Origin of the sequence: Streptomyces sp. NPDC020422 (genome assembly GCF_044386705.1) — a bacterium.
GTDB lineage: Bacteria > Actinomycetota > Actinomycetes > Streptomycetales > Streptomycetaceae > Streptomyces.
In genome coordinates this window covers 56307-168636 of the sequence record NZ_JBIRVJ010000009.1, presented here as the reverse complement: position 1 = coordinate 168636, position 112330 = coordinate 56307, and the positions used below count along the sequence as shown (strand labels likewise).

At 73.3% G+C, this 112330-nt stretch carries 101 protein-coding genes, 1 tRNA gene and 1 pseudogene (2 of these 103 only partly in view); 46 read left to right on the top strand and 57 right to left on the bottom strand.

What is annotated here, in order from left to right; translation table 11 throughout:
- The 3 genes from ACH414_RS24880 to ACH414_RS24870 form a co-directional block, all read left to right on the top strand.
- Nucleotides 1–1345 carry the 3' portion of an FAD-dependent oxidoreductase gene (locus ACH414_RS24880; RefSeq protein ID WP_382546216.1) on the top strand. Its footprint begins 263 nt before the window's first position, so only the last 1345 of its 1608 coding nucleotides appear in the window; its start codon lies off the left edge, out of view; the stop codon is at nt 1343–1345.
- A 132-nt stretch (nt 1346–1477) separates the two neighbouring features.
- Nucleotides 1478–2539: an LLM class flavin-dependent oxidoreductase gene (locus ACH414_RS24875; protein ID WP_382546219.1), complete on the top strand. Its 1062-nt coding sequence runs from the start codon at nt 1478–1480 to the stop codon at nt 2537–2539.
- A 143-nt stretch (nt 2540–2682) separates the two neighbouring features.
- Nucleotides 2683–3729 (top strand): PAC2 family protein, encoded by a 1047-nt coding sequence (locus ACH414_RS24870; protein WP_382546222.1) that lies wholly within the window; start codon nt 2683–2685, stop codon nt 3727–3729.
- Nucleotides 3730–4017: 288 nt separating this feature from the next.
- Here the strand turns inward: ACH414_RS24870 and ACH414_RS24865 are convergent, their stop codons facing one another.
- From ACH414_RS24865 to ACH414_RS24845, 5 genes are all read right to left on the bottom strand, one after another.
- On the bottom strand, nt 4018–7113 hold the full coding sequence (locus ACH414_RS24865) for an NPCBM/NEW2 domain-containing protein (RefSeq protein ID WP_398943390.1): 3096 nt from the start codon (nt 7111–7113) through the stop codon (nt 4018–4020).
- Nucleotides 7114–7224: 111 nt separating this feature from the next.
- On the bottom strand, nt 7225–8454 hold the full coding sequence (mshC, locus tag ACH414_RS24860; RefSeq protein ID WP_398943388.1) for a cysteine--1-D-myo-inosityl 2-amino-2-deoxy-alpha-D-glucopyranoside ligase: 1230 nt from the start codon (nt 8452–8454) through the stop codon (nt 7225–7227).
- 157 nt (nt 8455–8611) lie between these two features.
- Nucleotides 8612–9415, bottom strand: a complete 804-nt coding sequence (locus tag ACH414_RS24855) for an SCO1664 family protein (RefSeq protein ID WP_382546230.1) — start codon at nt 9413–9415, stop codon at nt 8612–8614.
- Nucleotides 9412–10002: a DUF3090 domain-containing protein gene (locus ACH414_RS24850; RefSeq protein WP_382546233.1), complete on the bottom strand. Its 591-nt coding sequence runs from the start codon at nt 10000–10002 to the stop codon at nt 9412–9414. Before ACH414_RS24850 ends, ACH414_RS24855 begins: the two co-directional genes overlap by 4 nt.
- Nucleotides 10003–10103: 101 nt before the next feature.
- Complete coding sequence (locus ACH414_RS24845) at nt 10104–10793, bottom strand: histidine phosphatase family protein (protein WP_382546235.1); 690 nt, start codon at nt 10791–10793, stop codon at nt 10104–10106.
- 20 nt (nt 10794–10813) lie between these two features.
- Between ACH414_RS24845 and corA the strand changes: the two genes are divergently transcribed.
- Nucleotides 10814–11812, top strand: a complete 999-nt coding sequence (corA, locus tag ACH414_RS24840) for a magnesium/cobalt transporter CorA (RefSeq protein ID WP_382546619.1) — start codon at nt 10814–10816, stop codon at nt 11810–11812.
- A 25-nt stretch (nt 11813–11837) separates the two neighbouring features.
- Here corA and ACH414_RS24835 read toward each other — a convergent pair whose 3' ends face one another.
- Together ACH414_RS24835 and ACH414_RS24830 are read right to left on the bottom strand one after the other, a co-directional pair.
- Nucleotides 11838–12623 (bottom strand): ferritin-like domain-containing protein, encoded by a 786-nt coding sequence (locus tag ACH414_RS24835; protein ID WP_382546238.1) that lies wholly within the window; start codon nt 12621–12623, stop codon nt 11838–11840.
- Nucleotides 12624–12820: 197 nt separating this feature from the next.
- A complete protein-coding gene (locus ACH414_RS24830) occupies nt 12821–13870 on the bottom strand; it encodes an LLM class F420-dependent oxidoreductase (RefSeq protein WP_386566470.1) in 1050 nt (349 codons plus the stop codon).
- A 173-nt stretch (nt 13871–14043) separates the two neighbouring features.
- On the opposite strand from ACH414_RS24830, the gene ACH414_RS24825 reads away from it, so the two are divergent.
- Entirely contained in the window at nt 14044–15021 is a 978-nt protein-coding gene (locus ACH414_RS24825) for an aldo/keto reductase (protein ID WP_382546242.1), read from the top strand.
- Nucleotides 15018–17153 (top strand): helix-hairpin-helix domain-containing protein, encoded by a 2136-nt coding sequence (locus ACH414_RS24820; RefSeq protein WP_398943385.1) that lies wholly within the window; start codon nt 15018–15020, stop codon nt 17151–17153. Before ACH414_RS24825 ends, ACH414_RS24820 begins: the two co-directional genes overlap by 4 nt.
- An 81-nt stretch (nt 17154–17234) precedes the next feature.
- Here the strand turns inward: ACH414_RS24820 and ACH414_RS24815 are convergent, their stop codons facing one another.
- Nucleotides 17235–17867 carry a hypothetical protein gene (locus tag ACH414_RS24815; protein WP_382546248.1) on the bottom strand — a complete coding sequence of 211 codons (633 nt, stop codon included), beginning with the start codon at nt 17865–17867 and terminating at the stop codon, nt 17235–17237.
- A gap of 47 nt (nt 17868–17914) precedes the next feature.
- On the opposite strand from ACH414_RS24815, the gene ACH414_RS24810 reads away from it, so the two are divergent.
- The gene (locus ACH414_RS24810) at nt 17915–18103 is read left to right on the top strand and encodes a DUF5703 family protein (RefSeq protein ID WP_125749393.1); all 189 of its coding nucleotides are present in this window, start codon (nt 17915–17917) and stop codon (nt 18101–18103) included.
- A 48-nt stretch (nt 18104–18151) separates the two neighbouring features.
- Here the strand turns inward: ACH414_RS24810 and ACH414_RS24805 are convergent, their stop codons facing one another.
- The 3 genes from ACH414_RS24805 to ACH414_RS24795 form a co-directional block, all read right to left on the bottom strand.
- Nucleotides 18152–19033: a chaplin gene (locus tag ACH414_RS24805; RefSeq protein WP_398943382.1), complete on the bottom strand. Its 882-nt coding sequence runs from the start codon at nt 19031–19033 to the stop codon at nt 18152–18154.
- A 116-nt stretch (nt 19034–19149) separates the two neighbouring features.
- Nucleotides 19150–19383 (bottom strand): chaplin ChpH, encoded by a 234-nt coding sequence (chpH, locus tag ACH414_RS24800; RefSeq protein ID WP_382546254.1) that lies wholly within the window; start codon nt 19381–19383, stop codon nt 19150–19152.
- 128 nt (nt 19384–19511) lie between these two features.
- Complete coding sequence (locus ACH414_RS24795; RefSeq protein ID WP_386566479.1) at nt 19512–20837, bottom strand: M20/M25/M40 family metallo-hydrolase; 1326 nt, start codon at nt 20835–20837, stop codon at nt 19512–19514.
- Between the two features lie 304 nt (nt 20838–21141).
- Between ACH414_RS24795 and ACH414_RS24790 the strand changes: the two genes are divergently transcribed.
- A tRNA-Leu gene (locus ACH414_RS24790) sits at nt 21142–21229 on the top strand.
- A 60-nt stretch (nt 21230–21289) separates the two neighbouring features.
- Nucleotides 21290–22219 carry an RluA family pseudouridine synthase gene (locus ACH414_RS24785; protein ID WP_382546259.1) on the top strand — a complete coding sequence of 310 codons (930 nt, stop codon included), beginning with the start codon at nt 21290–21292 and terminating at the stop codon, nt 22217–22219.
- Here the strand turns inward: ACH414_RS24785 and ACH414_RS24780 are convergent.
- Complete coding sequence (locus ACH414_RS24780) at nt 22203–22832, bottom strand: MBL fold metallo-hydrolase (RefSeq protein ID WP_382546261.1); 630 nt, start codon at nt 22830–22832, stop codon at nt 22203–22205. The two genes, ACH414_RS24785 and ACH414_RS24780, sit on opposite strands and share 17 nt — an antisense overlap.
- On the bottom strand, nt 22832–23917 hold the full coding sequence (locus ACH414_RS24775; protein WP_382546264.1) for an S-(hydroxymethyl)mycothiol dehydrogenase: 1086 nt from the start codon (nt 23915–23917) through the stop codon (nt 22832–22834). The genes ACH414_RS24780 and ACH414_RS24775 overlap by 1 nt, the downstream gene beginning before the upstream one ends.
- A gap of 141 nt (nt 23918–24058) precedes the next feature.
- Between ACH414_RS24775 and phsA the strand changes: the two genes are divergently transcribed.
- The gene (gene phsA / locus ACH414_RS24770; RefSeq protein WP_398943378.1) at nt 24059–25921 is read left to right on the top strand and encodes an O-aminophenol oxidase PhsA; all 1863 of its coding nucleotides are present in this window, start codon (nt 24059–24061) and stop codon (nt 25919–25921) included.
- Nucleotides 25922–25994: 73 nt separating this feature from the next.
- Here phsA and ACH414_RS24765 read toward each other — a convergent pair whose 3' ends face one another.
- Together ACH414_RS24765 and ACH414_RS24760 are read right to left on the bottom strand one after the other, a co-directional pair.
- A complete protein-coding gene (locus tag ACH414_RS24765) occupies nt 25995–27461 on the bottom strand; it encodes an amino acid permease (RefSeq protein WP_382546270.1) in 1467 nt (488 codons plus the stop codon).
- Between the two features lie 177 nt (nt 27462–27638).
- Nucleotides 27639–28340 (bottom strand): FadR/GntR family transcriptional regulator, encoded by a 702-nt coding sequence (locus tag ACH414_RS24760; protein WP_382546273.1) that lies wholly within the window; start codon nt 28338–28340, stop codon nt 27639–27641.
- 147 nt (nt 28341–28487) lie between these two features.
- On the opposite strand from ACH414_RS24760, the gene ACH414_RS24755 reads away from it, so the two are divergent.
- A complete protein-coding gene (locus tag ACH414_RS24755) occupies nt 28488–29000 on the top strand; it encodes a gluconokinase (protein ID WP_386566486.1) in 513 nt (170 codons plus the stop codon).
- A 38-nt stretch (nt 29001–29038) separates the two neighbouring features.
- Nucleotides 29039–30451, top strand: a complete 1413-nt coding sequence (locus ACH414_RS24750; RefSeq protein WP_382546278.1) for a GntP family permease — start codon at nt 29039–29041, stop codon at nt 30449–30451.
- A 76-nt stretch (nt 30452–30527) separates the two neighbouring features.
- Here ACH414_RS24750 and ACH414_RS24745 read toward each other — a convergent pair whose 3' ends face one another.
- Complete coding sequence (locus ACH414_RS24745) at nt 30528–32195, bottom strand: FAD-binding dehydrogenase (RefSeq protein WP_398943375.1); 1668 nt, start codon at nt 32193–32195, stop codon at nt 30528–30530.
- Between the two features lie 118 nt (nt 32196–32313).
- On the opposite strand from ACH414_RS24745, the gene ACH414_RS24740 reads away from it, so the two are divergent.
- The 9 genes from ACH414_RS24740 to ACH414_RS24700 all read left to right on the top strand — a co-directional run bounded on the left by ACH414_RS24740 (nt 32314) and on the right by ACH414_RS24700 (nt 39663).
- Complete coding sequence (locus tag ACH414_RS24740) at nt 32314–32955, top strand: TetR/AcrR family transcriptional regulator (RefSeq protein WP_398943373.1); 642 nt, start codon at nt 32314–32316, stop codon at nt 32953–32955.
- Nucleotides 32956–33018: 63 nt separating this feature from the next.
- Nucleotides 33019–33783: a glucose 1-dehydrogenase gene (locus ACH414_RS24735; protein WP_386566491.1), complete on the top strand. Its 765-nt coding sequence runs from the start codon at nt 33019–33021 to the stop codon at nt 33781–33783.
- Between the two features lie 27 nt (nt 33784–33810).
- Nucleotides 33811–34317, top strand: a complete 507-nt coding sequence (locus ACH414_RS24730; protein ID WP_382546290.1) for an NUDIX hydrolase — start codon at nt 33811–33813, stop codon at nt 34315–34317.
- Between the two features lie 156 nt (nt 34318–34473).
- Complete coding sequence (locus tag ACH414_RS24725; protein ID WP_382546292.1) at nt 34474–34869, top strand: YidH family protein; 396 nt, start codon at nt 34474–34476, stop codon at nt 34867–34869.
- The gene (locus tag ACH414_RS24720) at nt 34866–35198 is read left to right on the top strand and encodes a DUF202 domain-containing protein (protein ID WP_382546295.1); all 333 of its coding nucleotides are present in this window, start codon (nt 34866–34868) and stop codon (nt 35196–35198) included. Before ACH414_RS24725 ends, ACH414_RS24720 begins: the two co-directional genes overlap by 4 nt.
- Nucleotides 35199–35342: 144 nt before the next feature.
- On the top strand, nt 35343–35639 hold the full coding sequence (locus ACH414_RS24715) for a hypothetical protein (protein ID WP_382546297.1): 297 nt from the start codon (nt 35343–35345) through the stop codon (nt 35637–35639).
- 82 nt (nt 35640–35721) lie between these two features.
- Nucleotides 35722–36633 (top strand): MBL fold metallo-hydrolase, encoded by a 912-nt coding sequence (locus tag ACH414_RS24710; protein ID WP_382546300.1) that lies wholly within the window; start codon nt 35722–35724, stop codon nt 36631–36633.
- Nucleotides 36634–37419: 786 nt separating this feature from the next.
- Complete coding sequence (locus ACH414_RS24705; RefSeq protein ID WP_382546303.1) at nt 37420–38442, top strand: phosphotransferase family protein; 1023 nt, start codon at nt 37420–37422, stop codon at nt 38440–38442.
- Nucleotides 38443–38448: 6 nt separating this feature from the next.
- Nucleotides 38449–39663 carry an acyl-CoA dehydrogenase family protein gene (locus tag ACH414_RS24700; RefSeq protein WP_386566497.1) on the top strand — a complete coding sequence of 405 codons (1215 nt, stop codon included), beginning with the start codon at nt 38449–38451 and terminating at the stop codon, nt 39661–39663.
- Between the two features lie 10 nt (nt 39664–39673).
- On the opposite strand, the gene ACH414_RS24695 is transcribed toward ACH414_RS24700, so the two are convergent.
- The 4 genes from ACH414_RS24695 to ACH414_RS24680 form a co-directional block, all read right to left on the bottom strand.
- Nucleotides 39674–40231, bottom strand: coding sequence for a hypothetical protein (locus tag ACH414_RS24695; RefSeq protein WP_382546309.1), 558 nt, complete (start codon nt 40229–40231; stop codon nt 39674–39676).
- Between the two features lie 164 nt (nt 40232–40395).
- Entirely contained in the window at nt 40396–40989 is a 594-nt protein-coding gene (locus ACH414_RS24690; RefSeq protein WP_382546312.1) for a TetR/AcrR family transcriptional regulator, read from the bottom strand.
- A gap of 38 nt (nt 40990–41027) precedes the next feature.
- Nucleotides 41028–42707 carry a class I adenylate-forming enzyme family protein gene (locus ACH414_RS24685; protein WP_398943368.1) on the bottom strand — a complete coding sequence of 560 codons (1680 nt, stop codon included), beginning with the start codon at nt 42705–42707 and terminating at the stop codon, nt 41028–41030.
- Nucleotides 42704–43477: an SDR family oxidoreductase gene (locus ACH414_RS24680; protein ID WP_382546318.1), complete on the bottom strand. Its 774-nt coding sequence runs from the start codon at nt 43475–43477 to the stop codon at nt 42704–42706. Before ACH414_RS24680 ends, ACH414_RS24685 begins: the two co-directional genes overlap by 4 nt.
- Nucleotides 43478–43641: 164 nt before the next feature.
- Between ACH414_RS24680 and ACH414_RS24675 the strand changes: the two genes are divergently transcribed.
- From ACH414_RS24675 to ACH414_RS24650, 6 genes are all read left to right on the top strand, one after another.
- Entirely contained in the window at nt 43642–44946 is a 1305-nt protein-coding gene (locus tag ACH414_RS24675; RefSeq protein WP_398943366.1) for an exo-beta-N-acetylmuramidase NamZ domain-containing protein, read from the top strand.
- Between the two features lie 86 nt (nt 44947–45032).
- Nucleotides 45033–46382 (top strand): erythromycin esterase family protein, encoded by a 1350-nt coding sequence (locus ACH414_RS24670; protein ID WP_382546324.1) that lies wholly within the window; start codon nt 45033–45035, stop codon nt 46380–46382.
- Between the two features lie 71 nt (nt 46383–46453).
- On the top strand, nt 46454–47752 hold the full coding sequence (locus ACH414_RS24665; RefSeq protein ID WP_398943363.1) for a serine-threonine protein kinase: 1299 nt from the start codon (nt 46454–46456) through the stop codon (nt 47750–47752).
- A gap of 158 nt (nt 47753–47910) precedes the next feature.
- Nucleotides 47911–48522, top strand: coding sequence for a hypothetical protein (locus ACH414_RS24660; RefSeq protein WP_382546330.1), 612 nt, complete (start codon nt 47911–47913; stop codon nt 48520–48522).
- Nucleotides 48522–49241, top strand: a complete 720-nt coding sequence (locus ACH414_RS24655) for a 3-keto-5-aminohexanoate cleavage protein (RefSeq protein ID WP_386566511.1) — start codon at nt 48522–48524, stop codon at nt 49239–49241. Before ACH414_RS24660 ends, ACH414_RS24655 begins: the two co-directional genes overlap by 1 nt.
- A gap of 157 nt (nt 49242–49398) precedes the next feature.
- The gene (locus ACH414_RS24650; RefSeq protein ID WP_391770317.1) at nt 49399–50472 is read left to right on the top strand and encodes an RNA ligase (ATP); all 1074 of its coding nucleotides are present in this window, start codon (nt 49399–49401) and stop codon (nt 50470–50472) included.
- Between the two features lie 257 nt (nt 50473–50729).
- Here the strand turns inward: ACH414_RS24650 and soxR are convergent, their stop codons facing one another.
- On the bottom strand, nt 50730–51224 hold the full coding sequence (gene soxR, locus ACH414_RS24645; RefSeq protein ID WP_398943360.1) for a redox-sensitive transcriptional activator SoxR: 495 nt from the start codon (nt 51222–51224) through the stop codon (nt 50730–50732).
- Between the two features lie 131 nt (nt 51225–51355).
- Between soxR and ACH414_RS24640 the strand changes: the two genes are divergently transcribed.
- Nucleotides 51356–51817, top strand: a complete 462-nt coding sequence (locus tag ACH414_RS24640; protein WP_398943358.1) for a MaoC family dehydratase — start codon at nt 51356–51358, stop codon at nt 51815–51817.
- On the opposite strand, the gene ACH414_RS24635 is transcribed toward ACH414_RS24640, so the two are convergent.
- The 3 genes and pseudogenes from ACH414_RS24635 to ACH414_RS24625 form a co-directional block, all read right to left on the bottom strand.
- The gene (locus ACH414_RS24635) at nt 51808–52434 is read right to left on the bottom strand and encodes a TetR/AcrR family transcriptional regulator (protein WP_382546343.1); all 627 of its coding nucleotides are present in this window, start codon (nt 52432–52434) and stop codon (nt 51808–51810) included. The genes ACH414_RS24640 and ACH414_RS24635 overlap by 10 nt on opposite strands.
- Before the next feature lie 76 nt (nt 52435–52510).
- Nucleotides 52511–52723, bottom strand: a pseudogene (locus tag ACH414_RS24630) (YiaA/YiaB family inner membrane protein); the annotation flags it as partial.
- Between the two features lie 70 nt (nt 52724–52793).
- Nucleotides 52794–53945, bottom strand: a complete 1152-nt coding sequence (locus ACH414_RS24625) for an acyl-CoA dehydrogenase family protein (protein ID WP_386566622.1) — start codon at nt 53943–53945, stop codon at nt 52794–52796.
- 58 nt (nt 53946–54003) lie between these two features.
- Here ACH414_RS24625 and ACH414_RS24620 point away from each other — a divergent pair, with 58 nt between their 5' ends.
- From ACH414_RS24620 to ACH414_RS24610, 3 genes are all read left to right on the top strand, one after another.
- Nucleotides 54004–54666, top strand: coding sequence for a TetR/AcrR family transcriptional regulator (locus tag ACH414_RS24620; protein WP_398943356.1), 663 nt, complete (start codon nt 54004–54006; stop codon nt 54664–54666).
- A gap of 435 nt (nt 54667–55101) precedes the next feature.
- Nucleotides 55102–55800 (top strand): ArsR/SmtB family transcription factor, encoded by a 699-nt coding sequence (locus ACH414_RS24615; RefSeq protein ID WP_382546349.1) that lies wholly within the window; start codon nt 55102–55104, stop codon nt 55798–55800.
- A 65-nt stretch (nt 55801–55865) separates the two neighbouring features.
- Entirely contained in the window at nt 55866–56768 is a 903-nt protein-coding gene (locus tag ACH414_RS24610; RefSeq protein ID WP_386566519.1) for a DMT family transporter, read from the top strand.
- Here ACH414_RS24610 and ACH414_RS24605 read toward each other — a convergent pair.
- From ACH414_RS24605 to ACH414_RS24560, 10 genes are all read right to left on the bottom strand, one after another.
- Nucleotides 56765–57844: a Zn-dependent alcohol dehydrogenase gene (locus tag ACH414_RS24605; RefSeq protein WP_382546355.1), complete on the bottom strand. Its 1080-nt coding sequence runs from the start codon at nt 57842–57844 to the stop codon at nt 56765–56767. The genes ACH414_RS24610 and ACH414_RS24605 overlap by 4 nt on opposite strands.
- 20 nt (nt 57845–57864) lie before the next feature.
- Nucleotides 57865–59256: an aldehyde dehydrogenase family protein gene (locus ACH414_RS24600; protein ID WP_382546358.1), complete on the bottom strand. Its 1392-nt coding sequence runs from the start codon at nt 59254–59256 to the stop codon at nt 57865–57867.
- Between the two features lie 901 nt (nt 59257–60157).
- The gene (locus tag ACH414_RS24595) at nt 60158–60811 is read right to left on the bottom strand and encodes a class F sortase (RefSeq protein ID WP_386566523.1); all 654 of its coding nucleotides are present in this window, start codon (nt 60809–60811) and stop codon (nt 60158–60160) included.
- A gap of 157 nt (nt 60812–60968) precedes the next feature.
- Nucleotides 60969–61613 (bottom strand): hypothetical protein, encoded by a 645-nt coding sequence (locus tag ACH414_RS24590; RefSeq protein ID WP_382546364.1) that lies wholly within the window; start codon nt 61611–61613, stop codon nt 60969–60971.
- Between the two features lie 123 nt (nt 61614–61736).
- A complete protein-coding gene (locus tag ACH414_RS24585; RefSeq protein ID WP_398943352.1) occupies nt 61737–63245 on the bottom strand; it encodes a CitMHS family transporter in 1509 nt (502 codons plus the stop codon).
- A gap of 121 nt (nt 63246–63366) precedes the next feature.
- Nucleotides 63367–65580, bottom strand: coding sequence for a molybdopterin oxidoreductase family protein (locus ACH414_RS24580; RefSeq protein ID WP_398943351.1), 2214 nt, complete (start codon nt 65578–65580; stop codon nt 63367–63369).
- A gap of 292 nt (nt 65581–65872) precedes the next feature.
- Nucleotides 65873–66502 (bottom strand): TetR family transcriptional regulator, encoded by a 630-nt coding sequence (locus ACH414_RS24575; RefSeq protein WP_382546624.1) that lies wholly within the window; start codon nt 66500–66502, stop codon nt 65873–65875.
- A 151-nt stretch (nt 66503–66653) separates the two neighbouring features.
- Nucleotides 66654–67949, bottom strand: coding sequence for a hypothetical protein (locus ACH414_RS24570; RefSeq protein WP_398943349.1), 1296 nt, complete (start codon nt 67947–67949; stop codon nt 66654–66656).
- Nucleotides 67946–68881, bottom strand: coding sequence for a hypothetical protein (locus tag ACH414_RS24565; protein WP_398943347.1), 936 nt, complete (start codon nt 68879–68881; stop codon nt 67946–67948). The genes ACH414_RS24570 and ACH414_RS24565 overlap by 4 nt, the downstream gene beginning before the upstream one ends.
- The gene (locus ACH414_RS24560) at nt 68878–70971 is read right to left on the bottom strand and encodes a right-handed parallel beta-helix repeat-containing protein (RefSeq protein WP_398943345.1); all 2094 of its coding nucleotides are present in this window, start codon (nt 70969–70971) and stop codon (nt 68878–68880) included. Before ACH414_RS24560 ends, ACH414_RS24565 begins: the two co-directional genes overlap by 4 nt.
- 162 nt (nt 70972–71133) lie before the next feature.
- Here ACH414_RS24560 and hmgA point away from each other — a divergent pair, with 162 nt between their 5' ends.
- From hmgA to ACH414_RS24545, 3 genes are read left to right on the top strand one after another with little or no spacing between them, the layout of a single operon-like run.
- Complete coding sequence (gene hmgA, locus ACH414_RS24555; protein ID WP_382546380.1) at nt 71134–72447, top strand: homogentisate 1,2-dioxygenase; 1314 nt, start codon at nt 71134–71136, stop codon at nt 72445–72447.
- A 42-nt stretch (nt 72448–72489) separates the two neighbouring features.
- Nucleotides 72490–73239, top strand: coding sequence for a GntR family transcriptional regulator (locus ACH414_RS24550; RefSeq protein WP_382546382.1), 750 nt, complete (start codon nt 72490–72492; stop codon nt 73237–73239).
- A 14-nt stretch (nt 73240–73253) separates the two neighbouring features.
- Nucleotides 73254–74489 carry a type ISP restriction/modification enzyme gene (locus tag ACH414_RS24545; protein ID WP_382546385.1) on the top strand — a complete coding sequence of 412 codons (1236 nt, stop codon included), beginning with the start codon at nt 73254–73256 and terminating at the stop codon, nt 74487–74489.
- A 7-nt stretch (nt 74490–74496) separates the two neighbouring features.
- On the opposite strand, the gene ACH414_RS24540 is transcribed toward ACH414_RS24545, so the two are convergent.
- Nucleotides 74497–75216 carry a TetR/AcrR family transcriptional regulator gene (locus tag ACH414_RS24540; RefSeq protein ID WP_382546388.1) on the bottom strand — a complete coding sequence of 240 codons (720 nt, stop codon included), beginning with the start codon at nt 75214–75216 and terminating at the stop codon, nt 74497–74499.
- Between the two features lie 76 nt (nt 75217–75292).
- Between ACH414_RS24540 and ACH414_RS24535 the strand changes: the two genes are divergently transcribed.
- On the top strand, nt 75293–76249 hold the full coding sequence (locus ACH414_RS24535) for an ATP-binding cassette domain-containing protein (RefSeq protein ID WP_382546391.1): 957 nt from the start codon (nt 75293–75295) through the stop codon (nt 76247–76249).
- On the top strand, nt 76246–77022 hold the full coding sequence (locus ACH414_RS24530; RefSeq protein WP_398943342.1) for an ABC transporter permease: 777 nt from the start codon (nt 76246–76248) through the stop codon (nt 77020–77022). The genes ACH414_RS24535 and ACH414_RS24530 overlap by 4 nt, the downstream gene beginning before the upstream one ends.
- 156 nt (nt 77023–77178) lie before the next feature.
- Here ACH414_RS24530 and ACH414_RS24525 read toward each other — a convergent pair whose 3' ends face one another.
- A complete protein-coding gene (locus ACH414_RS24525) occupies nt 77179–77448 on the bottom strand; it encodes a hypothetical protein (RefSeq protein WP_382546397.1) in 270 nt (89 codons plus the stop codon).
- 276 nt (nt 77449–77724) lie between these two features.
- Here ACH414_RS24525 and ACH414_RS24520 point away from each other — a divergent pair, with 276 nt between their 5' ends.
- The gene (locus ACH414_RS24520; RefSeq protein WP_398943339.1) at nt 77725–79362 is read left to right on the top strand and encodes a serine/threonine-protein kinase; all 1638 of its coding nucleotides are present in this window, start codon (nt 77725–77727) and stop codon (nt 79360–79362) included.
- Here the strand turns inward: ACH414_RS24520 and ACH414_RS24515 are convergent.
- The gene (locus ACH414_RS24515) at nt 79346–80152 is read right to left on the bottom strand and encodes an SGNH/GDSL hydrolase family protein (protein ID WP_382546403.1); all 807 of its coding nucleotides are present in this window, start codon (nt 80150–80152) and stop codon (nt 79346–79348) included. The genes ACH414_RS24520 and ACH414_RS24515 overlap by 17 nt on opposite strands.
- Nucleotides 80153–80402: 250 nt before the next feature.
- Here ACH414_RS24515 and ACH414_RS24510 point away from each other — a divergent pair, with 250 nt between their 5' ends.
- Nucleotides 80403–81548 (top strand): DUF5925 domain-containing protein, encoded by a 1146-nt coding sequence (locus ACH414_RS24510; RefSeq protein ID WP_386566548.1) that lies wholly within the window; start codon nt 80403–80405, stop codon nt 81546–81548.
- Between the two features lie 164 nt (nt 81549–81712).
- Here the strand turns inward: ACH414_RS24510 and ACH414_RS24505 are convergent, their stop codons facing one another.
- On the bottom strand, nt 81713–82087 hold the full coding sequence (locus tag ACH414_RS24505; RefSeq protein ID WP_382546409.1) for a GntR family transcriptional regulator: 375 nt from the start codon (nt 82085–82087) through the stop codon (nt 81713–81715).
- A 74-nt stretch (nt 82088–82161) separates the two neighbouring features.
- Between ACH414_RS24505 and ACH414_RS24500 the strand changes: the two genes are divergently transcribed.
- On the top strand, nt 82162–83091 hold the full coding sequence (locus ACH414_RS24500) for a GNAT family N-acetyltransferase (protein ID WP_382546412.1): 930 nt from the start codon (nt 82162–82164) through the stop codon (nt 83089–83091).
- Nucleotides 83072–83587: a DUF402 domain-containing protein gene (locus tag ACH414_RS24495; RefSeq protein WP_398943336.1), complete on the top strand. Its 516-nt coding sequence runs from the start codon at nt 83072–83074 to the stop codon at nt 83585–83587. Before ACH414_RS24500 ends, ACH414_RS24495 begins: the two co-directional genes overlap by 20 nt.
- Here ACH414_RS24495 and ACH414_RS24490 read toward each other — a convergent pair.
- From ACH414_RS24490 to ACH414_RS24470, 5 genes are all read right to left on the bottom strand, one after another.
- Complete coding sequence (locus tag ACH414_RS24490) at nt 83574–83993, bottom strand: DUF6299 family protein (RefSeq protein WP_382546417.1); 420 nt, start codon at nt 83991–83993, stop codon at nt 83574–83576. The genes ACH414_RS24495 and ACH414_RS24490 overlap by 14 nt on opposite strands.
- 78 nt (nt 83994–84071) lie before the next feature.
- Complete coding sequence (locus ACH414_RS24485; protein WP_382546419.1) at nt 84072–84569, bottom strand: GNAT family N-acetyltransferase; 498 nt, start codon at nt 84567–84569, stop codon at nt 84072–84074.
- On the bottom strand, nt 84566–86062 hold the full coding sequence (locus ACH414_RS24480; protein ID WP_382546422.1) for a tripartite tricarboxylate transporter permease: 1497 nt from the start codon (nt 86060–86062) through the stop codon (nt 84566–84568). Before ACH414_RS24480 ends, ACH414_RS24485 begins: the two co-directional genes overlap by 4 nt.
- A gap of 3 nt (nt 86063–86065) precedes the next feature.
- On the bottom strand, nt 86066–86584 hold the full coding sequence (locus tag ACH414_RS24475; RefSeq protein ID WP_398943333.1) for a tripartite tricarboxylate transporter TctB family protein: 519 nt from the start codon (nt 86582–86584) through the stop codon (nt 86066–86068).
- Nucleotides 86581–87564: a Bug family tripartite tricarboxylate transporter substrate binding protein gene (locus ACH414_RS24470; RefSeq protein ID WP_398943331.1), complete on the bottom strand. Its 984-nt coding sequence runs from the start codon at nt 87562–87564 to the stop codon at nt 86581–86583. The genes ACH414_RS24475 and ACH414_RS24470 overlap by 4 nt, the downstream gene beginning before the upstream one ends.
- Nucleotides 87565–87696: 132 nt before the next feature.
- On the opposite strand from ACH414_RS24470, the gene ACH414_RS24465 reads away from it, so the two are divergent.
- Together ACH414_RS24465 and ACH414_RS24460 are read left to right on the top strand one after the other, a co-directional pair.
- On the top strand, nt 87697–88371 hold the full coding sequence (locus ACH414_RS24465) for a response regulator (RefSeq protein WP_386566555.1): 675 nt from the start codon (nt 87697–87699) through the stop codon (nt 88369–88371).
- Between the two features lie 155 nt (nt 88372–88526).
- Nucleotides 88527–89516 (top strand): lytic polysaccharide monooxygenase, encoded by a 990-nt coding sequence (locus ACH414_RS24460; RefSeq protein WP_398943330.1) that lies wholly within the window; start codon nt 88527–88529, stop codon nt 89514–89516.
- Here ACH414_RS24460 and ACH414_RS24455 read toward each other — a convergent pair.
- From ACH414_RS24455 to ACH414_RS24445, 3 genes are all read right to left on the bottom strand, one after another.
- On the bottom strand, nt 89513–90382 hold the full coding sequence (locus ACH414_RS24455; RefSeq protein WP_398943328.1) for an esterase/lipase family protein: 870 nt from the start codon (nt 90380–90382) through the stop codon (nt 89513–89515). The two genes, ACH414_RS24460 and ACH414_RS24455, sit on opposite strands and share 4 nt — an antisense overlap.
- 171 nt (nt 90383–90553) lie before the next feature.
- Nucleotides 90554–91513 carry a DNA polymerase thumb domain-containing protein gene (locus ACH414_RS24450; protein WP_382546439.1) on the bottom strand — a complete coding sequence of 320 codons (960 nt, stop codon included), beginning with the start codon at nt 91511–91513 and terminating at the stop codon, nt 90554–90556.
- Nucleotides 91510–94998 (bottom strand): DNA polymerase III subunit alpha, encoded by a 3489-nt coding sequence (locus ACH414_RS24445; RefSeq protein WP_382546442.1) that lies wholly within the window; start codon nt 94996–94998, stop codon nt 91510–91512. The genes ACH414_RS24450 and ACH414_RS24445 overlap by 4 nt, the downstream gene beginning before the upstream one ends.
- 141 nt (nt 94999–95139) lie before the next feature.
- On the opposite strand from ACH414_RS24445, the gene ACH414_RS24440 reads away from it, so the two are divergent.
- Nucleotides 95140–96177, top strand: a complete 1038-nt coding sequence (locus ACH414_RS24440; protein WP_382546444.1) for a DUF3533 domain-containing protein — start codon at nt 95140–95142, stop codon at nt 96175–96177.
- A gap of 66 nt (nt 96178–96243) precedes the next feature.
- On the opposite strand, the gene adhE is transcribed toward ACH414_RS24440, so the two are convergent.
- The 9 genes from adhE to ACH414_RS24395 all read right to left on the bottom strand — a co-directional run bounded on the left by adhE (nt 96244) and on the right by ACH414_RS24395 (nt 107520).
- The gene (gene adhE / locus ACH414_RS24435) at nt 96244–98838 is read right to left on the bottom strand and encodes a bifunctional acetaldehyde-CoA/alcohol dehydrogenase (protein ID WP_386566562.1); all 2595 of its coding nucleotides are present in this window, start codon (nt 98836–98838) and stop codon (nt 96244–96246) included.
- A 179-nt stretch (nt 98839–99017) separates the two neighbouring features.
- Nucleotides 99018–99917: a S1 family peptidase gene (locus ACH414_RS24430; protein ID WP_382546449.1), complete on the bottom strand. Its 900-nt coding sequence runs from the start codon at nt 99915–99917 to the stop codon at nt 99018–99020.
- Between the two features lie 173 nt (nt 99918–100090).
- On the bottom strand, nt 100091–100957 hold the full coding sequence (locus ACH414_RS24425) for a S1 family peptidase (RefSeq protein WP_382546452.1): 867 nt from the start codon (nt 100955–100957) through the stop codon (nt 100091–100093).
- Between the two features lie 181 nt (nt 100958–101138).
- Nucleotides 101139–101927, bottom strand: a complete 789-nt coding sequence (locus ACH414_RS24420) for a DUF1684 domain-containing protein (RefSeq protein WP_382546454.1) — start codon at nt 101925–101927, stop codon at nt 101139–101141.
- Between the two features lie 24 nt (nt 101928–101951).
- Complete coding sequence (locus ACH414_RS24415; RefSeq protein WP_382546457.1) at nt 101952–102929, bottom strand: ABC transporter substrate-binding protein; 978 nt, start codon at nt 102927–102929, stop codon at nt 101952–101954.
- Nucleotides 102930–103030: 101 nt separating this feature from the next.
- Nucleotides 103031–103822 carry an amino acid ABC transporter ATP-binding protein gene (locus ACH414_RS24410; RefSeq protein WP_398943325.1) on the bottom strand — a complete coding sequence of 264 codons (792 nt, stop codon included), beginning with the start codon at nt 103820–103822 and terminating at the stop codon, nt 103031–103033.
- The gene (locus tag ACH414_RS24405; protein WP_386566566.1) at nt 103819–104724 is read right to left on the bottom strand and encodes an amino acid ABC transporter permease; all 906 of its coding nucleotides are present in this window, start codon (nt 104722–104724) and stop codon (nt 103819–103821) included. The genes ACH414_RS24410 and ACH414_RS24405 overlap by 4 nt, the downstream gene beginning before the upstream one ends.
- Before the next feature lie 67 nt (nt 104725–104791).
- Nucleotides 104792–106675, bottom strand: coding sequence for an FAD/NAD(P)-binding protein (locus ACH414_RS24400; protein ID WP_398943323.1), 1884 nt, complete (start codon nt 106673–106675; stop codon nt 104792–104794).
- Nucleotides 106672–107520 (bottom strand): amino acid ABC transporter permease, encoded by an 849-nt coding sequence (locus tag ACH414_RS24395; protein ID WP_398943321.1) that lies wholly within the window; start codon nt 107518–107520, stop codon nt 106672–106674. The genes ACH414_RS24400 and ACH414_RS24395 overlap by 4 nt, the downstream gene beginning before the upstream one ends.
- A 412-nt stretch (nt 107521–107932) precedes the next feature.
- Between ACH414_RS24395 and ACH414_RS24390 the strand changes: the two genes are divergently transcribed.
- Both ACH414_RS24390 and ACH414_RS24385 read left to right on the top strand, forming a co-directional pair.
- The gene (locus tag ACH414_RS24390) at nt 107933–108412 is read left to right on the top strand and encodes a GNAT family N-acetyltransferase (protein ID WP_382546472.1); all 480 of its coding nucleotides are present in this window, start codon (nt 107933–107935) and stop codon (nt 108410–108412) included.
- Nucleotides 108409–109374 carry a transporter substrate-binding domain-containing protein gene (locus ACH414_RS24385; RefSeq protein WP_382546474.1) on the top strand — a complete coding sequence of 322 codons (966 nt, stop codon included), beginning with the start codon at nt 108409–108411 and terminating at the stop codon, nt 109372–109374. The genes ACH414_RS24390 and ACH414_RS24385 overlap by 4 nt, the downstream gene beginning before the upstream one ends.
- Before the next feature lie 12 nt (nt 109375–109386).
- Here the strand turns inward: ACH414_RS24385 and ACH414_RS24380 are convergent, their stop codons facing one another.
- Nucleotides 109387–110664: a DUF5685 family protein gene (locus ACH414_RS24380; RefSeq protein WP_398943319.1), complete on the bottom strand. Its 1278-nt coding sequence runs from the start codon at nt 110662–110664 to the stop codon at nt 109387–109389.
- Between the two features lie 287 nt (nt 110665–110951).
- Here ACH414_RS24380 and ACH414_RS24375 point away from each other — a divergent pair, with 287 nt between their 5' ends.
- A complete protein-coding gene (locus tag ACH414_RS24375) occupies nt 110952–111392 on the top strand; it encodes a cell division protein SepF (protein ID WP_382546480.1) in 441 nt (146 codons plus the stop codon).
- Between the two features lie 42 nt (nt 111393–111434).
- Here ACH414_RS24375 and ACH414_RS24370 read toward each other — a convergent pair whose 3' ends face one another.
- A protein-coding gene (locus ACH414_RS24370) for an MFS transporter (RefSeq protein ID WP_398943317.1) crosses the window boundary here: on the bottom strand, nt 111435–112330 show its 3' portion. 787 nt of this gene lie beyond the right edge of the window; the window shows 896 of its 1683 coding nt (coding positions 788–1683); its start codon lies beyond the right edge, outside the window; its stop codon occupies nt 111435–111437.

Genomic DNA, 112330 nt, shown 5'->3' with positions numbered 1-112330 from the left:
CGGCGCGGTGAAGCTGGTCGCGGAGAACCACTTCGAGCGGCGGGCGGTCTCCCGGCAGGTGGCCCCCCACCTGTCCAACCCGCTCACCTTCTACCTGCCCGTCTACAAGGGCGGCCCGCACGGCGCGGCCAAGCTCGGCGCCGGTGTCTTCGCCTACAGCGCCCTGTCCGCCTTCGGCGACGGCGTCGGGCACCTGCTCAGCCCGGCCAAGGCCGCCCAGGACGTGCCGGAGCTGCGCACGGACAACCTCAAGGCCGTCGCCGTCTACGGCGACGACCAGATGAACGACTCCCGCATGGCCCTGATGACGGTCCGCGCCGCGGTCGACGCCGGCGCGGTCGTCCTCAACCACGCCGAGGTCACCGGCCTGCGCTTCACCAAGGGCCGGGTCACCGGCGCCGAGCTGAAGGACCGGCTCGACGGCGAGGAGTTCGGCGTCAGCGCCCGCCTGGTCCTGAACGCCACCGGCCCGTGGGTGGACCACCTGCGCAAGATGGAGGACCCCAACGCGGCCCCCTCCATCCGCCTCTCCAAGGGCGCGCACCTGGTCCTCAAGCGCACCGCCCCCTGGAAGGCGGCGCTGGCCACCCCGATCGACAAGTACCGGATCACCTTCGCCCTCCCGTGGGAGGACATGCTGCTGCTCGGCACCACCGACGAGGAGTACGAGGGCGACCCGGGCGAGGTCGCGGTCAACGACAAGGACATCGCCCAGATCCTGGACGAGGCCGCCTTCTCCATCCGCGACCAGCAGCTCGACCGCTCCCTGATCACCTACGCCTTCGCCGGTCTGCGGGTGCTCCCGGGCGGTCCCGGCGACACCTCCAAGGCGAAGCGCGAGACGGTCGTCACCGAGGGCCGCGGCGGCATGCTGTCGGTGGCCGGCGGCAAGTGGACCACCTTCCGCCACATCGGCCGCACCATCATGAAGAAGCTGGAGTCGCTGCCCGGGCACCCGCTGGGCGACGACTACGAGCCGGTGTCGGCGCTGCCGAAGCGGCTGCCGCTGCCCGGCATCGCCAACCCGAACGCCGTCACCCACCGCCTGATGGTGGACGGCCCGGCGCCCGGCCCGCGGATGTCCGCCGACACCGCCCGGCACCTGGCGACGCACTACGGCTCCCTCTCCTTCGACATCGCCCGCATGGCGAACGAGAACCCGGCGCTCGCCGAGCGCATCCACCCGGACGCGCCGGAGATCTGGGCGCAGGTCGCCTACGCCCGCGACCACGAGTGGGCCGAGACCGCGGACGACGTGCTGCGCCGCCGCACCACGCTGACCATCCGCGGCCTCGCCACGGACGAGATCCGCGGCAAGGTCGAGGACATGCTGCGGGGCGAGTGACCCTCGCGGAGCGGCACCGGTAGCGGCAGTCGGTAAGGGGCGGTCTCCCAGGGAGACCGCCTCTTACCCGTACCCGCGTGCCCGCCATACTGCCGCCATACCGCCGCAACACCGGGCGCGCAGAGTTGAACCATGAAGTTTCAGGTGCTCTCCCTCATCGGCCATGCCCCGCACCCCCTCACCGGCGAACTCGACCCCGCCGCCGCCCGGTTGGAGCAGGTCCTGACGGTCGGCGAGGCCGCCGAGCGGCTCGGCTTCGACGCGTACTCCATCGGCGAGCGGCACGCCGGCCCCTTCCTCTCCTCCAGCCCCTCCGTCGTGCTCGGCGCGCTGGCGGCCCGGACCTCCCGGATCCGGCTCCTGACCGGCGTCACCGTCGTCGCGATCCTGGACCCGGTCCGGGTCGCCGAGGACTACGCGACGCTCGACCTGCTCTCCCGCGGCCGGATCGAACTCGTCGTCGGCAAGGGCGCGGAGGCCGGCCACTTCGACCTCTTCGGCCTGGACGAGGAGCGCCAGTGGGACCTGCAGAAGGAGAAGTACGAGCTGCTGCGCAGGCTCTGGACGGAGGAAGGGGTGGACTGGGAGGGCGAGTTCCGTCCCCCGCTGAGGAACGTGACCACCGTCCCCCGCCCGTACGCCGGGGCGCCCCGCGTCTGGCACGGCTCGGCGACCAGCCTGAACTCCCCCGAGCTGGCGGCGAAGCACGGCGACCCGCTGTTCACGGCCAACGCCATCCAGCCGCGCGAGGCGTACGCGAAGCTCATCGCCCACTACCGCGAGCGGTTCGAGGAGTACGGGCACGATCCGAAGGACGCGCGCGTGGCGGCGGGCTCCGGCGGGCTGCTCATCGCCGACAGCCCCGAGCAGGCGGTCACCCGCTACAAGGAGCTGTACGAGGCGCGGGTGCGGCAGAGCTTCCGGCCGCATCTGGAGGGCAAGGCCGGGTACAACACCCCGTTCCGCACGATCGAGGACGCCATCGCGGGCGGCCCGCAGCTGATCGGCTCCCCGCAGCAGATCATCGACAAGATCCTCGGCTATCACGAGGTGTACGGCCACGACCTGCAGTCCATCACGGTGGACGCGTTCGGGCAGTCCACGGCGGAGCAGATCGAGACCCTGGAGCGGTTCGCCGAGGAGATCGCGCCGGTGGTGCGCAAGGAGGCGCCGAGCACGCTCTGGGAGGAGTGAGGGGGTACGCGTGCCGACGTGGGTTCCTGGGTAGTCGATCAAGGCCGGATCGGCTTTCGGGCGGGTCCGAGGGCTGCGGGCGGGCCGCCGGAAAGCCGTAAGGTTGGTCCGTACGACAGGAACTTCGACGAAGGAGGCGCTGGGTGATCGAGCTCGAGGGGGTTCCCGAGCTGATCGACCCGGTCATGGTGGCCGCGTTCGAGGGGTGGAACGACGCCGGTGACGCCGCCTCGGCGGCGGTCGCCCATCTGGACCGGGAGTGGAAGGGCGAGGTGTTCGCGGCGCTGGACGCCGAGGACTACTACGACTTCCAGGTGAACCGGCCCACGGTGTGGCTGGACAACGGCGTCCGGAAGATCACCTGGCCCACGACCCGGCTCTCCGTGGTGCGGATCGGCGGTGACAAGCCGCGGGACCTGGTCCTGGTGCGCGGGATCGAGCCGTCGATGCGCTGGCGTTCGTTCTGCAACGAGCTCCTGGGCTTCGCCCATGAGCTGGGCGTGGAGATGGTGGTGATCCTGGGCGCGCTGCTCGGCGACACCCCGCACACACGTCCGGTTCCGGTCAGCGGGGTCACCTCCGACCCCGATCTGGCGCGGACGATGGATCTGGAGGAGACCCGCTACGAGGGCCCGACGGGGATCGTGGGCATCCTCCAGGAGGCGTGCACCCACGCCGGGGTGCCGGCGGTGAGCCTGTGGGCGGCGGTGCCGCACTACGTGTCGCAGCCGCCGAACCCGAAGGCGACGCTGGCCCTCCTGAACCGCCTGGAGGACCTGATCGACCTGCGCATCCCGCTGGGCGAGCTGCCCGAGGACGCGCGGGCCTGGCAGCTGGGCGTGGACCAACTGGCCGCCGAGGACAGCGAGGTGGCCGAGTACGTCCAGACCCTGGAGGAGGCGCGGGACACGGCCGAGCTGCCGGAGGCCTCCGGCGAGGCCATCGCCCGCGAGTTCGAGCGCTATCTGCGGCGCCGCGAGCCGGGCGCGCCCGGTCCGGGCGTCGCGACGGAGGGCGGCGACGCGCCGTACCTGCGGGACGGACCCAGCGACCGGACCCGCCCGCCGAAGCCGCAGCAGCCGGGCCCGGAGGCGGTGCCGGGCGCCGAGCCCCCCGCCGACCGCGGCGAGGGCGACGACGGGGCCGGTGCCGACGGCGGGACCGAGGACCCGGACGGCTCCGGGGAGTGAGCGGATCCACGGGAGGGGCGGCGCGGCCGCCCCTCCCGTGGATTCGTGCCCGATGGCGATGCCCTCGGGTCGGAAGCCGTCGGGCAGCGCGAGGGCGGTGGGTAAGGTCCCCGGGTCCCGGCCGCTGGGCGGTCCCGCCGAGCGGCCCGAGGAGAGCCGCCGCGCTACCGGCCGCGGCGGCTCCCGGGAGACTTCTTCGTGCGAAGGAACGTTGCACGGGGCGAGGCATGGAGCGCCCTTTCGTACCGTTGTCCGAACGGGCGCTCCCACCCCATCGCGCGGGGACCGTCAGGCGCAGTCGAACCGCGCGTCCGCCCAGTCGCCGTGGTCGCCGCTCTTGGAGCCGTTGGTGTCGGTGACCCTCAGGTGCACATGGCGTGCCCCGGTCAGGTCGACGTCGACGGGCACGGTCGCCGAGGCGCCCGTCAGCTTGGGCGAGGTCCACAGCACCTCGCCGTCCGCTTCGACGGAGAAGGCGACCTCGCCGTAGCCGTCGATCTCGTCGTCGATGCCGACCTGGGCGGTGAAGGCGGAGCAACGGCCGCCGAGGTAGACCTCGATGTCGGAGTCGGCGTGGGCGCCGATGCCCTTCTCGTAGGTCGTGCCCGCCAGGGTGAGGGGGTGTCCGTCGCCGGCGGCGGACTCGCCGTTGGAGCGGTCGCGTTCGGGCGGCCCCCAGCCGTTGCCGGCCTTCAGCCAGACCAGGTCGCTCGCCCATGCCGAGGCGGTCGGCGGCTCGGGCATCACCCCGACGGCGAACCGCTGGGTCGCCGTGCGGTCCACCCCGGCCGCCCGGTGGCGGACGGTCGCGGTGAGCGTGGCCTCGCCCGGTGCGGCGTCCCGGGCGGGGGTGACGGCGACCTCGACGCGGCGGGTGGTGCCGGCCGGGATGCGCGCGATCCGGGCGGCCGGGGTGACCTGCCAGCCGGCCGGGGCGGTGAGGCCGACCTCGACGCCGAGAGCGTCCCGGCTGCCGGCGGTGACGTCGACGGCGACGGTGCCGGGCGTGCCCGCCCCCAGCTCCTGGCCGACGGCGGCGGCGACGGCCGCCGGGGCGCCGGCGACGGCTCCGCCGACGGCGCTGGTGCCGGTCAGCAGCAGGGTGAAGGCGCGGTCGGTGCGCTGGGCGGTGGTCTTGACCCGCACCACGCCGCCGCGGTCGTCCCGGTCGTACCACCAGCCCTGGTCGGCGGCCTCGAAGGCGGCCTTCGAGGTGAGCGCCGGCAGCGCGCGTCCGCCCAGGGTGACTCCGCTGGGGGCGTCGCCGGTGTGGACGGTGAAGGCGTACGGGCGGGCGGTGGCCTTGCCGGTGTAGGAGCCCTCGCTGGCGCCGACGCGCACGGTCACGTCGCCCGCGCCGCGGAGCGGGGCCCTGACGTCGGCGCGCTGGGTGGCGTACCGACCGCCGCGGTGCTCACGGGTGACGCCGTCGTCCTCGTACAGGGTGAAGGACGAGTTGCCCTGCGGGTAGACGTCCCAGGCCAGCTGGGAGCCGGGGGTGCGCTGGGTGTAGGAGCGGATGCCGCCGGGCCACATGGGGACGGTGGCGCCGGCCCGGACGAACAGCGGCAGGGTGTCGAGCGGGGCGCTGTAGTCGTCGAGGGTCATCGGGCCCTCGTAGACGCGCCCGTTCCAGTAGTCGATCCAGGTGCCCTTGGGCAGATAGATACCGTCGCGCTCCACCGCGTCCTTGTAGACGGGCGCGACGAGGAAGTCCTGGCCGCTGAGGAACTCGTACTTGGCGGCGTCCGAGGCGGCCACCGGGTCGTCCGGGTACTCCAGGGCGAGCGGCCGGGCGAGGCCGACTCCGGTGCGGGTGGCCTGGTAGGCGCCGGAGTAGATGTAGGGCAGCAGTGCCTCGTGGAGCTTGAGGGAGGCCCGGTTGATCGAGGTGTACGGCTCGCCGTACCGGTAGGGCTGCTTGTCCATGGCGGCCCAGCCGTCCATGGTCATGGTGACCGGCAGGAACATCTTCCACTGGAGGTCACGGGTGTACGTCTTGGCGCTGCCGCCGAAGATGCCGTCGACGTCGCCGGTGGTGTAGGCGAGCCCGGACATGGAGGCGCCGGCGTAGGTGGGGATCTGCCAGCGGATGTACTCCCAGCTGCCGGACTGGTCGCCGGACCACTGGACCCCGCAGCGCTGGGCGCCGGACCAGCTCTCGGGGGCCCAGGTGAAGCCCCGGGCGTCGCTGTTGGCCTCGATGCCGGCGTAGGCGCCCTTGCAGCCGTCGAGGGCGAACTTGTAGCCGTCGCCGACCCAGGCGACGTCCAGCTTGGCGACCCGCTGGCCGGCCTTCACCTGGTCGGCGAGCTTGTCGATGCCGTCCTCGGTCCACAGGCCGAGCTGCATGCCGCGGTCGTGGAGGCCCTGGGCGGTCTCGGCGAGGTTCTCGTAGCCGCAGCCGTAGCCGTCGTTGACGAGCATCCAGCCGTTGGGCATGTCGTTTCGGACGTAGCCGTCGGCGATCTTCAGGGAGTCGAGGGTGTGCCGTTCGCCGCGGTTGGCGTTGTGGAGGTAGCAGTCGGAGTCGCCGATCTCCAGGCCGTAGACCGGGGGCAGGAACGGCTTTCCGGTGAGCCGGGTGTACTGCCCGATGACGTCCTTGACGGCGCCGGGTCCGTTGCCGCCGGCGAAGTAGTAGGCGTCGAAGCGCTGTTCGCGGGCGGTGGTGGTGACGGGCTCGCCGAAGACGTAGGTGTTGGGGGCGTAGGTGTTGCGGTAGACGCCGTAGCCGGCGGAGGAGAGGTAGAACGGGACGGAGTTGGGGTGGCCGCCGTCGTTCCAGTTGTAGTCGACGCCGACCTCGACGGTCTTGCCGCGGTGGGAGGTGTTGCCGCGGCCGTTCTGCATGCCGGCGCCGTAGAACTGCTCGTCGGCACCGCGGGCCAGGGTCTGGGTGGTGCGGTCCTGGTTCCAGGTGAGGCCCTGGGTCTCGGACCACAGGGGGGTGCCGTCGGCGCGGACGGCGGCGAAACGCAGCGGGGCCTTGAAGGCGCGCAGGGTCACCCGGGCGGTGCTGAGCTCGTAGCGGTCGCCGAGGTCGGCCCAGCGGGTGGCGGGCGGCGGGCCCTGCGGCAGGACGATGTCCTGGCCGGTGGGGTCGGTGAACTTGCCGTCGGGGGCCAGCTCGATCCGGAAGGTGTCCTCGGAGACGAAGCTGACCCGGGCCTCCGCGCGGCCGGCGGTCAGCCGGTAGACGGCTCCGTCGGCGGCGAAGGCGGTCAGGTCGCCGACCGTGGTGTCGGTGGCGACGGCGTTCCGGGTCGGGGCGGTGCTGCCTGTGGGCGCGGCCGCCGCGCTGCCGCCGGGTACGGCGAAGACGGCGAGCAGGCCGATCAGTGCACCGGCGACTGCAGCTCTCATGCTCATTGATGATTGCATGGGGCTTGTTTAGCGCAGATTCGAGCAGTGCGACAGGACAAAAAGGAACCGCCCCCGGACTTCACGAAGAAGCCCAAGGGCGGCCGGTGGTACGGGAGTCGGCGCTCCTGACTACAGGGCGACGCCGAGCAGCGCGTCGACGGCGCGGGAGACGAGCCCGGGGGCGGACTCGTCGGTGCCGCCCTCGGCCTCCTGCAGAGCGGCCCAGCGGTCGACCGCGGCGAGCGCGGTCGGGGCGTCCAGGTCGTCGGAGAGCGCCTCGCGGAGCTCCTCGACGAGGGCGTCGGCGGACGGTCCGTCGGGGCGCGAGACGGCGGCGCGCCAACGGCCGAGGCGCGCGACGGCGTCCTGCAGGACCTGGTCGGTCCACTCCCAGTCGGCGCGGTAGTGGTGCGAGAGCAGGGCGAGCCGGATGGCGGCCGGGTCGACGCCGTCCCTGCGCAGCTTGGAGACGAAGACCAGGTTGCCCTTGGACTTGGACATCTTCTCGCCGTCCAGGGCGACCATGCCGGCGTGCACGTACGCCTTGGCCATGGGGAACTCGCCGGTGAGGCTCTGGGCGTGGGAGGCACCCATCTCGTGGTGCGGGAAGATCAGGTCGGAGCCGCCGCCCTGCACGTCGAAGCCCATGCCCAGGTGGTCGAGGGCGATGGCGACGCACTCGATGTGCCAGCCGGGGCGGCCGGGGCCGAGGCTGGCGCCGTCCCAGCTCGGCTCGCCCTCGCGGGCGGCCATCCACAGCATCGGGTCCAGCGGGTTCTTCTTGCCCGGGCGGTCGGGGTCGCCGCCGCGCTCGGCGGACAGGTGGCGCATCAGCTCGGTGTCGTAGTTCGACACCTGACCGAAGTGCGGGTCGGCCTCGACCGAGAAGTAGATGTCGCCCTCGAGCTCGTAGGCGGCACCGGAGTCCCGCAGCTGCTCGACGAGCGGGACGATGCCCGGTATCGCCTCGACGGCGCCGACGTAGTCCTGCGGGGGCAGCATGCGCAGGGCGGTCATGTCCTCGCGGAACAGGGCGGTCTCGCGCTCGGCGAGCCCGACCCAGTCGACGCCGTCCCGGATCGCCCGCTCGAGCAGCGGGTCGTCCACGTCGGTCACGTTCTGGACGTAGTGAACCTGCCGCTTGGTGTCGAGCCACACGCGCTGAACGAGGTCGAACGCGTTGTAGGTCGCCGCGTGACCCATGTGGGTCGCGTCGTACGGCGTGATGCCGCAGACGTAGATGCGGGCGACGGGGCCGGGGGCGAGGGTGACTCGTCCGCCGGTCGCGGTGTCGTGAATCCGGAGGTCGCGGCCCTTGCCGGGCAGGGCGGGGACCTCAGAAGCGGGCCAGGCATGCATGTCCTGAGCGTAACCGGACAGCTGTTCCGGATACGAACCGCATCCGGGATCTTGACCGATTAGGCGGTCTTGCGGGACGGACACGTCCATGCATACCCCCTGGGGGTCTCACCCCGTCGGCCGACCTGGCCGAAAAGCGTCGGACGGCCGTCGGATGTCACACGGGCGGCCAGGGGATCGCCGGCCACTGCCCGGACGGTACGGGGTGCCGCCCGGTCCTGCGCAGCCCGGCCACCCGCTCCCGCAGGGCGTCCACCTCGGGGCCGGTGAGCAGGGCGGCGAGCCGTTCGGCCAATGGAGTGCCCGGGGCGAGCTGCCCGTCGAGCCGGTCGAGGACGGCCGCGGCCTCCTCGGTGAGCTCCTCCCCCGCCCAGCCCCACAGCAGGGTGCGCAGCTTGTCGTCCACGTGGAAGGAGACGCCGTGGTCGATCCCGTAGAGCCGTCCGTCCGGCGCGGGCAGCAGATGCCCGCCCTTGCGGTCGCCGTTGTTGATGACGGCGTCCAGGACGGCCATCCGGCGCAGCTGGGGGGTGTCGGCGTGGACGAGCAGCGCGGTGCGGTCCTCGGCGACCTGGGCGGGCCCCACGGCCTTCCACCCCTCGCCGGCCTCCTCGTCGTCGACCAGGGCGAGCAGCGCGGCCGAGGGGTCGGCCTCGACCCAGAGCTGGACCATCCCCTCGCCGTACGGCCCGTCGCGCAGCACCGTCGGCGGCACCAGGCCCCAGCCGGTGGCCTCGGAGAGCTCGTAGGCGGCGACCTCGCGCCGGGCGAGGTTGCCGTCGGGGAAGTCCCAGAGCGGGCGCTCCCCCATGACCGGCTTGTAGACGCAGTCCGCCTGCTCGCCCTCGTACGCGACGGAGCAGAAGAGCACGGCGTTGGAGGCCTCGCGGACCTGGCCGCGGACGGTCAGCTCCCCCCGGGTGAGCAGGTCGACGACGGCGGGGGTCCGGTCACCGCTCATGCTCCGCGCCGGTATCCGTTCTGGCGCGGGCAGACGTGGCCCTCGGGGTCCAGCGGCAGGCTGCACAGCGGGCACGGCGGGCGACCGGCGTTGACGACGTCCAGGGCCCGCTTGGCGAAGGCCCTGGCCATGGCGCCGGTGAGCCGCACGCGGAGCATCGGCGGGCCGTTCTCCTCGTCCTGGAGCAGCCGCTCCTCGGCCGCGGCGAGGTCCTCCTCGGAGTCCGCGTCGAGCTCGACGAGCGCCTGCGCCTCGACGATCATGCGCTGCTCCTCGCCGTCCCAGGCGAGCGCCATGGTGCCGACCCGGAACTCCTCCTCGACGGGGGTGTCCAGCGGGGCGGTGTCGGCGATCTCGGCCGGGGCGACCGCGGGGACGGGCGCGTTTCCCCCGGTGCGGCGGACGACCTCGTCGAGGAGTTCGTCGATGCGCTCGGCGAGGGCCGCGACCTGGGTCTTCTCCAGGGCGACGCTGGTGACCCGGCCGGCCGCTGACGCCTGGAGGAAGAACGTACGGCGGCCAGGCAGCCCGACCGTGCCGGCCACGAAACGCTCCGGTGGGTCGTAGAGGAACACCTGACGGGACACGTTCCGGACTCCCTTGGGTCTCGACTGTGGTGCTGGCGTGGGCTGGTGTGCCACCGCGCGGTGTGGCCGCGGCGGCGCGTCCACCCTACTGCGCGGAAGGATCACGGTGCGCCCGCACCGCCCCCCACCTCCGCCGCCCCGCTGTCGCCGGGGGTCTCGCGCGGGGCGAGCGCGGCGAGGTCGCCGGTGTCGCCGAGGCGAACCAGGAAGGGGCGCAGACGGGTGTAGCGGATGACGGTGAGGGAACAGGGGTCGACGTGAATGCGCTGGAAGAGGTCGAGGTGGAGGCCGAGGGCGTCGGCCACGACCGACTTGATGATGTCGCCGTGCGAGCACATCGCGTAGACGGCGTCCTCGCCGTGCTCGGCCTCGATCCGGGCGTTCCAGTCGCGTACGGCGTCCACGGCACGGGACTGCATGGCCCGCATGGACTCGCCGCCGGGGAAGGCGGCGGCCGAGGCGTGCGCCTGGACGACCTCCATGAGCGGCTCGTCGGCGAGTTCGGCGAGCTTGCGGCCCGACCAGTCGCCGTAGTCGCACTCGCTGATCCGCTCCTCGGTGTGCAGCGCGAGGCCGGGGCGGGCGTCGAGCAGCGGGCGCACGGTCTCCCGGCAGCGCTGCAGCGGGCTGGAGACGACGGCGGCGAGCGGCACGCCGGCGAGGCGCCCGGGCAGCGCGGCGGCCTGCTCCGAGCCGCGTTCGTCGAGGGCGACCCCGGGCATCCGCCCGGCGAGCACCCCGGAGGTGTTGGCGGTGGAACGTCCGTGCCGGACGAGGATCAGCGTGGCCATGTCGGCCAGCCTAGGCGACAATACGGTCCGTGATCGTGGACTCAGCCATCTACCGGGACGGGCGCAGGACGGACGGACCCGCCGATCTGTCCGACGCGCTGGACGAGGCGCGGGCGACCGGTGACGCCTTCCTGTGGGTCGGCCTGCACGAACCGACGGAGGCGGAGTTCGCGCACGTCTCCTCGGAGTTCGCGCTGCACCCGCTGGCCGTGGAGGACGCCCTGAAGGCGCACCAGCGCCCCAAGCTGGAGGTCTACGACGACTCGCTCTTCGTGGTGCTCAAGCCGGTCGTGTACGAGCCGGAGAGCGACCGGGTCACCTCGGACGAGCTGATGGTGTTCATCGGCGACTCCTTCGTGGTGACCGTGCGGCACGGCGAGGGCGCCCCGCTGGCGGCCGTCCGCAGGCGTCTGGAGGCGGAGCCGGAGGTGCTCAAGCACGGTCCGACCGCGGTGCTGTACGCGGTCGGCGACGCCGTCGTGGACCACTACCTCGACGTCGCCGGCGAGCTCCAGGTCGACCTGGAGGAGCTGGAGGCCGACGTCTTCGCGCCCTCGGGCGGCGGCAGCCCGGCGCGGACGGCCGAGCGGATCTACACGGCCAAGCGGCAGGTCCTGGAGTTCCGCCGGGCGTCCGTCCCGCTGTCCGGGCCGATGGCCCGCCTCGCGACGGGCGGCCAGGTGCCCTTCGTGCACGACAAGGCGGTGCCGTTCTTCCGGGACGTCAACGACCACCTGCTGCGCGCCAACGAGCAGGTCGAGGGGCTCGACCGGCTGCTTTCGGACGTTCTGTCGGCGCATCTGGCGCAGATGGGCGTGCGGCAGAACGACGACATGCGGAAGATCTCCGCCTGGGCGGCGATGGCCGCGGTGCCCACGATGGTCGCGGGCATCTACGGGATGAACTTCGAGCACATGCCGGAGCTGCACTGGGTGTGGTCGTACCCGGCCGTGATCCTGCTGATGGCGGGGATCGTGGCGGGGCTCTACCGGCTGTTCAAGCGGCGCGGCTGGATGTGAGCCGGCGGGCGGGACCGCGGCCGGTTCAGAAGGCGGGGACCGGTGTCGCGGGGCCGCCCAGGGCGTTGCGGCGCTCCGGCATCCTGAGGTCGACCATCTTGTGCCAGCCGGCGGCCCGCTCGTACGCGTACACGCCGTGGATGCCGGCGGCGAGCGTGGCGGCCTTGGCCTTCGGCCAGCGCAGGATGCGGCCCATGTGCCGCATCACGGCGAGGCTCACGTCCCGGTAGACCTGGATCTCGGCGAGCGCGGACTCGCGCAGGGTGCTCTGGATGAGCCTGCCGTGGCCCTCGTAGTTGAGCCTGAGCAGCTCCTCGTGGCAGTAGGCGAGGTGGTTGTCCTCGTCGTTGCAGATCATCCTGATCGCCTTGCCGAGCTCCGGGTCGTCCCCGAAGTACCTGACGAGCAGCTGCATCTGGGCCGCCGCGCGTTCCTCGGTGACCCGGCTGTGCGCCAGGTAGACGACGATGTCCCGTTCGGTGAGGGGCTCGTCGCGGCGCAGCTTGTCGTGGGCGAGGCCGATGCCACGGCGTTCGAGCAGCATCGTGTAGTCGGTGTCGGGCGGCACGGGCACGGGGTCGAGGCCGCGCTTCTTCATCAACGCGTTGAAGATGCGCCCGTGCTTGTCCTCGTCGGCGCCGTGCCGGGTGATCTTGGGGGCCAGGTCGCGCATCCCGGGGGCGACGAGGGCCGCGATACGCGCGTTCTCCCAGCCTCCCTGGGACTCGCCGCTGGCGGCGATGGAGCAGAAGAGCTGGAAGGACTCGTCGTCGTCGATGATTTCCTGGAACAGGCTCTTGGCCGTGAGCATGGCTGCCACCTCCGTGGAGTCCGAGTCAAGTGGGACACGCACGGTCGGGCAACAGGAGGCCGCGGGCACTGGGCCGAAAGGCGTACGCGCGAGGTGTCGCGCGGCGCGTAACCCCGGGCGCGCCCGCGCGTTGTGCTGCGTGACGGCCGTGGCGGGGAAGACCCCCGAGCCCCCACCACGGCCGCAGACTTCCTCCGCTACGCGAGCCCGGCCCGCTCCAGCGCCTCCACGCCGGCCCTGAGGGCCGCGAGCCGCTCGTCGAGGGTGAAGCCGGCCGGGGCGAGGGTCAGGGTGGTGACCCCGGCGGCGGCGTAGGCCTTCATCCGGTCGGCGATCCGGTCGACGGAGCCGAGCAGGGTCGTCTGGTCGATCAGCTGGCGCGGTACGGCCGCGGCGGCGCCGGCCTTGTCGCCGGCCAGGTACTTGTCCTGGATCTCGGCGGCCGCCTTCTCGTAGCCCATCCGCTGGGCGAGCTGGTTGTAGAAGTTCTGCTTGCGGCTGCCCATGCCGCCGACGTACAGCGCGGTGTACGGGCGGAAGATGTCGGCCAGGGCGTCGATGTCGTCGCCGAGGGCGAGCGGCAGGGTCGGGTGGACGTCGAAGCCCTCCATCGTCAGCCCGGCCTTCTCGCGGCCCGCGCGCAGGTGGCGCAGGGCCGTGTCCTCCAGGTGCTCGGCGGCCGGGAAGATCAGCAGGGCGCCGTCGGCGATCTCGCCGGTCTGCTCCAGGTTCTTCGGGCCGATGGCCGCGATGTAGAGCGGGATGTGCGGGCGGGTCGGGTGCACGGTGAGCTTGATCGGCTTGCCCGGGCCGTCGGGCAGCGGCAGCGTCCAGTGCTCGCCCTCGTAGGTGAGGCGCTCGCGGGACATGGCCCGGCGGACGATCTCCACGTACTCGCGGGTGCGGGCGAGCGGCTTGTCGAACTTGACGCCGTACCAGCCCTCGGAGACCTGGGGTCCGGAGACGCCGAGGCCGAGCCGGAAGCGTCCGCCGGAGAGGGAGTCGAGGGTGGCGGCGGTCATCGCCGTCATCGCGGGCTGGCGGGCCGGGATCTGCATGATCGCCGAACCGACGTCGATCCGCTCCGTCTTGGCCGCGACCCACGAGAGCACGGTGGGCGCGTCGGAGCCGTAGGCCTCCGCCGCCCAGCACACGTCGTAGCCGAGGCGGTCCGCCTCCTGGGCCACGGCGAGGTTGTCGCCGTCCATGCCCGCGCCCCAGTAGCCGAGGTTGATGCCGAGCCGCATGCCACGTACCCCTTACCCATCGGTAACGTCCCTGTGACCGGGACTCTAGCGCGCACCCCCGCCCTTCGTCAGGAGGCGGCGGGGCACCGCTCGGACGGCGGCGGGGCCCCACCTGTGGACAGCTTGTCCACAGGCTCTCTCCCCGTGGTGCCATGGCCAGTACTCTCGCGGCCATGGAGCAGAGGCATCTCGGACGTACCGGCCTGCGCGTGTCCCGGCTCGGGCTCGGCACCCTCACCTGGGGCAGGGACACCGACGAGCACGACGCCGCCGAGCAGTTGAAGACGTTCTGGGACGCGGGCGGCACGCTCGTCGACACCGCGGACGTGTACGGGGGCGGCGAGGCCGAGTACCTGCTCGGGCGGTTGCTCGACGGCCTGGTGCCCCGCCGGGACCTGGTCATCTCGACCAAGGCCGGCAGCGTCCCCGACCCGGACCGGCGCACGGACGGCTCGCGCGGGCACCTGCTCGCCGCGCTCGACGCCTCCCTCGCGCGGCTCGGCACGGACCACGTGGACCTGTGGCAGCTGCACGCCTACGACCCCTGCACCCCGCTGGAGGAGTCGCTGCACGCCCTCGACATCGCGGTGCGCAGCGGCCGGGCGCGCTATGTCGGCGTCGCGGACTTCTGCGGCTGGCAGCTCGCCAAGGCCGGCACCTGGCAGCTGAGCGGGGACCGGACCCGGCTCGCCGGGACGCAGATGGAGTACTCGCTGCTCCAGCGGGGCGTCGAGCGGGAGGTGCTGCCGGCCGCCCTCGACCTCGGCATCGGGCTGCTGCCCTCCTCCCCCCTGGGCCGCGGAGTGCTCACGGGGAAGTACCGGCACGGCACCCCGGCGGACTCGCGCGGCGGATCGGAGGCGCTGGCGCCGTTCGTGGAGCCGTATCTGGACGAGGCGGCGAGCCGGATCGTCGACGCGGTCGCGACGGCGGCCGACGGACTCGCGGCCACCCCGCTCCAGGTGGCCCTCGCCTGGGTGCGCGACCGCCCGGGAGTGACCGCCCCGATCATCGGCGCGCGCAACGCGCAGCAGCTCACGGCCGCGTTGTCAGTGGAGAGCCTTAGTCTTCCTGACGAGATCTTCCGGGCCCTCGACGATGTGTCGGCGCCCGTGCACCACTATCCGGATCACGACTGGAGCACCTTGTGACCGAGCCTTCCGGGGAGACCCCGCCCGAGGCAGCCGCGCCCGCCGCCGACGCCGCCGACTCGCCCGCGCCGGAGCCGGAGACCGCCGGCGAGGCCGCGACGGAGGCCGGGGACGAGGGGCTGCGGGAGCCGGGACAGGACGACGCGGCCACGGGCGGGGCCGGGACCGAGGCCGCCGCCACTCCCGAGTTGTCCGAGGCGCAGGCCGAGCTGGCCGCGCAGCGCGAGCTGCGGGCCCGGATCGAGCAGCGCAAGGCCGAGCGGGAGGCGCCCGTGGAGGCGGGCGGCAAGCTCAGCGGGACGGCAGCCGATCTCCTCGCGGCGGTACGGGCGGTGGAGAGCGGCGCGAAGCCCGTCACGTCCTTCCGCCCCGAGGTGCCCGCGCCCGCCCGGCCCGCGCCGGCCGCCGCACCGGAGCGGACGGTGCGCCCGCCGGCGCCCACCGCCCCCGTGGTGACCGAGGAGACCACCTCCTCGGTGCGCCAGGTGCTCGCCCGCGGCGGGGCGCCCGAGGCGCTCGCCGGCCAGGTCGCGGCCGTGCTCGGCGAGGGCGCCGCCCGTGCCCTGGCGGACGACCCCTGGCAGCTGCTCGCGGTGCCGGGGGTGCGCCCCGAGCAGGCGGACGGCTTCGCGCGGGCGCTGCTCGGCGCCGGGTGCGGGCCCGGGGACGAGCGGCGGGCGGTGGCGCTGACCGCCTGGCTGCTGGAGCAGGCCGCGGTCAAGGGGCACACCGCCCTGGAGATCGGCACCGTGCGCGACGGCCTCGCCAAGCTGTCGGTCCCCGAGCCGGACAAGGCGGTGGAGCTCGCGATCTCCGAGGCGGCGGTCCTGGTCTTCCAGGAGGAGGACGACGAGGCCGCGGGCGAGGAGGACGGGGACGAGACCGGCGAGGGCGCTGGGCCGGCGGCGCGCGAGGAGCGGCCGCCGGCGCCCGTGCTGCTGGGCCTCGAGCGGTACGCGCTGGCGGAGGAGAGCCTCGCCGACGGGCTCGCCCGGCTGATCCGGACGGTCGAGGCGGCCGACTGGGAGGGCCCCGAGCTGGTCCGCGCGGCCGGCGCGCACGGCCTCGTGCTGCACACCGGCGGCGAGGCGGCCCGCGCCGAGCCCGCCGCCCTCGCCGACGCGGCCCGTGAGCGGGGCCTGCGGGCCGCCCTCGCGGCACACACCCCCCGGGCCGGGGCGGTGACGGTGGCCGCGCTGCTCTCCGGTGCGGCCGGACCCGGCCGCGACGAGGAGGGCACCCTCGCCCTGGACCTGCTGGTCGTCCTGGACGCGCCGCAGCTCGACGTCGAGACCGCGGCGCTGCTCGTGGAGGCGCTCCCGGACGGCTGCCGGCTGGTCCTGGCGGGCGACCCCCATGTCCTCGGATCCGCCGGCCCCGGCCGGGTCTTCGCGGACCTGCTCGCGGCCCGGATCGCCCCGCAGATCGCCTCTCGGGTGCCGGACCCCGGCCCGATCGGCGAGCTCGTCTCGGGCATCGGCGTCGGCGAGCTGAACCAGGTGGAGGCCCCCGGCAAGGAGGTCGTGATCGTCCCGGTCCGGGACGCCGGCGAGGCGGTGCACCGCACGGTGCAGCTCGTCGCCGACTCGATCCCGCGCGCCCTGGGCCTGCCCGCCGACCGGACGCAGGTCATCACGGTCGGCCACGGCGGCGCCGCGGGCACCCGCGCCCTGAACGCGGCCCTCAAGCAGCGTCTGAACCCGGGCCCCGGCCGCTTCGGGGGCTACGACCCGGGCGACCGCGTCGCCCACTCCCCCGCGCCGGGCCGGACCGTGCCGGGCACGGTGGTCTCGGCCGACGCCGAGGGCCTCCACCTGGACTGCGGCGGCGAGCCGGTCGTCGTGCCGAAGGAGCGGGTCGAGTCCGCGCTGCGGCACGGCTGGGCGCTCACCGCGCACCAGGCCGCCGGGGCGCGCTGGCCCGCCGCGGTCGTGGTGCTGCCCGGGGACGCGGCGGCGGGCCTCAGCCGGGCCTGGGTGTACACGGCCTTCGGCCGGGCCGAGCGGCATCTGTCGGTCGTCCACGGCGTGGACCAGGCCCTGCCGCGCGCGGTGGCCGAGGGCCGGGACCCGGAGCGCACGACCCGGCTGCGCCCGCTGATCGAAGCCCTGCTCCAGGACGACGAGGCGTAGCCCGGGGCACGGACGCCCGGCGCCCTCCCCCGTGTCGTGCGGGGAGGGCGCCGGGCGTGCCGTAGGGGCTCTGCGGGGCGCTCAGGCCCCGTGGACCTGGTCCTCCAGCTCCTCCTCCGCCTCGTCGTCGAAGACGGCGCTGATGTCGAAACGGCAGACGATCCGCTCGGGGTCGGCGTGGTCGAAGGGGGCGTTCAGCCACTCCCCCGGTTCGGGCAGGTCGTCGGCCGCCTCGACCCACAGGGTGGAGTCGCCCTCCTCCAGACCGAATTCCTTGTGACGGGACGCGATTTCGTCAGGTTCGTACTCGCCGAAGAGGGTTCCGAGGGCGGCATAGGTCGAGCCGGCGCCGTTTCCCTCCCGGTCGACGTCCACGATGCGGCGGGCCTGGGCGACGAGGCGCTTCGGCTCCACCACCGCGTAGTCGCGGCGGATCAGCACGCTGACGGCGTGCGGTTCCTCCGGCCCCGCGTAGGGGGGCAGGGAGTCGTCGGCGCCTGGGATCTCGAAGGGCGTGACCTCGTCGTACCGGTCGTAGAGCACCTCGTCGTACGCCTCCGCCGCCGCGGCGAGCGCGTTGAAGGCCTCGTAGACGGCCGGGTCGTCGTCCCCGGTGCGGCTTTCGACCGCCGCGAGGTGACGGTCCAGTGCGGCTTTGACCGCCTCGGCGGCGGCGCGTACCTCGGCAGCGGTGGGCTGCGCAGCATCAGACATAGGACAGACGCTATCCGTACCGGGCCCTTGGCCGCACAATAGATGCGATGCCGGAATACGAATTTGTCGACGTGTACGTGCCGCGCGGCGTCTCCCGCAAGGAGGCGACGCGGCTTCTGACCGACCATGCCGAGTACGGGCACTGGGAGTTGGACCGACTGAGCCTGCATCGGGACGGCAGCCGCAGAGTGCGGCTGCGCCGGCGCATCATCCGTCAGATCCGCGCCACCTGGTGAGACGCAAAGGGGCCCCGCGGTGCGGGGCCCCTGCCTTTTCCGCGCGGGTCAGGCGGTGCGGCGCGCCCGGCGGTAGATCACCGATCCGGCGAGCAGCAGGGCCGCACCGGCAGGGACGGCCATGCCGAGGGCACCGGCACCGGTGTGCGCCAGCTCCTCGGTGGGCGGGGCCTCGGTGCCCGTGTGCGTACCGGGGGTGTTCGGCCCCAGCGGGGACCCGGGGGTTCCGGGAGTGCCCGGGGTTCCGGGAGTGCCCGGGGTTCCGGGAGTGCCCGGGGTTCCGGGCGTACCCGGGGTGCCGGGGTGCTCACCGCCCTCGTTGCCGGGGGTTCCGGGCGTGCCCGGCGTACCAGGGGTGCCGGGCGTCCCCGGAGTGCCCGGGGTCCCGGGGGTCCCAGGAGTCCCCGGCGTACCAGGGGTGCCGGGCGTCCCCGGAGTCCCCGGGGTCCCCGGGGTCCCGGGGGTCCCCGGCGTCGTCGGCTCGATGCCGTTGCCGCAGCCGTTGCCCGTGGCCGCGTTGCCTCCGCCGACGCCCGTGACGCTGTTGCCGCACACGTTGATCGGCGCGTCCACCGGCACCTGGATGACGTTGCCGGAGCCGACGCCCGGCGAGTGCGAGGCGCTGCCGTCGGCCGAGGAGCCGCTGGAGCCGCCCTCGTCGCCGTAGCCGCCCGGGCTGCCGGCGTTGGCGCACTTGTTGCCCGAGGCCGGGTTCATGAGCCCGACGACGTTGACCGTGTTGCCGCAGACGTTGACCGGGGCGTGGACCGGGGCCTGGACGGTGTTGCCGGACGCGACGCCCGGCGAGTGGGAGGCCGTGCCGCTCGCGTTCGCGTCGGCGTGGGCGTAACCGCCACCGAGGGCGATCATGCCGCCCGCCGCGGCGACGGTGACGAGGCTCTTCCGGGTGATGCGTGTGACCTGTCGCATTGCTGTTCCTGCTTCCCTGCTGCTCGGCGCGTGAGAAATGCCCACCGGCCCCGGAGTGCATGGCGCGCACTCCGGGGCCGGCCTTGGCTCAAACCCTCAGGGGGTGATGCTCAACGTCAGGCGTTGACGCAGGTGTTGCCGAAGGCGGGGTTCAGCAGACCGATCACGGAGACCGTGTTGCCGCACACGTTCACGGGGATGTGGATCGGCACCTGGACGACGTTGCCCGAGAGCACGCCGGGGGAACCGATGGCGGCACCCTGAGCGCCCGCGTCGGCAACGGCCATGCCCGCACCCGCGAGAACGAGACCGCCGGTGGCAGCCGCAGCAGCGACGACCTTCTTGATCATTATTCCTCCTTGTTGGCAATGCGGTCCCAGCCGCGGACCGCACCACCTGTAACGAGGGGGAACCAGGGGGGCTACGAGCCCCTGGGGGCATTCACTCTTTCCGGTAACGCGCGCACGCACGGTCGATTTCAGGAGGCGTCGATGAAGCGGTCCAGGACCCGGACGCCGAACTTCAGGCCGTCCACCGGCACCCGCTCGTCGACGCCGTGGAACATCCCGGCGAAGTCGAGCTCCGGCGGCAGCTGGAGCGGCGCGAAGCCGAAGCAGCGGATGCCCAGGTCGTCGAAGGACTTGGCGTCGGTGCCGCCGGAGAGCATGTAGGGCACCGCGCGCGCGATCGGGTCCTCGGCGCGCAGGGCCAGCTGCATGGCGTCGACCAGGGAGCCGTCGAAGCTGGTCTCCAGGGCCTTGTCGCCGTGCACGTCCTCGCGCTTGACCCGCGGGCCCAGGATCCGGTCGAGGTCGGCCAGGAACTCCTCCTCGTAGCCGGGCAGGAAGCGCCCGTCCACATGGGCGGTGGCCTGGCCGGGGATGACGTTGACCTTGTAGCCGGCGCCCAGCATGGTCGGGGCGGCGGAGTTGCGCAGGGTGGCGCCGATCATCTTGGCGATGCCGCCGAGCTTGGCGAGCGTGGCGTCCATGTCCTCGGGGTCGAGGGGGGTGCCGAGCGCGTCCGAGAGCTCGTCCAGGAAGGACCGCACGGTCTTGGTGACGCGTACCGGCCACTGGTGGCGGCCGAGCCGGCCCACGGCCTCGCACAGCTCCGTGATCGCGTTGTCGTTGTTGGTCATGGAGCCGTGGCCGGCCGTGCCGTCGACGGTCAGCCGCATCCAGTGCATGCCCTTCTGGGCGGTCTCCACCAGGTAGAGCCGCAGGTTCTCGTTGACGGTGAACGAGAAGCCGCCGACCTCGCCGATCGCCTCGGTCACCCCGTCGAAGAGGTCCCGGTGCTTGTCGACCAGGTGGCGGGCGCCGTACGTGCCGCCGGCCTCCTCGTCGGCGAGGAAGGCGAGGACGATGTCGCGCGGGGGCTTGCGCCCGCTGCGCATGCGGTCGCGGACGACCGCGAGGGTCATCGCGTCCATGTCCTTCATGTCGACGGCGCCGCGGCCCCAGACGCAGCCGTCGGCGACCTCGCCGGAGAAGGGGTGGTGCGTCCAGTCCTCGGCGTTGGCCGGGACGACGTCGGTGTGGCCGTGGATGAGCAGGGCGGGCCGCGACGGGTCCTCGCCCTCGATCCGGGCGACCGTGGAGGCCCGGCCCTTGTGCGACTCGATGATCTTCGGCTCGAGTCCGACCTCGGCGAGCTTCTCCGCGACGTACTCCGCCGCCGCCCGCTCGCCCGGGCCGGAGTGGTCGCCGTAATTGCTGGTGTCGATGCGGATGAGGTCGCGACAGAGGTCGACGACCTCGTCCTCGCCCGTGACGGTCCGGCCGGTGTTCGACTCGCTCACGCTGCTTCCTCCCACTACGTGCCCCACATGCTGGCTGTTTGATCTCCCCATCCTCCCGCGTGTCCCCCTCAAGGCCGCAAGGGCGGCCGTCGGCCGACATGAGCCCGTCACACGGAGACCCGTGCGGGTGGTGAAGGGGTGGTGGGGCGGAGTGGTGAGACGGAATGGGAGAAGAGGTGGGGGAAGGGGTGGTGAGACGGGGCGGGAGAAGGGGTGCGAGAAGGGGTGGTGATCGGCCACCTCAGATGTTTGCTATGGTTTTCCTCGTCGGAACGGCCGAGCGGCCGGGAAGACAAGATCACCTGTCCGGGTGGCGGAATGGCAGACGCGCTAGCTTGAGGTGCTAGTGCCCTTTATCGGGCGTGGGGGTTCAAGTCCCCCCTCGGACACCAGCGAAGGACCCCACATCTTGTGGGGTCCTTCTTGTTAGGCGGCAGGAACGCGGTAGACCGGTGCGACGCAGAACCAAGGCCCCCTCCTCGCCCCTTCCCCAGCGGGACGGGATCGATCCCGTGCGGCTGCGGCTGCCGGAGGATCCGGAGCGGGCCTGGGCGAGTGTGCGGGAGTTCCTGCTCGACCGGTACGCCGGGGCCGTCGGCGCGGAGCGGATCGAGGAGATGCTGCGCGGGGGCCGCTTCGTCGGGGCCGACGGGCTTCCGGTCGCCGGGGACGAGGCGTACGCGGCGGGCCGCTACCTCTGGTTCCACCGGGACTTCCCGGCCGAGCGGCGGGTGCCGTTCGAGGTCGGGGTGGTGTACCGGGACGAGCGGATCGTGGTGGCGGACAAGCCGCACTTCCTGGCGACGATGCCCCGGGGCCGCCACGTCACCGAGACGGCGCTGGCACGGCTGCGGCGGGAGCTCGGCCTTCCGGCGCTCCAGCCCGCGCACCGGCTCGACCGGCTGACGGCGGGGCTCGTGCTCTTCGTGGTACGGCCGGAGGACCGGGGGGCGTACCAGACGCTGTTCCGGGACCGCCTGGTGTCCAAGGGGTACGAGGCTGTGGCGCCGTACGATCCGGCGGTGGAGCTGCCGGTGACCGTGCGGAGCCGGATCGAGAAGGAGCGCGGCGTGATGGCCGCCCGGGAGGTGCCGGGCGAGCCGAACGCCGAGAGCCGGATCGAGCTCCTCGCCCGTGCGGGGGGTCTGGCCCGGTACCGGCTGCTGCCGGTGACCGGGCGGACCCATCAGCTGCGGGTGCACATGAACGCGCTGGGTCTGCCGATCCTGCACGACCCGGTCTATCCGGTGGTCCGCGCGGACGGGCCGGAGGACTACGGGCGGCCGCTGCAACTGCTGGCGCGGACGCTGGAGTTCACCGACCCGGTCACGGGCGAGGGGCTGCGTTTCGAGAGCCGGCTGCGGCTCAGTGCCCCCGCTTGATCCATTCCTCCAGGTGCGGGGCCTCGGCGCCGATGGTGGTGCTGTCGCCGTGGCCGGTGCGGACCACCGTCTCGGGCGGGAGGGTGAGGAGCTTCTCCCGGATCGAGTCGACGATGGTGGGGAAGTCCGAGTAGGACCTGCCGGTCGCGCCGGGGCCGCCCTGGAACAGGGTGTCGCCGGTGAAGACGGTGCCCAGGTCGGGGGCGTGGAGGCAGACGGCGCCGGGGGCGTGGCCCGGGGTGTGCAGGACGTGCAGGTCCGTGCCGGCGATGGTGAGGACCTGGCCGTCGGCGAGGTCGCCGTCGGGCGTGTGGTCGGGGTGGGTCAGCTTCCACAGCGGCTGGTCGGCGGGGTGGAGCAGGATCCGGGCGCCGGTGGCGGCGGCGAGGGCCGGGGCCGCGTCGATGTGGTCGTCGTGGGCGTGGGTGCAGACGATGGCGCGCAGGGCGCGCCCGTCGAGGGCGGCGAGGATCGCCTCGGCGTCGTGGGCGGCGTCGATGACGACGGCCTCGGTGTCGTCGCCGACGATCCAGACGTTGTTGTCCACCTCCCAGGTGCCGCCGTCGAGGCTGAAGGTGCCGGAGGTGACGAGGTGGTCGATGCGGGTGCCCATCAGAGGACCACCACCGAGCGCAGCACGTCGCCCTCGTGCATGCGGGCGAAGGCCTTCTCGACGTCGCCGAGTCCGATGGTCTCGGTGACGAAGGCGCCGAGGTCGATGCGGCCCTGCTGGTGCAGGTCGATCAGCATCGGGAAGTCCCGGGAGGGCAGGCAGTCCCCGTACCAGGAGGACTTCAGGGCGCCGCCGCGGCCGAAGACGTCGAGGAGCGGGAGTTCGAGCTGCATCTCGGGGGTGGGGACGCCGACGAGGACGACGGTGCCGGCGAGGTCGCGGGCGTAGAAGGCCTGGCGGTAGGTCTCGGGGCGGCCGACCGCCTCGATGACGACGTCGGCGCCGAAGCCGCCGGTGAGCTCCCGGATCGCCTCGACGGGGTCGGCGGTGCGGGAGTTCACGGTGTGGGTGGCGCCCATGGCGCGTGCCTTGTCGAGCTTGCGGTCGTCGATGTCGACGGCGATGATCTTCGCCGCACCGGCGAGCCGGGAGCCGACGACGGCCGCGTCGCCGACGCCGCCGCAGCCGATGACGGCGACGGTGTCGCCGCGGCCGACGTTGCCGGTGTTGATCGCGGCGCCGATGCCGGCCATCACCCCGCAGCCGAGGAGTCCGGCGACCTCGGGGGCGACGGCCGGGTCGACCTTGGTGCACTGGCCGGCGGCGACCAGGGTCTTCTCGGCGAAGGCGCCGATGCCGAGCGCCGGGGAGAGCTCGGTGCCGTCGAGGAGGGTCATCCGCTGCCGGGCGTTGTGGGTGTCGAAGCAGTACCAGGGGCGGCCGCGCAGACAGGCCCGGCACTGGCCGCACACCGCTCGCCAGTTGAGGATCACGAAGTCGCCGGGGGCGACGTCGGTGACGCCCTCGCCGACCGACTCCACGACGCCCGCCGCCTCGTGGCCGAGCAGGAAGGGGAACTCGTCGTTGATTCCGCCCTGTTTGTAGTGCAGGTCCGTGTGACAGACGCCGCAGGCCTGGATCTTCACGACGGCCTCACCGGGTCCGGGGTCCGGGATCACGATCGTCTCGACCCGGACCGGCTCGTTCCTGCCGGGGGCGATGACCCCCTGGACCTGCTGCGCCATCGTGGACTTCCCTTCCACCGAAACGGTGACCCGCGTTACGGATGTGACGATATCGGCCAGGTTACGCGGAGCCCGCAACCTTCGCCCCGTCGCCCGCTGTCTCTTGTCTCCGCAGGCATGACACAGCCTCAGGGGGAATCGATGACCAGTGAACTCGAACCGTATGCCGACCCGTTGACCGTCCCGCCGGTGCTCCGGCCGGAGCCGGGCGACGACACGGCCGAGATCGAGATCGCGCTGCGCCCGACGTGGGTGCGGATGCACCGTCAGCTGCCGCCGACGCTGATGTGGGGGTACGAGGGGAGCGTGCCGGGTCCGACCATCGAGGTGCGCAAGGGGCAGCCGCTGCGGATCGCGTGGACCAACCGGATCCCGAAGGGCAGCGAGTTCCCGGTGACCGTGGTCGAGGTGCCGCGGACCGAGGGGCGGCCCGATCCGCACAACCGGCCGGGCCGGGAGGGCGTGGAGCCGGTCAGGGAGGCGGCGGCGCTGCCCGCCTGGACGGTGACGCACCTGCACGGGGCGCAGACCGGCGGCGGGAACGACGGCTGGACGGACAACGCGGTGGGCTTCGGCGGCGCGCAGCTGTCGGAGTACCCGAACGAGCACCAGGCGGTGCACTGGTGGTACCACGACCACGCCATGAACATCACGCGCTGGAACGTGTACGCGGGTCTGGCCGGCACCTATCTGGTGCGGGACGAGGAGGAGGACGCCCTCGGTCTGCCGTCCGGGGAGCGGGAGCTGCCGCTGGTCCTGGCGGACCGGAACCTGGACACGGACGAGGACGGGGAGCTCAACGGGCGGCTGCTGCACAAGACGACGCGTCTGGTGGCCAGCCACCCGGAGACGGGCAAGCCGGTCGGCCTGCCGTTCCTCGGCCCGTACACGACGGTCAACGGCACGATCTGGCCGTATCTGGAGGTGGTGGACGGCTGGTACCGCTTCCGGCTGGTGAACGCGTCCAACGCGCGGACCTACGACCTGGTGCTCGTCGACGAGGACGACCGGCCGGTGGCCGGGGCGGTGCACCAGATCGGCAGTGACGGGGGTCTGCTGCCGCGCCCGGTGGCCTTCGACTTCGAGGAGGGCGACGGGGGCGCCGAGACCGTGGCGCCGCTGACGATCGCCCCGGCCGAGCGCTTCGACCTGCTGATCGACTTCCGGGGGCTCGCGGGGCGGTCCGTACGGCTGGTGAACAAGGCCGCCGGGCGGGAGCCCGGGGTGCCGGACGCGGCGCTGAACGTGCCGTATCCGCAGGTGATGGAGTTCCGGGTGGGCGAGGGGGCGGAGGCGGACGCCTTCGAGCTGCCGCAGGTCCTCTCGGGCTCCTTCCGGCGCTACGACCACGCCCACGTCGAGCACGGGCACCGGCTCGTGGTGATCACGCCGCCGGGGACGGTCGGGGGCGGCGGGCACACGGAGATCTGGGAGATGGAGGAGGTCCCGGAACACGAGCAGGCCCGGCTGCGGCTGCCGGCGAACGGGGTGATCCAGCTCCAGTCGGCGGACGGCAAGGTGCGCACGTACCGGCGGACGGCCCGGACGTTCAACGACGGGCTCGGCTTCACCATCGGCGAGGGCTCCTACGAGCAGTGGTCGTTCCTGAACCTGGCGCCGGGGCCGCTGATGCACCCGATGCACATCCACCTGGCGGACTTCCAGGTGATGGGACGGGAGGCGTACGCGACGGACGGGTTCGACGCGGCGCTGGGCGGCTCGCGCTCGCCGGTGCGGTTCGACGGGGGACGGCCGGTGGAGGTGCCGGCGAACGAGCGCGGCTGGAAGGACGTGTTCCGGGTGCCGGGCGGCGAGCTGGTGCGGGTGCTGGGCCGCTTCGACGGGGCGTACGGCCGGTTCATGTACCACTGCCATCTGCTGGAGCACGAGGACATGGGGATGATGCGGCCGTTCGTGGTGGTGCCGCCCGAGGTGCTGCCCTTCGACCACGGCGCGGGGCACGGTAACGGGCACGGGCACGGCGGCGGGCACGGCGGCCACTAGCCGTCCGGCGGGCGCACACGCGCGAGGCCCCCGCGAGCGGCGTGCTCGCGGGGGCCTCCTGCTGTCGGAGGGGTCAGTCCTGGTCGCGGCCTTCGGTGGCGCGCACCCGGCGGCGGACCAGGAACCAGCCGCCGACCAGGGCCGCGGCGACCAGCGGCAGGCCGTTGACGGTGGTGCGGCTCACTCCGCCGTCCATCCACATCAGGACCAGGACGGCGGCGAGGAAGCCGAGCGTCACGATCTGGGTGTAGGGGGCCCAGGGCAGCCGGTACGAGGGGCGGGTCAGCTTGCCCTGCTTGGCCCGGCGGACGAAGAGCAGCGAGCAGACCATGATCATGGCCCAGGTGCCGATGATGCCGATGGAGGCGAAGTTCAGCACCAGCTCGAAGGCGTCGTCGGGCATCCTGGCGTTGAGCACGACGCCGAGGACGCCGAAGCCCGCGGTGAGCAGGATGCCGCCGTAGGGCACGCCGCCCTTGTTCATGACGCCGGTGAACTTGGGCGCGGAGCCGGCCAGCGACATGGAGCGCAGGATGCGGCCGGTGGAGTAGAGGCCCGAGTTGAGGCTGGAGAGGGCGGCGGTGAGGACGACCAGGTTCATCACGCCGGCGGCGCCGGGGATGCCCAGCTTGTCGAAGACGGTGACGAAGGGGCTCTGGTCGCCGGAGTAGGCGGTGTACGGGAGGATCAGCGCGAGCAGGACGACGGAGCCGACGTAGAAGAGGCCCACGCGCCACATGATCGAGTTGATCGCCTTGGGCATGATCTTCTCGGGGTTCTCGGTCTCGCCGGCGGCGACGCCGCACAGCTCGACGGAGGCGTAGGCGAAGACGACGCCCTGGATGAGCAGGAGCATCGGCATCATGCCGTTGGGGAAGATGCCGCCGTTCTCGGTGATGTTGGCGAGTCCCGGGGTGTGGCCGCCGACGTCGTGCGAGGTCACGACGAGGAAGATGCCCACCAGCATGAAGGCGACCAGAGCGGCGACCTTGATGATCGCGAACCAGAACTCCATCTCGCCGAAGTACTTCACCGAGATGAGGTTGGCGGTGAGGACGACCGCGAGGGCGATCAGGGCGAGGACCCACTGGGGGACGTCGCTGAACATCGACCAGAAGTGGGCGTAGGTGGCCGCGGCGGTGATGTCGGCGACGGCGGTCGTCGACCAGTTGAGGAAGTAGAGCCAGCCGGCCGTGTAGGCGCCCTTCTCCCCCATGAACTCGCGCGCGTAGGAGACGAACGCGCCGGAGGACGGGCGGTAGAGCACGAGCTCGCCGAGGGCGCGGACGACGAAGAAGGCGAAGACGCCGCAGACCGCGTACGCGATGAACAGCGAGGGTCCGGCGTTGGCCATGCGGCCGCCGGCGCCGAGGAAGAGGCCCGTTCCGATGGCCCCGCCGATGGCGATCATGTTGATGTGCCGGGACTTGAGGTCCTTGCGGTATCCGGCGTCGCCGGCGTCGATGTGGGGGGACGACGTGGAGCCGGCGGCCGCCTGTGCGGCGGACTGCGGCTCGGCCGCGGTGGCGCGGTCACTCATGGAGTTGATCGCCTTCGTGAGGGGGCGGGTTGTGCGGGACCCGGCCGTGCCCTCGGGGGTCTCCCGGGCAGGGCCAGCGCACATCCTCACGGTTGCACCCGCTCGCTGACTGTGACCGATGTCACCGAAAGCCCGGATTTGAGCTAGTTCAGAGGTTACGCGCGCGTTAACTACGTGTTACGGAGCGAGAACGTCCAGTTCCTTGAGAGCGCCGACCGCGATCTCCCGGGTGAGCGCCTCGGCGCGGGCCGCGTCCCTCTCCCGTACCGCCTCGGCGACCTGGACGTGCAGGGTGACGGCGGCCGGGTCGGGGTCCTCGAACATCACCTGGTGGCGGGTGCGGCCGCTGAGGACCTCGGCCACCACGTCCCCGAGGCGGGCGAACATCTCGTTGCCGGAGGCGTTGAGGACGACCCGGTGGAAGGCGATGTCGTGCACCAGGTACTCCTCCAGGCGGCGGCCCCGCGAGGTGGCGACCATGCCGAGGGCCTGCTCGGTGAGCTCGCGGCACTGCTCGGGGGTGGCGTGCACGGCGGCGAGTCCGGCGGCGACGGGCTCGATCGCGGAGCGCAGCACGGTGAGCGAGCGGAGCTGGCGGGGGCGGTCGGCGCCGGCCAGCCGCCAGCGGATGACCTGGGGGTCGTACACGTTCCAGCGCTCGGCCGGCAGCACGATGACGCCGACCCGGCGCCGGGACTCGACGAGGTGCATGGACTCCAGGACGCGCACGACCTCGCGCACCACGGTCCGGGAGACCTCGAAGCGCTCGGCGAGCTCGTCGGTGCGCAGCACGCTGCCGGGCGGGTACTCCCCGGCGGTGATCGCGAGACCCAGGGTGGTCAGGACGTGCGGATGGAGCCCCTGGGCCGGTGTCGTCATGGTGGCCAGCCTATGCGTGATCACACACATGATCACGCCGGGAAGATTAAGTACGACTTATTTGTCTCAAGCTCTTGAATACGTCGTACCCAACAGGTTTCATGAGCGCGACGGATCGATGTCGAAGAAGACAGCGAGGCACCACCCATGAGCACCACCCCGCACGTCGTCGTCGTGATGGGCGTCGCCGGCACCGGCAAGACCACGATCGGCCCCCTGGTGGCCGAGGCGCTCGGCGTCCCGTACGCGGAGGGCGACGACTTCCACCCGGCGGCCAACGTGGCCAAGATGTCGGCCGGCACCCCGCTGGACGACACGGACCGGGAGCCCTGGCTCGACGCCATCGGGCGGTGGGCGCACGGCCGGGCGGGGCTCGGCGGCGTGGTGAGCAGCTCCGCGCTGAAGCGCGGCTACCGGGACCGGCTGCGGGCCGCCGCCCCCGGTGTGGTCTTCCTCCATCTGACCGGCGACCGGGAGCTCATCGAGCGGCGCATGACGGCCCGCAAGGGCCATTTCATGCCGACCGCGCTCCTCGACTCCCAGTTCGCCACCCTGCAGCCGCTGCAGGAGGACGAGGCCGGCGTCGCCGTCGACGTCTCCGGCACCCCCGAAGAGATCACCGCTCGGGCCGTCGCGGCACTGCGCCGGCTCTCCGTCTGACCCCCTGCCCCCATCCCCTGACCCCCGAGGGACCCACCGTGACCAGTCTCAGCGTCGAGATCCTGGCAGCGGACGCCGCCGAACCGATCACCTCGGCCGGCAACGCCCAGCTCGGCATCGCCGTCCTCGCCGGCATCGCCGTCATCGTCCTGCTCATCACCAAGTTCAAGCTGCACGCGTTCCTGGCGCTGACCATCGGGTCGCTGGCGCTCGGCGCGTTCGCGGGTGCCCCGCTCGCGGCCACCATCAAGTCCTTCACCACCGGCCTCGGCGCCACCGTCGCCGGTGTGGGCGTGCTCATCGCGCTCGGCGCGATCCTGGGCAAGCTGCTCGCCGACTCGGGCGGCGCGGACCAGATCGTCGACACGATCCTGGCGAAGGCCGGCCGGCGTTCCATGCCGTGGGCGATGGTCCTGATCGCTTCGGTGATCGGTCTGCCGCTCTTCTTCGAGGTCGGCATCGTGCTGCTGATCCCGGTGGTGCTGCTGGTCGCCAAGCGCGGCAACTACTCGCTGATGCGGATCGGCATCCCGGCCCTCGCCGGTCTGTCCGTCATGCACGGGCTCATCCCGCCGCACCCCGGCCCGCTCGTCGCGATCGACGCGGTCGGTGCCAATCTGGGCGTCACGCTCGCCCTGGGCCTGGTCGTCGCGATCCCGACCGTGATCATCGCCGGTCCGGTCTTCTCCCGGTACGCGGCCCGCTGGGTGGACATCCCGGCCCCCGAGAGGATGCTGAGTTCCTTTGACGGGGCCACCCGCCCCTCGGAGGACCTGGAGAAGCGCCCCGGCTTCGGGGCCACCGTCGCCACCGTGCTGCTGCCGGTCGTCCTGATGCTGGTGAAGGCGCTCGTCGACATCGTGGTCGACGACCCCGAGAACGGCGTGCAGAAGGTCACCGACGTCATCGGCTCCCCGCTGATCGCGCTGCTCGCCGCCGTCATAGTCGGCATGTTCACCCTGGGCCGCGCGGCCGGGTTCTCCAAGGAGCGGCTGTCCTCCACCGTCGAGAAGTCGCTCGCCCCGATCGCGGGCATCCTGCTCATCGTCGGCGCGGGCGGCGGCTTCAAGCAGACCCTGATCGACATCGGCGTCGGGCAGATGATCCTCGACTTCTCCGAGAACTGGTCGATCCCGGCCCTGCTGCTCGCCTGGCTGATCGCCGTCGCGATCCGGCTCGCGACCGGCTCGGCCACGGTGGCGACGATCTCGGCGGCCGGCCTGGTGGCCCCGCTGGCCGCGGGCATGTCGACGGGTGAGGTCTCGCTGCTCGTCCTCGCGATCGGCGCGGGTTCGCTCTTCTTCAGCCATGTCAACGACGCGGGATTCTGGCTGGTGAAGGAGTACTTCGGGATGAACGTCGGCCAGACGATCAAGACCTGGTCGGTGATGGAGACCATCATCTCGGTGGTCGGCATCGTGTTCGTGCTGCTGCTGTCGCTGGTGCTGTAGCGCGGCGCAGCCGCTGGGCCCGCGGGCCGGTCGTCCCCTCCGACGACCGGCCCGCGTCTTCGTGCCGGCCGCCGGGTCAGCCCACCGCCCGGGCCGCCGCGCGGCCGGCCGCGCGCCCGGAGAAGAGGCAGCCGCCGAGGAAGGTGCCTTCGAGGGAGCGGTAGCCGTGGACCCCTCCGCCGCCGAAGCCGGCCGCCTCGCCCGCCGCGTAGACACCGGGCAGCGGTTCGCCGGTCTCGGTGAGGACCCGGGAGGAGAGGTCGGTCTGCAGGCCGCCGAGGGACTTGCGGGTGAGGATGTTCAGGCGCACGGCGATCAGCGGGCCGGCCTTCGGGTCGAGGATGCGGTGCGGGGCGGCCGTACGGATCAGGCGGTCGCCCAGGTACCGGCGGGCGCCCCGGATGGCCGTGACCTGGAGGTCCTTGGTGAAGGGGTTGGCGATCTCGCGGTCGCGGGCGGTGATCTCGCGGCGCAGCTCCGCCTCGTCGATCAGGTCCTTGCCGGTGATCCGGTTCATGCCGCGGACCAGGGCGGCCAGGTCCCGCTCGACGACGAAGTCGGCGCCTCTGTCCATGAAGGCCTTCACGGGTCCCGGGACGTCGGTGCGGGCGCGGCCGATGACGTCGCGGACCGACCTGCCGGTGAGGTCGGGGTTCTGTTCGGAGCCGGAGAGGGCGAACTCCTTGCCGATGATCTTCTGGTCGAGCACGAACCAGGTGTGGTCGTGGCCGGTCCGCATGATGTGTTCGAGGGTGCCGAGGGTGTCGAAGCCGGGGAAGAGCGGCACGGGCAGCCGCTTGCCGGTCGCGTCGAGCCAGAGGGAGGACGGGCCGGGCAGGATGCGGATGCCGTGCCGGGCCCAGATCGGGTTCCAGTTCTCGATGCCCTCGGTGTAGTGCCACATCCGGTCGCGGTTGACGTGGTGGGCGCCGGCCTCCTCGGCGACACCGAGCATCAGTCCGTCGACATGGGCGGGGACGCCGGAGAGCAGCCTGGCGGGCGGGGTGCCGAGCCGCTCGGGCCACTGGGCGCGCACCAGGTCGTGGTTGCCGCCGATGCCGCCGGAGGTGACGATCACCGCCTGGGCGCGCAGGCTGAACTCGCCGGTGGTCTCGCGGCTGCTGGCGGTGCCGCGCGGGGCGGCGGAGGGGGCCAGGACCTCGCCGGTGACGGTGTCGACCGTGCCCCCGGTGCGGGCGAGGCCGGTCACCCGGTGGCGGAAGCGGAAGCGGACCAGGCCCCGGGCGACGCCCTCGCGGACCCGGGCCTCGAAGGGGGCGACGAGACCGGGCCCGGTCCCCCAGGTGATGTGGAAGCGGGGTACGGAGTTGCCGTGGCCGGTGGCGTCGTAGCCGCCGCGCTCGGCCCAGCCGACGACCGGGAAGAAGCGCACGCCGAGGCCGTGCAGCCAGGCGCGCTTCTCGCCGGAGGCGAAGTCGACGTACGCCTCGGCCCAGCGGCGCGGCCAGTGGTCCTCGGGGCGGTCGAAGCCGGCGGTGCCGAGCCAGTCCTGGAGGGCGAGGTCGTGGCTGTCGCGGATCCTCAGCCGGCGCTGCTCGGGCGAGTCGACGAGGAAGAGGCCGCCGAAGGACCAGTGGGCCTGGCCGCCGATCGACTGCTCGGGTTCCTGGTCGAGCAGGATGACGGACCGGCCCGCGTCGACCAGCTCGGCGGTGGCGACGAGACCGGCGAGACCGGCTCCGATGACGATGACGTCGGCGTCGTACGCCTCATGAGATGCCATGGACCGCATCTTGGATACATCGATGTATCGAGTCAACGGTTGCGGGCGATTTCCCGGAGATCCGAACCCGGGTCCGCCGCCCCTCCCGTTTTCTAATGTCGAGCATTAATATGGTCGTATGGCAAGGACGTCAGGGCCCGAGACCCGGGAGAAGCTGATCCGCGCGGCCGAGCAGGTCTTCGCGGACAAGGGCGTCGACGGGGCCCAGCTCCGGGACGTCGTGAGCCTCGCCGGGCAGGGCAACCCCTCCGCCGTGCAGTACCACTTCGGCTCCCGCGCCGGACTGCTCGACGCGGTCATGGCCGGCCGGCAGCTGCGCACCGAGCAGGTGCTCGCCCCGCTCCTCGACGCCGCCGCCGACGAGCCGCACGCGCTGGTCGCCGCACTGGTCACGGCCGAGGCGAGCGAGCTGCGCACCGACCGGGGCCGGCGCTGTCTGCGGATCTCCGCGCAGCTCAGCCACGAGAGCGGAGTGCGCACCCGCACCCCGCACCCCACGCTCGCGGGCACCGGTTACTGGCGCCTGATCGAGCGCCTGGAGGCCTGCCTGGCCGCCGCCGGGCTGCCCCTGCCGCTCCGGCTCGAGCGGCTCGACCTGGCGCTGACCGTCGTGGGCGCGGCGATGGCGGACCGGGCCCGGCAGTACCTGGACGGCACCGAACCGCTGACCGACGAGCCGCTCTTCCTGGCCGACCTCGTCGAGACCACCACCGCGCTGCTCCGGGCCGCACAGCCCCGGAGCGTCCGACACCCGATCTGACACCGCTCCGGCAACCCGACCCGGCACCGGACCGGCGGCAGAGACGATCCCGAAGGGACCCCCATGAACGACCTCACCGGAAAGACCGTGCTCATCACCGGCGGCGCCCGCGGCCTGGGCGCCGAGGCCGCCCGGCAGGCGGTGGCCGCCGGGGCCTCGGTGGTCATCACCGACGTCCTCGACGAGGAGGGCAAGGCCACCGCCGCCGAGCTCGGCGAGCGGGCCCGGTTCCTCCACCACGACGTGACCTCGGAGGAGGAGTGGGCCGCGGCGGTGGCCTACGCCGTCGAGGAGTTCGGCGGGCTGCACGGTCTGGTGAACAACGCGGGGATCTCGACCGGCGCCTTCCTGGAGAGCGAGTCGGTCGAGCACTTCCGCAAGGTACTCGACATCAACCTGACCGGTGTCTTCATCGGCATGAAGGCCGCCATCCCCGCGATGAAGGCGGCGGGCGGCGGCTCGATCGTCAACATCTCCTCCGCCGCCGGCCTGATGGGCCTCGCGCTGACCGCCGGCTACGGCGCCTCCAAGTGGGGCGTGCGCGGGCTGACGAAGATCGGCGCGGTGGAGCTCGGCACCGCGCGGATCCGCGTCAACTCGGTCCACCCGGGCATGACGTACACCCCGATGACGGCCTCCGTCGGCATCGAGAAGGGCGAGGGCAAGTACCCCAACACCCCGATGGGCCGGGTCGGCGAGGCGGACGAGATCGCGGGCGCGGTCGTCTTCCTGCTCTCGGACGCCGCCTCGTACGTCACCGGGGCGGAGCTGGCGGTGGACGGCGGCTGGACCACCGGTCCGACGGTGAAGTACGTCATGGGGCAGTGACGCGGGCGGCGGTGATTTCATGGGCGCATGAGCGCCGCTGAGGAAGTGATCGACGTCGTCGACGAGGACGACCGGGTCATCGGACAGGCTCCGCGCGGTGAGGTGTACGCGCGGGGCCTGATCCATCGCTGCACCTTCATCCGGGTGCGGGACGCGGAGGACAGGATCTTCGTGCACCGCAGGACCCCGACGAAGCTGGTGTACCCGTCCCTGTACGACATGTTCGTCGGCGGGGTGGTGGGCGCCGGCGAGTCCTACGACGACGCCGCCCTGCGGGAGGCCGAGGAGGAGCTGGGCGTCCGCGGGCTGCCCCGGCCCGAGCCGCTGTTCCGCTTCCTGTACGACTCCGGGGGCGTCGCCGGGAAGTGGTGGTCGGCGGTGTACGAGGTCCGCTGCGAGCTGCCGGTGCGGCCGCAGGCGGAGGAGGTGGCCTGGCACGCGTTCCTGCCGGAGGAGGAGCTTCAGGCGCGGCTCGGCGAGTGGCAGTGGGTGCCGGACGGGCTCGCGGCGTACGAGCGGCTGCGGGGGCGGTGAGGCCGGCGGCGGGGCGGGGCCCGGCGAGGCGGTGAGGCGAGGCGGTGAGACAAAGCGGGGCGACGAGGTGGGGCCGTCGGGCGGTGCGGGGCCGTGGGCATCGGGGCGGGGCCCGGCCGTCGGGCGGTGCGATCATCCGACGGATAGGGTTCCCGCGTGAGCGACTTCATACAGAGCCTGCGGTTGTGGTTCGCACCGCAGCGCCTCCGGGAGGAGGGCGAGACCCCCGACTACCGCTTCTCCCTGGCCAACGAGCGGACCTTCCTCGCCTGGATCCGGACCTCGCTCGCCCTGGTCGGCGGCGGATTCGCCGTGGACCAGTTCCTGCCCGACCTGCGCTGGGGCGTCCGGGTCGGCTTCGCGCTCACGCTGCTCGCGGCCGGTGTGCTGTGCGCGCTGCGCGCCGTGAACCACTGGGTCCGCTGCGAGCGGGCCATGCGGCGCGGCGAGGACCTGCCGGTCTCCCGCTTCCCGGCCGTGCTGAGCCTGGCGGTGGCGGTGGTCGCGGTCGCGATGGTGGTGGTCGTCGTCTTCGGCTGGGCCGGGCGGTGACCGGGGCGGGCGACGGGGGCGGGCCGGACCTCCGGGACCCGGGGCTCCAGCCCGAACGGACCCGTCTCGCCTGGCGGCGCACCACGCTGTCCTGCACGGTGGTGGCGGTGCTCGCCGGAAAGCAGGCGATCCAGGAGGGCGTGACGCCCGCCGGGGTGGTCGCCGCGGGGCTCTCCGCGCTGGTGTGGATCTTCTTCCTGGCCGTGGCGCACCGCCGGATCCAGACGCTCGGGGCGGCGCGCCCGCGGACGCTGTCGCCGCGGGGCGCGTGGCTGGCGGCGCTGTGCACGGTCGCGTTCGCCGCGTTCGCGGTGGCGATCGCGCTCTGACGAACGGACCGGGACGGTCGCTGCCGGGCGGTCGCGCCGGTCGCTGCCGGGCGGTCGCGCCCCCGGGTGCGCCACCTGGCCTGAAGAAACGGACATTCCGGACTAGCCTGAGGTGGTCAGCAGTCCCCTCGCAGAGGCGGAGTCATGACCGTTCTCCACCACGAGCACCCCACCCACGCGCATACGCACGGCCCCACCTGCGGGCACACCGCCGTCACCCACCGGGACCACGTCGACTACGCGCACGACGGGCATCTGCACCGGGAGCACGCCGGGCACTGGGACGAGTGCGAGTCCACCTCGCACGTCGCGCACACCCACCCCGACCACACGCACGGGCCCGACTGCGGACACCCCGCGGTGCCGCACGGCGACCACGTCGACTACGCCCACGACGGGCACCGGCACGCGGCGCACGGCAACCACTGGGACGACCACTGACGGGTGGCCCCGGCTTCCCCCGGACCTGGCGCAACTGGCACTCTTCCCCTGTCCAGTTGGGCTCTCATCCGGGGGATCACCTTTGTCTGCCACCGATCCGTACGTGGTCGCGCTCGCGCCGAACGTCCACGCCTTCGTCCAACCCGACGGGGGCTGGTGCCTCAACAACGCCGGATTCCTCGGCGACGGCGGGGAGACGCTGCTCGTCGACACCGCAGCGACCGAGCGGCGCGCGCTGCTGCTGCGGGACGCGGTGCGCGAGGCGGGGCTCGCGGCGCCGCGCACGATCGTCTCGACGCACCACCACGGCGACCACACGTACGGCAACGGGGTGTTCCAGCCGGAGGCGCGGATCATCGGCCACGAGAACTGCCGGGCCGAGCAGCTCGCCGCGGGGCACCAGCTCCATCTGCTGTGGCCGCAGACGGACTTCGGGCGTGTCGAGATCCTGCCGCCGCACCTCACGTACCGGGACTCGTTGACGCTGTACGTCGGGGAGGTCGAGGTCCGGGTGATCCACCCGGGCCCGGCCCACACGACCGGCGACTCGATCGTCCACCTCCCGGAGCAGGGCGTGGTGTTCACCGGCGACCTGGTCTTCCACGGCGGCACGCCCTTCCTGCCGATGGGCTCCCTCGCCGGTTCGCTGCGCGCGCTGGAACTGCTGCGGTCGCTCGACGCGCCGACGGTGGTGCCGGGGCACGGGCAGGTCACCGACCCCTCCGCGTACGACGCGACCGAGCGCTACCTCCTCTGGGTCCGGGAACTGGCCCGCGAGGGCCACGCGAAGGGGGCGAGCCCGCTGGAGACGGCCCGGTCGGCGGAGCTCGGGGAGTTCGCGGGGTGGCGGGAGAGCGAGCGGCTGGTGGCGAACGTGCATCGGGCGTACGCGGAGCTGGAGGGGGCGGCGGAGGGGGCGCCGCTGGATCCGCTGACGATCTTCACGGACATGGCGACGATGAACGGTGGCGTCCCGGTGGCGTGCCACGCGTAACCCCCGCGACCGACGGACCGCCACTCCGCCGAGGCGGCGCCCCCGCCCGTTGCGATCCGTCCCGCCGGGTGGCACCCCCTCCCGTCCCTGAGGCCGACCCCGTTGCGGGCGCCCGCGCACCGCGGGCAACCGCCCCGCCGGGGCGGCGCACCCGCCGCTCCCCGGCCTGCGGCCCGCCCCTGTGGGCATTCGTTCCGCTGGGGCGGTGCCCACCCTCCAGGTCGCGCCCGCACGCCGTTGTGGGCCTCGCGCCCCCCGTTGTGGGCATTCGTTCCGCTGGGGCGGAACGGGTGGGCACAACGGACGGCGCCCCTTGCCGGGCCTAGGCTTCCGCGCCTGAACCCGCACCACAGGTGCGGCACCGTGGGGGCGGGGGCTCAGGCACGAGGAGCGGAGGCGCCGCTAAGCGCGCCGTCCCGTGTGCCCACCCGTCCCGCCCTGCGGGACGATTGCCCACACTCCGCGGGGCGGGGGCGAGGCGGAGGCCCACGCGACGGGGGCGAGGGCGCGCGCTTCCCGGGCGGAGGCGGCCCGTGCGGGGGCGGGGGCGAGGCGGAGGCCCGCGGGGGGGGCGAGGGAGCGCGCGCTTCCCGGGCGGAGGCGGCCCGTGCGGGGGCGGGGGCGAGGCGGAGGCCCGCGGGGGGGGCGAGGGAGCGCGCGCTCCCCGCGCGGAGGCGGCCCGTGCGGGGTGGGGGCCCTGGTGGCGGCCCGGGTGGGGTGGGGCCTGGACGGCATACCGACTGGTCGGTCATCATGGCGGCGACGCCGATCACGGAGGTACGCCCCATGAGTTCCAGCCCGCCCCCCGGTCTCGACCCCGACCACCTGCGCCGGTTCCTCGACCGCGAGCGCCCCGGCCTCGTCGCCGGCCCGCTCGACGTCCGGCTGATCGAGGGCGGGCGCTCGAACCTCACGTACGTCGTGGGCGACGGCGACCGGCAGTGGGTCGTGCGGCGGCCCCCGCTCGGGCACGTCCTCGCCACCGCGCACGACATGAAGCGCGAGCACCGGGTCATCAGCGCCCTGCGCGGCACGGCCGTGCCCGTGCCGGAGGCGGTCGTGCTCTGCGAGGACGAGACGGTGCTCGGCGCGCCGTTCTACGTCATGGAGTTCGTGCCGGGGACCCCGTACCGCTCGGCGGCCCAGCTCGCCCCCCTCGGCCCGGCCCGCACCCGGGAGGCCGTGCTCGCCCTCGTCGACACCCTCGTGGACCTGCACGCCGTCGACCCCGCCGCCGTCGGTCTGGAGGACTTCGGGCGCCCCGAGGGCTTCCTCGACCGGCAGCTGCGCCGCTGGGGCAAGCAGCTCGCCGCCTCGCGCGGCCGCGACCTCCCCGGCATCGACGAGCTGCACGCGGCCCTCGGCCGCGCCCTGCCCACCTCCCCCGCCCCCACCGTGATCCACGGCGACTACCGGCTCGACAACGTCCTCATCGGCGACGACGACCGCATCAAGGCCGTCCTCGACTGGGAGATGTCCACCCTCGGCGACCCGCTCACCGACCTCGGGCTGCTCGTCATGTACAGCGCGCCCCTGGACCTGCCCGACTCCCCGGTCTCCACCACCGCGTCGGCCGCCGGCCACCCCACCCCCGCCGAGCTGATCGAGCGCTACGCCACCCGCTCCGGCCGGGACACCGGCGCGGTCTCCTGGTACACGGCCTTCGCCTGGTTCAAGCTCGCCGTGATCCTGGAGGGCATCCACTACCGCTACACCCTCGGCCAGACCCTCGGCGCCGGGTTCGACCGCATCGGCGAACTCGTCCCCGTCTTCATCGAGCACGGCCTCACGACCCTCCAGGAAGGCTGATCCGTCATGGACTTCGCGTACGACGCCCGCACCGAGGAACTGCGGGCCCGGCTCCTCGCCTTCATGGACGAGCACGTGTACCCGGCGGAGGCCGTCGCCCACGAGCAGCGGTCCCGGCTCGCCTCCCCCTGGGACACCCCGGCCGTCGTCGAGGAGCTGAAGGCCGAGGCCAGGCGCCAGGGCCTGTGGAACCTGTTCCTGCCGGACGAGGAGTACGGGGCGGGGCTCACCAACCTCCAGTACGCACCGCTCGCCGAGATCACCGGCCGCAGCCCCCACCTCGCCCCCACCGCGCTCAACTGCGCCGCCCCCGACACCGGGAACATGGAGGTGCTCGCGCAGTTCGGTGACGAGGCGCAGCGCAAGCAGTGGCTCGAACCGCTGCTCGCGGGCGAGATCCGCTCGGCCTTCGCCATGACCGAGCCCGAGGTGGCCTCCTCCGACGCGACCAACATCGAGACCCGGATCCGGCGGGACGGCGACTCGTACGTCGTCGACGGACGCAAGTGGTACATCTCCGGGGCGATGAACCCCGACTGCAGGATCTTCATCGTGATGGGGAAGACGGACCCGGACGGCGCCGACATCCGGCGCCAGCAGTCCATGATCCTGGTGCCGCGCGACACCCCGGGCGTCGAGGTGCGCCGCGCGATGCAGGTGTACGGCTACGAGGACCACTCCCACGGCGGCCACGCCGAGGTGGTCTTCGACGGCGCCCGGGTGCCGGCCGCGAACCTGATCGGCGAGGAGGGCGGCGGCTTCGCCATCGCCCAGGCCCGGCTCGGCCCCGGCCGCATCCACCACTGCATGCGGCTGATCGGCATGGCCGAGCGGGCCATCGAGCTGATGTGCCGCCGCGCGGTCTCCCGTACCGCCTTCGGCAAGGCCCTCGCCCAGCAGGGCGTCGTGCAGAACTGGATCGCGGACGCCCGGGTGACGGTCGAACAGCTGCGGCTGCTCGTCCTGAAGACGGCCTGGCTGATGGACACCGTCGGCAACCGGGGCGCCCACACCGAGATCCAGGCGATCAAGATCGCCACCCCGCGCGCGGTGGTCGACATCATCGACAGGGCGGTCCAGGTGCACGGCGCCGGCGGTGTCTCCCAGGACTACCCGCTGGCCGAACTGTGGGCCGCGGCGCGCACGCTGAAGCTGGCCGACGGGCCCGACGAGGTCCACCAGCGCTCGCTGGCCCGTCGTGAGCTGAAGCGGTACCTGTGAGGGCCGGGACCTAGGAGCGCAGGGCGTAGCCGCCTTCGACGACCGGCATGTCGGCGGCGGGCGCCATGCACGGCGTCAGGAGCGGCTGCCCCTTGGGCGGCGGAGCGGCAAGCCCCACCCGGGGCTTGCCGTTCGCGCTGTTCCCGGGCACGTAGAAGCTCAGGCCCATGCGGGTGTGCGGGTCGAAGGCCTCGTTCCAGGGGTGGCCCGGGCTGGTGCGGACGAGGCGGCCGGTGACGGTGGCGGTGGGGCCGCCGGTGGTGAGGCAGTCGACCTCGAAGTCGCCCCAGTAGTCCTTGCCGTCGATGACGTGGCTGAGCCGGAAGGTGCCGCCGGCGCCCGTCGGGAGGGAGCCGGGCCCGTAGGTGGCGTGCGCGTCGACGGTGACCCGGACCTGCTCCGTGCGGACCTCGTAGCCGAGTCGCGCCGCGCCCTTGAGGGAGACGGTCCTGGTGGCCTCCGGCGCGGCCGGCGGCGCCTCGGGCGCGGGTGCCGCGACGGCGACCGGGGCGGCGACCGCCGCGACGAGGACGAGGACGGCGGCGGCACGCAGGGCGTTCTTCGGCACGGCGGGGCTCCTATCGGGACGAGGGAGTGGGTGGTGACCGACACGTCGATCATCACGGACTCCCCCGCCCCGGGGCGTCCTCCGCGAGGCGGGACCGGCCTCCCCCGCACGGGCGAGGCGGGGTCCTACGGGCGGGTCCTACGGGCGGGTCCTACGGGCGGGTCCTACGGGCGCAGGGCCCGCAGCAGGAGGTCGGCGAGGTGGTCGGCGACCTGCTGGGGGGTGAGCGGGCCGTCCGGGCGGTACCAGGTGGAGAGGTGGTGGACCGAGCCGAAGTGGTAGTCGACGACCAGGTCCGCGGGGGTCGCCGAGGAGAACACCCCGGCCTGCTGGCCCTCCTCGATCAGGGCGCGGAACCGCTCGTGGTAGCGGCGCCGCTCGCCCCGCACCTGCTTGTTCTTCTCCGGGCTGAGGTGGTGCATGGAGCGGAAGAAGATCGCGGCGTCGTCGAGGTTCTCGATGGTGGTGACGACGACGTCGGCGGCGGCGTCCCGCAGCCGCCGCTCCACCGGGGCGTCGGCGCCGGCGAAGGCGTCGAGGCGCTCCTGCTGGAGGCGGAGCACCCGGGAGTAGACCTCCTGGAGCAGGTCCTCCTTGGAGCCGAAGTAGTGGTAGAGGGCGCCCTTGGTGACGCCCGCCGCCTCCACGATCTCCTGGACGGAGGTCCGGTCGTACCCCTGCTCGGCGAAGAGCCGGGTGGCGGCGGCGAGGAGCCTCTGGGGTACGGGGACCCCGTTGCCGTCCGTCGTCCTGGCCATGCTCCGCCTTCTTTCGTTTCTTTCGTCCATGCCGGTGCTCAGGAGCGGGAACGCAGGTCCCGCCTGAGGATCTTCCCACTTGTCGTCTTGGGGAGCTCCTCCAGGATCTCGACCTCGCGCGGGTACTTGTACGCGGCGAGCCGCTGCTCACAGTAGGCGGACAGCTCGGCGGGCTCCGCATCGGCACCCGGCCGCAGGCTCACGTACGCCTTGACCGTCTCGCCGCGGTAGGCGTCGGGGACGCCGACGACGGCGGCCTCGCGGACGGCCGGGTGCGTGTAGAGCACGTCCTCGACCTCGCGCGGCCAGACCTTGAACCCGGACGCGTTGATCATGTCCTTCTTGCGGTCGACGACGTAGAGCCAGCCGTCCTCGTCCATGAAGCCGATGTCGCCGGTGCGCAGTTCGCCGTCGGGGAAGGTGGCGGCGGTGGCCTCGGGCAGCCGCCAGTAGCCGGGGACGACCTGGGGCCCGCGGACGGCGATCTCGCCCTGCTCGCCGAAGGGGACCTCGGCGCCGGTCTCGTCGAGGATGCGGACGACGGTGTCGGGGCCGGGGACGCCGACGGACAGGGTGCCGGAGGCCGGGTCGACGGGCGCCTCGGACTGCGGGGGCACGGAGGCGCAGGGGGCGGTGCACTCGGTGAGGCCGTAGCCGTTGCGCAGGTACGGGCCGAAGCCGGCGCGGAACTTCTCGACCAGCGCGGGCGGCACGGGCGCGCCGCCCGAGGACATGACGAGGAAGGAGGAGAAGTGGTCCGGGGTGGCGGCCGGGTGGGCGGCGAGCGCCATGTAGGCGGTGGAGGGGCCGACGGTGTAGGCGGGCCGGTGCTCCAGGAAGGCGTCGAGGACCACGCCGGCGTCGAAGCGGTAGGCGAGGGCGAGGGTGCCGCCGTTGGCGAAGCAGGCGCCGAGTTCGCAGACGAGTCCGGTGATGTGGAAGAGCGGGGCGAGCGCGAAGTAGACGGCGCCCTCGGGGACGGGGTGGCCGGTGCGCTGCCGCTCGGCGTTGTGGACGACGCCCCGGTGCAGGTTGAGGGCGCCCTTGGGGGTGCCGCTGGTGCCGGAGGTGTAGCTGATCAGCGCGATGTCGTCGGTCGTGGGCTCGCGGCCCTCGGGGGCGGGGTGCCCCGCTCGGGCGACGGCCAGCAGGTCGTCCGTGTCGGTGGGGACCTGCTCGAAGTTCAGCACGCGCGGGTCGTCGCGGGTCTGGAGCTCGCGCTCGTAGGCGGTGAGGGCGATCCGGACGCCGGCCTCGGCGGCGGTGTCGCGGAGGTAGCCGTCCCAGGCGCGGTCGGAGCAGATCAGGGCCGTGGCGCCGGAGTCGCGCAGGGCGTGGCCGACCTCGCCCGACTTGTACATGGGGTTGAGCGGGACGACGGTGGCGCCCGCCTTCCAGGCGCCGAGCAGGGCGAGGACGAAGTGCGGGCTGTTCTGGAGCATGACGGCGACCCGGTCGCCGCGCCCGACGCCCCGGGCGGCCAGGTGTCCGGCGACGGAGTCGGAGAGCTCGTCGGCCTCCCGGTAGGGGATCCGGCCGTCGAAGTAGACGAGGGCCGGGTGGTCCGGGGTGCGGGCGGCGGCGGCACGGAAGGCGTGCAGGACGGTGGGGGGCGGGTCGATGGGGGCCCGCTGGGCCGCGTTGAGCTGCCCGAGCCAGGGCCTGGCGGCGTAGATCGAGTCCGTCCCGCCGGGGGCGGTCCGCTGCTGCGGGTTCATGCGCCCGCCCCTTCCCACTTCTGCTGGATGTGGTTCATGGTGCCCAGCCACCGCTCGGGGTCGGTGGCCCGGGTCCGGTAGTAGTCGGCGACCTCGGGGTGGGGCAGGACGAGGAAGCGGTCGCTCGCGATGGCGTCGAGGAGGGCGTCGGCGACGTCCTCGGGCTCGATCGCGGTGGGGGCGAGCACGAGTTCGCCGGCCGTTCCGGAGGCGGTGAGCATGTCGGTGCGCACGCCCTGCGGGCAGATGGCGTGGACCTTGAGGCCGCGGTGGCGGTAGGTGAGGGAGAGCCATTCGGCGAAGGCGTACGCGCCGTGCTTGGAGACGCTGTACGGGGCGGCGCCGATCATCGTGAGCAGTCCGGCGGCGGAGACGGTGGAGACGAAGCGGCCCCTGCCGCGCTCCAGCCAGTCGGGCAGCAGGGCGCGGGCCGCGCGGACGTGGGCCATGACGTTCACGTCCCAGGCGGCGGCCCAGACCTCCTCGTCGGCGAAGGCGTCGCCGGGCGAGGCGAGTCCGGCGTTGGCGCACCACACGTCGACGGTGCCGCCGAGTGCGGCGCGGGCCTCCTCGACGACGGCGGAGGCGTCGCCGGGCACGGCGAGGGCGCCGATCTCGTCGGCGACGGCCTTGGTGCGGCCGGGGTCGAGGTCGTTGACGACGACCCGGGCCCCCTCGGCGGCGAACCTGCGGGCGAGCGCGGCGCCGATGCCGCCGCCCGCTCCCGTGACGACCACTGCGGCGCCCTGAAGTCCTTGCACCGTACTCATCGGCGGCCCACCTCTCCGTTGCGGATACGCGGGCAGACTAACCGGTCGGTATGGAGCCGGGGAAGAGCCCGGAACGACTCCGGCGGTACGCCTCGTTCCGCGCGGGCCGGTCGGGCGCTAGCGTGCGTGCCCATGTCAGGGAAGGCGATCAAGGAGGTATCCGAATGAGCCTGTCCAGACGTGGCCTGCTGGCCGCGGGCGGTGCGCTCGGCGCCGCGGCGGCGACCGGCACGGGAGCGGCGGCGGCCCGCGCCGCGGAGCGGGGCGCCGCCCCGGAGGGAGCCGGCGCGGAGGGCCCCGCCGGAGGGCGCGCCCGGGACCGCCGGGTCCTCACCGGCTTCGAGCGGCTCGCCGCCGACGGCTACGCGCGCCTCGCCGGTCAGCGGGTCGGCGTGGTCACCAACCCGACCGGCATCACCGCCGAGGCCCGGCACATCGTGGACGTGATGCACGCCGACGAGCGCGTCGACCTCGTCGCCGTCTTCGGCCCCGAGCACGGCTTCCGCGGCACGGCCCAGGCCGGCGGCTCGGAGGGGCGCTACGACGACCCGGCGACCGGACTGCCCGTCTACGACACGTATCTGAAGAGCGGGCAGCCGCTCGCCGACGTGTTCACGGCCTCGGGCGTCGACACGGTGGTCTTCGACATCCAGGACGTGGGCGCCCGCTTCTACACGTACATCTGGACGCTCTACGACTGCATGGCGGCGGCCGCGCTCGCCGGGAAGCGCTTCGTGGTGCTCGACCGGCCGAACCCGGTGACCGGACGGGCCGCGCTCGGTCCCGTGCTCGACCGGGCGTACGCGACCTTCGTCGGGCGCGAGCCGATCGCCCAGGCGCACGGGATGACGGTGGCCGAGCTGGCCCGGCTCTTCAACGGGGAGTTCCTGGCTCGGCCGGTGGAGCTGGAGACGGTCGCCGCCACCGGCTGGCGGCGGGCGGAGTTCTTCGACGCCACGGGCCTGCCGTGGGTGCCGCCGAGCCCCAACATGCCCACGCCCGACACCGCGCTCATCTACTCCGGGACCTGCCTCTTCGAGGGCACCAACCTCTCCGAGGGGCGCGGCACCACCCGCCCGTTCGAGCTGCTCGGCGCGGAGGGCGTCGACGGACGGTGGGCGGAGGCGGCGAACGCGCTGGAGCTGCCCGGGGTGCGCTTCCGCGAGGCGTACTTCGCGCCGACCTTCTCCAAGTTCCAGGGCAAGACGGTGGGCGGCCTCCAGCTGATGGTCCACGACCGTGCGGCCTTCGACCCCGTGCGCACCGGGATCGCGCTGCTCGTCACCGCGCGGCGGAGCTGGAGCGGCTTCGCGTGGCGCGCGGACAACTGGATCGACAAGCTGACCGGGTCGAGCCGGGTCCGCACCCTGATCGACGCGGGCGCGACGGCGGACGAGGTGGTGGCGGCCTGGGAGAGGGACCTGGCGGCGTTCCGGAAGCTGCGGCAGGAGTACCTGATCTACCGCTGACGGTGCGGGACAAGGGGGCTGGCCCCCGGGCGGTTACGGAGGCGGGCGGGATGTCCGCCTCCGTATCCGCCGGACAGGCTGGATCCATGAACGCCCTCGCACGACGACGACGTCCCCTGACCGCCCTGCTCGCCGCCGCCCTGTGCGTCGGCCTCCTGGCCCCCACGGCCACCGCCCGCGAGGCGCCCGGCCCCGACCCGGCACGCGAACTGGCCCTCACGGCGCGGCCGTTGACCGACACCCCGAGCCTGGAGCGGATCGTCGGTGCGGCGAAGGTGGTCGGGATCGGCGAGGCCACGCACAGTTCCGGCGAGTTCTTCCGCGCCAAGCACCGGATCTTCGAACAGCTCGTGGAGCGCCAGGGTTTCACCACCTTCGCCCTGGAGGCCAACTGGAGCACCGGCCTGCTCGTCGACGACTACGTGCGCTTCGGGAAGGGCGACATCCAAAAGATCATGCGGGAGGAGTTCCAGAACGCGTACGGCTTCTGGAACACCGAGGAGTACCTGGACCTGTTCACCTGGATGCGGCGGCACAACCAGCGCCATCCGGGGCACCCGGTGCGCTTCATGGGCAACGACCTGGGCTACGCGGGCCCGAACCTCTTCGACGAGGTCACCGGCTATGTGACCCGGACGCGGCCGGAGCTGCTCCCCCGATTCCGCGAGCTCTACCGGGCCTCCCGGCCGACCGGGACCGTGGACGCGTGGATGAACGCCTATCTGACCAGGCCGCTGGCCGAGCGCAGGGCCATGGCCGCCGACACCGCACGCGCCCTCGCGCTCCTGGAGCGGCAGCGGCCGTCGGGGCGGGACCGCGCGGCCCGCGAGGCGCACGCGTGGGCCGTGCAGCACGCCCGGGCCATCGCCCAGGTCGGCACGGAGTACGCGTACGACCTGACCGGCCAGTCGGGCAGGGACGAGACCGCCCAGGCGATGCTCTACCGCGACCGGATCATGGCCGAGAACACCGTCTGGTGGCAGCGCCGCACCGGCGACCGGATGGTGCTGTCCGCGCACGACGGGCACATCGGCTACGAGACCCAGCGGCCCGAGCAGTACCCGCGGCTCCAGGGCGCCTTCCTGCGCGACGCGCTCGGCCGGGACTACGTGAGCATCGGCGCCACCTTCGGGCGGGGCTCGTTCAACGCCCACGACGTCACGCTGCCGGGTGAGCCGGTCCGGGTGTTCACCGTCGGGCCGCTGGGCGCCGACAGCAACGAGCACGTCCTCGACCGGGTCGCGGCCGCCCCCTTCCTGCTCGACCTGCGGACCGCGACCCCGGCCGCCCGGGCCTGGCTGGGGGTCTCCCGGCCGACGCGGTCGATCGGCACGGCCTACCCCTGGGACGGTGACGTGGCGGACCTGCGGCTCAACCGCTCGTACGACGCCCTCGTGCACTTCCCGCGCATCTCGGCTGCCAGGCTGCGGAGTTGACGACTGCCCGTCCCGCCGCGGGGGAAGAATGCCGGTGCCGACGGCACACCTCGACGCGGAGGGACGGGGCCATGACGGAGATGAGTGTCGAGCCGTACCGCGAGATCGTCTTCGACAAGGACGGTGACGGCCCCGCCGGCCAGGCGGACCGGCTCGCCCGGTCGGCCCGCGGGTGCACCGACCTGGTGGTCTTCGCCCACGGCTGGAACAACTCCCCCTCCGTGGCGACCCGTTTCTACTCGGCGTTCTTCGCCCCCTTCCCCGGCCTCGCCGGGGAAGGCGTGCGGCTCGGGTACGCGGGGGTGGTCTGGCCCTCGATGATGTTCTCCGACGAGCCGGTCCCCGACTTCGCCACGCTCGCGGCCACCGTGCCCGGAAAAGCGGCGGTGGTGGCGCGGCTCGCGGAGCTGGTGGGCGAGGAGCCGGCGGACGAGGCGGCGTTCGCCGAGTTCGGGGCGCTGCTGCGGGAGCTGACGGACACCGCGGACACCGCGGACACCGGCGGTCAGGGGCTGCGCGGCGCCGACCCGGAGGTGCCGGACTTCCTCCTCGCCGAGCCGCTCGCGATGTGCGCGCGGTTCGCGGCGGCGGGGGACGCGGAGGCCACTGCGGAGGCCACTGGGGAAGCGGGCGGCGCGGGCGCCCCCGACGCGGACGGCGCCGAGGGCGCGGCGGAGCGCGGCGAGGGGCGGCCGGCCGAGGAGCGGCTTCTCGGTGGCGACCGGGTGAAGCGGCTGTGGAAGGGCGCCAGGGAGGCGCTGCGCCAGGCCACGTACTACACGATGAAGCGCCGCGCGGGTGTGGTCGGCGCCCGGGGCCTCGGCCCGCTGCTCGGGGAGCTCGCCAGGACGGCGCCGGGTCTGCGCGTGCACCTGGCCGGTCACAGCTTCGGCGCCCGGCTCGTCTGCCACGCGGTGCTCGGGCTGCCCGAGGGCACCCGCACGGTGAAGTCGGTGACCCTCCTGCAGGGTGCCTTCTCCCACTACGCCTTCGCCACCCGGCTGCCCCACGCCCCCGGCCGCGGCGGATCGCTGCCGGACCTCCAGCGGCGCGTCGACGGCCCCCTGGTGGCCTGCCACTCCCGCCACGACACGGCGCTGCGGGTCTACTACCCGCTGGCGTCCCGCCTGTCGCGCGACGACGACGCGATCCTCGGGCAGGACGACCGCCGGTGGTGGGCGGTCGGCTACGACGGGATTCAGGCCGTTCCCGGAACCGCCGTCCGGGACCTCCGGGCGGTGCTCCGGGAGGGGCTGCCGGCGTCGGGGTGCGTGAGCGTGGACACGGCCGAGGTGGTGTCGGAACACAGCGACGTCTGCCGTCCGGAGCTGGCGCGGGTGGTGGCCAGGGCGGGGCGCTTCGGGCGCTGAGCGGGGGTCGGCGGGGCCTCCGGCACGGGGTCGGCGGGGGGCGGGTTCCGGCCGTCGGGCCGCCGCTGGCGGACGCCGTCGCACATTCGATGGAACACGAAGCGGCTCTCGTTCGTCCCTCTCATATCGCCGAAGTGCTAGCGACGGAGGTGGCAGACATGGCCGGGTTCCGGAGTCTCGCGAGACAAGTCCGTGATCCGGGGAGCGACACGGCCTTGCGACGGTATTCGCTGCGCAAGTGCCTGGAGAGGTTCGCTCCCTACGGTCACCGGGCGACCTGGGACCATCTGTGCCGGAGCCATGGCTTCGGACCGGAGGACCGGGAGGCCGATCCGGGGCGGCTGGTGGCCGCGCTGGAGGAGCTGGAGCAGGCGCGGGCCGTGTGGCTCGCGTACGAGGAGGAGTTCGCCGAGCGCAGGCGGCGCGAGAAACACGACGGGCTGCGCCGGCCGAGCGCCCTGGACGAGTGGCACCGGCGGATCTGGGGCGGCAACGGCCTGGCCCGCTGTGACGACCCCGCCCGCCATCCGCGGGAGCCGCTGCCCGAGGTGGTGGGCCGGCTGGTGGCCGCGCTGAAGCGGGAGCCGGGCGAGCACTGCCCGGTCTGCGCGGGGCCGCGCATCGAGTGGCGGGCGGAGCTGCGGGACGAGCCGTGGTTCGGGCCGGTCTGCGAGGACTGCGGGGTGCTGATACCGCGCGCCGTCCTCACGCCCTGTGCGCTCGCCCGGACCCGCGGCGAGGCGCTGCCGCGACTCGCTTCGGTGGCCTGATGCTCCAGGTCTGTCTCAACGGGGGCCGCGGCCCCGGGGATGCGGCGGCCGTGCCGACGTCCCCGGACGCCATGGCCGAGGCGGCGGCGGCCGCGGTCGCCGCGGGCGCCGACGAGGTGCACGTCCATCCCAAGACGCCCTGCGGGAGCGACACCCTCTCGCCGCGGGTGCTCGCCGACACGCTGGCCGCGATCCGCGCCGCCGTGTCCGTGCCGGTGGGCGTGACGACCGGGGTCCGCTCGGAGGCCGACCCGGTGCGCCGGCTGGCCCGGGTCCGCGCGTGGACGGTGCTGCCTGACCGCGCCTGCGTCAACTGGCACGAGCCGGGGGCCGAGGCCCTCGCCGCTGCCCTGCTCGACCGGGGCGTGGCCGTCGAGGCCTGTGTGCGTTCCGGCACGGACGGTCCGGCCCGCTTCCTGCGCTCCTCGACGGCCCCGCGCGTGCTGCGCGTCGTGGCCGAGGTGGCGGACCCCTCGCCCGCCACGGCCGGGGCGACGGCCCGGGCGCTGCTGGCGGCCCTGTCGCGCTCCCCGCACGCCCGCCCGGTGCTGCTGCACGGCGTGGACGCCGCTGCCTGGCCGGTGCTCCGCCTGGCCCGTGACCTGGGGCTGGCGACCCGTATCGGCCTGGAGGACACCCTGCTCCTGCCGGACGGCAGCCCGGCGGGCTCCAACGCCCGACTGGTGGCGGCGGCGATGTCGGCGCCGGCCCCGGCCTAGCCGGGCGGGAGTCGAGGCGTCGTCGAACAGGCGGGGCCGACGACGAAAAGAACGACGCTACCAGCCGGTAAACCGGTCGCCCAGGGGAATTCGGTCCGGGCACAGTGTGCGGCGATGACCACACCTCAGGAACGCCCCGAGAGACCGGAGTTCTGACATGTCGACGCTGCGCGTCACCGCCGAGACCCTGACCGTGCACGACCACCCGAACGCCGACGCGCTGGAACTGGCGCAGGTCGGCCTCTACCGGGCGGTCGTGGCCAAGGGCAGTTACCGGACCGGTGACGTGGCGCTCTACATTCCGGAGCAGGCGGTGCTGCCGGGGCCGCTCGTCGACGAGCTGGGGCTCACCGGGCGGCTGGCCGGCAAGGCGAGCGACCGGGTGAAGGCGGTGCGGCTGCGCGGGGAGCTGTCGCAGGGGATCGTGTGCCGGCCCGCGGCGCTCGACGGGGTCGACCTGGTCCGCGCGGCGGCCGAGGGCACGGACTTCGCCGAGCTGCTCGGGATCGTCAAGTGGGCGCCGCCGGTGCCGCCGACGATGAGCGGGGACGTGGAGTCCGCGCCGGACCTGCTGCCGTGGGTCGAGATCGAGAACCTCCACCGCTTCCCGGAGGTCTTCGCGCCGGGCGAGCCGGTCGTCCTGACCGAGAAGCTGCACGGCACGGCCTGCCTGGTGACCTATCTGGCCGGCGAGGACCGGGTCCTCGTCTCCTCCAAGGGCTTCGGCGCGAAGGGCCTCGCCCTGAAGGAGGACCCGCGCAACCTGTACTGGCGCGCCGTCCTCGGCCACGGCCTGCCCGCCGTCGCGGCCCGGCTCGCCGAGCGGCTCGGGGCGCGCCGGGTGGGCCTGTTCGGCGAGGTGTACGGGGCGGGGGTGCAGGACCTGGCGTACGGGGCGAACGCCCGCGTCGAGGACGGCCTCGGGTTCGCGCTGTTCGACCTGTCGGCCGAGATCGACGGGCAGGTCCGCTGGCTGGACCCGGCCGAGGTCCTGGAGCCGGGCGAGCTGCCCCTCGTACCGCGGCTGTACTCCGGCCCGTACGACCTGGACACGGTCCTCGCGCTGGCGAGCGGCCGGGAGACGGTCTCGGGGCGGGAGCTGCACCTGCGCGAGGGGGTCGTGATCCGTCCGGCGGTGGAGCGGCACAGTCCGGTGGTCGGCGGGCGGGCCATCGCGAAGGCGGTCAGCCCGGCCTATCTGACCCGCAAGGGCGGCACCGAGTACGAGTGATCCGCCCGTCCCGAGCCGGGCAGGGGTCCGCCCACGGGGGTGGCGGGTCCCTGCCCGTTCCTTTTGCGGGCCTGGCTGTTGAGGGCTGTGTTTCAGGGATGTGGTTCAGGGATGTGGTTCAGAGATGTGGTGAAGCGCTGTGGGCCACGGCTGTGGGCCACAGCTGTGGGTCACAGCCGTGGTTCACGGCTTCGGTTCACGGCTTTGCTTCAAGCCGGGGGCGCGGGCCTGCCGGTCGGGCCTGCCGTTCGGGCCTGTCACGCGGTTCTTCCATGTGGGTCTGCTGTCCAGGCCTCCTTGCGCTCCGGCATCAGGCGCGAGCCGGTCAGCCGCTCGCCGAACACGTCGTCGGGGTTGGACAGCACGCACTTCTCCAGCGAGAGGCAGCCGCAGCCGATGCAGTCGCTCAGGTGGTCCCGCAGCCGGCCGAGCTGCTTGATCCGCTCGTCCAGTTCGATCCGCCAGGTCGCCGAGAGCCGGGCCCAGTCCTCGTGGGTGGGCGTGCGCTCTTCCGGCAGCTCGGCGAGCGCGTCGCGGACGGTGGCGAGCGGGATGCCGACCCGCTGGGCGGCACGGATGAACGCCACCCGGCGCAGCGTGTCACGGCCGTAGCGGCGCTGGTTGCCGCTGGTGCGGCGGCTGCTGATCAGGCCCTTGGACTCGTAGAAGTGCAGGGCCGAGACGGCCGCGCCGCTGCGCGCGGACAGCTGTCCGACGGTGAGTTCATGGATCTTCTCGGGAATCTGCGGCACCCGGTCGAGCCTACGCGAGGGTCCGACGCGAGGGCCCGCCCGCTCCGTTGACAGGAGCCTGCCCGCCCCCACATGCTGAGCAAGCGCTTAGACAGCATGGGACATCATCAGGGACGAGAGGGAGCGGACACATGGCCGAGCCGAGGATCTTCACCTCCGCCGAGGAGCTGCGCGCCGGGGTCGGCGAGCAGCTGGGCCACAGCGACTGGCTGGAGATCGACCAGAAGCGGATCGACCAGTTCGCCGACGCGACGGGCGACCACCAGTGGATCCACGTCGACCCGGAGCGGGCCGCCGCGGGACCGTTCGGCCGGACGATCGCTCACGGCTATCTGACCCTGTCGCTGCTGCCGACGCTGGTGCCGCAGATCATGCGCGTCGAGGGCATGAAGATGGGCATCAACTACGGCACCAACAAGGTCCGTTTCCCCTCCCCCGTGCCGGTGGGCTCGCGGCTGCGCGCCACCGCCGTGCTCACGGAGGTGACGGAGGCCGGCGGCGGGGTGCAGGTGACGGCGACGGTGACCGTGGAGCGCGAGGGCGGCGACAAGCCGGTGTGCGTCGCCGAGTCGGTCTCCCGCTACTACTTCTGAACGCCCACCATGCGCAGCACGAGGTCGGCGTAGAGCGCGCCGACCTCGTCGGACGTGTGGCGGCCCTGGGTGTTGAACCAGCGCGAGACGTCGATGCACAGGGAGAGCACCGCGACGGTGGTGCCGGCCACGTCGGAGACGTCGAACTCCCCCGCCGCCACGCCCTCGTTGATGATCCCGCGCACCGTGGCCTCCGACTCGCGGCGCAGCGCCACGATCTCGGTGCGGTGCTCGGGGCCGAGGGCGTCGAGCTCGTACTGCACGACCCGGGCGGTGGTGTGCCGCTCGGCGTGCCAGCGGACGAAGGACCGCACGGCGTCGGCGAGCCGCTCCGCGGCCGTGCCCCCGCCGTCGGCGGCCCCCTGGAGGATCTCCAGGGCCTTGTCGTGACCGATCCGGCTGATCCGGTGGAGCAGCTCTTCCTTGGTCTTGTAGTGGATGTAGAGCGCGGCCGGGCTCATGCCGGCCCGGCCCGCGATGTCACGGGTGGTGGTGGCGTGGTAGCCGCGCTCGGCGAACGCCTCGACGGCAGCGACCAGCAGCCGCCGGGCCGCTTCGGGCGTGACCTCGCCCCACGGCATGTCCTCGCCGCCGGGCGTCTCCTCCGCCACGCTCATCGCACTCTCCTCTTCGGGCCTTCGGGACGAACACCATACAACGAGGGTGAGCAAGCGCTTAGAGCGTGACGGCTCAGGATTCCTGGCGGTCGCGGACGACCTTGGCCAGCGTGAAGGCGGACGTCGTGAGGTAGAGGACCGCGACGGCGAGGAAGGCGCGGACCCAGGCGCTGGCGTCGAGCCGGTAGATCCCGACCGTCACGGCCACCAGCGCGATGCCGAAGGAGATGATCGCCTGCACGTAGTAGGCGGAGGTGTTCTGCTGCTGCTTGACCGGGGAGTCGCTCATGCCCGACAGCATCGGGCGGATGTGGCCGGGGCCACATCCGCCCGGATACTCAGAGGCCCGCGGAGGGTACTCAGAACGCCGACACGCCCGTCAGCGCCCGCCCGATGATCAGCTTCTGGATCTGGCTGGTGCCCTCGTACAGGGTCATCACGCGCGCGTCCCGCAGCAGCTTTCCGACCGGGTACTCGTCGATGTAGCCGTATCCGCCGAAGACCTGGAGGGCGTTGTTCGCCGAGCGGACGGCGGCCTCGGAGGCGAAGAGCTTGGCCTGGGAGGCGGCCGTGGCGAACTCCTCCCCGCGGTCGACGAGATCGGCGACCCGCCAGGTGAGCAGCCGGGCCGCCTCCACATCCACGGAGATGTCGCTGATCAGCTCCTGCACCAACTGGTACGAGGCGATCGGCTTCCCGAACTGCTCGCGCTCCCCGGCGTAGCGCACCGCCGCGTCGAGCGCGGCCTGGGCGATGCCGACGCAGCCGGCGGCGACCGACATGCGGCCCTTGGCCAGGGCGGACATCGCGACGGAGAAGCCCTTGCCCTCGGGGCCCAGCATCGCGGACGCCGGGACGCGCACGCCGTCCAGGACCAGCTCGGCGGTGGCCTGGCCGCGCAGGCCGAGCTTCCCGTGGATGGTGCGGCGGGTCAGGCCGGGGGTGTCGGTGGGCACCAGGAAGGCGGAGACGCCCTTGTGCCCGGGGGCGTCCGTGGTGCGGGCGAAGAGCAGCACGACGTCGGCCCAGGTGCCGTTGGTGATGAACATCTTGCTGCCGTCGATCACATACGCGTCGCCGTCACGGACCGCACGGGTCGACAGGTTCCCGGCGTCGGAGCCGGTGCCCGGCTCGGTCAGACCGAAGCAGCCGATCGCGTCGCCGGAGGCGAGCCGCGGCAGCCAGGCGCGCTTCTGCGCCTCGTCGCCCCAGGAGGCGATGGTCTTGGCGACCAGGCCGAGGGAGACGGAGACGATGCCGCGCACGGAGGAGTCGCCCCGGCCCAGCTCCTCGGTGACGAGGCAGTAGGAGAGGTGGTCGCCGCCGGAACCGCCGTACTCCTCGGGGAGGGTCAGCCCGAGGAAGCCGACCGCGCCGAGCTTCTTCACGATCGCGCGGTCGACGTTCTCGGCCCGGTCCCACTCGACCACGTACGGGGTGACCTCGCGGGCGACGAAGTCCTCGGCGAGCCGCCGTACGGCCCGCTGCTCCTCGCTCAGCTCCAGATCCACCGCGCCCATCCCCATCCACGTTTAATTACCACTGCTAGTTTTCCTGGCCCCGCCTACTATGTGCGCCATGGCCCGACCGCGCAAGCCCCTCCTCAGCCGAGACCGCATCGTCGAGACGGCGGGAGCGCTCGTGGACGCGGAGGGGCTCGCCGCCCTCTCGACCAGGCGGCTCGCGGCCGAGCTCGGGGTGAGCGGGCCCTCGCTGTACAACCACTTCCGGACGAAGGACGAGATCCTGGACGCCGTCGCGGACGCGGTGAGCGCCAAGATCGACTTGTCGATGTTCGCTGACGGCGACCCCCGCGACTGGCGCACCGCCCTGCACGACTGGGCGGTCTCCTACCGGGCCGCCCTCGCCGACCACCCGCACATCGTCCCGGTCCTCGCCCAGGGCCCCGGCCGCCGTCCGGCCGGCCTCAAGGTCGCCGACGCGGTCTTCGGCGCGATGGTCCGGGCGGGCTGGCCGCCGGCCCAGGCCACCTACATCGGCGCGCTGATGCGCTACTTCGTCACCGGCTCCGCCCTCGGCTCCTTCGCCCGGGGCTTCGTCGACGACGAGACCGCCTACGACCCGGCCGACTACCCCCACCTCGGCCAGGCCCACCTGCTCGCACAGCGGCGCGAGAAGGTCGACGAGGGCGCCTTCGAAACGGGCCTGCGGGCCCTGCTCGACGGCCTCCAGGCGCAGTTCGCGCAGTACGCGCGGGGGGATCGGACGTAGTGGGGGCGGATCGGGCTTCGTGAGGGCGGACGGGGGCCGTGAGGGCGGACGGGCGCCACGGGTGCGGGCCTCGCGGGGGCCGGGGCCGATGGCGCGCGTCCGGGGCGGGCATTCGCGACGGGGCGGGCGGTGCGGTCGGGGGCGGGGCGGGCTTTCGCACAAAGCGAGGCAATGCGGGCATGCGCGAGGCGGGGCGGGCGCCGCAAGCCCGGGCCTCGCGCCGTAAGCCCGGGTCCTCGCGCCGGCACGCCCCGGCCTCACTCCGTGAGCCTCGCGCCGTGAGGTCCTGCCTCGTCTCCTGAGGCGCCTCGCCTCGACTCGTGAGGTGCCTCGCCTCGCCTCCTGAGACCGTGCCTCGCCTCCTGAGGCAGCGCCTCTTCTCGTACGGCTCATGGTTCGGCCGCTGCCGAAACGTGCCTGCGGCATGCTGGCCGTATGGCCCCCAAAGACCTCGCCTCCCTCGCCGCCCTCTTCGCCGACGAGACCCGCGCCGCCTTCCTGCTGGCCCTGCTCGACGGGCGCGCCTGGACTGCCGGGGAGCTGGCCCGCCACGCGCGCGTGGCGCCCTCGACCGCAAGCGAGCACCTGGGCAAGCTGGTCGCGGGCGGGGTGCTCACCGAGGAGCGACAGGGGCGGCACCGGTACGTGCGGCTCGCCGACCCCGGGATCGCGCACCTCGTCGAGGACCTGGCCGCCCGCTCCGAGCCGGCCGTGCCCGAGCCGCCCCGCGGGCTGCGGGCGGCGAGCGCCGGGCAGGCGATGGCCCGCGGACGCACCTGCTACGACCATCTCGCCGGGCGGCTCGGGATCACGATCACCGACGCCATGACCGCGCGCGGACTGCTGCGGCAGGACACCGGGTTCGCGCTCACCGACCGGGGCATGGCCTGGTTCGAGGGGCTCGGCCTCGCCCTCGTGGCGAAGGGGGGCCGGCGCCCCGTCGCGCGCGGCTGCCTCGACTGGACGGAGCGCAGGCAGCACCTGGCCGGCCTCGCGGGGGCGGCGCTGTGCCGGCACGCGCTGGACTCCGGGTGGTGCGTGCGGATCGGCTCCGAGCGGGCGGTGAAGGTGACCCCGGAGGGCGAGCGGGCGCTCCACGCGCAGCTGGGCATCGACGCGGCGGCGCTGCGTTGAGCCGACCCCGTCCGCGCAGCGATATTGCGGTGCCCGCCGAACGGTCCGCGCCCTACGGTCGGTCCATGCCGAACCGAACCTCTCGTCTCGCGCTCGCCGCGGCCGGTGTCACCGTCGTCCTGTGGGCCTCCGCCTTCGTCTCCATCCGCAGCGCGGGCGCCGCCTACTCCCCCGGCGCCCTCGCCCTCGGCCGGCTGCTTGCCGGCTCGCTGGTCCTCGGCGCGGTCCTGCTGATTCGGCGCGAAGGGCTTCCGCCGCGGGCCGCGTGGCGCGGGATCGGCGTGTCCGGGCTGCTGTGGTTCGGGGTGTACATGGTGGTGCTCAACTGGGGTGAGCAGGAGGTCGACGCGGGCACCGCGGCGATGGTCGTGAACATCGGCCCGATCCTGATCGCCCTGCTCGGCGCGCGCTTCCTCAAGGAGTCGCTGCCGCCGCGGCTGCTCGCGGGCATGGCGGTGTCCTTCGCGGGCGCCGTGGCCGTCGGTCTCTCGATGTCGGGCGACGGCCACGCCTCTGTGCTGGGTGTCGTCCTGTGCCTGCTCGCGGCCGTCGCGTACGCCGGCGGGGTCGTCGCCCAGAAGCCCGCGCTCGCCCATGGCAGCGCGCTCCAGGTGACGACCTTCGGGTGCCTGGTCGGCGCGGTCGCCTGTCTGCCGTTCGCCGGACGTCTGATGGAGGAGGCGGTCCGGGCCCCGCTGTCGGCGACCCTGAACATGGTCTACCTCGGTGTGTTCCCGACCGCCCTCGCCTTCACCACCTGGGCCTACGCCCTGGCCCGTACGACCGCGGGGCGGATGGGCGCGACCACGTACGCCGTGCCCGCCCTGGTGGTGCTGCTCGCCTGGGTGTTCCTGGGCGAGCTGCCGGGGCTGCTCACCCTGGGCGGCGGCGCGCTGTGCCTGGCGGGGGTGGCCGTGTCCCGGTCCCGGCCGCGGGCCGCCGCGAAGCCCGCGGTCGCCCTCGACTAGAACACCACCAGCGCCCGGCCGCCCTTGCCCGCGAGCATGTTGTCGAACGCGCCCGGGATGCCCTCCAGGGTGATGCGCTCGGTGACCAGCGTGCTCAGGTCGAGGCGGCCGGCGCGGATGTGCTCGGCGAGGACCGGGAGGTCCTCGGCCGGGTTGGAGTTGCCGTAGACGCAGCCCGACAGGGTGCGGCCCCAGTGGAAGATCTCCAGGGCGTTGAAGGTGACCTGCTGGTCCTTGCCGCCGATGCCGACGACCGTGGTGCGCCCGCCGCGCCGGGTGGAGTCCCAGGCGGTACGGATGGTGGCGGCACGGCCGACGCACTCGACGGCCACGTCGGCGCCCTGGCCGCCCGTCAGCTTCCGGATCTCCTTGGCGGTGGTGTCGGAGGCCACGACGTACTCGGTGGCCCCCGCGGCCCGGGCCAGCGCCTCCTTCTCGGGCGAGACGTCGACCGCGACGATGGTCGAGGCACCGGCGATCCGGGCGGCCTGCAGGGTCGCGAGACCGACGCCGCCGACGCCGAAGACGGCGACGGACTCGCCCCGCCGGACCTGCGCGGAGTGGTGGACCGCGCCCCAGCCGGTGAGGACCGCGCAGCCGAGCAGGGCCGCGTCGGTGAGCGGCACGCCGTCCGGGACGGGCAGCACGCAGTTCGCGGCGACGACGGTCTCCTCGGCGAAGGCGGCCACGTTGAGCCCCGGGTGGAGCTCGGTGCCGTCCTCGGTGCGGGCGTAGACGTCGCCGGCGCCGGTCAGCGCGTCGGCACAGAGCCAGACCTCGCCGATCGAGCAGTGGTGGCAGGCGCCGCAGGAGGGCGCCCAGTTGAGGACGACGCCGTCGCCGGGGGCGACATGGGTGACGCCCTCGCCGACGGAGACGACCGTGCCGGCGCCCTCGTGCCCGAGGACGGCGGGGACGGGCACCCGCATCGTCCCGTTGGACAGGGAGAGGTCGGAGTGGCATACCCCGGCGGCGGCGAGCCGGACCCGGACCCGGCCGGGACCGGGCTCGGGCAGTTCGATGCCGGTGATCTCCAGGGGAGAGCCGACGGCGGGCAGGACGGCGGCGCGGATCACGCTGGTGTCTCCTCGGATGGCTAGAACTGCAGGGACTTGGTCTGGAGGTACTCGGCGAGGCCGTGCGCGCCGAGCTCGCGGCCGACGCCCGACTGCTTCCAGCCGCCGAACGGGGCCAGCGGGTTGAAACGGCCGCCGTTGATGTCGACCTGGCCGGTCTCCATGCGGCGGGCGAAGGCGACGGCCTCGTCGGGATCGCCCCAGACGGCGCCGCCCAGCCCGTACACGGTCCCGTTGGCGATGGCGAGCGCCTCGGCCTCGTCCTCGTACCGGATGATCGAGACGACCGGGCCGAAGATCTCCTCCTGGGCGATGGTCATCTCGGGGGTGACATCGGCGAAGACGGTCGGCGCGACGTAGTAGCCCGTCTCGCGCGGGGCCTCGGGGCCGCCCGCGACGAGCCGGGCTCCCTCCTCGACGCCCTTCTCGATGTAGCCGCGGACGCGGTCGCGCTGGCGGGCGCTGACGACGGGGCCGAGCCGCTCGCCGGGAACGTACTTGGCGACGGCCTCGGCGGCGAGGGCGACGGCCTCCTCGTACCGCTCGGCGGGCACCAGCATGCGGGTCCAGGCGCTGCACGTCTGGCCGGAGTTGGACATGACGTTGGCGACGCCGACGGCGACGGCCTTGCCGAGGTCGGCGCTGGGCAGGATGACGTTGGCGGACTTGCCGCCGAGCTCGAGGGCGACCCGCTTGACCGCGCCCCCGGCGAGGGCGCCGATCCGGCGGCCGACCGCGGTGGAGCCGGTGAAGGAGACGAGGTCCACGCCGGGGTGTTCGGCGAGGGCCTGCCCGGCGACCGTGCCGAGGCCGGTGACCAGGTTGAAGACTCCGGCCGGGATGCCGGCCGCGTGTACGGCCTCGGCGAAGAGCTGGGCGGTGAGCGGGGTGTCCTCGGCGGGCTTGAGGACGACGGTGCAGCCGGCCGCGAGGGCGGGGGCGACCTTGGCGACGATCTGGTGGAGCGGGTAGTTCCACGGCGTGATCGCGGCGACGACGCCGACCGGCTCGGAGTAGACGGTCGAGTTGCCGACCTTCTCCTCGAAGGGGTGGGTCGCGGCGAGTTCGGCGTACGAGCCGGCCACGGCGACCGGCAGCCCGGCGTGCACGGCGGCGGCGAGCTGCGGTGGCGCGCCGAGCTCGGCGGTGACGGTGGCGGCGATCTCCTCGGCGCGGGCGGCGAGCTCGTCGCGCAGCGCGGCGATCCGGGCGGCGCGCTCGGCGGGCGGGGTGGCGGCCCAGCCGGGGAAGGCGGTGCGGGCGGCGCGGACGGCGGCGTCGACGTCCTCGGCCGTGCCGGCCGGGACATGGGCGATGATCTGCTCGGAGGCCGGGTCGACCACGGCGATCGTCTCCGTGGACGCGGCGGGGCGCCACTCCCCGCCGATGTACATCGCGTCGTGGGCCTTCATCCGCTCTCTCCTCACCTCGGGTCGGCGCGCCGCTCGCGTGACTGGAGACCCAAACTAGCGCTGTTAGTTTTCGGGCGCCAGGCCCCTCCGCGGTGGCCCCGACCACGTCGACACCGCGGCCCCGGCTCGCCTCCGCACGGACATGGGCACGGGGACGGAGAAGGGGACGGGCACGAGGAAGGAGACGGGGACGGGCACGGACCGATCCTTCCGTTCCGCTTCCCCTGGTGTCCACGGCCGCCACGGACAGTCCTGAGGCTTCCGAACTGGGGGATTCCACGTTGCCGGGCGCGCGCACCGGCAGTGGACCGGTAGTGCGCCGGTAGTGCGCCGGTGACCACGACACGGAGGGGCGCGCGCTGTGGACCCGCCCTGGACGGCTGGCCGGCGGACCGGCCGGCCGCGGAGCGGGCCGCGCGGGAGCGGGGCATCCCGAACTGGCGGCTCCGCTGCCGTCCTTGGGCCGGGTCCGCCCGGAGGCGGGGCGCGGTCCCGAGGAGGAGCGGGACCGGCTGTTCCGGGCGACGGCGGGGGCTGCTCGGCGAGGTGGGCGCGGAGCGGCCCGTGATGCGGGTGCCGGACGATCTCCACGCGGCGGATGCGTGCTCTTCCGGCCCCTCGGCCATCTTGCGCGCCGGGCTCGGAAGAGCGGAAGCGCTTGGCGATTTCTCGCCACTGTCTCCGGGGCGGCACCCGGAGAGTGCACGGGCGCGGCGGGACGGAGAGGGCTGCGCGCGGGCGGCGGTGCTCGTGGAGGAGCCGCCGTGCCCGGCGGGCGCGCCGGGTGGCGTGGCCCGCCGGGCGGGGTCGGCGGATCGGGGTGCGCCGGGGCGGTGTGCCGGGGGCGGTGCGCCGGGGCGGTGCGCCGGGGCGGTGCGCCGGGGCGGAAGCCCCGGCGCGGTCAGATCTCCCGGTCGACGCCCGTGAGGTGGGCGAAGACCACGATGTTCGACTCGTAGCCGGCCTTGCGGTCGAAGGTTCCGCCGCAGGTGAGCAGGCGCAGTTCGGGGCGGCCCGTACTGCCGTACACCTCCTTGTCGGGGAAGGCCGACTTCGCGTACGTACGGATCCGGTCGACCGTGAAGACGGCGACGCGGCCGTCGGCGCGGGCGACCCGGACGGTGTTGCCGGGGGCGAGCGAGTTGAGGTTGAGGAAGATCGCCGGGCCGGTGCGGGTGTCGCGGTGGCCGACGACGACGGCTGTGCCGCGTTCGCCGGGTGTGGGCCCGTCGGCGTACCAGCCGACGACCCGGGGGTTGTCGACGGGTGGGGTGGCGAGCACGCCCGAGCCGTCGAGGCCGAGCCGGATGACGGGGGCCTCGATGGTGATGGCGGGCACGGCGAGGGTGACGGGGCGGGAGCGTCCCAGCGGTGCCGGCGGCGGCTGGGGCTTCGCCGTCGCGCGGGCCGCGGCGTGCGGGACGCTCTTCGGCTTGGGGTCTCCCGCGGCCGGCCCCGTCACGCCGTGGGCGGCGGGGCCGGCCGCGAGCGCCGGACCGGCCGGCTCGCCGTCCTGCGCCCACCAGACGCCGCCGACGACCAGCGTGAGGGTCACGGCGACGGTTCTGGCGAGCCGGCGGAGCCGGCGCTGCCGGCGGGTGGTGGGTCTGCGTGGGGCCGGTCCGCGCGGGTGGGTCCGGCGCGGGCTCCGCTCGTACGGGGAGGCGGAGGGAGCCCGGCCGGGGGAAACCGTCCTGCGCGGGGAGGGGGAACTACGCAGCGCCATCGTTGCGGCGGCGCGCACGACGGATGAGGATCAGGCCGGCGGTGCCCGCGAGACCGGCGGCGAGGGCGGATCCGACGCCGAAGGCGGAGCCCTCGTCCGCGGCGGTGGTGTCGGCGGCTCCGCCGCCGCCCGCTCCGACGGGGCCGTGCGGCGGCTTGTGGTGGCCGGGCCCGCCGTTGCCGCCGCCGTTGGTGGTGGTGGGCGGCGGGCTGGCGATGGTGCCGCAGTCGACCTTGAAGACCTTGTGCTTGCCCGCGCCGTTCTCGCCGACGAAGGTCCAGTCGAGCTTGTACATCCCGTCGGGAAGGGCGAGGTCGCTGGTGTGGCCGTTGCCGGTGTTGTCGAGGGTGATCTTGCCGCTGAGGTTCGGGTCGTCGGCCTTCGGAGGCTGTGGGGTGATCTCCCAGCTGACCTCTTGGAGTCCGTCGAAGTCGAAGGCGGCCAGGTAGAACTTGCAGACCTTGGGCTCGTTCTTCGGGTTGTCGGGGGACGTGCCCGACTTGTGGATCTTCACGTCGCCGTTGTCACCCGGGGCGGCGAACGCCGAGGGGGCGCCCGCCAGGGCGACCGAGCTCATGACCAGCGCGGTCACGGTGGCGGAGAGCAGGGGGCGGAGAGCCGGAACGGTCATGCGGATGTCCTCCAGTCGTACAGATCTCGAATTGCGTGAGCCGATAATCCGACTATTAGTGACCACACGACTACGAAGGGTGGCACCGTGCCGTGCCACCCTCCGACTTCCACCCGTCCGGGCCTAGATGATCCCGAAGAGGATCCCGGCCGCGAGCACCACCAGCGAGGTGAGCGCGGCCCACTTCACCGTGAACCGGGTGTGGTCGCCGAACTCCACCTTGGCCATGCCGACCAGCACGTACACCGCGGGGACGAGCGGGCTCGACATGTGCAGGGCCTGGCCGACGAGCGAGGCGCGGGCGATCTCCAGCGGGGACACGCCGTGGGCGGCCCCGGCCTCGGCGAGCACCGGCAGGACGCCGAAGTAGAAGCCGTCGTTCGACATGAAGTACGTGAGCGGGAGGCTCAGCACCCCGGTGACGAGGGCCATGTGCGGCCCCATGCCCTCGGGGATGGCGCCGACCAGCCAGTCGGCCATGTGCTTGACCATGCCGGTGCCGGTGAGCACTCCGGTGAAGACGGCGGCGGCGAAGACCATGCCGGCGACGTTCAGGACGTTCTCGGCGTGGGCGGCGGTACGGGCCTTCTGCTCGGCCATCTTCGGGAAGTTGACGGTGAGCGCGAGCGCGGCGCCGAGCAGGAACAGCACCGGGATGGGCAGCAGTTCCATGATCATGGCGGTGAGCAGGGCGACGGTCAGGCCGGCGTTGAACCAGTACAGCTTGGGGCGCAGGGTGGCGCGCTGCGGGTCGAGGCCCTGGAACCCGCCGTCGGCGTCCGCCGCGGGACGCTCGGGGAGCTCCCCGGGCAACCCGGCCACCCTGGCCTCCCCGGGCACCCCGGCCTCCCCGGGCACCCCGGTCTCCCCGAGGGAAGCGGCGCCCCGAGCACCCTTGCCGGACTTCGCGCCCTTGCCGACCTTCCCGGCCTTCCCGCCCTTGCCGCCCTTGCCGCCCGCACCGGCGCCGACCAGAACCGTCTCGGTCTGCGGCGTCAGGACCTCGTCCAGGCTCAGGTAGCCGATGCGCTTGCGCTCGCGGCGGCCCAGCACATAGGCGAGGGCGAAGACGAAGAGCAGGCCCGCGGCCAGCGCCGGGATCATCGGGACGAAGATGTCGGCCGCGTCCAGCTTCAGCGCGGTGGCCGCGCGGGCCGTCGGGCCGCCCCAGGGAAGGGTGTTCATGACGCCGTTGGCGGTGGCGGCGACACCGGTCATGACGACCGGGCTCATGCCGAGCCGCTTGTAGAGCGGGTACATCGCCGAGACGGTGATCATGAAGGTGGTGGAGCCGTCGCCGTCCAGCGAGACGATCGCGGCGAGCACCGCCGTACCGACCACGACGCGCACCGGGTCGGCCTTGCAGAAGCGCAGGATGCCGCGGACGATCGGGTCGAACAGGCCGACGTCGATCATGACGCCGAAGTAGACGATCGCGAACATCAGCATCGCGGCCGTCGGCGCGAGCTTTCCGACGCCTTCGATGACGTAGTCGCCCAGCTGGGCCCCTTCTCCCACGGCGACGCAGAACAGCGCGGGGATCAGCACGAGCGCCGCGATCGGCGACATCTTCTTCGTCATGATCAGGACCAGGAAGGTCGCGATCATGCCGAAGCCGAGGATGGTCAGCATGGGAGGACACCTCACGTTCACCCTTGAACTCCCGCCAGAGCGGCGGTGCGGATGACGGTAGGTGGCCGCTTCCGGCGTTAACAAGATGTTGACGCGTGAGCAATACGAGCAAAACCCCAGGTCACCGCAGGGGTGATCCGCCCGGGGTGACCTGGACGGGGAAACCGTTGAGGACGGCGGTCCCCGACAGCGGGTCGAGCCGGGAGCCGTCGAGCAGCTGGTTGACGTTGACGCCGGGGCGGCCGGAGGCGACCCCCAGTCGGGTGCCGGGGCGGTCGTGGCCCCAGCCGTGCGGGAGGCTGACGACGCCCGGGCGCACGGTGTCGGTGATCTCCACCTCCGCCTCGAGCTCGCCGCCCTCGCCCTTGACCCGGGCGAGCGCGCCGGCGACGAGGTCCAGGCGGGCCGCGTCCTCGGGGTGGACCTGGAGGGTGCAGCGGTTGGAACCGCCGGTCAGGGCCGGGATGTTGTGCAGCCAGCTGTTGTTGGAACGCAGATGGCGCCGTCCGACGAGCCGCAGGACCCCCGCCTCCGGCACCTCGTCGAGCGCCGCGCGGAGCCGGGGCAGATCGGCGGCGATGGGCGCCGGGAGCAGCTCGATCCGGCCGCTGCGGGTCTTGAGGAGGCCCGGCAGGCGGGGTTCGAGGGGGCCGAGGTCGATGCCGTGCGGAGCGGCACGGAGGGCGTCCAGGGTCAGTCCGTACGGGCCGAGGCGGAGCATCAGGTCGAGCCGCCGCTCGGGTCCCGTGGTGCCGGAGAGGGCGGCGGCGACGGCCTTCGGGTCCTGGCCGTGGACGGGCGAGTGCTCCTGGGTGACGGCCTTGGCGAGGGCGGTGTCGACGGCGAGCTCGTCGACGGCCGAGGGCGGGGTGCCGTGCAGGCCCGAGACGGCGAGGATCAACCGGGCGTGGATCTCGCACTCGTCCATGCGCCCCTCGGCCAGGGGCGCGGCGGCGGGCGTGTAGCGGGCCTGGTTGCGCACCGCGAACTGGTTGAAGGCGAAGTCGAAGTGGGCGCTCTGGGAGGGCGGCGGCGGGGGCAGGACGACATCGGCGTGGCGGGTCGTCTCGTTGAGGTACGGGTCGACGCTGACCATCAGGTCGAGCGAGGCCAGGGCGGCGTCGAGGCGGCGCCCGTCGGGGGCGGACAGGACCGGGTTGGCCGCCACGGTGACGACGGCGCGGATGCGGCCCTCCCCCGGCGTGTCGATCTCCTCGGCGAGGGCGGCCAGCGGGAGTTCGCCCTTGGCCTCGGGATGGCCGGAGACCCTGCTGCTCCAGCGGCCGAGCGCGAAGCCCTTGCCGGGGCCCGCGGGGCGGGGCGCGGGGGCGGTCGCGGAGTGCGGGAAGAGGGCGCCGCCGGGGCGGTCGAGGTTGCCGGTGAGCACGTTGAGGACATCGACGAGCCAGTTGCCGAGGGTGCCGTACGCGACGGTGGAGGAGCCCATCCGTCCGTAGACCGCGGCGGTGGGGGCGGCGGCCAGCTCTCGGGCGGTGGTACGGATGGCGCCGGCGTCCAGGTCGCACGCGGCGGCGACCGCCTCGGGGGTGAACTCCCGCACGGCCGCCCGGACTTCCTCCACCCCTTCCACGTGGGCTTCGAGGGCGCCGAGGCGGACGAGGTCCTCGGCGAAGAGGGTGTTCACGAGGGCCGCCAGGAAGAGGGCGTCGCTGCCGGGGCGGAGGGCGAGGTGCCGGTCGGCGAGGCGGGCGGTGCGGGTGCGCCGGGGGTCGACGACGGTGAGGGTGCCGCCGCGGCGGCGCAGCGCCTTGAGGCGGCCGGGGAAGTCCGGGGCGGTGCACAGGCTTCCGTTGGAGTCCAGCGGGTTGGCGCCGAGCATGAGCAGGTGGTCGGTGCGGTCGAGGTCGGGCACCGGTATCGCGAAGGCGTCGCCGAAGAGCAGCCCGCTGGAGACGTGCTTGGGCATCTGGTCGAGCGTGGACGCGGTGAAGAGGTTGCGGGTCCGCAGGGCGCCGATGAGGAGCGGCGGGTAGAGCGCGCCGGCGATGGTGTGGACGTTGGGGTTGCCGAGCACGATGCCCACGGCGTTCGGCCCGTACTCCTCGATCAGCGGCCGGATGCGGGCGGCGACGAGATCGAAGGCCTCTTCCCAGGTGGCCTCGCGCAGCGCTCCGTTCTCGCGCACGAGGGGCCCGGTGAGCCGGTCGGGGTCGGCGTCGACCTCGGGGAAGGCGGCACCCTTCGGGCAGAGGAAGCCCTGGCTGAAGACGTCGTCCTTGTCGCCACGGGCGGCCGTGACCCGGCTGCCGTCCAGGGTGAGCGTGAGCCCGCAGGTCGCTTCGCACAGGGGGCAGATGCGCAGGGCGGTGGACATGACGGACTCCCTGGGGCGGCGGCGGGGGCACGCGGGCAGTCGCGAGCATACCGACCGGTTGGGAGGTGCGACAGGGGCTGATGCGGGGGGGCGTCGCGAACCAGTCGCGGCGTCGCGGTCGCGGCGCCGTCGCGGACTGGTGGCGGGCCCGTCGCGGACTGGTGGCGGGCCCGGCGCGGCGCGGTCGCGGCCCGGGGGCGGCCCGGTCGAGGGACCGTCATGGTGCGGCCCGGCCGCGAACCCGCCCCGGCCCGGCTCGCGAAACCGCCGCGGACCAGTCGGTGGATCCGCCTCAGCCGAGGGAGGGCGCGAGGTAGGCGTGGAGGAGCGCGCGGGTCTCCGCGATCAGCGCGGGGTCGCCGGCCGGGTCGGCGCGGAAGGCCAGTTGGAGCAGGGCGTCGGTGGCCTCGACGCCGACGAGCACCTTGCGGCGCAGCACGTCGTCGGCGGCGCGGCCGAGGGGGCCGGCGAGGAGGCCGCAGATCCGGTCGGCGACGAGGTGGTTGGGGTCCTCGTCGCCCGCCTCGCCGGGGGCGGGAACGCCGAAGTCGACGAGCGCGAAGCCGGGCATGGTCCGCTTCATCGCGATGTACTCGTCGAGGACCGCGTCGACCAGACCCACGGCCCCGACGGCCCCGGGAGCGTCGACGGCACCCCCGGCGGGCAGCGCGGCCAGCCGTGCGGCGATGCGCTCGGCGTAGCTGTCGAGGTTGCGGTGGGCGAGGGCGGCGGCGAGGGCGCGCTTGTTGCCGAAGAAGCGGTAGACGGAGCCGATGGGGACGCCGGCCCGGGCGGCGACGGCCCGGGTGCTCAGCTGTTCGTAGCCGGTCTCGTCGAGGAGTTCGGCGCAGGCGTCGAGGATGCGGGCGAGGCGTTCGGCGCTGCGCTGCTGCACGGGGGTACGGCGGAGCGCCGGCGCCACGGCCTGCGCGGGCGCCTGCGCGGGCGCCTGCGCGGACACCCGCGTGATCGGCTGCTTTCTCTGCCGCTCGGTCCGCTGCGGGGTCTGCTGCGAAGGCGGGGGCGGCGGGGTGGGCTGGGGCACGGGGACCATCATGCCGCTCCGGCCGGGGTCAGGCGATCAGCAGGCCGATGCCGCCGAGGGTGTACGCGATCATCAGCGCGACCAGCGGGAGCTGGCCCGCGACGGCCCGGGCGGGCGGGAAGAGGCGGACGGAGCGGTCGTGCGCGGCGACGACGCCGAGGACGTGGCCGACGACGACCGAGGCGACCTGGAGGGTCGCGAGCCCGCCGGGGCCCAGGAGTGGAGCGGGCGAGGGGGCGTTGTCAGTGCCCGCTGCCATGATGACGGTACGTGGTCCTTCGGCGACGAAGAGCGAGAAGTAGTGGGCGACGAGATAGCCGAGGGCGATCGGCAGGAGCGTGTGGGCGAAGGAGGTGAGCGGAGTGGTGAGTTCGCGGTTCAGCAGACGCAGGGTGCCCGCGCACAGCGCGTAGAGCGCGGCGACGACGGCGACGGCGCCGAGCAGCCCGAGCGTGGCGGTCGGGGTGCGCCCGAGGTCCGAGGTCTGGAGGGCCCGGATCCAGCGGGGGTTGTCGGAGAAGCCGTCGTATGCGGTGGAGCCGAGGAGGACGCAGACGGAGGCGACGAGACCGGGGACCGCCGGGGTGCCGTCGAGGCCGTTGAAGGGGGAGCGCAGGACGAGCCGGCCGTCGGCGCGGCGGCCGAGGGGGGAGAGACGGGCGAGGAGGGAGGAGTAGACCTCGAAGGGGTCGGCGTGGGCGAACCAGTCGGGGCCGTGGCGGACGGCGCCCAGGAGCTGGACGGCGGTGTGCGCGCCGAGTGCCACGAGGAGGACGGTGGCGGAGGTGTTGGCGGGGGCGACGAGCTCCAGCCAGGTGAAGAGGAGGAGTCCGGCGGCCGCGGGCCGGATGCCGAGCCGGGCGGGCAGCGGGCGGGGCGGATGGCCTGCGGGAAGGAGGTGCTGGAGCAGGGCGTGGAGGGTGCGGAGCGGGTTGACCAGGCGCCAGACGGGGCCGAGGAGGAGGGAGGCGGGGACGAGTCCGACCCAGAGCAGGACGTAGACGGCGCCGGGCGCGGGGTTGCGCTCCGGGTCGTCGGGGCCGAGGAGGAGGTGGAGGACGAGGAGGAGCACGGCGGCGACGCCGAGCGCCCGTAGCGCGGTGCGGGTGGCGGGGGCGTCGGCGAGGCGCTGGACGGAGGCGGGCAGGGGCCGGCCCGCCCGGTCGCCGCGGAAGCGGGAGGAGGACCAGAGCAGGCCGAGGGAGAGGAAGGAGACGAACAGCGCGGCGAAGGCGCCCGCGTAGGCGTAGAAGGGCGACAGGGGCAGGTCGTGCTGGGCGCCCACGCCGTGGGCGAGCGGCAGGGTGGCCGGGCCGCCCGTCACCGGACGACGAGTTGGGTCAGCACGAGTCCGGACTCGTGCGTCTCGACCTCGAAGAGGCCGGTGCGGTCGACGGTCAGGGTCAGGGTGGCCGGAGTGCCGGCGGGGAGGGGGAGTTCGCGGTCGTAGCCGTGGACGTGAAGGGTGTCGGCGCGGTCGCTGGTCACCCGGAGGGTGAGGCGTTCGCCCTTCTTCAGTTCGATCCGGGAAGGGGGTGGCTGGACGGAGTCGCCGCTGACGGTGATGGCGAGGGTACGGCCGGCCGGCGGCGCGGGTGGTGCCGGTGAGGTGGGGGCGGCGGTGTCGAGGCGGACGACGGCCTCGACCGGGCGGCCCGCGACGGCCCAGACGGTGTGGTCGTCGGCGTACAGGCGGACGGTGAGGGTGCGGGCGCCGGGCGGGATGTGGGCCCAGGGGCCGTAGGCGCGGGCGGTCTCGCGGCCGTCGAGGAGGAGCCGGGCGTGCCCCCGGCCGAGGAGGGCGGCGCCGCCGGTGCTCTCGGGGGTGAAGCGGAACCTCTCCACCAGCAGGTGGACGTTCCAGCCGCCCTCGCTGTCGGGCCGGGTCTCGACGCGGACGGCCGGCGCCCCGGCGGCGGGTACCTCGCGGAGGCGGTGCCCGGAGGTGTCCTTGGCGGTGAGGAGGGAGCCGTTGCCGCCGGTGGCCACCTGATGGCTGGTCCCCGGCTTGTGATGGGTGGTGGGGCGCCCGCCACAGCCGGCGAGCAGGGCAGCGCCCACGGCGAGCGCGAGCAGGGCACGGGCCGGGCGGCCGGACCAGGCACGGCGGGCCGCCCCGGCCGGGCGGCGGGCGGATCGGGGCGCCCCGGCCGGGTGCCGCGTCGTGGGATGCGCCGTCGTGCGGTGCTCCGTCGTGCGGGGCTCCGTCGTGCGGTGCCACGTCGTGCGGTGCGCCGTCGTGCGGTGCCCCGTCATGCGGCACCGCCCGCGGGTGTCGCTTCGGGGGTGGTGGCCGGGGGCGGGGTCGGGGGGCGGTCCGGGGCGGGGGTGCGGGTGCCGGTGACGATCACGGCCCACAGGACCCAGACCACGGCGAGCAGGCCGCGGATCCAGGCGGGGCCGACGGGGATCCAGGGGATCATCAGGACCGCCTTGTCGAAGGCGTCGACGAGGGTGAGGGCGCCCAGGGCCACGGTGGTCCAGGCGAAGACCGGGCGGGTGCCGCCGGCCCGGAGGGCGATCCCGATGCCGGTCCACCACAGGCCGGTGAGGAGCAGAGCCACGGCGGGGACGGGGGTCGGGGTGAGGGAGAGGGTCGAGCCGGCGACGTCGAGGGCGAGGCCGGCGAGGCCCGCGGCGGTCGCCACGGCCGCGAGGCGGCTGCCGCGCAGTCGGCGCCACCAGAGCAGGGTGCCGACCAGGGCGAGGACGGCGGCGACGCCCAGGGTCAGCTGGGTCTCGACGCGCTGGATGCCGCGCGCCCCGTACCAGTCGCAGCCGGCGGGCAGGCGGCGGGCCTGGACGTTGTAGTCGGCGCAGACGAGGAGTTGGGCGAGTTTGACGGGCTCGCCGACGAGGCGGCGCGTGTCGCCCGTGACCTCGCCGCGGGCGGTGCCGCAGGCGGGAAGGGCGGCGGGGGTGGAGGGGCCGGAGTCGGACTGCCAGCAGTTGCCACCGCCCTGGCCGTCCCACCAGACGTCGGTGCGGTTGGGGCGGGTGGCGCCGGAGCGGTCGACGCCCAGGTGGTTGCCGGCGTAGCGGTTGTGGTGGGAGGTGTCGGTCTGCTTGCCCCAGGCGGACTCGCCGCGGATGAAGGCGGGGACGGCGCTGAGGAAGAAGGCGGCGCGCTGGTGTCCGTAGATCCAGTTGTCCTCGTAGAGGTTCCAGTTGCCGCCCGCGGTGATGATGCCGGTGCCCGGCGGCATGGAGATCTGGGGGCAGACGACGCCCTGTTCGTAGCCGCGCTCGACGGGCGGCTTGGCACAGGTGCCGTCGGCGACGTTCGGGTAGTAGTTCTGGTTGTTGTCGTGGATGAGGTTCCGCTCGAAGCGGGCGTGGTTCTGCGGGAGTCCGGGGTGGCCGGGGAAGGCGGAGTCCATGGAGGCGCCGCCCATGTTGTGGTCGAACTCGTTGTCGTGGACGTGGACCGAGTCTCCGGCCGTGCCGCTGTAGCCGACCATGTTGTGGTGGCTGCGGCAGCCGGTGATCTCGATGGAGTAGCGGGGGACGTCGTAGCCGCGGCCGTCGTTGATGTTCGAGGCCGATCCGGGGTAGATCCCGGAGTCGCCGTTGCCGTAGGACTCGCAGTTCTTGTAGAGGCCGTGGTCGGAGGCGAAGGTGAGGAATCCGTACTCGTCGTTCCAGCGGGTGAGGACGTCGTCGATGACGAAGCCGTCGCCCGCGAGGATGTAGAGCGAGTTGAAGGTGGTGCGCTGGGCGGTGAAGTTGCGGAAGTAGATCCCGTCGGAGCCGTCGGCGCGGATCGCGTTGAGCTTGGCGTACTTGGCGTCGACGACGACGTCGAGGCGGGAGGCTCCGGTGCCCTCGATCTGCAGGTTCTTCTTGCCGAGGATGGCGACCAGGTTCTGGTTGTGCGGGCACCGCTGCTGCTGCTCGTAGCTGAGGATCTGGTAGCCGAGCCCCGAGCGGGGGGCCTTGAGGGACGCGCAGGCGCCGGTGGGAGCGGGCAGGGAGGGCTCCTCCTCGTAGAGCCCGGGCAGGATAGCGATGGTCATGCCGGGCCGGTCCACGGCGTCGACGGCCTGCTGGAGGTGGCGGAAGCCCTGGCGTGTGCCGGGGGCGGTGCAGCGTTCGTACAGGGCGAGGTTGCGGGCCTTGAGGGCGGCCGGGAAGGCCGCGATCCGGCGCCCGAAGTCCGCCCGGTCGGCCTTGCAGACCAGCAGGTCCGGCTCGCCGGTGCGCAGCGTGGGCACGCTGCCCGAGCCGTCGGGCAGGGTGACGGGCCGCTCCTCGTGGGCCTGGGCGGCGGGAGCGGTGACGAGGGCGGCGGCGAGGGCCGCCAGCACGGCGGAGAGCGCGAGAACGAACCTTCTGGTCCACGACATGCGCGTGAGAGTAGAGCAATGTTCATCTTTTGGAACCCCTCGTGCACGCACCCCGTCCAAGAGCTCCGGGCGAGAGCCGGGAAAAGCACCGTTGACGTGAGCGGGCGCGGAATCCTACGGTCATGCATAGGATTGTTGTGAGCGTCAGGACAGGAGCACGCGATGAACGCGGAAGAGGCCGGCAAGACGGCCGCAGCGCTGAGCTACAGCACGGGTTTCGGCAACGAGCACGGTTCCGAGGCCGTCCCCGGGGCACTGCCGGAGGGCCGGAACTCGCCGCAGCGCGCGCCGCTCGGCCTGTACGCGGAGCAGCTCAGCGGCTCCGCCTTCACGGAGCCGCGGGCGCACAACCGCCGCTCCTGGCTCTACCGGATCCGCCCTTCGGCCGCGCACCCGCCGTTCACCCGGATCGACAACGGCGCCGTGCGCACCGCGCCGTTCAGAGAGACCGTGCCCGACCCGAACCGGCTGCGGTGGAACCCGCTGCCGGAGCCGCCGGCCGGGACGGACTGGCTGGCCGGTCTGTGGACGCTCGGCGGCAACGGCGACGCGGCCCAGCGCAGCGGCATGGCCGTGCACCTCTACCACGCGAACGCGCCCATGGAGCGGGTCTTCAGCGACGCGGACGGTGAGCTGCTCATCGTCCCCGAGCACGGCGGGCTGCTGCTGCGCACCGAGCTCGGTCTCCTCGCGGCGCGCCCCGGTGAGGTCGCGCTGATCCCGCGCGGGGTGCGTTTCCGGGTCGAGCTCCTCGACGCCACCGCGCGCGGCTACGTCTGCGAGAACTACGGGGCCCCCTTCCAGCTGCCCGACCTCGGCCCGATCGGCGCCAACGGCCTGGCCAACGCGCGTGACTTCCGCGCCCCCGTCGCCGCCTACGAGGACGTCGAGGGCCCGGTCGAGGTGGTCAACAAGTACTGCGGCAACCTCTGGTCCGCGACCTACGACCACTCCCCGCTCGACGTCGTCGCCTGGCACGGCAACCACACGCCGTACGTCTACGACCTGCGCCGCTTCAACGTCATCGGGACGATCTCGTACGACCACCCGGACCCGTCGATCTTCACGGTGCTGACCTCGCCCTCGGACACCCCGGGCCTGGCGGGCGTCGACTTCGTGGTCTTCGCGCCGCGCTGGCTGGTCGGCGAGGACACCTTCCGCCCGCCGTACTTCCACCGCAACGTGATGAGCGAGTACATGGGCCTGATCGAGGGCGCCTACGACGCCAAGGCGGAGGGCTTCGTGCCGGGCGGCGGCTCGCTGCACAACATGATGTCGGCGCACGGCCCCGACCGGGAGACCTTCGACCGGGCCAGCGCCGCCGAGCTCAAGCCGCACAAGGTCGACGACGGACTGGCCTTCATGTTCGAGACCCGCTGGCCGATCACCGCCACCCCGCAGGCGGCCGGAGCCGACCACCTGCAGCAGGGCTACGACGACGTATGGCAGGGTCTTCAGCGCCACTTCCGGCCGTAACATCCCGGCCGGACGTCTCGTAGTCGTCGTACGGAGAAAGCCGTGACCGCCTTCGCTCCCGACTCGCTGGTCCTGAACCGGAAGCTGCCGCTCTGGTACCAGGTCTCGCAGTCGCTGCGCGCCTCCATACTGGGCCGCACCCCTGACGCCTCGCTGCGGCTGCCCACCGAGGAGCAGCTCGCCGCGCACTACGGCGTGAGCGTGCTGACCATGCGCCAGGCCCTGAAGGAGCTGGAGGCGGAGGGCCTGATCAGCAGGCACCGGCGGCGCGGCACCTTCATCGAGCCGGGTGCCCGGCGCTCCACCCCGCGCCGGCTGCTCGGCTCGATCGACGCGATCGTGGCCCAGCAGTCCGGCGAGCGGACCACGGTGCTCGGACACGGCACCGAGCCGGTCCCCGGCGAGCTCGCCGAGTACTTCCCCGGCACCGGCGAGGTCGCCGTCTACCGCCGGCTGCGCGCCGACGGCGAGAGCGGCGAGCCCACCAACTGGGCGGAGAACGCGGTGCTCCCGGAGATCGCGGCCGCCATCGACCCGGCCGACCTGGAGCGCTGGCCGATGACGAAGGTGCTGCGGGACCTGGTCGGGGTCCCGATCAGCCGGATCACCGACACCGTCGAGGCCCGCCTCGCCGACCCCGAGACGGCCGAACTGCTCCAGGTGCCGCTGCTCTCGCCGATCCTGCACTACACGGGCGTGACCTACGACGACGAGGGCCGCGTGGTCGACGTGGCCCGCATCCGCTACCGCGGCGACCGCTTCTCCTTCACCGTGACGGTGGAGGCGCACTGAGGGGCGTCGTTAGCATGCGGGGCGTGACGGAGGACCTGCCGCTGCTCGACGCGCCCCCGCGAGAGGCGCCCCTGCTCGACGACCTCATGCCGTGGTCCACGGCTCCGCTGCGGCTCGGGCGCTCCTGGATCGTGGCGCCGGATCCGCGCACCCTGCGGGCCCGGTGGGACCGGATCGTGGCCGCGCAGGGCGCGGAGCGCGAGGAGTTGTTCCGGCCCAGCCGGGCGCGGACGCCCGCGAGTTCGGTGGCCGCGCTGCCCGGGCAGCGGACCGGTACGGTCCGGTTCGCCCGTGAGACGGGTCGCTGCCCCGAGCCGGTGCGGCTCGCACACGGCCCCTTCGACGAGCAGTGGCTGCTGCCCGACCACCGGCTGATCGACACCGCGCGCCCGGAGCTGTGGCGGGTCGCCGACGGGCACCAGCTCTTCGCCGTCGAGCAGGGGTACGTGCCGGGCGCGGCCGGTCCCGCGCTCCTGGTGACGGCCGCGCTCCCCGACGGGCGCTCCCCCGCCGGCCGCCCCGGCCGCATCCGCCCGCTGTTCCGCCGCCCCGGAGGCGTGGAGCCGAATCTGGCGCCGGGGCTGCTGCCGCTGCTGCGCGAGCGGTACGGCTTCGAGGTCGTGGCCGCGGACGTGCTGGCCTGGGCCGTCGCGGCGGGGGCGCCCTCCCCCGCGGGCTGCCGGGTGCCGCTGCCCGCGGAGCCCGAGGTGTGGGCGGCGGGCGTGGCGCTGGGCCGGGAGCTCGTCGAGGTGCAGCTGCGCGGGGCCCGGAGCGGGCTGCGGCCCCGGCTGCCGGGCGGACGCCGGCCGTATGTGCGGGCGGCGGTCCCGGCCCGGCCGACGGAGCTCGGCTACGACCCGGAGGAGGAGGTCCTGAGCCTGGGCGAGGGCCGGATCTCCCCGGTCCCGGCCGAGGCCTGGGAGTTCGAGGTGGGCGGCGTCCGGATGATCGAGCAGTGGTTCGCGCACCGCACCGCGCCGGCCGAGCCGGGCAGCCTGGAGGCGATCGGCCCGGGCGCCTGGCCGCAGGAGTGGACCTCGGAGCTGCTCGAACTGATCACGGTGCTCGCCCTGCTCGCCGGGCGCGCACCGGAGCGCGCGGCGCTCACGGCGCGGGCGGCCGGGGCCGGGGTGACCCGGGACGCCCTGCGGGAGGCCGGGGTGCTGCCCGTACCGGACGGTGCGCGCCGCCCGGCGTCGGTGCTGGACCACCGGGAAGAGGGGCCGGAGGGGCAGTTCCTGCTGGTCTGAGCGCGGGTCAGGCGCCCGGCGGGGCGAAGGAGTCGAGCAGCCGGGCGATGGTCTGCTCGAAGATCTCCTCCGGGTCGGCGGGTCCGGTGGACGCGGCGAGCAGCGCGGCGAGGTGCGGGTAGTCCCCGCTCGTCACCCGTTCCGTCAGATAGGCGCCGCGCACGGCCTGCTCCTCCTCCTCGGACCAGGGAAGTCCGCGGGAGCGCTCGGCCATGGCCTGCTCGTTGCGGACGGTGGCCATCACGGTGCCGTTGACCATCGCGATGAGCTGCATCTTCAGGCCGGGGTCCACGTCGAGCGGCTCCAGACAGCCGAGGCACCACTCCAGGTAGCGCAGGGCGTGGGGGCTGAAGCCGTAGGCGGTGGTCATCACGCGGGACAGCCAGGGGTGCCGGTACATGATCGCCCGGGTCTGCCGGGCGAGCCCGGTCATGTCGGCCCGCCAGTCGCCGCTGGGCGCCTCGGCCAGCTCGTACTCCGCGCTCGCCGCGTCGACCATCAGCTCGTAGAGGTCCTCCTTGCGCGGCACGTAGTTGTACAGCGACATGGTTCCGCAGCCGAGTTCGGCGGCGACCCGGCGCATGGAGACCGCCTCGATGCCGTCGGCGTCGGCGATGCGGACGGCCGCGTCCGCGATGTCCCTGCGGCTGTACGCCGGTTTGGGGCCTCGGCCCGTGCGCTCGGGGCGCGCCCAGATCACTTCCGGTTCGGCCGCTCGGCCCGTCATCGCTCATCACCTCGTCGCCCCATCGTAGTGACGGAACCAGTTACGTACACCGTACGTAGTGCGCTAGGGTCGCCGCATGACAACTACGTACGCTGTACTTAGTGAGGGTCTGCAGAAGCGGTACGGGGAGGTCCACGCGCTGCGCGGGCTCGACCTCGCCGTCCCCGAGGGCACCGTCTGCGGAGTCCTCGGCCCCAACGGCGCCGGCAAGACCACGGCGGTGCGGGTGCTCACCACCCTCACCTCCCCCGACGCCGGGAGCGCCCGGGTGGCCGGCCGCGACGTGGTCCGCGACCCGGCGGGGGTGCGTGAACGGATCGCGGTGACCGGCCAGTACGCCTCGGTCGACGGCGACCTCACCGGCGCCGAGAACCTGCGGCTCTTCGCCCGGCTGCTGCGCGCCCCGCGCTCCCGCGCCGACGAACTCCTGGAGCGCTTCGGTCTCACCGAGGCCGCCGGGCGGCCGGCCCGCACCTACTCGGGCGGCATGCGCCGGCGCCTCGACCTGGCCGCGAGTCTGATCGTCCGGCCGCGCGTGCTCTTCCTGGACGAGCCGACCACGGGGCTCGACCCGCACAGCCGGGGCGAGATCCGGGACGCCGTACGGGGGTTGGCGTCCCAGGGCACGACCGTGCTGTTGACCACGCAGTACCTGGAGGAGGCCGACCAGCTCGCCGACGAGGTCGTCGTGGTCGACCACGGCCGGGCCGCCCACCGCGGCACTCCGGCCGAACTCAAGGCACTGATCGGCAGCTACGCCGAGATCGTGGTCGCCGACGCCGCGCTGCTGCCGGCCGCCGCCGGGGTGCTGGACCGGCTCACCGGCTCCGCGCCCGTCCTGGACACCGAACGCCGCGCGGTCGGCGCGGTCACCACGGACCGCACGCTCACCCTGCCCCGCATCGTCCGGGAGGCCGACGCCGCCGGGATCCACCTGGTCGACGCCTCCCTGCGCCCGCCCACCCTCGACGAGGTGTTCCTGCGCCTCACCGGCCGCGCACCCCGCCCCGAGTCCCAGGAGACCGCCGCATGAGCTCCCTCGTCCACGACGGCACCGCGATCCTCGGCCGGCACCTCCTGCGCGTCCGGCACGCCCCGGCGATCACGGTCATGACGCAGACCATGCCGATCGTCTTCCTGCTGTTCTTCGGATACGTCCTCGGCGGCGCCCTCGCGATGCCGGGCGCCGACTACCGCGCCTATCTGGTGCCGGGACTGCTCGTGGCGACGGCGGCGAACGGCGTGATGACCGGCATGTTCCAGGCCGCCCAGGACACCCACCGGGGCGTTGCGGACCGGCTGCGCACGCTGCCGGTGAGCCGGGCCGCGGTCCCGCTGGGGCAGGCGCTGGCCGATCTGGTCACCAGCGCGGTGGGCATGGTCCCGCTGATCCTGGCCGGCCTCGCGATGGGCTGGCGGATCGAGGGCTCCGCCCCGGAGGCGCTGGGCGCCCTGGGGCTGCTGCTGCTCTTCCGCTTCGCCGCCACCTGGGCGGGCATCCTGCTCGGGCTCGCGTCGCGCAGCGAGGAGGCGGCGGGTCAGCTGGGCAGCGCCACGTTCATGCTGCCGCTGCTGTCCAACGCGTACATCCCGACGGACGGGATGCCGGGCTGGCTGCGTACGGTCGCCGAGTGGAACCCCCTCTCGGCGGTGACGACGGCCGTGCGGGAGTTGTTCGGGAACGCGTCCGTGCCGGCGGACGCGGCCTGGCCGGTGGCGCATCCGGTGGCCGGGGCGCTGCTGTGGTCACTGGCGCTGATCGCGCTCAGCGCACCGGCCGCGGTCCGGCGCTACGCCCGCGCCTGAGAGCGGACGGGCACCGGGTGCGGGCAGGATCGGTCGCCGGACGGGCGGGGACACGTCCGGCGGTCGGTCGGAGGAACGGTCGGAGCGAGCCGTCGGCCGAGCGGAGCGGGCGGGAGCGATGCGTCGGGGTACGCGGAGCCCGGTCCGGACGGTCCGTCAGCCGTGGTTGCCGAAGAGGGAGCGGCGCAGTCGGCGCAGCGGGGCGAAGAGCGAGACCCGCGCGCTGCGGCTGCGGTGACCCTGCACCGGCACCTCGCGACGCGCCGTCAGCTCCCGCATCAGCAGTGTCGCCTCGGCCGCTTCGCGCTGGGGCACGGCGGGGCCGCCGAGCACCGCGAGATGGCGGTCGAGACGCGAACTGGTCGCGCTGCTCCCGCAGGTGATGGCAGGCACACGCGGCCTGCTGCGCATTGCTATCTGTTCCATGTCACTCCCCACCCGTACGAGGGCACCCGGCCCGGGCAGGTTAACCCTATCGCCCCGCTACGACACCCGTGTATTCCGGCCGCAGGATTCACCGCATGTGTACGGGGGTTGACGATCACTGTCCGAATCCGTCTGGTTCCAGGGAGAGTTGGACAGCGGTCGAACGCCTGTCGAACCGTCACGAACCATCCTGCACGCGCGGCCCCCACCAGCGGGCATCCGATCGGGTGTGATCTCCGCCACCACAATCCGGCCGGGCTCGGCTACCGTGGGGGGATGACGGTGATCGCGGGTCGTTACCGGCTTCTGGACGTCCTCGGCGAGGGTGGGATGGGCACCGTCTGGCGCGCCCGGGACGAGGTCCTGGGCCGCGAGGTGGCGGTCAAGGAGGTGCGCGCCCCGGCCGGTCTGCCGACGGAGGACCGGGAGCGCCTCTTCGCCCGTCTGGAGCGCGAGGCCTGGGCCGCCGCGCGGGTCTCGCACCGCAGCGCGGTCACCGTGTACGACGTGGTCACCGAGGACGGCCGTCCCTGGATCGTGATGGAGCTGGTCCGCGGTCTGACCCTGGCCGAGACGCTGGAGGCGGAGGGCCCGCTGCCGCCCCGGCGGGCCGCGGCCGTCGGCGCCGACGTGCTTGCCGCGCTGCGTGCCGCGCACGAGGCGGGGGTGCTGCACCGGGACGTCAAGCCGGCCAACGTGCTGCTCGCCAACGACGGCCGGGTGGTGCTCACGGACTTCGGCATCGCGGCCGTCGCGGGGACCTCGCCGCTCACCATGACCGGGGAGCTCATCGGCTCCCCCGAATACCTCGCCCCGGAACGCGCGATGGGGCGCACGCCGGGGCTCGCGGCGGATCTCTGGTCGCTGGGAGTGCTTCTGTACGCCGCCGTGGAGGGCGCCTCGCCGTTCCGGCGGGACACCGCGCTCGACACCCTGCGGGCGGTGGTGGACGAGGAGCCCGCGCCACCGGAGCGGGCGGGGCCGCTCGCGCCCGTGATCGAGGGGCTGTTGCGCAAGGACCCGGAGCAGCGGATGCCGGCGCCGGAGGCCGAGGAGCTGCTGCGGGTGATCGGGGCGGGCGGCACCCCCAGCGCCGGGCCGACGGAGGCGGAGACGTACGGGGCGTTCCCGGCTCCGGCTCCGTTCCCGGGAGCCGACCGCCCCGGCGGCGGTACGGGCGGCGGGGCCGGTGGTCCCCACGGACCTTCGGGTCCCGTGACCGCTCCCCTGCCCGGGCCCGGCGGGCCGGGTCCGGAGTCCGGCGCGCGGGGGCGACGGCGCACGGCGCTCGTCGCGGGGATCGTGGCCCTGCTGCTCCTGGGCGGCGGGCTGACGTACGCGCTGCTGCGCGACGAGCACCCCTCTTCTCCGCCCACCCCGCCGGCCACGACGGGCGCGCCGACGACGGCGACGTCGAGCGCCGCCCCGTCGAGCACCCCGCCCACGACACCGCCGAGCAGCGCGGCGAGCACGCCGGCGACCTCGGTGGTGGTCTCGGTGCGGGCGGACCGGGCGGACTACCGGGGCAGCTGTCCGCCGCCGCAGGACCGGGCCCCCGCCTTCACGGCGACGTTCACGGTGGGCGGGACGCCGGCGTCGGTGTCGTACCGCTGGATCACCGAGAGCGGCGAGGGCCAGGACACCGCCTGGCGGACGCTGGAGTTCGCGGCGGGCGGTCCCGCCGAGCAGCAGGTGACCCGGATCCAGGCGGTGTACCGGCCGGACGGGACCCTGGAGGACCGGATCGGGGTCGAGGTGCGCTCGCCGGTCGCCAAGCGGTCGGAGCTGGTGGCGTTCTCGGTGACCTGCGAGGAGGTGACCCCGACTCCGACGGACGGGGCCACCACTCCCAGCGGCACGCCGGCCACGAGCCCGGCCGGGTCGCCCGCGCCGGGTTCTACACCGCGCCGTTGAGGCTGGGCAGGTAGCCACCGGACTGGCCGGCGGCGGTGGGGTGGTACGACTCCCCGATGTTGAGCCAGTTGACGCTGTGCAGCCAGGCCGAGCCGGAGCAGATCTCGTGCCCGGTGAACGGGGGGACGACACTGGCGAAGCTGAAGCCGTGGTTCGCGGCTCTCTTGGCGGTGGCCGCGTTGAGGTAGTCGGAGGCGTCGTTGATGGCGCGCCGCTCGTTCTCGCTCAGGCCGGCGACACAGGTGCCGTTGAGCTGGTAGAAGCGCGGGTAGCCGAGCACCACCACATGGGCGTTGGGGGCCTTGGCGCTGATCGCCGAGTACACCGAGTCGAGCTTTCCGGGGAGCGTGGAGTCGACGTAGGCCTTGGCCTGATTCACGCGGTTGATACAGGTCGACTCGGACTGGAGGACACAGGTGGTCATGACGTCCGCGAAACCGGCGTCGTTGCCGCCGATGGTGAGGGAGACCAGGTCGGTGGCGGTGGAGAGCGGTCCGAGCTGATTGGCCGTGACATCACCCGTTCGGGCGCCCGAGCAAGCGGTGAACGCGAAGGACGAGGGGGCGTGCGCGTTCTTCCAGAGGACCGGATAGGCCTTCGTGGAGCGCTTGCAGTCGCCACTGGCGCTGTCGTAGCTGCCGGCTCCGACGCCGGAGGAGTACGAGTCGCCCAGCGCCACGTAGTCCAGGGCCGCGGTCTCGGCCGCCTGCGCGACTCCCGCCCCGGTGAGGGCGAGGACGACACCGAGCAGGAGCGAAGAGGAGAAAGCCGTAAAACGGGACAGTTTCATGGGACCTCCTGTAGCAGGATCTCTGCGTTACCAGGTAGTAGCAGCGGATCCGGTGCGCCGGAAGTGTCCATGTCAAAAGTCGTGGCCGATTACCCCCGACTTTCCTTCAGAAACGGTCGAGATCAAGCCACTTCACCGCCCGGGTGCGGGCGCCGCCCCCCCCCGTACGTCATTCACCGCCCGGCGCGGCCGCCCCCGTACGTCAGGGGCCGAACCCGCGGAACGCCCCGTTCAAAACCCCGTGCACCCCATGCCCGGTTGCCGGATCATGGGCCCCATGTCTGCCACCGAAGGCCCGGACCGGACGTCGTCGAGACCCGAGCGGTCGCTGCCGATCCGGCTCAACGTCGACGACAGCGACTCGCCGTCCGACGTCGTCGACGCGCTGTTCCTGGGGCGGTTCGCGACCGGTGAGCAGCCGCACGCGCTGAGCACCACCCTGGACCGGGTGAAGCCCTCCGCGACGCTGCTGCCCGGGAGCGCGCGGCTGCTGCGGGCCGCGAAGGACGACGACCGCAGCGCGCTGCTCGCCGAGGGCGAGGGCTGGACCCTGCTGGTCTCCCGCTGGAGCCGGGGCGCGGACGTCACCGTGACCGCGACCGACGCCGAGCTCGCCGAGCGGGTGCTGAAGGAGGCGACGGACGGGGCCAAGGACGAGCCCGAACCCCAGCCGGAGAACGTCACCATGGGCTTCTGGTACGTCTCGCCCCGGCGCGGTCCGCACCGGACCACCCGGCAGATCGGCGCGGGCACCTGGGAGGAGATCCGGCCCAACTACACGGAGCCGGTGGCCGGGGCGATGGACCGGCTGATGGCCCTCACCCCCGAGGACATCACCGGCCGGCTGCTGCTGCTCCACGGCCCGCCCGGCACGGGCAAGACCTCCGCGCTGCGGACCCTCGCCCGGTCCTGGCGCGACTGGTGCCAGGTCGACTGCGTCCTCGATCCCGAGCGCCTGTTCAGCGACGTCGGCTATCTGATGGACATCGCGATCGGCGAGGACGAGGGCACGGCGAAGGGCCGCTGGCGGCTGCTGCTCCTGGAGGACTGCGACGAGCTGATCCGCGGCGAGGCCAAGCACACCGCGGGCCAGGCGCTGTCCCGGCTGCTCAACCTGACGGACGGTCTGCTCGGCCAGGGGCGCAACGTCCTGGTGGGCGTCACCACCAACGAGGACCTGGAGCGCCTGCACCCCGCGGTGGTCCGCCCCGGCCGCTGTCTGGCCCGGATCGAGGTCGGCCCGCTGACCCGCGCCGAGTCGGTTGCCTGGCTGGGCCGCGAGGAGGGGGTCGGCCGGGACGGGTCCACCCTGGCCGAGCTGTTCGCGCTGCGCCGCGGGACCTCGGCGGTGGGCATGCCGGAACAACGGGCCTCCGAGGCGGGGCTCTACCTGTAGCGGCCCCCGAGGCGAGGGTCTACCTGGAGCGGCCTCCGGGGCGGGGCTCTACCTGGAGCTGCCCCCGAGGCGGGGCTCTACCTGGAGCACTCTCCGTCCCGGGACGGAGACCCGCGGCGGCCCCGTCCCGGGACGGCCCGCTCCGGGACGGTCCGCCCGTGCGGTCAGGCGTCGTACACCGCCCGGATGGCCTCGGCGACCGCCGCCTGGGCCGCCTCCCTGCCGAGCCCGAGACGGCGGGCCTCCGTGGCGTAGGTCGCGGCGGCCGTCGCGGCGAGGCGGGAGGCCGCGTCGGAGGCGGCGGCGACGAAGGTGCCGTTGCGGCCCCGGGTCTCGATCACGCCGTCGGCCTCCAGGGCCTTGTACGCCTTGGCGACCGTGTTCGCCGCGAGCCCGAGGTCCTCCGCGAGTCCCCGTACCGTCGGAAGCTTGTAGCCCACGGGCAGCTCCCCGGAGCGGGCGCTTTCCGAGATCTGGGAGCGGAGCTGTTCGTACGGAGCGATGGTGGAGTGCTGGTCCACGCTGATTCGAAGCGTCACCCGCCCGATTGTGCACCGGCGCCGCGGGAAAATGGGAGGCGGGCGGACGCGCCCGGCGCATAGCGTGCGGCCCCATGACAGTGATCGTCCGCGATGTACGGCCGGGGGTGGCCGGGGACGCCGAGGGCTTCGCCCGGGTCCGGCGCGCCGCCCTGCCCTTCATGCTCGCCACCGGCCCGCAGTGCGCCCACGACTGGGCGCACGCCCACCCCGACGCCCGAGACCGGCCGCTGGTGGCCGAGGTCGACGGGGAGATCGTCGGCACCGCGGAGGTGTCGCTCGCCCACGAGTCCCCGGAGCCGGGCATCGGCGGCGTCAACGTCTTCGTCCACCCCGAGCACCGCGGGCGCGGCGCCGGTGCGCTGCTGCTGCGGGCCGCCGAGGAGCACCTGGCCGAGGCGGGCGCGCACACGTTCTACAGCTGGGTCCTGGACGAGCCCGCGAACCGGGCCTTCGCCGAGCGGCACGGGTACGCGGCGAGCCGCTCCGCCTACTTCCTGCGGCTCGACCTGGCCACCGCCGAACTGCCGCCGCTCCAGGAGCCGCCCGCCGGTGTCGAACTGCGCCCGGCGACGGCCTTCGCGGCCGATCCGCGCCCGCTGTTCGAGCTGGACGCGCTGACCACGGCCGACGAGCCGGGCGACGTCAGCGCCGAGCTCACCGACTACGCGCACTGGCTGGCGACCACCTGGAACCATCCGCTGCTCGACCACGAGCTGACGACGGTGGTGCTGGTCGACGGGCGGCCGGCGGCGTTCACCGCGGCCCGGACGGACGGCCTGGGCCGGTACGGCTCGGGGATGACGGGCACGGCGCCGGGGTTCCGCGGCCGGGGCCTCGCGAAGCTGGCGAAGAACGACTCGCTGCACCGGGCCCGCGCGGCGGGCTGCACGGAGGCGCTCACCGGCAACGACACCGGGAACGGGCCGATGCTGGCGATCAACGAATGGTTCGGGTACGAGATCGGCGCGAAGGAGACTCGCCATGTCCGCAGGATCGGTTGAGATCGCCCTGGTGAAGGCGGGGCGGACGAAGATCCGCTATCCGGCGGAGCTGCTGGCCGACGACGGGGTCCGGCTGACCGTCCGGGCGCCCTGGGCCGCCGAGGGCGCCCGGGACTTCGGCTTCGTGCGCTTCGAGCCGGGTGACGTCTTCACGGAGCACTACTGGCGCGACCGCTGGTACGCGGTCAAGGAGGTCAGGTCCGGCGACGGCAGGCTCAAGGGCTGGTACTGCGATGTGACCCGGCCGGCGGTGGTGGCCGCCGACGGGGCCGAGGTGGTCGTCGAGGACCTGGACCTGGACCTGTGGGTGTCGGCGGACGGCCGCGAGGTACTACTGCGCCTCGACGAGGACGAGTTCGCTGCGAGCGGCCTCGCCGCCTCCGACCCGGAGGCGGCGGAACGGGCCGTGCGCGCCCTCGACGAGCTGGACGCGCTCGGCCGGGACGGGCTGGTGGAGCTGCTCGGCGGGCAGCTCCGGGGCCTCAGCCGAGGGTGATGTCCTGGTCCTTCGTGAGCAGGAACTCCGGGAGGGGCAGGCCCATCGGGTCGGTGGGGGTGAGCTGCATCAGGCTCGCCCTCACGTGCGCCTCGCCCTGCTCGTAGCCGGGCTCCTTCACGACGGCGCTGTTGGTCCACGGGTGCTCCTGCCCGTCGCAGACGGCCTGGGTGCCGCCGATCCCCGCGGACCGGGTGCCCTGGACCAGGGTGGAGCTGACGAAGACGGGGCCCGCGCCGTCGTCGGTGCAGCGGTAGGTCCCGGAGAGGCTGACCGTGCCGTCCTCGGCGACCGTGCCCCGCGGGTCGACGGTGAGGCCGTCCCCGGGGGCGGCGTGGGCGGTGGCGGCGGTGGCCGCGGTGAGGGCGAGCAGGGCGCCGGTGGCGAGCGCGAGGCGAGCACGCATCAGTGGGGGGTCCCTTCGGGGGTGGGGGATGAAGCTGCCCGCCAGGGATACCGGATCAAGCCGCCGCCTGTCCGAAACTCACCCCATCGGGGGCGAGTTGAGCGGCGTGTCGACCACCGTCTTTCGGTAGTGAATACGGTCGTACGGTCCGTCAAGACGCCGTTCGACGACCTCGTAGCCGTACCGCTCGTAGAGCTTCTGGTTCTCCCACATCATCGCGTTGGTGAGCAGCCGCACCTCGGGCAGGCCGAGGGCGCGGGCCCGGTCCTCGACCCAGCGCATCAGGACCCGGCCGAGACCGGTGCCCTGGGCGTCCGGGTGGACGGCGATGGTGTCGAGGTAGAGGTGGTCCGGCTCGGGGAGCACGACCACCAGGCCGGCCACCGGCTCGCCCGCGACGAACACGCGCCCCGCCGCCACGTTCGCCGCGTGGTCCTCCTCCATCGGGGCCGGTACGAGACCGATCCGCTCGATGTAGTGGTGGAAGGCCGCGTCGATCACGGCCCGCACGGCGGGCACGTCGGCGGCGACCGCGGGGCGGGGCGCGTCGTTGTTCGTCCTACGGGTGTGCGTCATGCCGCCACGGTACGGCGGCGGCCGATCAGCCTCCGCACCAGCGGCCAGGCCAGCAGGAGCAGTACGACCGCGTACACGGTCACCGAGAACGGGGTGTTCACCAGACCGGTGAGCGCGCCGTCGCTGATCTGCAGGGCGCGGCGCAGCTGCTGTTCGGCGGCCGGGCCGAGGATGACACCGATGACGGCGGGCAGCACGGGCAGTCCGTAGCGTCGCATGCCGAAGCCGATGAGGCCGATGACCAGCAGGATCACCAGGTCGAGGGCCTCGCCGCCGACCGCGTACGCGCCGACGGCGGCGAAGAAGAGGATGCCGGCGTAGAGGTACGGGCGGGGGATGCGCAGCAGCTTGGCCCAGACCGGTGCGAGCGGCAGGTTGAGCGCGAGCAGCAGCACCATGCCGACGAAGAGCGAGGCGATCAGGCCCCAGACCAACTCGGGTTCGCGCTCGAAGAGCAGCGGGCCGGGCTGGATGCCGTACTGCTGGAAGGCGGCGAGCATCACGGCGGCGACGGCGGTCGTCGGCAGGCCCAGGGTGAGCATCGAGACGAGGGTGCCGGCGGCGGAGGCGGAGGCGGCGGACTCGGGGCCGGCGACGCCCTCGATGGCGCCCTTGCCGAACTGGTCCCGGTGCTTCGACAGACGCTTCTCCGTCACGTACGACAGGAAGGTCGGGATCTCGGCGCCGCCGGCCGGGATCGCGCCGAACGGGAAGCCGATGAACGGGCCGCGCAGCCAGGCCTTCCAGGTGCGCCTGACGTCGTCCCGGCCGAGCCAGGGGCGTCCGACGGGGATCGCCTCGCCGGAGGTGCGGCGCAGATGGGCGGCGACCCACAGGGCCTCGCCGATGGCGAAGAGGCCCACCGCGACGATGACGACGTCGATGCCGTCGGCGAGTTGGAGCGAGCCGAAGGTGAGGCGCTGCTCGCCGGTCATCTGGTCGAGGCCGACCAGGCCGAGGGTGAGGCCGATGAGCAGCGAGGCGAGGCCGCGGATGCGGGAGGAGCCGAGGACGGAGGTCACCGCGATGAAGGCGAGGACCATGAGGGCGAAGTAGTCGGGGGCGCCGATGTCGACGGCGAGCGCGGCGACGGTCGGGGCGAGGAGGACGAGCAGGACGGTGCCGGTCATGCCGCCGGCGAAGTGGCCGATGGCGGCCGCGGCGAGGGCCTGGGCGCCGCGCCCGGACTTGGCCATCGGGTTGCCTTCGATGGCGGCGACGACGGCGGCGCTCTCGCCGGGGGTGTTGAGCAGGATGGAGGTGGTGGAGCCGCCGAACATCGCGCCGTAGTAGATGCCGGCGAACATGATGAACGCGCCGGTGGGTTCGAGGCCGTAGGTGACGGGGAGCAGCAGGGCGACGGCCATGGCGGGGCCGATGCCGGGCAGGACGCCGATGGCGGTGCCGAGGAGGACGCCGAGGGCGGCCCAGAGCAGGTTGACGGGGGTCAGCGCGGTGCCGAAGCCGTCGATCAGGGAGTTCAGCGAGTCCATGGGTCAGAGCACTCCCATCAGCGGGCCGCCGGGCAGCGGGACGCCGAGCAGGCGGTCGAAGACGGCATAGGTGAGGAGGGAGAGCACGGCGGCGATCAGCGGGTCGCGGTGCGGGTGGCGGCTGCCGAGGGCGTAGGCGGAGCCCCAGAAGAGCAGGGCGCCGGCGACGGGGAAGCCGACCGGGCCGATGAGGACGGCGAAGCCGAGGAAGACGCCGGCGAGGAGGAGGACGGTGCGCCGGTCGCCCGGCTCGGACAGGTCGACGTCCTCGCCGCCCTCGGCCTCGCCGCGGCCGCCGCGCAGCACGTCGACGGCGAGCAGGACGGCGACGAGGAGCAGGCCGGTGCCGACGACGAGGGGGACGGTGCGGGGGCCGACGGGGCCGCGCTGCGCGCCGACGGTCAGGGTGAGGGCGTCGGCGAGGACGAGGACGCCCAGGGCCAGCAGGATCAGGCTGACGCCGAGTTCGGAGTGCTCGCGCAGCCAGGAGGAGCGCTTGGTGCCGTCGAGGGGGGTGCTCACAGTCCGAGCTCCTTCAGTACGGAGCCGACGCGGCGGTCCTGTTCGGCGAGGAAGGCGCCGAACCGCTCGCCGGGCAGGAAGGCGTCGTTCCAGCCGTGGGTCTTCAGGGACTCGCGCCACTGCGGGGACTCGTGCAGCTTGGTGGCGAGGACGACGAGCTTGTCGCGTTCGGCGTCGGAGAGGCCGGGCGGGGCGACGATCCCGCGCCAGTTGATGAACTCGGTGTCGAGGCCGGCCTCGCGCAGGGTGGGCGCGTCGAGGCCGGGGACCCGCTCGGCGCCGGTGACGGCGAGCAGGCGCAGCTCGCCCGCCTTGATCTGGTCGAGGTACTCGCCGACGCCGGAGACGCCGAAGGCGACCTTCTCGCCGAGGATGGAGGCGAGCAGCTCGCCGCCGCCGTCGAAGGGGACGTAGTTGACGCTCTTCGGCGGGATGCCGGCGGCCTGCGCCATCAGCATGGGGGCGAGGTGGTCGGGGCCGCCGGGTGAGGAGCCGCCGCCGACGGGCAGCTTGCCGGGGTCCTTCTTCCAGGCGGTGAGCAGTTCCCGAATGGTCCGGTACGGGGAGTCCTTGCCGACCACGACGATGTCCTGCTCCATGGTGAGCCGGGCGATGGGAGTGGTGTCGGCGAGGGTCTTCGGGGTCTTGTTGGTGTGGACGGCTCCGACGACGCCGAGGCCCATGGACATGGCGAGCCGGCCGTTGCCGTGTTCGCCGACGAGCCGGGTCAGGCCGACGGTGCCGCCGGCGCCGGGCAGGTTGAAGACCTCGATGTCGGTGGTGAGCCCGGCCTCCTCGGCGTTCTTGGCCGCGGTGCGGGCGGTGATGTCGTAACCGCCGCCGGGGGTGTTGGGGACCATGAAGCGCAGGCCGGGTATCCGGGTGCCGGTGTCGGAGCCGCTGCCGGTGCTGAGCAGCGGCGGTCCCACGAGCACCAGCAGCGCCGCCCCGAACAGGGCGAGGGGAGTGCTGAGCCGCACGCGAGCCGCCTCTCGGTAGGTGTGGACGGAGGGTGTGAGGTGGCCCACATGTTGCCCGCGCGTGAAGAAGCTGTCTCTCTTCCGCAACCAACGGACGTTGTGGTCCTTGTGGTCGCGCCCTACCTTGGCCGCGTGACGAAGGTGCTGGTGGTCGACGACGACTTCATGGTGGCCAGGTTGCACTGCCGCTATGTGTCGGCGGTGCCGGGCTTCTCCGTCGTGGGCGTGGCCCACACGGGCGAGGAGGCGCTGCGCGCGGCGCATGAGCTCCGCCCCGATCTGCTGCTGCTCGACATCTTCCTGCCGGACATGGACGGGATCGCGGTGCTGCGGGAGCTGCGGGCGGCGGGGCTCGCCACGGACGCGCTGTTCATCACGGCCGCGCGGGACGTGGACACGATCCGCTCGGCGCTGCGCGCGGGGGCCCTGCACTACCTGATCAAGCCGTTCAACCGGGCCGCGCTGCAGGAGCAGTTGCGCCATGTGGCCGCGCTGCGCAGCCGTCTCGACGAGCTGGCGGCGGCGGAGGCCCGCCAGGAGGACGTCGACCGGATCTTCGGCGCCCGCCCGCGTGGCTCCCGCGAGCTCCCCAAGGGCCTCGCCGCGCCCACCGCGGAGCTGGTCGACACGATCCTGCGGGCCCACCCGGAGGGCCTGTCCGCCACCGAGTGCGCCGAGGCGGGCTCGCTCTCCCGCGTCAGCGCCCGGCGCTACCTGGAGTACTTCGCGGAGACCGGCCGCGCCGAGATCACGCTCCGCTACGGCGGCACGGGCCGCCCCGAACGCCGCTACCGCCGTGTGCGCTGACGGGCGGGCGCTGTCTGTGGCCCCGCTTAGAGGCTCCTTAACACGACCATAAGGATGGCCTCGTGGCCCTTCGCGGTCCCGAATCGGCCTGTCCCGAGGGCTAGTTTGCTGGGCGACCCCCCACACACCCTCCCTCGTGAAGGAGTTGTCCCCCCATGGCCTCTCTCCGTACGCCCCTCGCCTCCGTCGTCACCGCGTCCGCCGTTCTGGTGCTGTCCGGGCTGGGTTCCGGTGCCGCTTTCGCGCACGGGTCGATGACCGATCCGGTGAGCCGGGTCGCGGCCTGTTACGCGGAGGGGCCGGAGAGTCCGGATTCGGCGGCGTGCAAGGCGGCGGTGGCCGCGGGCGGTACGCAGCCGTTGTACGACTGGAACGGGGTGAACATCGGGAACGCGGCCGGGCGGAGCCGGGAGATCATTCCCGACGGGAAGCTGTGCAGCGCCGGCAACGACAAGTACCGCGGGCTCGATCTCGCGCGGGCCGACTGGCCGGCGAGCCGGATGGCCTCGGGTGCGCACACGTTCCGGTACCGGGGGACGGCCCCGCACAAGGGGACCTTCGCGCTGTACGTGACGAAGGACGGCTACGACCCGGCGAAGCCGCTGCGCTGGTCCGACCTGGAGGAGCGGCCGTTCGCCACGGTGACCGACCCGAAGATGGTCGGCGGCGACTACGTGTTCGAGGGCACCGTGCCGAAGAAGTCGGGGCGGCACCTCATCTACTCGATCTGGCAGCGGTCCGACTCCCCCGAGGCGTTCTACACCTGCTCGGACGTGGTGTTCGGGACGGACGGCGGGGAGGGGGGCGGTGCCGGGGACGGGGCGGGGCCCGTTCCGTCGGCGTCGGCGTCGGCGTCGGCTCAGCCGGCCGACCCCGCGCCCACCGCCGTGGCGCCCACCGACGCGCCGGCGGCCGGCGGCCATGAGGGGCACGGTGCGCAGGGTGCGCACACCGGGCACGGCGGGCGGTCCGCCGCGCCGGCCTCCCAGGCTCCGGCCTCCCACGCGCCCGCCTCCGGCGGGGAGGAGCTGGCGGAGACCGGGGGCGACGCCGCCACCCCGTATCTGGCGATGGGCGGCGCCGCCGTGGTCGGGCTCGGGGCCGTCGTGCTGTACACCACGGCCCGTCGCCGGTCGGGCCGTTAGCCGATCACGGAGAGGCAGGTGGTCGGGGTCGCGTGGGCCGGGTCGAGGGCGTTGTTCACCTCGTGGAAGACGACCCGGTCCACCGTCCCGATCGCCACGTGCTCCGACAGGTCCAGGGCGCACAGGTCCTGGAGCACGATGTTGCGCACGTTCGGTCCGCTGAGGAAGCCGGAGCGGTACGGGGTGACGACCTCGTCGTACTGGGTGGCGATGACCGTGTACCGCACGCCGGGCACGGTGTCGCCGCCCTCGTTGAGCTTGGTGAGGAGGGCGGAGCCGGCGATCTGGTCGGCGAGCCCGGGGGTCGCCGTGGTCAGCAGGTCCTCGGCGCCGGGGAAGTACGGCAGCAGCTTGGTGAGGCCGGCGAGGGTGGTGCCGTGGTTGTCGGGGGCGATGCCGACGAGCGCGCCGACCTTCTCGGCGCCGCCGAGGAACTTGAGGTAGTAGCGCGGCATCATGCCGCCCTGCGAGTGCCCGACGAGGTCCGCCTTGGGGGCGCCGGTGGCGGCGAGGACCCGGTCGACGTACGCGTCGAGCTGCTCGGCGGACTTGTCGACGGGGCCGAGGCCGTGGAAGAACGGCACGTTGGGCAGTTGGCCGTAGTCGAGCGAGAAGACGCAGTACCCGCGGTCGACCAGGTACGGAGCGAGGCCCAGCCAGTTGTCGACGGCGTTGCCGAAGGTGCCGTGGACGAGGACGACCGGCCGGGGGTGAGCGGCCGAGGGCTTGCAGGAGAAGTCGTTCCAGCCCCTGCTGGGGGCCGCCTCGGCATGGGCGGCGGCCGTGGGGGCGAGGGTGGCGGCGGCGGTCAGCAGGAGCACGGACAGTGCTCTGAGCGCGTGCTTCCAGGGGGTCCGGGGCAGCATCGGGCGATCTCCTTGCGGCTCAAGGGAAGGGGGATGCAGTACGCCCTGCGGTCCGGACCACAAGTGGGGGTGCGCTTTGCGTCAAGTTACGCACGGGTAGTCGCGGCTGGGAAGTTACGCGTCGGTAAAAACTGGCGTGTCGTCATCGGCGCCGGCCCGGCGCCGGAGCGCTCAGGCCGCCAGCGATCCCGGCAGGACCGCGCGCGGGCCGTACTTGGCCCTGGCCCGGTCCGCCACCGCCTCGATGCGGCGGGCCTTGTCGTCCGCGGGGTCGAAGGTCAGTTGGTGGGCGGCCGCCTCCGCCGGGCCCAGGCCCTCGGCACGCAGGGCGATGCCCCGCACCCGGGCCCGCTGGAGGCCGAAGGAGGCGAGGATCGCGTACGCGAGGGCGGTGAGGTCGGTCGAGTGGGCCGTGGGTTCGCGCAGGGTGCGGGTCCGGGTGGACGTGCTGCGGTCCGCGTAGCGCACGGTGAGCGTCAGGGAGCGGCACACCTGGTGCTCGGTCCGCATCCGGGCGCCCAGCTCCTCCGTCAGCGAGAGCAGCGCCCGGCGGTGCGCCGACGGGGCCAGCTCGTCGTGCGGGAAGGAGCGTTCGGCGGCCAGCGAGCGCGAGACCTCGCCGGGGACGACGGGGGTGCGGTCGATGCCCTGGGCGCGTTCCCACAGCTCACGGCCGGTCTTCGCGCCGACGAGCCGCTGGAGCACGGCGAGCGGCGCGTCCGCGACCCGGCCGACCGAGTCGAGGCCGTAGCCGCAGAGGGTACGGGCGGTGGCGCGGCCGACGCCGTCGAGGGCGACGACCGGGCGGTCCCGCAGGAAGGCCGCCGGGTCCTCGACGACCAGGGTGGCGCCGGGTCGGGCCTCGCGGGCCGCCATCCGGGCCAGCATGGGGTTGGGTCCGGCGCCGATGACGCAGTCCACCCCGTGCAGGGCGAGCGCCCTGACCCGGATCACCGAGGCGAGTTCGGCGGGGCTCCAGCCGAAGTAGCGCAGCGCGCCGCGCACGTCGGCGAGCGCCTCGCAGGGCGGGGCCGCCTCGATGACGGGGGTGAACTCCGCGAGGAGGTCGAGGAGTCGGGGGAGCATGACCTCCCACATCGGCTCCAGGCGGAACCGTACGCAAAGGATCATCCCGCGCTCCCCGGGCTGCTGTGCCAGAGTTTGCGCGCCGGTGTCGCGGCGCCCTCCCCGGCCGGCCGGAGGTCGGCCCAGGGGTTCATCTCGTAGCCGGTGGGCATCGTGATGCGGCGGCCGGTGTCCCCGGCGGCCCCGTCGGCGGCGGAGGGCTCCCCCGGCTGCTCGGACAGGCGCTCCCCCACCGCCACCAGGCCGCCGTCCGCCCGCAGTTCGGCCAGTTCGGCGAGGTTCCAGGCGGCGGAGCCGACCACGCTGAGGCTGCGCGGGCCGCGCCGCTGGACCACGCCGCGGACGAGCAGCAGCCAGGAGTGGAAGACGGTGTGGGCGCAGCGCTCGTGGGAGTCGTCGAAGAAGGCGAGGTCGACCAGGCCCGTGCCGTCGTCGAGGGTGGTGAAGATGACGCGCTTGCCGGAGCGGATCGGCGGGGTCTGGGTGGCGGCCTTGGCGCCGGCCACCAGGACGGTCTGGCCGTGCGGGGCGGAGCGCAGCCGCTGGGCGGAGACGACGCCGAGTTCGCGCAGGAAGGCGCGGTGGTCGTCCATGAGGTGGCGGGAGGTGTCCATCCCGAGGATGCCGAGTTCGGCACTGAGGCGTTCGGACTCGTCGAGGTCGGGCAGGCCGACGGGGGCGGTCCTGTTGCCCTGGGCGAGCGGGAGCTGACCGCCGTAGGAGGCGGCTCCGCGCTGGAGGCGGTGGAGTTCGGTCAGGTGCAGGAGCAGGTCGCGGCGGTTGGCGCCGAAGGCGTCCAGCGCGCCGACCTGGGCGAGGCGTTCGGCGACGGGTTTGCGCGGGCGGGCCCGCTCCCAGAAGTCGAGCAGGGAGGCGTAGGGCCGGCCGCTCTCGATGCGGGCGCCCTCGGCCTCGCTGATGCCGTGGACGTCGGCGAGGCCGAGCCGGAGGCCCCAGACCGGAGGCTCCTCGGACACCAGTTCGATGCGATGGGCGACCGCCGACCGGTTCACGTCCAGCGGCAGCACGGGCACCCCGCGCCGCCGGGCGTCGGCGAGCAGCAGCCGCTTCGGGTACATCCCGGGATCGTGGGTGAGCAGTCCGGCGTAGAAGGCCGCCGGGTGGTGCGCCTTGAGCCAGGCCGACTGGTAGGTCGGCACGGCGAAGGCCACCGCGTGCGCCTTGCAGAAGCCGTAGGAGCCGAAGGCCTCGACGATCTCCCAGGTGCGGGCGACGACCTCGTCCGCGTACCCCTTCTCCCGGGCCCGCTCGGCGAACCAGGTCCTGATCCGCCCCTGCGACTCGGGGTGGGAGAGTCCGCGGCGGACCTGGTCGGCCTCGTCGCGGCCGCAGCCGGTCATGATGCTCACGATCTCGATGATCTGCTCGTGGAAGACGACGACGCCGTACGTCTCCTTCAGCGCCGCCTCCAGGTCCGGGTGCGGGTAGCGGACGGGGGCGCGGCCGTGCCGGGCCTCGATGAAGGGGCGGACCATGTCGGCGGCGACCGGGCCTGGCCGGAAGAGGGAGATGTCGACGACGAGGTCGTGGAAGGTCTCCGGCTGGAGCCGGCCCACCAGGTCGCGCTGACCGGGCGACTCGATCTGGAAGCAGCCCAGCGTCTCGGTGGAGCGGATGAGCCGGTAGGTGTCGGGGTCGCCGGGCGGGATCGCGTCGACGTCCGGACGGGTGCCGGTGGCGCGTTCGACCTCGGCGACGGCGTGCGCCATCGCGGACTGCATCCGCACTCCCAGGACGTCGAGTTTGAGCAGGCCGAGGTCCTCCACGTCGTCCTTGTCGAACTGCGCCATCGGCAGCCCCTCGCCGCTGGTGGGCACGACGGGGGTACGGGTGAGCAGCGAGGCGTCCGAGAGGAGCACCCCGCACGGGTGCATGGCGATGCCTCGGGGCAGCGCGTCGAGCGCCTCGACCAGCTCCCAGAACCGCTCGCGGTCCCCCGACTCCGCCTTGAGCTCGCGCAGTTCGGGCAGCTCCTCCAGGGCGGCGCGGGCGTCCCGGGCGCGGATGTGCGGGAAGGCCTTGGCGATCCGGTCGATGTCGGCCGGGTCCATGGACAGGGCGGCGCCCACGTCCCGGACCGCGTGGCGGACCCGGTAGGTCTCGGGCATGGCGACGGTGGCGACCCGCTCGGTGCCGAAGCGGCCGAGGATCGCCCGGTAGACCTCCAGGCGGCGGGCGGACTCCACGTCGATGTCGATGTCGGGCAGGGCGGTGCGGCGCTTGGACAGGAAGCGTTCCATCAGCAGCCCGTGCTCGACCGGGTCGGCGTGGGCGATGCCGAGGAGGTGGTTGACGAGGGAGCCGGCGCCGGAGCCGCGGGCGGCCACCCGGATGCCCATCCCCCGTACGTCGTCGACGACCTGGGCGACCGTCAGGAAGTAGCTGGCGAAGCCGTGGTGGGCGATGATGTCCAGCTCCCGGTGCATCCGGTCCCAGTAGCGGGGCCGCTTCTCGTACCCCTTCAGGACCATGCCGGCGGCGGCCCGGGAGGCGAGCACGCGCTGGGCGGTGCGGTGGGCGGCGCCGACGAGGTGCGGCTCGGGGAAGTGGGCGGAGCCCATGCCGAGGTCGTCCTCCGGGTCGACCAGGCAGCCGGCGGCGACGGCCGCGGTGTGCTCCAGGAGCCGGTGGGCGCTCTCGCGGCGGAAGCCCGCGGCCTCGACGATCCGCTCGGCGGCGGCCCGCATCGCGTCGGCGTCCTTGAGCCAGGCCTCCCCGCCGTCGAGCCCGGCGCCGCGGGGGTCGACGGGGACGAGCCGGCGGGCGGAGTCGAGGACGTCGGCGACGGGTCCCTGCCCGGGGTCGGCGTAGCGGACCTCGTTGCCGAGCACGGGCCGGACGCCCTGCTCGGCGGCGAAGCCGAGGGTGCGGGCGGCGAGCCGGAGCGAGCCGGGGCCGGTGCCGGCGCGCCCGTGGTGGACGGCCTCCAGGCACAGGGCGTCCCCGTACCGCTCGCGCCAGGGCACGAGCAGCCGGGCGGCCCGGTCGGGGCGTCCGGCGGCGAGCGCGCGCCCGACGTCGGAGGCGGGCCCGAGCAGCACGAAGAGCCCGTCGCCGCCGTCCCCCCAGCCGCGGCCGGCCTGTCCGCCGGGAGCCCAGGGCAGGACGGGCTGCCCCTCCCCCGCCCGGGCGTGGGCGGCGGTGACGAGCGCGCAGAGCCGGGCCCAGCCGGTGCGGGAGCGGGCGAGGAAGACGGCGCGGGGCGCGGACTCGTCCACGAAGGCGCCGCCCCGGACGGGGACGCGCCGGGCGGAGGTGCGCGCGTCGCCGGCGGGGTCGGCCGGGCCGGGCGCCGGCTCGTACGCGAGGTCCACGCCGAACAGGGGGCGTACGCCCGCGGCCGCGCAGGCCTTGGCGAAGCGGACCGTGCCCGCGAGGGTGTCGCGGTCGGTCAGGGCGAGGGCATCCATGCCCCGTTCCGCGGCGCGCTCGGCCAGGCGGCCGGGGTGGGAGGCGCCGTAGCGCAGGGAGAAGCCCGACGCGGTGTGCAGATGCGTGAACCCCGGCATGCGCCACACCTCCGCATCGAATTCGTACGTACGTTCCCACCCCCTCGTGCCCAGCGTAGCTCATTTTCGAACGTCCGTACGATAACCCGTTCGGACCCGTCCCACCTGCGACAACGCCGGGGCGCCCGGAGCCTGGGGGGCATGAGCCTCGTCGACGAACTGAAGAGCGCCGTCACCCCACGAGCAGCCCTGCTGGTCGTCGGCGTCTTCGCCCTCCAGCTGCTGTTCATCGCCTCGTACGTCGGGGCCCTGCACGACCCCAAGCCCAAGGACGTGCCCTTCGGCGTGGTCGCCCCGCAGCCGGTCACCGCCACGCTGGTGGGGCGCCTGGAGAAGCTGCCCGGCGAGCCGCTCGACCCGCGGACGGTCGCGGACCAGGCGACGGCCCGCGACCAGATCCTGAACCGGGAGATCGACGGGGCGCTGATCGTCGACCCGGCGGGCCGCACGGACACCCTGCTCGTGGCCTCCGGTGGCGGCACGGTGCTCTCCTCCGCCCTGAAGCAGATGTTCACGGCGGTCGAGGGGGCCCAGGGGCGGGCGGTGAAGACCGTCGACGTGGCCCCGGCCTCCCCGGAGGACTTCGACGGCCTCTCCGCCTTCTACCTGGTCGTCGGCTGGTGCGTCGGCGGCTACATCTGCGCCGCGATCCTGGCGATCAGCGCGGGATCGCGGCCCGCCAACACGGAGCGGGCCGTCATCCGGCTCGGGGTGCTCGCGCTCTACTCGGTCCTCGGCGGCCTGGGCGGCGCGATCATCGTCGGCCCGATCCTCGGCGCCCTGCCCGGCAGCGTCGCCGCCCTGTGGGGCCTGGGCGCCCTGGTGGTCTTCGCGGTCGGCGCGACCACCCTCGCCCTGCAGTCGGTCTTCGGGATCGTCGGCATCGGCCTGGCGATCCTCATCATCGTCGTCGCGGGCAACCCCAGCGCCGGCGGCGCCTTCCCGCTGCCGATGCTGCCGCCGTTCTGGAAGGCGATCGGCCCGGCCCTGCCACCGGGCGCGGGCACCTGGGTGGCCCGCTCGATCGCGTACTTCAAGGGCAACGACACCACCGGCTCGCTGCTGATCCTCTCCTCCTGGGCGCTGGTCGGCTCGGTCGTGACGCTGGTGGTGTCCTCGATCAAGCGCACGCCCGGGGCGGAGCCGATCGCCGAGGAGATCGGCGAGGTCCGCGCCTGACGTCACGGACGCCGAGGGCCCCCGGTCGTCGCGACCGGGGGCCCTCGGCGTCGGCGGGACCGCGCACTACTTCCCGTAGTACGCCCGGGTCATCAGCTCCTTCATCTCGTCGATCATCGGCATCCGCGGGTTGGCGGGCGCGCACTGGTCGGCGTAGGCGTTCATCGCCTGCTGCGGCAGGGCCGCCAGGAAGGCCGCCTCGTCGACGCCCTCCTCCTGGAAGGAGGCCGGGATGCCGCACTTGTCGCGCAGTTCCTCCACCGCGCGGGCGTAGGACTCCACGCCCTCCTCCGGGGTCGCGGCCGGCAGGCCGAGCGTCCGGGCGATCTCCTGGAACCGCTCCGGGGCCCGGTAGACCTCGGCCTTCGGCCAGGGTACGGCCTTGTGGGTGACGGTGCCGTTGTGCCGGATGACGTGCGGCAGGAGCAGGGCGTTGGTGCGCCCGTGGGCCACGTGGAAGGTGTTGCCGAGGGTGTGGGCCATGGCGTGCACCAGACCCAGGAAGGCGTTGGCGAAGGCCATGCCGGCGATGGTGGACGCGTTGTGCATCTTCTCCCGGGCCTCGGGCGCCTTGGCGCCCTGCGTGACGCAGGTCTCCAGGTTCTCGAAGATCAGCTTGATCGCCTGCAGGCACTGCCCGTCGGTGAAGTCGTTGGCGTAGGCCGAGACGTACGCCTCGGTGGCGTGGGTCAGGGCGTCGAAGCCGGAGTCGGCGGTCACCGTCGGCGGGAGGTGCAGCGGGAGGACCGGGTCGACGATGGCCACGTCCGGGGTGAGCGCGTAGTCGGCGAGCGGGTACTTCTGCGCCGCCTCGGGGTCGGAGATGACCGCGAACGGGGTGACCTCGCTGCCCGTGCCCGAGGTGGTCGGGATCGCGACCAGCTTCGCCTTCTCGCCCAGCTTCGGGAAGCGGTAGGCGCGCTTGCGGATGTCGAAGAACTTCTCCTTGGTGTCCGCGAACTCGACCTCGGGCCGCTCGTACATCAGCCACATGATCTTGGCCGCGTCCATCGGCGAGCCGCCGCCGAGGGCCACGATGGTGTCGGGCCCGAAGTCGCGCATGGCCGCGGCGCCGGCCCGGACGGTGGCGAGCTCCGGGTTGGGCTCGACGTCGTCGATGACCTGGATGGCCACCGGCTCGGGGCGCCCGTTGAGGATGTCGGTGACCTTCCGGACGAAGCCGATGGCACCCATGGTCTTGTCGGTGACGATCGTGACCCGCTTCAGCCCCTCCATCTCGCCGAGGTAGCGGATGGCGTTGCGCTCGAAGTAGATCTTCGGCGGGATCTTGTACCACTGCATGTTGGTGTTGCGCCGTCCGATCCGCTTGACGTTGATCAGGTTGACCGCGGTGACGTTGTTCGACACGGAGTTGTGTCCGTACGAGCCGCAGCCGAGGGTGAGCGAGGGGAGGAAGGCGTTGTAGACGTCGCCGATGCCGCCGAAGGTGGAGGGGGCGTTGACGATGACCCGGACGGCCTTGACCCGTCGGCCGAACTCCTCGGCGAGCGCCTCGTCCTCGGTGTGGATGGCGGCGCTGTGCCCGAGGCCGTGGAACTCGACCATGGCGGCCGAGAGTTCGAGGCCGTGCTCGGTGGAGTCGGCCTTGAGGGCGGCCAGCACCGGGGAGAGCTTCTCGCGGGTGAGGGGCTCGCTCTCGCCGACCTCGGCGCACTCGGCGAGGAGGAGGGAGGTGTTCTCCGGGACCTCGAAGCCGGCCTGCTCGGCGATCCACCGCGGGGACTTGCCGACGACCGCCGCGTTGAGCTTGGCGCCGCCGCAGTTGGTGGCGTAGGCGGTGGTGCCGAAGACGTACTCCTCCAGCTTGGTCTTCTCGGCGGCGGTGACGACGTAGGCGCCGAGCCGCTCGAACTCGGCGATGCCCTCCTCGTACACCTCCTCGTCGAGGACGACGGCCTGCTCGGAGGCGCAGATCATGCCGTTGTCGAAGGCCTTGGAGAGCACGATGTCGTGGATCGCGCGCTGGAGCTTGGCGTCCTTGGCGACATAGGCGGGGACGTTGCCGGCGCCGACGCCGAGGGCGGGCTTGCCGCACGAGTAGGCGGCCCTGACCATCGCGTTGCCGCCGGTGGCGAGGATGGTGGAGACGCCCTCGTGGTTCATGAGGAGGCCGGTGGCCTCCATCGACGGCTCCTCGACCCACTGCACGCAGTCGGCGGGCGCGCCGGCGGCGACGGCGGCGTCGCGGACGATCCGGGCGGCCTCGGCCGAGCACTGCTGCGCGGAGGGGTGGAAGGCGAAGACGATGGGGTTGCGGGTCTTCAGCGCGATCAGCGCCTTGAAGACGGTGGTCGAGGTGGGGTTGGTGACGGGGGTCATCGCGCAGACGACGCCGACGGGCTCGGCGATCTCGGTGATGCCGTTGAGCTCGTCGCGGCCGATGACGCCGGCGGTCTTCAGCCCGGCCATCGAGTGCGTGACGTGCTCGCAGGCGAACAGGTTCTTGACGGCCTTGTCCTCGAAGAGTCCGCGGCCGGTCTCCTCGACGGCCAGCCGGGCCAGCTCCCCGTGGGCGCTCAGGGCGGCGAGCGAGGCCTTCTTCACGATGTGGTCGACCTGCTCCTGGTCGAGCTTCTCGAACCGGTCGAGGGCGGCGAGCGCCCTCCCGACGAGTCCGTCCACCCTCTCCTTGGCCTCCATGACAGGCCCTCCTCACTGGGTCCCGCGCTTTTGCTTCACCTCCCATTCGACACCCGTTGACCTGCGAAAAGATCCGGAGAAAGACCTTCGGGGCAGGGCCGGAAGTCCTTTTGTGAATGGATTCACAAGATCTTGGAACGGGATGCCCCCGGCGCGTCCGCCGGGGGCACCCGAGGGGGCTAGTAGACGCTGACCCCGTAGGCGCTCAGCGCCTCGGTCACCGGCTGGAAGAACGTGGTGCCGCCGGAGGTGCAGTTGCCGCTGCCGCCGGAGGTGAGGCCGATGGCCTTGCTGCCGGAGTAGAGCGGGCCGCCGGAGTCGCCGGGCTCGGCGCAGACGTTGGTCTGGATCATGCCGTAGACGATGTCGCCGCCGCCGTAGTTCACGGTCGCGTTGAGGCCCGTGACCGTGCCGCTGTGGATGCCCGTGGTGGAGCCGCGGCGGGTGACGGACATGCCGACCGTGGCGTTGGCGGCGCTGGTGATGTCGACGCTGCCGACCGTGCCGGACTTGGTCACCGAGGTGTTCGTGTAGCGCACGATGCCGTAGTCGTTGGTCGGGAAGCTCGACCCGGCGGTGGTGCCGAGCGTGGTGGTGTGCGAGGAGTTCGACCACCAGGTGCCCGCGCCGTCGGTGCAGTGACCGGCGGTGAGGAAGTAGTAGTTGCCCGCGCTGTCCTTGACGTTGAAGCCGAGCGAGCAGCGCCAGCTGCTCGCGTAGATGGCGTCGCCGCCGGAGATCAGCTTGTTGAACTTCCCGGCCGTCCGCTCGATGCGCAGCGCGCCCGCGTTGGCGCCGGCCTGGCGCTTGATCTTCGCTATGTCGGCCTGCGAGACCGTGGAGTCGGCGGTGACGACCACCGTCTTCGTGGCCGGGTCGACGCGCCAGGCGGTGCCGGCGACGTCGGCCGCGAGGACGGCGTCGCCCGCGGCGGTGAGCTGGGTGGCGCTGAAGGTGCCCGTCGAGGCGGCGGAGTCGGCGTTCGCGGTGGGGACGGCGAACGCCGCGGCGGCGGCGAGACCGGTCGCGACGGCGAGCATCCGGACGTTTCTCGTGGGGGTGGTGCGCTTGATCCTCACTTCTCGTTCCTCCAGAGGGGAATCGGGGGCCCGCAGTGGGGTGTCGGACCCGTGAGGCGCGGCCCTGGGCCGGCGCTGTGGGGGAGTCTCGGGCTCCGCGGCCGGACGCCGCAAGGGCGTCTTTCGGCCGTGCAGCCTTCAACTGACTTGCGGAGCAGCGGAGTTGCGGTTCGTCAGTACAGGCGCACGTTGTACTTGGCGAGCGCCTCGGGCACCGGCTGGAAGAAGGTGGTCCCGCCGGTCGAGCAGTTGCCGCTGCCGCCGGAGGTGAGGCCGAGCGCCTTGGTGCCGTCGTACATCGCACCGCCGGAGTCGCCGGGCTCGGCGCAGACGTTGGTCTGGATCAGGCCCTTCACCGTGCCGCCGCCGGAGTAGTGGACGGTGGCGTTGAGGCCGGTGACCGTGCCGCTCTTGGTGCCGGTGGTGGAGCCGGTGCGCTTGACGGACTCCCCTACGTAGGCGTCGGCCGCGGTGAAGCCGCCGGGGTGGCCGAGCGCGGCGTTGTCGTAGCGGACCAGGGCGTAGTCGTTGCCCGGGAAGCTGGAGCCCACGGTGGCGCCGATCAGGGTGGACTGCGCCGAGTTGGTGTACCAGGTACCGGCGACGTTGCCGCAGTGCCCGGCGGTGAGGAAGTAGTACGTGGAGCCGCTGACCACGTTGAAGCCGAGCGAACAGCGGTAGCCGCCGCCGTAGATGGCGTCGCCGGCGCCCAGCAGGGGCTTGAGGACCCCGGGGGTGCGCTGGATCCGCAGGGCGCCGGCGTCGGCGCCCGCGGCGCTGCGGAGCTTCGCGAGGCCGGCCTCGGAGACGGTGGAGTCGGCGGTGACGACCAGGCGCCCGGAGGCCTGGTCGACGTACCAGGCGGTGCCGCCGACATCGGCCTTGAGGACGGCGGCGTCGGCGCGGGCGAGCGCCGCGGCACCGGCGGGGCCGGGGGCGGGGGCGGCCTGGGCTCCGGGCAGTGCGAGGGCGGTGACGGCGGCGAGGGCCGCCGAGAGGGTGAGCAGCCGGCGGGAGGTGATGCGCGTAGATCTCCTCACAGGTCTCCTTCGGGGGAGAGGGCGGGACCCGGGGGTGGCGGGTCCGGAGACCGACAGGGTGACGTGTCCCTGTCAGTCTTCGCCAGTGATGGTGGCCGTCCCCGGCCGAACGCACAAGACCGCCTGCGCGAACGGGCGGCACCCGGAGCTTCAGGCTCCGGGTGCCGCCCGTGGGACCGTCTCAGCCCTCGACCAGCCGCCGCTCCCCCGCCGCGACCGGCACCTCGAGCGTGTTCCCCGGCGGCGGGAACGGGCAGATGAAGTGCGGGGCGAACGCGCACGGCGGCAGCAGCGCCCGGTTGAAGTCCACCGTCACGGTGCCGTCCTCGGCCGGGGCCGGCGGCCGCAGGAAGCGGAACCGATAGCTGTCCCGCCCGCTGGTGGCGTCGGCGAAGACCGCCCACAGCGTGCCGTCGTCCTCCACCGCGACCTGGAGGCTGTGCTCGGCGCCGTGCAGGTCGAAGACCAGCTCGCCGGCGAGGCCGAGACCGCGCTCCTTGCCGTCCGCGTTCTCCACCCGGACGTGGCGGTCCTCGGTGTACGGCCGGAACACGCCCGGCCGCACCCAGGCCTCGTCGTACGGAGTGGCCTCGATGCCCCGGAAGGCGCGCCGTGCCTCCGACTCGGGGTCGAAGTCCCTTACCGCCCATTCCCCTTCGCGGCTCAGCACGACCAGCCGCCGGCCGGCCGACTCGGCCCGGGACTCGTGGATCGGGCCGGCGTCGGCGCCGAGCCGGACGCTGCCGATCAGCGGCTTGCCGTCGACCGTGACCGCGTCCTCGGCGCCCGCGGTGAGGACCACCTCGTCGTCCTCCACGCGCCACTCACCGGGAACGGCCGGAATTCGCCCCTCCGGGAAGTCCGAGAGCCAGTAGGTACCGGTCAGCGAGAGCGGTCCGTACGACGAGGCGACCGCCGCGTCGCGCTGCTCGTGCCAGTGCTGCCAGTCCTGCGATGCGTCCGTGCTCATGGTGGATCACCTTTCCATACCGGGTCAGTTCTTGGTCCGGGGCAGGCCGGGCGGGTTGATCTCGGAGGCGGGAACGGCCTCGCTGCTCAGCCCCCAGCGCTGCAGGACCTGCGCGTAGGTGCCGTTCTGGATGACGTGGTCGAGCGCGGCGGCGTACGCCTCGACCAGGCCGCTGCCCTTCTTCGTGGTGGCGGCGATCTTGCCCTGGAGCCCGGCGCCGGCGCCGGAGAACTTGCCGACGATCTCGGTCTGCCCGGCGGCGGCGACGTGGTAGGCGGCGCTCGGGTTGGGGCCGAGATAGGCGTCGATGCGACCGGACTGGAGGGCCAGGTAGTAGTCGGAGGTGTTCTGGAAGTACTTGATGTCGACCGGCTTGCGGCCCGCCTTCTCGTTCTCCTTGCTCCAGTCGACCAGGATCTTCTCCTGGTTGGTGCCGGAGCCGACCGCGATGCTCTTGCCCGCCACGTCGGCCGGGCCCTTCACCTTCCAGCCGGAGCCCTTCTTCGCCTCGAAGGCCAGGTCGTCGAGGCGGTAGGTGGCGAAGTCGTACTTGTCCTTGCGCTCCTCCGTCACGGTGACGTTGGAGAAGACGCCGTCGAACTTGCCGCTGTCGAGGCCGACGAAGAGGTTCTCCCAGGAGACGGCGTTGAAGTCGGGCTTCACGCCCAGGGTGTCGGCGACGAGGGTGGCGATGTCGAGCTCGACGCCGATGAGGGTTCTGTCGTCGGTGGCGTAGAAGCCGAGCGGCGGGGCGCTGCCGGTGGAGACGCCGAGGGTGAGCGTGCCGCGCTTGCGCACGGCCTCGGGGAGCTTGGCGGCGATCGCGTCGACCTTGGCGGTGTGGATGCGCTTCTGGTCCGGGCCGAGGTTGATGCCCGTGCCCTTCTGCCCCTTGGGCGCGACCTGGTCGGTGGCGGCGTCACTGGCACCGCAGGCGGTGAGCGTGGCGAGGGCGGTCAGCGAGGCCAGGGCGACGGCGAGCGGACGGCGGCATACGGACATGACGGGACTCCTGGAGTGAAGAGGGATGAAGAGGGATGAAGAAGGGTGGAGAAGGACGGAGAAGAAGGGAGAAGGGTGGAGGTGGACGGAGGCGGCAGGGGTCAGAGGACCTTGGAGAGGAAGGCGCGGGTGCGTTCGTGCTGCGGGTCCTCCAGCACCTCGGCCGGCGTGCCCTGCTCGACGATCCGCCCCTCGTCCATGAAGACGACCGTGTCGGCGACCTCGCGGGCGAAGCCGATCTCATGGGTGACGACGATCATGGTGGTGCCGGAGGCGGCCAGGTCCTTGATGACGTCGAGGACCTCGCCGACCAGCTCCGGGTCGAGCGCGGAGGTCGGCTCGTCGAAGAGCAGCAGGCTGGGTTCGAGGGCGAGCGCCCGGGCGATGGCGACCCGCTGCTGCTGTCCGCCGGAGAGCTGCTTGGGGTAGGCCCGGGCCTTGTCGGCGAGGCCCACCCGTTCGAGCAGGGCCACGGCGGCCGCCTCGGCGTCCTTGCGGGGGCGCTTGAGGGCGGAGACCGGCGCCTCGACGATGTTCTCCAGGACGGTGAGGTGCGGGAAGAGGTGGAAGTTCTGGAAGACGAAGCCGATCCGGGTGCGCTGCTTGAGGATCTCGCGCTCGCGCAGCTCGTAGAGCTTGTCGCCGGAGCGGCGGTAGCCGACCAGGGCGCCGTCGACGCTGATGGAGCCGCTGTCGACCTTCTCCAGGTGGTTGATGGTCCGCAGCAGGGTGGACTTCCCTGAGCCGGAGGGGCCCAGGATGACGGTGACCTCGCCGGGGCGCACGTCGAGGTCGATGCCGCGCAGGACCTCCAGGGCGCCGAAGCTCTTGCGCACGGCGCGGATCCGGACCTTGGTCTCGGCGGCGGCGTCCTCGGTGACGGCGGTGCTCATCGGGTGCTCCCCTTCGCGTAGTGACGTTCGACGTAGTGCTGGACGATGGAGAGCGCCGTGGTGAGCAGGATGTACCAGGCGGTGGCGACCATCAGGAGCGGGACGACCCGCCCGTTGCGCCCGTAGACGACCTGGACCTGGTAGAAGAGCTCGCCGATCGCCATGACCGAGACGATCGAGGTGCCCTTGAAGAGCGAGATGATCTCGTTGGCGGCGTTGGGCAGGATCGAGCGCATGGCCTGCGGCAGCACGATCCGGCGCAGCTGCCGCAGCCGCGGGATGCCCAGCGAGGCCGCCGCCTCCAACTGGCCTCCGTCCACGGCGAGCACACCGCCGCGGACGATCTCCGCCGCGTACGCCGCCTGGTGCAGCGCCAGGCCGAGGACGGCGGCGCTCATCGCCCCGACCAGGCCCATGGTGTCGAAGGAGAAGAAGCTCGGCCCGAACGGGATGCCGAGGCTGAGCTCCTTGTAGAGGTAGGCCAGGTTGAACCAGAAGAGCAGCTGGACGATGAGCGGGATCGAGCGGAAGGCCCAGATGTAGCCGAAGGCGACGGCCTTGAGGAAGGGGCTCGCGGACAGGCGCATGAAGGCGAGCACGATGCCGAGGGCGAAGCCGAGGGCGGTGCCGTAGAAGGTCAGCTGGAGGGTGACCCAGACCGCCTTGAGGATGGCGTCGGCGGTGAAGAAGCGGGCGAAGACGTCCCACTCCCAGCCGGGGTTGGTGATCAGTCCGTTGAGGAACTGGGCGAGGACGACGGCGGTGGCGGCGACCGCGACCCAGCGCCAGGGGTGCCGTACGGGCACCACCTTGAGCACGGCGGGGTCGGCGGGGCCGGCCGGTTCGGCGTCGGCCACCGGGAGCGGGGGCGCGCCGACCGGTGGATCACTGGTGAGAGACATGGCGGTACCTCGGTACGGGGAGGGGAACGGGACGGGGCGGGGCGGGCAGGGACGGAGCGGTGCGGAGCTATGCGCTCAGCGGCGCGGGCTCGGGCTCGGCCTGGAACTCGGACCCGGACGCGGACGCGGACGCGGACGCGTCCGCCGGCTCAGGCGCCGTACACGACAGGTCGCGCAGGAGCGCGAGCGCGGTCCGTGCGGTCCGGTCGTTCTGGCGGAAGGCGAAGCCGCCGGTGCGCGGCCGGGTGAAGGCGCCGCCGGCCCGGGCGGTGGTGTGCGGGCCGAGCGCGAAGTGCCGTGGGTGCGGCCGGCCGTCGCGCGCCAGGACCCGGCCGTCGTCGGGGTCGACGGCGAGCAGCCCGGCCTCGGTGGCCCGGGCGCCGTCCTCGTACAGTCCGCGCAGCAGCGGGCTGCCGGTGTGCTCCAGGGTGGGGTCGGGGAGCCGCGCCTCGACCAGGGCGCGGGCCTCGGTCCACTCCCCCGGCAGGCTCGCGGAGGAGGCCCGGAAGACGCCACGCTCCTCGTCGGTCTCGACGGTGACGCCGGCGCCGAGGAAGCGGACGATCCCGGCGTCGGAGAGGGCGAGCAGCTGCCGCAGCCGGGGGCCGGGCGGCCCCGAGGCGAGGTAGCTGAAGAAGCCGTGCCACCAGTTGTCCGGGTCGCCGATGTCGCCGAGGCGCAGCAGCTGTCCGTAGACGGACAGGAGCGCGCCGAAGACGGCGAGGTCCGGGCTGTGGGCCGGGTCGTGGTGCCGGTCGAGGTCGTCCGCTATGTACCGGCGCAGCCCGTCCTGGAGGGCGTCGGCGGACTCGAAGCGCACCCCGGCCAGCGGGTGGTCGAGGGCGTCGAGGTCGAGCCGGTCGGCCGGGTCGGGCACGGCGGCGGCGACCAGCGCGTCGAGTGCGGCGGAGCGGGGGGCGGCGGCCGCGTACTTCTCCTCGAAGTCGGTCCAGGCGACGGCGGTCCGCTCGGGGTGGGCGGCGAACAGGCGGTGGTAGTGGGCCCAGCCGAGCTCCTTGTCGACGAGCGGCCACACGTCCCGGCGGAAGTCCAGCGGGCCGGGGGCGGCGAGCAGCGCGTCGACCTCCGCGGGGCCGAAGAAGCGCGGCAGCGGCGGGCGTTCGCCGTCCAGCTCGTAGCCGATCTTGGAGTGGTACGGGACGCCCCGGCGCGAGCCGACGTGGAGCACCGGTTCGCGCCCGGACGGGCGGTAGACGAGCCGGTCGCCCTGCTGTTCGTAGCGTCCGCCGCGGCCTTCGGTGAGGAGGACCATGAGGTCGACGAAGGCGAGGCCGAAGCCGCGCACCAGGACGGGTTCGCCGGCGGGCAGGGCGGACAGGTCGGTGTCGGCGGTGAAGTCGGGCGGCAGGTGGACGAGTCCGTGCCGGGCCGCGAAGTCGGCGAGCTCCCGCTGGCGCCGGTCGGGGTGGGCGTCGAGGTGGCCGAGGGCGAGGACGACGAGGTCGGCGGTGAGCGGCACGGCGTGGCCGTCCAGCCAGACCCGCTGCCGCCCGTCGCGCGGGCCGGTGACGCGCAGCGCGGTGGTGGGGTGCTCGTGGACGGTGACCGTGGGCGGCAGGGCGGCGCGGGCCCGTTCGTAGACCCAGCGCAGATAGGCGCCCTGCTGGGGGCGGCTGGGGAAGGTGCGGCCGTCGATCCCGGCCCATTCGGCGAGGGTGGGCCCGGGCGTCACGGGTCCGTCGATGGTCACGGTCTCGTCGGTGAACATGGTGACGTCCTCGGCCCGGGAGTTCATCCAGAGCAGCGGGGACTGGGCGGTGCGCCAGATCCGGCCGCCGCCGGGCGGATGCGGGTCGACGAGGTGCAGGTCGAGGGGCCGGTCCCCGTACAGCTCGGGCAGGTTGGCGGCGAGCCGTTCCAGGAAGCCGGTGCCGCGGGGGCCGGCGCCGACGACGACGAGGGAGCGGCGGTCGGGGTCGGGGCGGCTCATCGCGCACCGGCCGTTCCGCGGGCGTAGTACCGCTCGACGTAGTGCTGTCCGACGCTGAGGACGGAGGTGACGAGGACGTACCAGAGGGTGGCGACCAGGAGGAGCGGGACGACCTGGTAGGTGGCGTGGTAGACGAGCTGGACGGAGTAGAGCAGGTCCTGGACGGCGATCACGGAGACGATCGAGGTGCCCTTGAGGGTGCCGATCAGCATGTTCCCGGCGGGCGGGACGATGGAGCGCATGGCCTGCGGGAGCACGATCCGGACGAGCCGGCGGCCGCGGCCGAGGCCGAGCGACTGGGCGGCCTCGATCTCGCCGCGGTCGACGGAGAGGATCCCGCCGCGGACGACCTCGGCGGCGTAGGCGGCCTCGTGGAGGGTCAGGCCGATGACGGCGACGGAGACGGGGCCGAGCAGGTTGACCGTGTGGATGCCGAGGATGGTGGGGTAGAGCATCCCGATGTTGAACCAGAAGAGCAGCTGGACCAGGATCGGCGTGGACCGGAAGAACCAGACGTAACCCCAGCTCACCGCGCGGAGCACGGGGTTGGCGGAGAGCCGCATGACGGCGAGCAGGGTGCCGAGGGCGAAGCCCAGGAGCATCACGAGGGCGGTCAGCCACAGGGTGAGGCCCAGTCCGCGCAGCACGGACGTGGAGGTGAAGTAGGCGCCGACCACGTCCCATTGGAAGGCGCGGTTGGTGGCGACGGAGAAGAGGCCGAGCGCGACGAGGACGAGGACGGCCGCGGCGGCGGTCCACTGACCGGTGCGGCGGGCGGGGACGATGCGGAGCACCGGCTCGTCGGGCGGGGCCGTGACGGGGGTTTCGGTGAGGATCGCGGACATGCGAAGGCTCCGTGGATTCCAGAGACGGATCGAACACGGGAGTGCGCCTTCACGCGCGGTGAGCCGCGGCCCGAGCCCCTCAGCACGGTCCGCTCCTTCAACGTAGTGGGCGGGCACGGAGTGCTGTCAAGTCCGTCCGGAGTGTGAGCCGTTCGTCTCATCATGGTTGACGGGGAAACGGATGCCTGTTCCACTTGGGCCATGTCCTCGCAGCAGTGGCTGGTCACGCGCTCCCACATCGACTTCGGTCGCGTGTGGTCCTCTTCCTGTTGAGCCGTCCCCCTGCTTTCCGCTGTCCGCGTGTCGTCTTTCCGCGGCGCCTTCACTTCCGTACGCCCGTGAGTGCCTGAGCTCGACTCCCCTCGTCCTGCCCCGCCCTTCGCCTTTTCCCTACTTTTTCCGTAGGAAATCCATGACCTTCGCGTTGTCCGTGCACCGGACCACGACCACCGACCCGTTGGCGCGCCCGCTCCTCGACGAGCTGGCGTACGAGTACACGACCCGGTACGGCTCCTCGGACGACCTGAGCCGCTATCCGGCGGAGGAGTTCACCCCGCCGCAGGGGGCGTTCCTGCTGCTCCTGGAGCAGGGCCGGCCCGTGGCGGGCGGCGCCTACCGCCGTTACGACGAGCACACCGCCGAACTGAAGCGGATCTGGACCCACTCGGCGCACCGCAGGCGCGGTCTCGCCCGCCGGGTCCTGACCGTCCTGGAACGCGAGGCCGCCGACCGCGGCTACACCCGGATCTACCTGACCACCGGTCCGCGCCAGCCCGAGGCCAGGGGCCTCTATCTGGCGACCGGATACCGCCCGCTCTTCGACGTCACCGCCGATCCCGAGTCGATCGGTCCGCTGCCGTTCGAGAAGTACTTGGAGACCCCGAAACCATGAGCACCACGCGTACCAAGCGCAACACCGTCGTCTTCGCGCTGATCACCGCCGCCGCGCTCGGGCTCACCGCCTGCGGCTCGGGCGAGCCCGTGGCGACCCCCGCCGGCGCGACGGGCAAGGGGGGCGCGCAGGGCGCCCTGCCGACCGAGGACGTGGTCGCGGGAGTACGGAAGAACGAGGCCGCGGCGAAGCTGCTCCCCGCCGATGTCCGGCAGCGCGGCAGCCTGACCCTCGCCTCCTCCGTGGGCACGCCGCCCAGCTCGGCCTATCTGCCCGACGGCAAGACGGTCGTCGGCCTGGACGCCGACTTCTCGCGGGCCGTGGCGAAGGCGCTGGGCCTGGAGCTGAAGAGCGAGGTGGCCGGTTTCGAGGTGATCCTTCCGGCCCTCGGCAGCGGCAAGTACGACGTCGGCACGGGCAACTTCGGCGTGACGGAGGAGCGGCGCAAGACCATCGACTTCGTCACCTACATCAACGACGGGCAGGGCTTCGCCGCCCGCGCGGACAGCAAGCTGACGGCCGTCACCGACCTCACCCAGCTCTGCGGACTGAAGGTGGCCACCGGGGCGGGCACCACCTTCGAGCGGACCCTGGAGAAGAACAAGGACCGGTGCGCGAAGGCCGGCAAGAAGCCGTACGAGGTGAACGTCTTCTCCGAGACCTCGGCCGGCTGGCTGGCGCTCCAGCAGGGGCGCAGCGACGTGGTCATGAGCACCATCAACGGCATCCGGTACGCGGTGGCCCAGCAGCCGGGCACGAAGTTCCTCAACGAGTACCGCCGCCTCGACGTCGGCTTCGCCTTCAAGAAGGGCTCGACGCTCACCCCCGCCTTCCAGGCCGCGGTGAACGGCCTGAAGGCGGACGGGACCTACGACCGCATCCTGAAGAAGTGGGGCGTCACCGCCTCGGGCATCGCCGAGTCGCGGATCTCGCCGCCGGAGATCCCCGCGCCGACGAAGTGAGCCGACGGGCCGTCAGCAGCCGTCGCAGGGGCAGCAGCAGTCACAGCCGCCGCAGTCGCAGTTGCCGCAGTCGCAGTTGTGGCAGCAGCCCTCGCGCTTCTTGCGGGACCAGGGGCCCTCGTACTTCTCGGCGCAGCAGATCTGGCAGGTGCAGAACAGCCAGGTGAAGGCGGCACACCCGGCGAGGAAGCCGCGCGGCTCGGGCTTGTGCGGCCCGCCGCCCCCGCCGCCGCCGTGGAAGGGCGGCATTCCGCCGGGACCTCCGGGACCGCCCGGCTTGGCGAGCGGGTCGCCCGGTCCGTACGGGCCGGGCTGCGCGTAGGGGCCGGGCTGTCCGTACGGGCCGGGCTGTCCGTACGGACCGGGCTGCGCGTACGGGTTGCCCGGGACGGGTCCGTGGGACTGGCCGGGGCCGGGGGCCCCGTGCGCGCAGCTCGTCGTGCCGAAGGCGCGGTCGACGGAGGTGCGCAGCTCGTGGGCGAGGAGGACATGGGCGAGGTGCCCGTCGGCGAAATCGGCGTCCTTCAGCGCGAGCCGGATGCCGTGGAGCGCGTCGTCGGCGAGCCTGCGGGCCTCCTCGCGGGAGGTCCCGGTCGCGGTGAGCGGGTTCCAGGATCCGGCGGCGGCGTCGGCGGCCTGGTCCTCGACGGCGTCCAGGAGGTGGGCCAGGCGTCCGAAGAGGCGCCCGGCCTCGGCGAGCGGCGCGGCGTTGCCCGGGCGCCCGGCGAGGACGGCCGTGTGCGCGAAGGCGGCGGCGGTCGCCGTCTCGGTCGGCTCGGTGACGGCGAGCAACGGGGTGCCGGGGCCGGCGAGCGCCTCGATGCCGGGCTGCCGGTCGACGGCGTCGACCAGGACGGCGGTGTCGAAGCCGACCGCCCGGCCGGCCCGGGCACCGGCCCGGTCCCAGGAGCGGGCGACCCGGCGGGCCGCGGCGGCGACCGGGCGGCGGGCCAACAGGCCGTCCCGGTCGGCGACGTGGTCGCGGACCTTGGCGGAGGCCAGCACGAGGGAGACGGCGGCGGCGAGCCGGGCGCCCTCGCCCCGGGCGACGGGTGCGGTGCGCATCGCCCGCAGCGGACAGGGGCCCGCGGTGCGGCGGCCCGCCTCGGTGCGGCCGGTCTGAGCCTCCGTCAAAACCGAGACGATCAGGCCGTCGTAGTTGGTGACCACCCGGGCGAACTGCCCGTGGTCGGCGCGAAGTGCCAGACAGAGGCCGCAGAGATGGGCCATCCACTCCGTCTTGAGCCCCTCGGTGAGACGATGGGCGCACGGCCTGACGATTCCGAACAAGACATTCTCCCCCGTGGCTGCCGGGCGCGCCGGTTCACCCGTACGCCCTTGTCGTCACCCTTCCGGCCCGACATTCATATTTTAAGTTGCGCGCCGCCGTGCGACCCCCTCTCAGCCCCCGCATACCGCAAGATCCCTGACGAATCGCCAGTTTTCGACCCTCACGTTCTGCACCAGTACCGTCACGAATCCCCTGCGCGCCGACTATCCACTTGGCGCGCGATCCGCATGATGGACGACGATAGGGAATGCGGAACCACAAGTGACCGCGCTGAAAGGAGGCGTCCATGGGATCGGTGCGCAAGGCCAGTGCCTGGCTGGGACTCGTCGAGGACAACGACGAGCGTTACTACGACGACGAGTACGCCGACGGTACCGAGCAGAACGGCAGCGACGCCTGGGTGACGGACCCGCGGGTGCGGGTGGCGTCCGACACGGCGCAGGAACAGGGCCGTCGGATCGCCACCGTCTCCCCCGACGGGTTCCGGGACGCCCGGGGCATCGGCGAGCTGTTCCGGGACGGTGTCCCGGTGATCGTGAACCTGACCGCGATGGAGCCGAACGACGCCAAGCGCGTGGTCGACTTCGCCGCCGGTCTCGCCTTCGGCCTGCGCGGCTCGATCGAGCGGGTGGCGACCCGGGTCTTCCTGCTGACCCCGGCCGACACGCAGATCGTCAGCGGAGAGTCCGCCGGACGTTCGCAGGACGGTTTCTTCAACCAGAGCTGACCCCTCACCGGGGCTCGGCTCACCCTCCGGCCCGGTCCTGACTCAGGACCGGGGCCGGGCCGAACCGGCCGTCTCGGCCGGCTCACGGGTGGCGGGCACCTTCGCGGCACCGTCCGCCCGCCCTGCCGACTCGCCGCCCCCGACGGGCCCCGCGCCGACCGGCTGCGCGCCGACCGGCTCCGGGTCCACGGCGCACTCCATCACCCGCGGCAGCCGCAGCGCCATCAGCGCCCCGAGCAGCAGCAGTCCCGCGCTGACGAACAGGGTCACGTGCAGGCCGTTCACGAACGCGTGCCGGGCCGCCTGGTGCAGGGCCCGGCCGGCCCGGCCGCCGAGCCCGTCGGCGACCTGATAGGCCTCGCCGAGCGAGTTCGCCGCCGCCTTCGCAGCCGCCTCGGGGACCCCGGGCAGCCCGCTCAGACCGGGCGCGTACGCCGCGTTCATCACGCTGCCGAGCAGGGCGATGCCCATGCCCGCGCCGAGCTGGTACGAGGTCTCGCCGATCGCCGCCGCCCCGCCGGCGCTCTCCGCCGGCGCCTCGCTGAGCATCGACTCGTACGCCGAGAAGAGCGTGGTCTGCAGGCCGAAGCCCAGCAGCACGAAACCGGCGGTGAGCAGCAGCGGCCGGTCGTGCTGGCCCATGAGGACCAGCAGCAGCACCGCGGCGGCGGTCAGCACGAAGCCCCAGCCGACCATCCGGCGCGGTCCGAGCCTGCGCAGGGTGTACGAGCCGGTGGCGCCCGCGGCCATGGCGGCGAAGGTCAGCGGCAGCAGCCGGAGGCCGGTCTCCAGGGGACTGAGCCCCAGGATCAGCTGGAGGTACTGGACGGCGATCAGCTCCAGGCCGACCAGTGCCAGCATGCCGAGCACGATGCAGCCGACGGAGGTGGTGAAGGCCGCCCGGGAGAACAGCCGCATGTCGATCAGCGGGTGGGCGC

Excerpts from the sequence above, each read along its gene's own strand:
- ACH414_RS24635 (WP_382546343.1), bottom strand. The coding sequence starts at position 52,434 with ATGAGCGTGGCGGAGGAGACGCCCGGCGGCGAGGACATGCCGTGGGGC.
- ACH414_RS24610 (WP_386566519.1), top strand. The coding sequence starts at position 55,866 with ATGCCGAACCGAACCTCTCGTCTCGCGCTCGCCGCGGCCGGTGTCACC.
- mshC (WP_398943388.1), bottom strand. The coding sequence starts at position 8,454 with ATGCATGCCTGGCCCGCTTCTGAGGTCCCCGCCCTGCCCGGCAAGGGC.
- ACH414_RS24670 (WP_382546324.1), top strand. The coding sequence starts at position 45,033 with ATGAACGCCCTCGCACGACGACGACGTCCCCTGACCGCCCTGCTCGCC.
- ACH414_RS24420 (WP_382546454.1), bottom strand. The coding sequence starts at position 101,927 with ATGAGCACGGACGCATCGCAGGACTGGCAGCACTGGCACGAGCAGCGC.
- ACH414_RS24680 (WP_382546318.1), bottom strand. The coding sequence starts at position 43,477 with ATGAGTACGGTGCAAGGACTTCAGGGCGCCGCAGTGGTCGTCACGGGA.
- ACH414_RS24400 (WP_398943323.1), bottom strand. The coding sequence starts at position 106,675 with ATGAGCCGCCCCGACCCCGACCGCCGCTCCCTCGTCGTCGTCGGCGCC.
- ACH414_RS24500 (WP_382546412.1), top strand. The coding sequence starts at position 82,162 with ATGACAGTGATCGTCCGCGATGTACGGCCGGGGGTGGCCGGGGACGCC.
- ACH414_RS24675 (WP_398943366.1), top strand. The coding sequence starts at position 43,642 with ATGAGCCTGTCCAGACGTGGCCTGCTGGCCGCGGGCGGTGCGCTCGGC.
- ACH414_RS24700 (WP_386566497.1), top strand. The coding sequence starts at position 38,449 with ATGGACTTCGCGTACGACGCCCGCACCGAGGAACTGCGGGCCCGGCTC.
- ACH414_RS24580 (WP_398943351.1), bottom strand. The coding sequence starts at position 65,580 with ATGTCCACCGCCCTGCGCATCTGCCCCCTGTGCGAAGCGACCTGCGGG.
- ACH414_RS24730 (WP_382546290.1), top strand. The coding sequence starts at position 33,811 with ATGAGCGCCGCTGAGGAAGTGATCGACGTCGTCGACGAGGACGACCGG.
- ACH414_RS24375 (WP_382546480.1), top strand. The coding sequence starts at position 110,952 with ATGGGATCGGTGCGCAAGGCCAGTGCCTGGCTGGGACTCGTCGAGGAC.
- ACH414_RS24690 (WP_382546312.1), bottom strand. The coding sequence starts at position 40,989 with ATGGCCAGGACGACGGACGGCAACGGGGTCCCCGTACCCCAGAGGCTC.
- ACH414_RS24545 (WP_382546385.1), top strand. The coding sequence starts at position 73,254 with ATGCGGGGCGTGACGGAGGACCTGCCGCTGCTCGACGCGCCCCCGCGA.
- ACH414_RS24535 (WP_382546391.1), top strand. The coding sequence starts at position 75,293 with ATGACAACTACGTACGCTGTACTTAGTGAGGGTCTGCAGAAGCGGTAC.
- ACH414_RS24480 (WP_382546422.1), bottom strand. The coding sequence starts at position 86,062 with ATGGACTCGCTGAACTCCCTGATCGACGGCTTCGGCACCGCGCTGACC.
- ACH414_RS24740 (WP_398943373.1), top strand. The coding sequence starts at position 32,314 with ATGGCAAGGACGTCAGGGCCCGAGACCCGGGAGAAGCTGATCCGCGCG.
- chpH (WP_382546254.1), bottom strand. The coding sequence starts at position 19,383 with ATGATCAAGAAGGTCGTCGCTGCTGCGGCTGCCACCGGCGGTCTCGTT.
- ACH414_RS24440 (WP_382546444.1), top strand. The coding sequence starts at position 95,140 with ATGAGCCTCGTCGACGAACTGAAGAGCGCCGTCACCCCACGAGCAGCC.
- ACH414_RS24620 (WP_398943356.1), top strand. The coding sequence starts at position 54,004 with ATGTGCGCCATGGCCCGACCGCGCAAGCCCCTCCTCAGCCGAGACCGC.
- ACH414_RS24515 (WP_382546403.1), bottom strand. The coding sequence starts at position 80,152 with ATGAAACTGTCCCGTTTTACGGCTTTCTCCTCTTCGCTCCTGCTCGGT.
- ACH414_RS24525 (WP_382546397.1), bottom strand. The coding sequence starts at position 77,448 with ATGGAACAGATAGCAATGCGCAGCAGGCCGCGTGTGCCTGCCATCACC.
- ACH414_RS24810 (WP_125749393.1), top strand. The coding sequence starts at position 17,915 with ATGCCGGAATACGAATTTGTCGACGTGTACGTGCCGCGCGGCGTCTCC.
- ACH414_RS24665 (WP_398943363.1), top strand. The coding sequence starts at position 46,454 with ATGACGGAGATGAGTGTCGAGCCGTACCGCGAGATCGTCTTCGACAAG.
- ACH414_RS24765 (WP_382546270.1), bottom strand. The coding sequence starts at position 27,461 with ATGAGTGACCGCGCCACCGCGGCCGAGCCGCAGTCCGCCGCACAGGCG.
- ACH414_RS24405 (WP_386566566.1), bottom strand. The coding sequence starts at position 104,724 with ATGTCTCTCACCAGTGATCCACCGGTCGGCGCGCCCCCGCTCCCGGTG.
- ACH414_RS24825 (WP_382546242.1), top strand. The coding sequence starts at position 14,044 with ATGGAGCAGAGGCATCTCGGACGTACCGGCCTGCGCGTGTCCCGGCTC.
- ACH414_RS24450 (WP_382546439.1), bottom strand. The coding sequence starts at position 91,513 with ATGATCCTTTGCGTACGGTTCCGCCTGGAGCCGATGTGGGAGGTCATG.
- ACH414_RS24590 (WP_382546364.1), bottom strand. The coding sequence starts at position 61,613 with ATGACCGTTCCGGCTCTCCGCCCCCTGCTCTCCGCCACCGTGACCGCG.
- ACH414_RS24540 (WP_382546388.1), bottom strand. The coding sequence starts at position 75,216 with ATGACGGGCCGAGCGGCCGAACCGGAAGTGATCTGGGCGCGCCCCGAG.
- ACH414_RS24455 (WP_398943328.1), bottom strand. The coding sequence starts at position 90,382 with ATGCTGCCCCGGACCCCCTGGAAGCACGCGCTCAGAGCACTGTCCGTG.
- ACH414_RS24385 (WP_382546474.1), top strand. The coding sequence starts at position 108,409 with ATGAGCACCACGCGTACCAAGCGCAACACCGTCGTCTTCGCGCTGATC.
- ACH414_RS24745 (WP_398943375.1), bottom strand. The coding sequence starts at position 32,195 with ATGGCATCTCATGAGGCGTACGACGCCGACGTCATCGTCATCGGAGCC.
- ACH414_RS24495 (WP_398943336.1), top strand. The coding sequence starts at position 83,072 with ATGTCCGCAGGATCGGTTGAGATCGCCCTGGTGAAGGCGGGGCGGACG.
- ACH414_RS24485 (WP_382546419.1), bottom strand. The coding sequence starts at position 84,569 with ATGACGCACACCCGTAGGACGAACAACGACGCGCCCCGCCCCGCGGTC.
- ACH414_RS24390 (WP_382546472.1), top strand. The coding sequence starts at position 107,933 with ATGACCTTCGCGTTGTCCGTGCACCGGACCACGACCACCGACCCGTTG.
- ACH414_RS24735 (WP_386566491.1), top strand. The coding sequence starts at position 33,019 with ATGAACGACCTCACCGGAAAGACCGTGCTCATCACCGGCGGCGCCCGC.
- ACH414_RS24760 (WP_382546273.1), bottom strand. The coding sequence starts at position 28,340 with ATGACGACACCGGCCCAGGGGCTCCATCCGCACGTCCTGACCACCCTG.
- ACH414_RS24560 (WP_398943345.1), bottom strand. The coding sequence starts at position 70,971 with ATGTCGTGGACCAGAAGGTTCGTTCTCGCGCTCTCCGCCGTGCTGGCG.
- ACH414_RS24650 (WP_391770317.1), top strand. The coding sequence starts at position 49,399 with ATGTCGACGCTGCGCGTCACCGCCGAGACCCTGACCGTGCACGACCAC.
- ACH414_RS24395 (WP_398943321.1), bottom strand. The coding sequence starts at position 107,520 with ATGTCCGCGATCCTCACCGAAACCCCCGTCACGGCCCCGCCCGACGAG.
- ACH414_RS24410 (WP_398943325.1), bottom strand. The coding sequence starts at position 103,822 with ATGAGCACCGCCGTCACCGAGGACGCCGCCGCCGAGACCAAGGTCCGG.
- ACH414_RS24655 (WP_386566511.1), top strand. The coding sequence starts at position 48,522 with ATGCTCCAGGTCTGTCTCAACGGGGGCCGCGGCCCCGGGGATGCGGCG.
- hmgA (WP_382546380.1), top strand. The coding sequence starts at position 71,134 with ATGAACGCGGAAGAGGCCGGCAAGACGGCCGCAGCGCTGAGCTACAGC.
- ACH414_RS24780 (WP_382546261.1), bottom strand. The coding sequence starts at position 22,832 with ATGGGCACCCGCATCGACCACCTCGTCACCTCCGGCACCTTCAGCCTC.
- ACH414_RS24845 (WP_382546235.1), bottom strand. The coding sequence starts at position 10,793 with ATGGCCACGCTGATCCTCGTCCGGCACGGACGTTCCACCGCCAACACC.
- ACH414_RS24660 (WP_382546330.1), top strand. The coding sequence starts at position 47,911 with ATGGCCGGGTTCCGGAGTCTCGCGAGACAAGTCCGTGATCCGGGGAGC.
- ACH414_RS24855 (WP_382546230.1), bottom strand. The coding sequence starts at position 9,415 with ATGAGCGGTGACCGGACCCCCGCCGTCGTCGACCTGCTCACCCGGGGG.
- ACH414_RS24615 (WP_382546349.1), top strand. The coding sequence starts at position 55,102 with ATGGCCCCCAAAGACCTCGCCTCCCTCGCCGCCCTCTTCGCCGACGAG.
- ACH414_RS24460 (WP_398943330.1), top strand. The coding sequence starts at position 88,527 with ATGGCCTCTCTCCGTACGCCCCTCGCCTCCGTCGTCACCGCGTCCGCC.
- phsA (WP_398943378.1), top strand. The coding sequence starts at position 24,059 with ATGACCAGTGAACTCGAACCGTATGCCGACCCGTTGACCGTCCCGCCG.
- ACH414_RS24585 (WP_398943352.1), bottom strand. The coding sequence starts at position 63,245 with ATGCTGACCATCCTCGGCTTCGGCATGATCGCGACCTTCCTGGTCCTG.
- ACH414_RS24520 (WP_398943339.1), top strand. The coding sequence starts at position 77,725 with ATGACGGTGATCGCGGGTCGTTACCGGCTTCTGGACGTCCTCGGCGAG.
- ACH414_RS24685 (WP_398943368.1), bottom strand. The coding sequence starts at position 42,707 with ATGAACCCGCAGCAGCGGACCGCCCCCGGCGGGACGGACTCGATCTAC.
- ACH414_RS24415 (WP_382546457.1), bottom strand. The coding sequence starts at position 102,929 with ATGTCCGTATGCCGCCGTCCGCTCGCCGTCGCCCTGGCCTCGCTGACC.
- ACH414_RS24865 (WP_398943390.1), bottom strand. The coding sequence starts at position 7,113 with ATGCAATCATCAATGAGCATGAGAGCTGCAGTCGCCGGTGCACTGATC.
- ACH414_RS24530 (WP_398943342.1), top strand. The coding sequence starts at position 76,246 with ATGAGCTCCCTCGTCCACGACGGCACCGCGATCCTCGGCCGGCACCTC.
- ACH414_RS24705 (WP_382546303.1), top strand. The coding sequence starts at position 37,420 with ATGAGTTCCAGCCCGCCCCCCGGTCTCGACCCCGACCACCTGCGCCGG.
- ACH414_RS24490 (WP_382546417.1), bottom strand. The coding sequence starts at position 83,993 with ATGCGTGCTCGCCTCGCGCTCGCCACCGGCGCCCTGCTCGCCCTCACC.
- ACH414_RS24875 (WP_382546219.1), top strand. The coding sequence starts at position 1,478 with ATGAAGTTTCAGGTGCTCTCCCTCATCGGCCATGCCCCGCACCCCCTC.
- ACH414_RS24815 (WP_382546248.1), bottom strand. The coding sequence starts at position 17,867 with ATGTCTGATGCTGCGCAGCCCACCGCTGCCGAGGTACGCGCCGCCGCC.
- ACH414_RS24755 (WP_386566486.1), top strand. The coding sequence starts at position 28,488 with ATGAGCACCACCCCGCACGTCGTCGTCGTGATGGGCGTCGCCGGCACC.
- ACH414_RS24510 (WP_386566548.1), top strand. The coding sequence starts at position 80,403 with ATGCCCGGTTGCCGGATCATGGGCCCCATGTCTGCCACCGAAGGCCCG.
- ACH414_RS24715 (WP_382546297.1), top strand. The coding sequence starts at position 35,343 with ATGACCGTTCTCCACCACGAGCACCCCACCCACGCGCATACGCACGGC.
- ACH414_RS24830 (WP_386566470.1), bottom strand. The coding sequence starts at position 13,870 with ATGCGGCTCGGCATCAACCTCGGCTACTGGGGCGCGGGCATGGACGGC.
- ACH414_RS24600 (WP_382546358.1), bottom strand. The coding sequence starts at position 59,256 with ATGAAGGCCCACGACGCGATGTACATCGGCGGGGAGTGGCGCCCCGCC.
- ACH414_RS24775 (WP_382546264.1), bottom strand. The coding sequence starts at position 23,917 with ATGGCGCAGCAGGTCCAGGGGGTCATCGCCCCCGGCAGGAACGAGCCG.
- ACH414_RS24565 (WP_398943347.1), bottom strand. The coding sequence starts at position 68,881 with ATGACGGGGCACCGCACGACGGCGCACCGCACGACGTGGCACCGCACG.
- adhE (WP_386566562.1), bottom strand. The coding sequence starts at position 98,838 with ATGGAGGCCAAGGAGAGGGTGGACGGACTCGTCGGGAGGGCGCTCGCC.
- ACH414_RS24445 (WP_382546442.1), bottom strand. The coding sequence starts at position 94,998 with ATGCCGGGGTTCACGCATCTGCACACCGCGTCGGGCTTCTCCCTGCGC.
- ACH414_RS24640 (WP_398943358.1), top strand. The coding sequence starts at position 51,356 with ATGGCCGAGCCGAGGATCTTCACCTCCGCCGAGGAGCTGCGCGCCGGG.
- ACH414_RS24805 (WP_398943382.1), bottom strand. The coding sequence starts at position 19,033 with ATGCGACAGGTCACACGCATCACCCGGAAGAGCCTCGTCACCGTCGCC.
- ACH414_RS24835 (WP_382546238.1), bottom strand. The coding sequence starts at position 12,623 with ATGCTCACGGCCAAGAGCCTGTTCCAGGAAATCATCGACGACGACGAG.